Source organism: Brevibacillus brevis, assembly GCF_900637055.1.
Lineage (GTDB): Bacteria > Bacillota > Bacilli > Brevibacillales > Brevibacillaceae > Brevibacillus > Brevibacillus brevis.
The window spans coordinates 2,673,582-2,788,924 of sequence record NZ_LR134338.1 but is presented as its reverse complement, the minus strand read 5'-3'; the positions used below and the strand labels follow the sequence as shown (position 1 = coordinate 2,788,924).

94 protein-coding genes and 3 tRNA genes (2 of these 97 cut by a window edge) are annotated in these 115,343 nt (G+C 47.6%); 21 read left to right on the top strand and 76 right to left on the bottom strand.

The genetic code is table 11. The features are described 5' to 3' along the window. Positions 1-229, bottom strand: partial view of a bile acid:sodium symporter family protein gene (locus EL268_RS13805; protein ID WP_106656393.1) — the 5' end (the start) only. 746 nt of this gene lie to the left of the window's left edge; 229 of the gene's 975 nt are visible here — the first part of the coding sequence; its start codon is at positions 227-229; the stop codon falls past the left edge of the window. Between the two features lie 178 nt (positions 230-407). Here EL268_RS13805 and EL268_RS13800 point away from each other — a divergent pair, with 178 nt between their 5' ends. Then, the gene (locus tag EL268_RS13800) at positions 408-644 is read left to right on the top strand and encodes a hypothetical protein (protein WP_106656394.1); all 237 of its coding nucleotides are present in this window, start codon (positions 408-410) and stop codon (positions 642-644) included. Positions 645-777: 133 nt separating this feature from the next. On the opposite strand, the gene EL268_RS13795 is transcribed toward EL268_RS13800, so the two are convergent. Next, positions 778-1,230 (bottom strand): YhcN/YlaJ family sporulation lipoprotein, encoded by a 453-nt coding sequence (locus tag EL268_RS13795; protein ID WP_106656395.1) that lies wholly within the window; start codon positions 1,228-1,230, stop codon positions 778-780. Between the two features lie 614 nt (positions 1,231-1,844). Here EL268_RS13795 and EL268_RS13790 point away from each other — a divergent pair. After that, on the top strand, positions 1,845-2,519 hold the full coding sequence (locus tag EL268_RS13790; protein WP_106656396.1) for an O-methyltransferase: 675 nt from the start codon (positions 1,845-1,847) through the stop codon (positions 2,517-2,519). Positions 2,520-2,691: 172 nt separating this feature from the next. Next, a complete protein-coding gene (locus EL268_RS13785; RefSeq protein ID WP_106656397.1) occupies positions 2,692-3,189 on the top strand; it encodes a GNAT family N-acetyltransferase in 498 nt (165 codons plus the stop codon). Positions 3,190-3,236: 47 nt separating this feature from the next. On the opposite strand, the gene EL268_RS13780 is transcribed toward EL268_RS13785, so the two are convergent. Both EL268_RS13780 and EL268_RS13775 read right to left on the bottom strand, forming a co-directional pair. Continuing rightward, positions 3,237-4,247 carry a Gfo/Idh/MocA family protein gene (locus EL268_RS13780; RefSeq protein ID WP_106656398.1) on the bottom strand — a complete coding sequence of 337 codons (1,011 nt, stop codon included), beginning with the start codon at positions 4,245-4,247 and terminating at the stop codon, positions 3,237-3,239. A gap of 121 nt (positions 4,248-4,368) precedes the next feature. Next, positions 4,369-5,082, bottom strand: a complete 714-nt coding sequence (locus tag EL268_RS13775) for a Crp/Fnr family transcriptional regulator (protein ID WP_106656399.1) — start codon at positions 5,080-5,082, stop codon at positions 4,369-4,371. Between the two features lie 176 nt (positions 5,083-5,258). Between EL268_RS13775 and EL268_RS13770 the strand changes: the two genes are divergently transcribed. Then, complete coding sequence (locus tag EL268_RS13770) at positions 5,259-5,603, top strand: YkgJ family cysteine cluster protein (RefSeq protein ID WP_106656400.1); 345 nt, start codon at positions 5,259-5,261, stop codon at positions 5,601-5,603. A 195-nt stretch (positions 5,604-5,798) separates the two neighbouring features. On the opposite strand, the gene EL268_RS13765 is transcribed toward EL268_RS13770, so the two are convergent. Further along, entirely contained in the window at positions 5,799-6,689 is an 891-nt protein-coding gene (locus EL268_RS13765) for a quinone oxidoreductase family protein (RefSeq protein ID WP_232030415.1), read from the bottom strand. Positions 6,690-6,874: 185 nt separating this feature from the next. Between EL268_RS13765 and EL268_RS33305 the strand changes: the two genes are divergently transcribed. The 3 genes from EL268_RS33305 (at position 6,875) to EL268_RS13755 (ending at position 8,832) form a co-directional block, all read left to right on the top strand. Next, on the top strand, positions 6,875-7,153 hold the full coding sequence (locus EL268_RS33305; RefSeq protein WP_232030413.1) for a helix-turn-helix transcriptional regulator: 279 nt from the start codon (positions 6,875-6,877) through the stop codon (positions 7,151-7,153). A 139-nt stretch (positions 7,154-7,292) separates the two neighbouring features. Then, positions 7,293-7,829, top strand: a complete 537-nt coding sequence (locus tag EL268_RS33300) for a WYL domain-containing protein (RefSeq protein ID WP_232030411.1) — start codon at positions 7,293-7,295, stop codon at positions 7,827-7,829. A 295-nt stretch (positions 7,830-8,124) separates the two neighbouring features. Next, positions 8,125-8,832: a DUF4386 domain-containing protein gene (locus EL268_RS13755; protein WP_106656402.1), complete on the top strand. Its 708-nt coding sequence runs from the start codon at positions 8,125-8,127 to the stop codon at positions 8,830-8,832. A gap of 87 nt (positions 8,833-8,919) precedes the next feature. On the opposite strand, the gene EL268_RS13750 is transcribed toward EL268_RS13755, so the two are convergent. The 13 genes from EL268_RS13750 to EL268_RS13690 form a co-directional block, all read right to left on the bottom strand. Then, positions 8,920-9,177, bottom strand: a complete 258-nt coding sequence (locus EL268_RS13750; RefSeq protein ID WP_106656403.1) for an HPr family phosphocarrier protein — start codon at positions 9,175-9,177, stop codon at positions 8,920-8,922. 33 nt (positions 9,178-9,210) lie between these two features. Then, on the bottom strand, positions 9,211-9,933 hold the full coding sequence (locus EL268_RS13745; protein WP_106656404.1) for a KDGP aldolase: 723 nt from the start codon (positions 9,931-9,933) through the stop codon (positions 9,211-9,213). A 5-nt stretch (positions 9,934-9,938) separates the two neighbouring features. Further along, entirely contained in the window at positions 9,939-11,054 is a 1,116-nt protein-coding gene (locus EL268_RS13740; protein ID WP_106656405.1) for a DgaE family pyridoxal phosphate-dependent ammonia lyase, read from the bottom strand. A gap of 40 nt (positions 11,055-11,094) precedes the next feature. Further along, positions 11,095-11,745, bottom strand: a complete 651-nt coding sequence (locus tag EL268_RS13735; protein WP_106656406.1) for a DUF4310 family protein — start codon at positions 11,743-11,745, stop codon at positions 11,095-11,097. Further along, positions 11,745-12,533, bottom strand: coding sequence for a DUF4311 domain-containing protein (locus EL268_RS13730; RefSeq protein WP_017249035.1), 789 nt, complete (start codon positions 12,531-12,533; stop codon positions 11,745-11,747). The genes EL268_RS13735 and EL268_RS13730 overlap by 1 nt, the downstream gene beginning before the upstream one ends. A gap of 21 nt (positions 12,534-12,554) precedes the next feature. Continuing rightward, the gene (locus EL268_RS13725; protein ID WP_106656407.1) at positions 12,555-12,893 is read right to left on the bottom strand and encodes a DUF4312 family protein; all 339 of its coding nucleotides are present in this window, start codon (positions 12,891-12,893) and stop codon (positions 12,555-12,557) included. 3 nt (positions 12,894-12,896) lie between these two features. Next, on the bottom strand, positions 12,897-13,259 hold the full coding sequence (locus EL268_RS13720) for a glycine-rich SFCGS family protein (RefSeq protein WP_106656408.1): 363 nt from the start codon (positions 13,257-13,259) through the stop codon (positions 12,897-12,899). Positions 13,260-13,291: 32 nt separating this feature from the next. Then, entirely contained in the window at positions 13,292-13,663 is a 372-nt protein-coding gene (locus EL268_RS13715) for a hypothetical protein (protein WP_106656409.1), read from the bottom strand. Further along, positions 13,654-14,799 carry an amidohydrolase/deacetylase family metallohydrolase gene (locus EL268_RS13710; protein WP_106656410.1) on the bottom strand — a complete coding sequence of 382 codons (1,146 nt, stop codon included), beginning with the start codon at positions 14,797-14,799 and terminating at the stop codon, positions 13,654-13,656. Before EL268_RS13710 ends, EL268_RS13715 begins: the two co-directional genes overlap by 10 nt. Beyond that, complete coding sequence (locus tag EL268_RS13705) at positions 14,759-16,729, bottom strand: BglG family transcription antiterminator (RefSeq protein ID WP_106656411.1); 1,971 nt, start codon at positions 16,727-16,729, stop codon at positions 14,759-14,761. The genes EL268_RS13710 and EL268_RS13705 overlap by 41 nt, the downstream gene beginning before the upstream one ends. Positions 16,730-16,945: 216 nt before the next feature. Further along, a complete protein-coding gene (locus EL268_RS13700) occupies positions 16,946-18,775 on the bottom strand; it encodes a UbiD family decarboxylase (RefSeq protein WP_106656412.1) in 1,830 nt (609 codons plus the stop codon). Between the two features lie 73 nt (positions 18,776-18,848). Beyond that, entirely contained in the window at positions 18,849-19,550 is a 702-nt protein-coding gene (locus EL268_RS13695; RefSeq protein WP_106656413.1) for a YjjG family noncanonical pyrimidine nucleotidase, read from the bottom strand. Between the two features lie 151 nt (positions 19,551-19,701). Beyond that, the gene (locus EL268_RS13690) at positions 19,702-20,346 is read right to left on the bottom strand and encodes a hypothetical protein (RefSeq protein ID WP_106656414.1); all 645 of its coding nucleotides are present in this window, start codon (positions 20,344-20,346) and stop codon (positions 19,702-19,704) included. 117 nt (positions 20,347-20,463) lie between these two features. Between EL268_RS13690 and EL268_RS13685 the strand changes: the two genes are divergently transcribed. Beyond that, entirely contained in the window at positions 20,464-20,991 is a 528-nt protein-coding gene (locus EL268_RS13685; RefSeq protein WP_106656415.1) for an isochorismatase family protein, read from the top strand. 354 nt (positions 20,992-21,345) lie between these two features. After that, positions 21,346-21,720 carry a DoxX family protein gene (locus tag EL268_RS13680; RefSeq protein WP_106656416.1) on the top strand — a complete coding sequence of 125 codons (375 nt, stop codon included), beginning with the start codon at positions 21,346-21,348 and terminating at the stop codon, positions 21,718-21,720. 89 nt (positions 21,721-21,809) lie between these two features. On the opposite strand, the gene EL268_RS13675 is transcribed toward EL268_RS13680, so the two are convergent. Next, positions 21,810-21,980, bottom strand: coding sequence for a tryptophan RNA-binding attenuation protein (locus EL268_RS13675; RefSeq protein ID WP_069844814.1), 171 nt, complete (start codon positions 21,978-21,980; stop codon positions 21,810-21,812). Positions 21,981-22,113: 133 nt separating this feature from the next. Between EL268_RS13675 and EL268_RS13670 the strand changes: the two genes are divergently transcribed. From EL268_RS13670 to EL268_RS13655, 4 genes are all read left to right on the top strand, one after another. After that, complete coding sequence (locus EL268_RS13670; RefSeq protein ID WP_106656417.1) at positions 22,114-22,323, top strand: CDGSH iron-sulfur domain-containing protein; 210 nt, start codon at positions 22,114-22,116, stop codon at positions 22,321-22,323. Between the two features lie 311 nt (positions 22,324-22,634). After that, positions 22,635-23,618, top strand: a complete 984-nt coding sequence (locus EL268_RS13665) for a zinc-dependent alcohol dehydrogenase family protein (RefSeq protein WP_106656418.1) — start codon at positions 22,635-22,637, stop codon at positions 23,616-23,618. Positions 23,619-23,829: 211 nt separating this feature from the next. Continuing rightward, complete coding sequence (locus EL268_RS13660) at positions 23,830-24,222, top strand: YkvA family protein (protein ID WP_106656419.1); 393 nt, start codon at positions 23,830-23,832, stop codon at positions 24,220-24,222. A 36-nt stretch (positions 24,223-24,258) separates the two neighbouring features. After that, positions 24,259-24,900, top strand: a complete 642-nt coding sequence (locus EL268_RS13655) for a DUF3885 domain-containing protein (protein WP_106656550.1) — start codon at positions 24,259-24,261, stop codon at positions 24,898-24,900. Positions 24,901-24,910: 10 nt separating this feature from the next. On the opposite strand, the gene EL268_RS13650 is transcribed toward EL268_RS13655, so the two are convergent. The 18 genes from EL268_RS13650 to edeP form a co-directional block, all read right to left on the bottom strand. Continuing rightward, the gene (locus EL268_RS13650) at positions 24,911-25,828 is read right to left on the bottom strand and encodes an aldo/keto reductase (RefSeq protein WP_106656420.1); all 918 of its coding nucleotides are present in this window, start codon (positions 25,826-25,828) and stop codon (positions 24,911-24,913) included. 498 nt (positions 25,829-26,326) lie between these two features. Beyond that, a tRNA-Gly gene (locus tag EL268_RS13645) sits at positions 26,327-26,400 on the bottom strand. A 152-nt stretch (positions 26,401-26,552) separates the two neighbouring features. Next, positions 26,553-29,612 (bottom strand): cyclic peptide edeine export ABC transporter EdeA, encoded by a 3,060-nt coding sequence (edeA, locus tag EL268_RS13640; protein ID WP_174769411.1) that lies wholly within the window; start codon positions 29,610-29,612, stop codon positions 26,553-26,555. 154 nt (positions 29,613-29,766) lie between these two features. Further along, the gene (locus tag EL268_RS13635) at positions 29,767-30,528 is read right to left on the bottom strand and encodes a ParB N-terminal domain-containing protein (protein ID WP_232030550.1); all 762 of its coding nucleotides are present in this window, start codon (positions 30,526-30,528) and stop codon (positions 29,767-29,769) included. 24 nt (positions 30,529-30,552) lie between these two features. Further along, complete coding sequence (gene sbnB, locus EL268_RS13630; RefSeq protein WP_106656424.1) at positions 30,553-31,521, bottom strand: 2,3-diaminopropionate biosynthesis protein SbnB; 969 nt, start codon at positions 31,519-31,521, stop codon at positions 30,553-30,555. A gap of 46 nt (positions 31,522-31,567) precedes the next feature. Next, a complete protein-coding gene (gene sbnA / locus EL268_RS13625; protein WP_106656425.1) occupies positions 31,568-32,536 on the bottom strand; it encodes a 2,3-diaminopropionate biosynthesis protein SbnA in 969 nt (322 codons plus the stop codon). Between the two features lie 66 nt (positions 32,537-32,602). Beyond that, positions 32,603-32,839 carry a phosphopantetheine-binding protein gene (locus EL268_RS13620; protein WP_106656426.1) on the bottom strand — a complete coding sequence of 79 codons (237 nt, stop codon included), beginning with the start codon at positions 32,837-32,839 and terminating at the stop codon, positions 32,603-32,605. A gap of 25 nt (positions 32,840-32,864) precedes the next feature. Then, on the bottom strand, positions 32,865-33,908 hold the full coding sequence (locus EL268_RS13615; protein WP_106656427.1) for a BtrH N-terminal domain-containing protein: 1,044 nt from the start codon (positions 33,906-33,908) through the stop codon (positions 32,865-32,867). A gap of 43 nt (positions 33,909-33,951) precedes the next feature. After that, positions 33,952-37,317: an edeine polyketide synthase EdeG gene (gene edeG / locus EL268_RS13610; protein ID WP_106656428.1), complete on the bottom strand. Its 3,366-nt coding sequence runs from the start codon at positions 37,315-37,317 to the stop codon at positions 33,952-33,954. Positions 37,318-37,358: 41 nt separating this feature from the next. Next, a complete protein-coding gene (fabD, locus tag EL268_RS13605; protein WP_106656429.1) occupies positions 37,359-38,627 on the bottom strand; it encodes an ACP S-malonyltransferase in 1,269 nt (422 codons plus the stop codon). A gap of 16 nt (positions 38,628-38,643) precedes the next feature. Beyond that, positions 38,644-47,301, bottom strand: a complete 8,658-nt coding sequence (edeI, locus tag EL268_RS13600; protein ID WP_106656430.1) for an edeine biosynthesis hybrid PKS-NRPS EdeI — start codon at positions 47,299-47,301, stop codon at positions 38,644-38,646. Position 47,302: 1 nt separating this feature from the next. Further along, positions 47,303-49,993 carry an edeine non-ribosomal peptide synthetase EdeJ gene (gene edeJ, locus EL268_RS13595; protein WP_106656431.1) on the bottom strand — a complete coding sequence of 897 codons (2,691 nt, stop codon included), beginning with the start codon at positions 49,991-49,993 and terminating at the stop codon, positions 47,303-47,305. Between the two features lie 30 nt (positions 49,994-50,023). Then, the gene (edeK, locus tag EL268_RS13590) at positions 50,024-54,007 is read right to left on the bottom strand and encodes an edeine non-ribosomal peptide synthetase EdeK (protein ID WP_106656432.1); all 3,984 of its coding nucleotides are present in this window, start codon (positions 54,005-54,007) and stop codon (positions 50,024-50,026) included. A gap of 33 nt (positions 54,008-54,040) precedes the next feature. Beyond that, complete coding sequence (gene edeL, locus EL268_RS13585; protein ID WP_106656433.1) at positions 54,041-57,331, bottom strand: edeine non-ribosomal peptide synthetase EdeL; 3,291 nt, start codon at positions 57,329-57,331, stop codon at positions 54,041-54,043. A gap of 17 nt (positions 57,332-57,348) precedes the next feature. Continuing rightward, the gene (locus tag EL268_RS13580) at positions 57,349-58,512 is read right to left on the bottom strand and encodes a pyridoxal phosphate-dependent aminotransferase (RefSeq protein ID WP_106656434.1); all 1,164 of its coding nucleotides are present in this window, start codon (positions 58,510-58,512) and stop codon (positions 57,349-57,351) included. Between the two features lie 15 nt (positions 58,513-58,527). Beyond that, entirely contained in the window at positions 58,528-65,043 is a 6,516-nt protein-coding gene (edeN, locus tag EL268_RS13575; protein WP_106656435.1) for an edeine non-ribosomal peptide synthetase EdeN, read from the bottom strand. A gap of 24 nt (positions 65,044-65,067) precedes the next feature. Beyond that, positions 65,068-66,315 carry a lysine 2,3-aminomutase gene (locus EL268_RS13570; protein WP_106656551.1) on the bottom strand — a complete coding sequence of 416 codons (1,248 nt, stop codon included), beginning with the start codon at positions 66,313-66,315 and terminating at the stop codon, positions 65,068-65,070. Positions 66,316-66,393: 78 nt separating this feature from the next. Continuing rightward, positions 66,394-70,899, bottom strand: coding sequence for an edeine non-ribosomal peptide synthetase EdeP (edeP, locus tag EL268_RS13565; RefSeq protein WP_106656436.1), 4,506 nt, complete (start codon positions 70,897-70,899; stop codon positions 66,394-66,396). A gap of 300 nt (positions 70,900-71,199) precedes the next feature. Between edeP and edeQ the strand changes: the two genes are divergently transcribed. Next, complete coding sequence (edeQ, locus tag EL268_RS13560; RefSeq protein WP_106656437.1) at positions 71,200-71,637, top strand: edeine self-resistance N-acetyltransferase EdeQ; 438 nt, start codon at positions 71,200-71,202, stop codon at positions 71,635-71,637. A gap of 161 nt (positions 71,638-71,798) precedes the next feature. Here edeQ and EL268_RS13555 read toward each other — a convergent pair. The 13 genes from EL268_RS13555 to EL268_RS13495 form a co-directional block, all read right to left on the bottom strand. Further along, positions 71,799-71,880 (bottom strand) — tRNA-Leu (locus EL268_RS13555). Between the two features lie 45 nt (positions 71,881-71,925). After that, positions 71,926-72,010 (bottom strand) — tRNA-Tyr (locus EL268_RS13550). A 92-nt stretch (positions 72,011-72,102) separates the two neighbouring features. Next, a complete protein-coding gene (locus EL268_RS13545; RefSeq protein ID WP_106656438.1) occupies positions 72,103-72,420 on the bottom strand; it encodes a hypothetical protein in 318 nt (105 codons plus the stop codon). A gap of 66 nt (positions 72,421-72,486) precedes the next feature. Beyond that, positions 72,487-73,053: a thioredoxin family protein gene (locus EL268_RS13540; RefSeq protein WP_106656439.1), complete on the bottom strand. Its 567-nt coding sequence runs from the start codon at positions 73,051-73,053 to the stop codon at positions 72,487-72,489. 27 nt (positions 73,054-73,080) lie between these two features. Next, positions 73,081-73,251, bottom strand: a complete 171-nt coding sequence (locus EL268_RS13535) for a YycC family protein (protein WP_106656552.1) — start codon at positions 73,249-73,251, stop codon at positions 73,081-73,083. Between the two features lie 85 nt (positions 73,252-73,336). Beyond that, positions 73,337-74,383: a phosphotransferase enzyme family protein gene (locus EL268_RS13530; RefSeq protein ID WP_126435427.1), complete on the bottom strand. Its 1,047-nt coding sequence runs from the start codon at positions 74,381-74,383 to the stop codon at positions 73,337-73,339. A gap of 150 nt (positions 74,384-74,533) precedes the next feature. After that, positions 74,534-74,731, bottom strand: coding sequence for a hypothetical protein (locus EL268_RS13525; RefSeq protein ID WP_106656441.1), 198 nt, complete (start codon positions 74,729-74,731; stop codon positions 74,534-74,536). 172 nt (positions 74,732-74,903) lie between these two features. After that, entirely contained in the window at positions 74,904-75,437 is a 534-nt protein-coding gene (locus EL268_RS13520) for a TlpA family protein disulfide reductase (protein WP_106656442.1), read from the bottom strand. A gap of 23 nt (positions 75,438-75,460) precedes the next feature. Then, a complete protein-coding gene (locus EL268_RS13515; protein ID WP_048033259.1) occupies positions 75,461-76,171 on the bottom strand; it encodes a cytochrome c biogenesis CcdA family protein in 711 nt (236 codons plus the stop codon). Between the two features lie 189 nt (positions 76,172-76,360). After that, on the bottom strand, positions 76,361-76,891 hold the full coding sequence (locus EL268_RS13510; protein WP_106656443.1) for a DinB family protein: 531 nt from the start codon (positions 76,889-76,891) through the stop codon (positions 76,361-76,363). A 97-nt stretch (positions 76,892-76,988) separates the two neighbouring features. After that, positions 76,989-78,215 carry an efflux RND transporter periplasmic adaptor subunit gene (locus tag EL268_RS13505; protein ID WP_106656444.1) on the bottom strand — a complete coding sequence of 409 codons (1,227 nt, stop codon included), beginning with the start codon at positions 78,213-78,215 and terminating at the stop codon, positions 76,989-76,991. Positions 78,216-78,243: 28 nt separating this feature from the next. Continuing rightward, a complete protein-coding gene (locus EL268_RS13500) occupies positions 78,244-81,381 on the bottom strand; it encodes an efflux RND transporter permease subunit (protein WP_106656445.1) in 3,138 nt (1,045 codons plus the stop codon). A 124-nt stretch (positions 81,382-81,505) separates the two neighbouring features. Further along, positions 81,506-81,838, bottom strand: a complete 333-nt coding sequence (locus EL268_RS13495) for a MarR family winged helix-turn-helix transcriptional regulator (protein WP_007727206.1) — start codon at positions 81,836-81,838, stop codon at positions 81,506-81,508. A gap of 172 nt (positions 81,839-82,010) precedes the next feature. On the opposite strand from EL268_RS13495, the gene EL268_RS13490 reads away from it, so the two are divergent. Together EL268_RS13490 and EL268_RS13485 are read left to right on the top strand one after the other, a co-directional pair. Further along, the gene (locus EL268_RS13490) at positions 82,011-83,246 is read left to right on the top strand and encodes a sensor histidine kinase (RefSeq protein ID WP_106656446.1); all 1,236 of its coding nucleotides are present in this window, start codon (positions 82,011-82,013) and stop codon (positions 83,244-83,246) included. Further along, on the top strand, positions 83,243-83,929 hold the full coding sequence (locus EL268_RS13485; RefSeq protein WP_106656447.1) for a response regulator: 687 nt from the start codon (positions 83,243-83,245) through the stop codon (positions 83,927-83,929). The genes EL268_RS13490 and EL268_RS13485 overlap by 4 nt, the downstream gene beginning before the upstream one ends. Positions 83,930-83,940: 11 nt before the next feature. Here the strand turns inward: EL268_RS13485 and EL268_RS13480 are convergent, their stop codons facing one another. The 15 genes from EL268_RS13480 to EL268_RS13415 form a co-directional block, all read right to left on the bottom strand. Then, positions 83,941-84,450 (bottom strand): hypothetical protein, encoded by a 510-nt coding sequence (locus EL268_RS13480; protein ID WP_106656448.1) that lies wholly within the window; start codon positions 84,448-84,450, stop codon positions 83,941-83,943. A 190-nt stretch (positions 84,451-84,640) separates the two neighbouring features. Then, positions 84,641-86,173 (bottom strand): two-component system sensor histidine kinase NtrB, encoded by a 1,533-nt coding sequence (locus EL268_RS13475; protein WP_106656449.1) that lies wholly within the window; start codon positions 86,171-86,173, stop codon positions 84,641-84,643. Between the two features lie 360 nt (positions 86,174-86,533). Beyond that, a complete protein-coding gene (locus EL268_RS13470) occupies positions 86,534-86,824 on the bottom strand; it encodes an antibiotic biosynthesis monooxygenase family protein (RefSeq protein ID WP_106656450.1) in 291 nt (96 codons plus the stop codon). A gap of 83 nt (positions 86,825-86,907) precedes the next feature. Continuing rightward, positions 86,908-87,816, bottom strand: coding sequence for a hypothetical protein (locus EL268_RS13465; RefSeq protein ID WP_106656451.1), 909 nt, complete (start codon positions 87,814-87,816; stop codon positions 86,908-86,910). A gap of 86 nt (positions 87,817-87,902) precedes the next feature. Next, positions 87,903-88,565: a thiamine phosphate synthase gene (thiE, locus tag EL268_RS13460; RefSeq protein ID WP_106656452.1), complete on the bottom strand. Its 663-nt coding sequence runs from the start codon at positions 88,563-88,565 to the stop codon at positions 87,903-87,905. 3 nt (positions 88,566-88,568) lie between these two features. Beyond that, the gene (locus EL268_RS13455; RefSeq protein ID WP_106656453.1) at positions 88,569-89,192 is read right to left on the bottom strand and encodes a thiamine phosphate synthase; all 624 of its coding nucleotides are present in this window, start codon (positions 89,190-89,192) and stop codon (positions 88,569-88,571) included. After that, the gene (locus EL268_RS13450; protein WP_106656454.1) at positions 89,176-89,538 is read right to left on the bottom strand and encodes a hypothetical protein; all 363 of its coding nucleotides are present in this window, start codon (positions 89,536-89,538) and stop codon (positions 89,176-89,178) included. The genes EL268_RS13455 and EL268_RS13450 overlap by 17 nt, the downstream gene beginning before the upstream one ends. A gap of 83 nt (positions 89,539-89,621) precedes the next feature. Next, the gene (locus EL268_RS33690) at positions 89,622-89,753 is read right to left on the bottom strand and encodes a hypothetical protein (protein WP_255413062.1); all 132 of its coding nucleotides are present in this window, start codon (positions 89,751-89,753) and stop codon (positions 89,622-89,624) included. Between the two features lie 55 nt (positions 89,754-89,808). Beyond that, the gene (locus EL268_RS13445) at positions 89,809-90,225 is read right to left on the bottom strand and encodes a DUF3054 domain-containing protein (protein ID WP_106656455.1); all 417 of its coding nucleotides are present in this window, start codon (positions 90,223-90,225) and stop codon (positions 89,809-89,811) included. A gap of 94 nt (positions 90,226-90,319) precedes the next feature. Further along, positions 90,320-90,910 carry a GNAT family N-acetyltransferase gene (locus EL268_RS13440; protein WP_106656456.1) on the bottom strand — a complete coding sequence of 197 codons (591 nt, stop codon included), beginning with the start codon at positions 90,908-90,910 and terminating at the stop codon, positions 90,320-90,322. A 110-nt stretch (positions 90,911-91,020) separates the two neighbouring features. Beyond that, positions 91,021-92,547 carry a tripartite tricarboxylate transporter permease gene (locus EL268_RS13435; protein ID WP_106656457.1) on the bottom strand — a complete coding sequence of 509 codons (1,527 nt, stop codon included), beginning with the start codon at positions 92,545-92,547 and terminating at the stop codon, positions 91,021-91,023. 17 nt (positions 92,548-92,564) lie between these two features. Next, the gene (locus EL268_RS13430; RefSeq protein ID WP_106656458.1) at positions 92,565-93,032 is read right to left on the bottom strand and encodes a tripartite tricarboxylate transporter TctB family protein; all 468 of its coding nucleotides are present in this window, start codon (positions 93,030-93,032) and stop codon (positions 92,565-92,567) included. 47 nt (positions 93,033-93,079) lie between these two features. Beyond that, positions 93,080-94,138, bottom strand: a complete 1,059-nt coding sequence (locus tag EL268_RS13425) for a tripartite tricarboxylate transporter substrate binding protein (RefSeq protein ID WP_106656459.1) — start codon at positions 94,136-94,138, stop codon at positions 93,080-93,082. A 148-nt stretch (positions 94,139-94,286) separates the two neighbouring features. After that, complete coding sequence (locus EL268_RS13420; RefSeq protein WP_370511675.1) at positions 94,287-94,940, bottom strand: response regulator; 654 nt, start codon at positions 94,938-94,940, stop codon at positions 94,287-94,289. A gap of 32 nt (positions 94,941-94,972) precedes the next feature. Then, positions 94,973-96,583 carry an ATP-binding protein gene (locus EL268_RS13415; RefSeq protein WP_106656461.1) on the bottom strand — a complete coding sequence of 537 codons (1,611 nt, stop codon included), beginning with the start codon at positions 96,581-96,583 and terminating at the stop codon, positions 94,973-94,975. A 223-nt stretch (positions 96,584-96,806) separates the two neighbouring features. Here EL268_RS13415 and EL268_RS13410 point away from each other — a divergent pair, with 223 nt between their 5' ends. After that, positions 96,807-98,297, top strand: coding sequence for an NCS1 family nucleobase:cation symporter-1 (locus tag EL268_RS13410; protein WP_106656462.1), 1,491 nt, complete (start codon positions 96,807-96,809; stop codon positions 98,295-98,297). A gap of 209 nt (positions 98,298-98,506) precedes the next feature. Here EL268_RS13410 and EL268_RS13405 read toward each other — a convergent pair whose 3' ends face one another. From EL268_RS13405 to EL268_RS13385, 5 genes are all read right to left on the bottom strand, one after another. Further along, entirely contained in the window at positions 98,507-99,019 is a 513-nt protein-coding gene (locus tag EL268_RS13405) for a hypothetical protein (protein ID WP_106656463.1), read from the bottom strand. An 89-nt stretch (positions 99,020-99,108) separates the two neighbouring features. Continuing rightward, positions 99,109-99,999: a nitrilase-related carbon-nitrogen hydrolase gene (locus EL268_RS13400; protein WP_106656464.1), complete on the bottom strand. Its 891-nt coding sequence runs from the start codon at positions 99,997-99,999 to the stop codon at positions 99,109-99,111. Positions 100,000-100,033: 34 nt separating this feature from the next. After that, positions 100,034-101,419 carry a dihydropyrimidinase gene (hydA, locus tag EL268_RS13395; protein WP_106656465.1) on the bottom strand — a complete coding sequence of 462 codons (1,386 nt, stop codon included), beginning with the start codon at positions 101,417-101,419 and terminating at the stop codon, positions 100,034-100,036. An 89-nt stretch (positions 101,420-101,508) separates the two neighbouring features. After that, the gene (gene preA / locus EL268_RS13390; RefSeq protein ID WP_106656466.1) at positions 101,509-102,786 is read right to left on the bottom strand and encodes an NAD-dependent dihydropyrimidine dehydrogenase subunit PreA; all 1,278 of its coding nucleotides are present in this window, start codon (positions 102,784-102,786) and stop codon (positions 101,509-101,511) included. Positions 102,787-102,801: 15 nt separating this feature from the next. Next, positions 102,802-104,148, bottom strand: a complete 1,347-nt coding sequence (locus EL268_RS13385; protein ID WP_106656467.1) for an NAD(P)-dependent oxidoreductase — start codon at positions 104,146-104,148, stop codon at positions 102,802-102,804. 186 nt (positions 104,149-104,334) lie between these two features. Between EL268_RS13385 and EL268_RS13380 the strand changes: the two genes are divergently transcribed. Both EL268_RS13380 and EL268_RS13375 read left to right on the top strand, forming a co-directional pair. Then, positions 104,335-104,847, top strand: a complete 513-nt coding sequence (locus EL268_RS13380; RefSeq protein ID WP_106656468.1) for a hypothetical protein — start codon at positions 104,335-104,337, stop codon at positions 104,845-104,847. A 9-nt stretch (positions 104,848-104,856) separates the two neighbouring features. Continuing rightward, on the top strand, positions 104,857-105,285 hold the full coding sequence (locus tag EL268_RS13375; protein ID WP_106656469.1) for a hypothetical protein: 429 nt from the start codon (positions 104,857-104,859) through the stop codon (positions 105,283-105,285). Positions 105,286-105,295: 10 nt separating this feature from the next. Here EL268_RS13375 and EL268_RS13370 read toward each other — a convergent pair whose 3' ends face one another. The 3 genes from EL268_RS13370 to EL268_RS13360 form a co-directional block, all read right to left on the bottom strand. Continuing rightward, positions 105,296-106,555 carry a hypothetical protein gene (locus EL268_RS13370; protein ID WP_106656470.1) on the bottom strand — a complete coding sequence of 420 codons (1,260 nt, stop codon included), beginning with the start codon at positions 106,553-106,555 and terminating at the stop codon, positions 105,296-105,298. Positions 106,556-106,739: 184 nt separating this feature from the next. After that, complete coding sequence (locus EL268_RS13365; RefSeq protein WP_106656471.1) at positions 106,740-108,041, bottom strand: hypothetical protein; 1,302 nt, start codon at positions 108,039-108,041, stop codon at positions 106,740-106,742. Between the two features lie 167 nt (positions 108,042-108,208). Further along, positions 108,209-108,790 (bottom strand): LOG family protein, encoded by a 582-nt coding sequence (locus tag EL268_RS13360; RefSeq protein WP_106656472.1) that lies wholly within the window; start codon positions 108,788-108,790, stop codon positions 108,209-108,211. 95 nt (positions 108,791-108,885) lie between these two features. Here EL268_RS13360 and EL268_RS13355 point away from each other — a divergent pair, with 95 nt between their 5' ends. Then, positions 108,886-109,209 carry a MazG nucleotide pyrophosphohydrolase domain-containing protein gene (locus tag EL268_RS13355; RefSeq protein WP_106656473.1) on the top strand — a complete coding sequence of 108 codons (324 nt, stop codon included), beginning with the start codon at positions 108,886-108,888 and terminating at the stop codon, positions 109,207-109,209. Between the two features lie 83 nt (positions 109,210-109,292). Here the strand turns inward: EL268_RS13355 and EL268_RS13350 are convergent, their stop codons facing one another. Continuing rightward, positions 109,293-110,657, bottom strand: coding sequence for an aspartate aminotransferase family protein (locus tag EL268_RS13350; protein ID WP_106656474.1), 1,365 nt, complete (start codon positions 110,655-110,657; stop codon positions 109,293-109,295). A gap of 31 nt (positions 110,658-110,688) precedes the next feature. After that, on the bottom strand, positions 110,689-112,197 hold the full coding sequence (locus EL268_RS13345) for a CoA-acylating methylmalonate-semialdehyde dehydrogenase (RefSeq protein WP_106656475.1): 1,509 nt from the start codon (positions 112,195-112,197) through the stop codon (positions 110,689-110,691). A gap of 132 nt (positions 112,198-112,329) precedes the next feature. Between EL268_RS13345 and EL268_RS13340 the strand changes: the two genes are divergently transcribed. Beyond that, complete coding sequence (locus EL268_RS13340) at positions 112,330-113,967, top strand: PucR family transcriptional regulator (protein WP_106656476.1); 1,638 nt, start codon at positions 112,330-112,332, stop codon at positions 113,965-113,967. A 51-nt stretch (positions 113,968-114,018) separates the two neighbouring features. On the opposite strand, the gene EL268_RS13335 is transcribed toward EL268_RS13340, so the two are convergent. Then, a protein-coding gene (locus tag EL268_RS13335) for a S8 family serine peptidase (RefSeq protein WP_106656477.1) crosses the window boundary here: on the bottom strand, positions 114,019-115,343 show its 3' portion. It continues 955 nt past the right edge of the window; 1,325 of the gene's 2,280 nt are visible here — the last part of the coding sequence; its start codon lies beyond the right edge, outside the window; it ends in the stop codon at positions 114,019-114,021.

The window sequence follows — 115,343 nt, the reverse complement described above, 5'->3', positions numbered from 1 at the left end:
GAATCAACAAGTTGACGATTAAAGGGAGCGGTCTGGTCAGTACCTTTGCAAATTCTTTAAATCCTGAGCCCAGACTGCCGGCAAATGTCATGAAGGCAAACACCCAAGGAGACAAAAAAGCAAATGGCTGCAAATTTGTCCCGGCTATTACCCCAATGGCAACACTACTCGGCGTTAGTATGGGCATGATTTTCTCAAGCGATCGATTCAGTTTGGCTAACCCGTTCATCTAATACACCTCAAGTCTCGTCCTTTGATGCTATTGATGTGAGGTATGTTATCATGAACAGATTATCGTTACAAGACCAAAGTTCATTATTAGATTGCATACGCGCTATTTATTCGCAATTTCACCTTGCATACTTTCGCGCACGGGAGTAAAGCCTATGACGGAAAGGAGGTATTTTATGAACGGAATGGATTGGGTAGAATTTATCCGAAAAACCGAAGATAAGATGTATCACCTCCATCGAGCGATAGATGGAATCTGTAATGATCCCGACTACAAGGAATCAGTTACTACCTTGACAGAAGTGGTAAGAGATTATCAAGTACTTGTGGAAAAAGCCAAGGGTGAATTACGCGGTATCGACCTCCATCGAGATCGAGCGCGCGCGCATCATTACGATCATGATCACCACTAGCCAATATAGACTCCCAGTCAGGGAGTTCTTCTTCGTTAGGAAATCACAGAATTTTCATTTTAATCATTCCGTCAAAATATAAATAGGAAGAACCTCACTCTACGCATGTAGTGTGTGAGGTTTTGGAAGTAGGTTAGCCCTTCATTTTCTTTTCAATTTCTTTTAAGGATTTCTTCTTCTGGCATGCGGCTTTTACATCAGTTGGCCACGGCTCGTCACTTAGTCTTTGCAAATCTTTTATCAATCGCTTATCAGCAGTCACATGAATATTGGCATCTGGGAAGGCCTCTTTTAATTTCTTTCCGACTTCTTTTTGAATCGATTCCAGATTGAACCGATTAAAATTCGTCACTTGAATAGCCACATCGAGCTCTTTATCGATTTGCACAGCCACTATTTTGTCTATGCCCTTCACGCTAGCTGTAATTGCTCTCGCTCGCTCTTCCCATTGATAATGTCTGACGGGAACAGGCATGCACAACGGCTCCGCTTCCGTTTTTTGCTTCGTTTCTGTACCAGATTGCTTCGTACACCCTGTTACGGTCAAAGCAAAAGCCAACGTCAGCACCACGAAAGTTGCCCGCACACAAAACACCTCCTGACCAAAATCACCTGTTACTAGCTTGACCTGGAACGGAGGAAGTATGTAAAGAAAAAAGCGGTGACTCCTCTGCATAATTTGAGTCACCGCGGACCCCAAGAACATTACGAGTCCTATGTACAAGGATATAAAAAATCGCATCGAAACGCGATAGGAGATAACTGGATAGTGAATGCGAGCAAAAAAAATCCCAACCAACAGAAAGTGGTTGGGGCGTACGGGGTAGTACGCATATGTCATACGTGAATAATGTAAGCATATAGGACTTCACTTCTGTTGACAACGAACAATAATAGGTACATTTACCTATAGATGGAATAAAAAAATGGCGCCGACTTTGACTGCATCATTTAGTCGAACGCGTGGAATAGAATCCCCAAGATTGGATTATACTAGCTAGCTTGGATTACTTTTCTATTATCATGAAAACTCATCGTTTACGCTATGCGAAAATAATGGTAATAGGTGAAAATCTTACCTATAAAGCATGATCCATCATAGAAACCCTCTGCTGAAATGTGTGATTCGCAACAAAAAATCCAGCCAGAAGTTGCTAATCGTGTTATGATATCCCTGTAAAATATTGAGGAGTTGAGATCATGAATAGAGAGCAATGGACAGCGGTCGATCACTATTTTACGGATAAATTACTGGAAGCCGATTCCGTTCTAGACACAGTTCTTCAAGTGAACGCAGCTGCAGGTCTGCCAGCTATCGATGTAGCACCCAATCAAGGTAAGCTTCTTCATCTGTTAGCACGGATCCAAGGCGCTCGTTCGATTTTGGAAATTGGCACTCTCGGTGGATACAGTACCATCTGGCTAGCCCGCGCACTCCCTGCTGGCGGTCGTCTCATTACTCTCGAATATGATCCGAAGCATGCAGAAGTTGCACAATCGAACATTACCCGCGCAGGACTGGATCAGATCGTGGAAGTGAAGGTCGGACTTGCCCTTGATTCTCTCATCCAACTTTACAAAGAAAATCAGGGTCCTTTTGATTTTATTTTTATCGATGCAGATAAAAAAGGAAACCCCGACTATTTTCAATGGGCATTGAAGCTCTCGCGCAAAGGTACTGTAATTATCACGGATAATGTTGTACGAAGTGGTCAAGTCGTGGACGAAACAAGCACAGATCCCAATATTGTCGGTGTACGTCAATTCACCGACATGGTAGCGGAAGAGCAACGTGTCAGTGGAACCGTTGTACAGACAGTTGGCAGCAAGGGCTATGATGGCTTTGCGATCATGCTTGTCACCGGGGAGAACTAGTCTTTTTCACTTTCAAAGGTTGTAACGAGTAGGAGTGTGTACATCTTGTTTACGCTTTGTTTACCTAGCTTTATGCTCATCGCTAATGTCATTTTGGTTCTCACGGTACTGTCGTTGATTATCAAAGTGTTGGTGAAGAGAGAATAGCTAACTTTTTTGGAGGTGCTTTTCCTTGGAGCCATTGCGTGATCAGTTCCTTGATTTACGAGAAGTAACAGAGGCAGATCTCCCTGTATTTTTCACTCAGCAATTGGACAAATCCGCTCATAGGATGGCGGCCTTTACTGTCAAGAACCCTGAAGATAGAGATGGATTCACCGCTCATTGGACAAGAATTTTGAACAATGATTCGATTGTGAAAAGAACCATTGTCATGAATGGGCAAATTGTCGGTAATGTTTCGTGCTTTGAGCTGTTTGGCTTGCCTACGATTGGATACTGGATTGACAAAAGCTTTTGGGGCAAAGGTATCGCGACAAATGCACTTTCTCTCTTTTTAGAGGAACTCCGAACACGTCCTGTATATGCGCGTGTCGCCCATGACAACATCGCATCCATTCGTGTGTTAGAAAAAAACGGTTTTCAGCCTTTCGGTGTCGATCAGGCATTTTCGGAAGCACGCGGCGAAGAAGTGGAAGAACTCATTCTGGTCAAACACACATGCCTATGAGGTTAGAAGCGCTTACCGTGAGCGCTTCTCCTCTTTTTATGCAGCGATTATTTTTGAATTCGAAAAAGACATCCTACATGCAAGATTCGGTCACAGAGCAACATGGTAGCTACATTGTCGCGTCCGCTCGACTGCGGAGTCACACCCTCTGTACAGCACTTCATAAAATGCGCCATTTCCCCTACAAAGCCCCGCAAATACAGATCTTTCACCCCTCCTGACATGGTGGAGATGGAAGGGCTGAAAACAGTAACTTGCTCCGTCAATGATTTCCATGATGCAGCATCCGTTGGCAACGATTGATGAATCGTGACCGTTTCGATATCATTCGCCCGCATATATCCGTGGTCAAATGTAACGAGCAAACTTTCGCTTTCCTTTGACCATGCACTCATTCCCGCAAAATAAACACTCCCGACAACCCCATTTTCAAATTGCAAGGTGAGACTGTTCGCAATCCTTCGGTTATCGTTATTGCTAAACCCGGCGACTTGCGATACTTCACCGAACAAGTACCGCATCAAATCAACCATGTGAATGGCGACAAGCTTCATGAACTCTTCCTCGTTCGTACAAAATGGCGTGCTGTCAACAGCGAATGTCAATTGAAAAGAGCGCACCTCTCCCAGTGTCCCCTCTGAAATCCATTCTTTTACTTTCATGTAGCAAGGCGCAAAGCGTTTCATAAACCCCACCATCAGCACAACTCCGGCTTGATCGGCTGCATCTGCGATCTGAGCCGCTTCTTTTGCATTCCATCCCAACGGCTTGTCCACGTACACATTTTTGCATGCACGAACGCAATCCAGCGCCAAAGAAAATTGATCATGTGGCTGGGCTACGATTACCACTCCATCGCAATGTTCCTGTTGGAGCATGATTTTATAGTCGTCGTACGCTGTCCCCCTGCTTCCGAATCGCTGGAGGGCAGCTTTCGACCGTTCCATACTGCGAGTAGCAATTGCCTGGATGACCGCCCCCGCTTCCACGGCCGATGGAATGATATTGGTTGTCGCATGAAAGCCGGCTCCGATAAAACACAGTTTTGAATTGCTCACTATTTTCTCTCCCTTTCATTCAGTAGGGTCTCTGATATATTTCGATCATATCCCTGCTGATAAAACGAAAAAAGGACACCTGTCCCTTTTTAAAAGAAAGAGTCCCTCATAGTAATCACCTTTATTTAAATTGATCTACCGCTTGTATCAGCCTCAGAAGCTGCTCCGGTTCGATCACAATTTTCCCCTTCGTGATGGATAAATAATGATTCTCTTTCAACCGTTTGATTGCCCTGTTGACCGATCTGATGCTAATGCCCAAACGTTCCGCCATATGTTGACGCTTCAAGGGTATAATCGCTGCCTTGTTATCGACCGCATACTCCTGGGCAAGCTGGATTAGAAGAGACGCCATATTATAGAGAACCGGATAAAAAATGTTTTCTCCGATCTTGGAAGACCGATGATGAACCTTGTTGGCAATCGTTCTGGCGAGTACCTTCGCAAAGACGTGACTGCTTTCAAAACAAGCGAGAAAGTCCTCACAACTCATTTGGAGCGTCGTGCAGTTTGTAATCGATTCGACTGTACAATCATAGCGGTGAACCCCCGCCAATAATTCTGTATCTCCAATCCATGTATACGGTTCTGTATCGGTAAATGCATAGACATTGCCATTGTCAAACTCGTTTACGATCCTCATCGTCCCTGCGCAGATGATATATACATGACGGATGACTTCATCTTTTTTGCAAATGACAGTATGCCTGGGAAATTTCCTGACGATAAAGCGGTCACGGATCTCAGAGGGGACATCCGTCAACATGCTGCCCAGCTTCTCGTACTTTTTTGTCAATTGGGAGAGCTGCATATGGTTGCATACTATCGAAAGCATTCGTCAAAATCTTCCTACTTGTGTTATAATAAAAGTACAGTATTTACTTCTTACCGAATTTTTGAATAACCAATACAATTGAACACGGTAGTTCTTAAGATGATCTCCTGAATCAGCGAGGGTCATCTTTTTTGTTCTTTCTAGCAAACATCACATGACGAGAGGTTGTAGATTCGATGGAAACGTTGCCTTGCCAAGGCTGTAAAGGATTATGCTGTGGTCCTGTTCCTATAACAGAGAAGGAATTTAAAATGATACACAAGAAATTGAAAGCGCTTCCAAAAAAGCTCCGTGACGATCTGAAAAATCAACCGAGAATGTTCGGAACTTGTATCTTCTACGACATGCAAAAAGATCAGTGTGGTATCCATAGCGCTCGACCGGAAGTTTGTCGCGCTTTTGGATATCACACAGACCTTGTCTGTTTTCGCAAACCGGAATTGGCAACGAAGGAAACGCTGACCTTTAAGGAGAAACAGATTGGGTATTTGAGTATTGATTTTACTTGGAAGCATTTTTAAAGAAATGGAGCTGAGAGATTTGCGCGTACATCTTGCCTGATCACATAGGTAGGCAACAAAATGCGCGCTTTAAGGGCCTTCCAATCGCAGTAATGCGACTGGAGGGCCTTTGTATTGGCTGATGGATGGACGGCTGCCTTCGTTAACATTAATCAGCTATCATTACCCGAGAGCATTCATCACGCTGCATCTCCATTAGGTATTTAGTTGCAGACAGATTTTCCCCAAGTAATGGCTGTTGATCGTAGCATGAGCTTTAGAGGCATCTTCTAGAGCAAAGATATGGCTGATATGAACGGATAGTCGATTGCGGGTGATGTAACGCTGAAGCCTGCCAATGATTTCAGGATCTGGTTCGCCGTTATATCCTTCTATTCTGATTCCTGAGGATGTCCGTAATTCAGGGCGTATCCCATGAGGGTATGCGACGCGTCCTCCAGCACGGATACAGCCAATTGCATGATTTGCGGCCTCTCCTGCTGCGGTGAACAGAGCCGCGTCGAATCCATCTGGGGCAAATTTCATTGCCATCGAAAGGATATCCCCCGCTTTACCATTCACGACCGCATCGCAGCCAAGCTTTTTTACCATGGCAACACCGTCTTCACCTGACGCAATCGCAAATACACGGGCTCCCAGGCTTTTCGCGAGCTGGACCGCCATATGACCTACCCCTCCGCTTGCGCCGAAAATCATAACAGATTCTGCTTGTTGAAGATTCAGTACATCTTCCAGTCCGCGTAGTGCGGTAATACCGACTCCGGATATGACCGCTGCTTCCTGCCTGGTTAATCCCTCTGGAATACGGGACACATATTGGGATTCAACAGCTGCGTACTCTGCATAGAAGCCGCCTTTCGGATTTAGAAACCCAGGTGCATAGACCAGATCTCCCAAGTTAACATTTGAAACTTTCTCCCCCCGTGCAACAACCGTGCCGGATCCTTCAGAACCGAGAATGTAAGGGAATTGCGGATTCAAACTCAGCATTTCCGCGTATCCGCCTTGCCGTTCGAATGCGTCCCATTCTCCCACACCGGCATATGCTAATCGAATCAACACGTCGTCCGGACCAATTTTAGGCATATCGACCTCCTGCAGCCGTAATTCTTCCGGACCCCCAAATCTATTCAGCACTACAGCCTTCATCTTATCTGGAATCTTATTCATGCTTACCTCCTCAAATCAACACATGTTATCTTGCATCCATGAATCTATCATATTAACATGTCAATAGTTGTCATGGTTAATAGAGAAGGAGTGCATCAGTGATGTCCAAAGCCAAGCTGCTGTTCGACCTTATTATGTATGTGAATGCCAGTCGCCGTTTTACGGCTCAAGATGTGGCTCATGAATTCAATGTTTCCGTACGGACGGCTCATCGGTATCTGACTGAATTAAGTGAGATGGGCGTTCCGCTCTATACAGAACCTGGCCGCAGCGGTGGTTATCGCGTATTGGACAATCGGATATTACCTCCCATTCTACTAAACGAGAACGAAGCATTTTCCATCTTCTTCTCATTTCAATCGCTGAAATATTACATTTGAGATTGACATCGACTCGGTATCGAAGAAACTTTATACAAGCCTCCCCATCGATACGAGAAAGAAGATCGATCGCCTCGACGAGGTTTTTTCATTTTGGAACAAAAAGAGAAGCATCCCGTCTAAAAATCTGAAAGAAGTCGTGGAAGCGGCCACTGAGCAACAAGTCGTTCAAATCAAATATATGTCAAAAGACGGTACTTCTTTGAGGGAAGTAGCTCCAATTGGCGTCTACGCCTATGATGGCTTTTGGTATATGCCTGCCATCGTTATGGACACCAACGAGGTGAAACTGTTTCGTACGGACCGAATTGTAACACTTAACAAGGTAGAGCGGACATTTGTTCCCAGGATCACACTTCACGATTGGCTGCTTAGCCATACCGAACTAGAACCAGTTACACCCATACGGCTTTACGTTGAGCTATCCAGAGAAGGACTTCGTCAGTGCCGAAGCCAGCCTTGGCTGGAACCACATATCGTCATGCAGAATGAGGATTTCGGTTATATAGACACCGTTATTGATCACAAGGAAATCGAATTCGTCTCCCAGTACTTTTTCCGGTTAGGTACTGAAGCTAAAGTATTAGAGCCAGAGAGGATCGTGAATCGTATCATCATACTATCCCAAAAACTTCTACAACATTACACAGTAATGAATCATACTGACAAACCATAAATAGTGATAGGGACACTGCCTAGTTGGACAGAGTATGTTTGTGGTAAATAAGCAGAAGAACCAATAGATTTTCAATAATTGATAGGATCATCCGAAAATTAGTTTTAGACGCAACGTCAGAATGAAGCAAATCATGGATCTCAACTGAATAATCATGTTATAGACTGCCTTTGCCTCATTGAACGATCGTTCCCGTTCGTTCAGCAACCCTCTACACTTCATACGCGATAAAAAATGCCGAGGAAGGCAGCATCACTTCATCCGCCATAGGTAGTGTATGAGAAGGAGGCTAATTATGCAGAGGAAGAGTACAAATGTAGGTAGAGGGTCAGCAGTAATGACTGGGGTGTTATTAATAGTCGGGTTGGTTACAGGTATATTAAGTGTTGTTCCTGTTATAGATGGAGCAGACTACCTTGTCAGGGCTTCTACAAATGAAAACCAGGTACTACTAGGAGCGTTTTTCCAGTTGCTAATGATTGTTGCATATGTTGGTATTCCTATATTAATGTATCCGATTTTAAGTAAGCATCATAAAGGTTTAGCTCTTGGATCTGTTGCTTTTGGCATCATTGCGGGTGTGTTCATTATGATTGGTGTAATCATTCTTTTGTTGCTTTTGTCAGTAAGCCACGAATTTGCAAAAGCTGGAACTTTGCATGTATCTTATTTTCAGACCCTGGGTGGCTTGTTGCGGGAAGGACGTGATTTGGTAAACCATGTGGCAACGACACTGGCATTTGTTTTGGCGATGCTCTTGTTCAATCACATATTTTACCAAACAAGATTAGTTCCACGTTGGTTGGCAGGCTGGGGTCTTATTGGGTCTACATTGTCCATATTGGCAAGCTTGTTATTTATGATTCGCTTCATCGGTTTGGATGCAACCTACATGATGTTGAACATTCTAATAGCCTTTCAACAATTGGTTTTGGCTGTATGGCTAATCATGAAGGGATTCAACCCAACGGACTATGAATTGAAATGGCAGAAAAAAGGCTAAAGAGCGAAACGTCTCATTTCAAAGGGATGCCTCAAGACTGTTTACTTGAGACATCCCTTTTTCTTTTACACGCATTCACGCATCCCTTTACTCCACACTTATCAAAACGTTCTCCAACGCATCCAACGCCTGTTCGGCGTCTGCACCATCCGCAGTCAATACGACCGATTGTCCTTTTGAAACTGCAAGGGACATGACGCCGATAATACTCTTGGCATTCACCTTCTTCTCATCCTTGTTCAATCCGATTTCACTGGAAAAAGAGGCTGCCACTTTCACAAACAAAGTAGCCGGACGCGCGTGTAATCCCTGTGCCAGCTGGACGATGACCTGTCTCTCTCTCATTTGATTCACTCCTATCCCTTTCTTGTAATATACCTACAGGCCTTCTATAGCAGTCAGCAGTTCTTCTACCTGATCCACGCGAGTCAATCCCGTTTCCTTGTCGACGATGGAAGTATAAATGTGCGGAATAACCTGCTTTGCACCTGCTGCGAGGCATACCTCCACAATCGGACGAATCGAAGCTGCATCGATCCCGCCAGTCGGCTCAAAAACGGGAATCCCGTAACGTACGGCTGCTTCTGCCATCGCTTTGATTTCGTTTAGCCTTTCCAGCCCGTCTACTGGATAAAATTTGACCGAGTGTACGCCAATCTCTGCCAGCATCGCGGCGGCTGCATCGCAAGAGAGTAGTTCTGACACTTTGTTGCTCATTGGTCCCGTGGTGACATGAACTTTTCCTGATTGTCCGCCGGGGGCAATCAATGCATTCACGATGGTATGTGTGTTGCCGACTGCCTGTAGCCCCCCGAGTGTATAGCCTGCTGCCGGAAATACCTGATTAACGTGATCCGGTTGTGTCTGCACCGCGACTTCTGCGACCTTTTTCCATTGCGTAGGATCACCTGCGCCCAGCCCTACAGACACGGGTACACCTGCTTGCTGATATTGTTCAACAGCGGTTATCGCTGCTTCTACAGTCGCAAATCCTTTGACCAAGATCCCGATCAGAGCGCGGCCATCAGCGACGGAACATATTTGTTTTGCGTTTTCTACATCCCTTGCCAAAACGTTTAAACGAATTTTCGGTGTCCCCACTTTTGTTATTCTCCTTCTCCCGTTTTTTGCAGCAGTTCCTTCATTCGCGCTGCAATGATATGTTCTTGCCCTTCGTGAAACGGTCGTGGATCAAAGGCAATTACTCCCGTATTCACATAATGGTTGCGGGTAAAAATAGCTGGATTTCCTTGCTCCAGTTGGCGTGTAAGTTCCCGAGCCGTCATTCCCGACACTCGTTCGTCAAGCTGAACTTGCACACGATAGATCGCCCGGCCCGCCTCATCTTGTGCGATCACTGCTTTCACACCGGGCAAGCTGTTCAGTTCTCCTGCCAGCCACTCCACTCGCCTCTTCTGCTCGGGAACATTTTGCTTTTCCGGGTCGTACTGTCCAAGCGCTGCAAGCAAGCCTGCAATCGCTTCCTTTCCTACCTTCATGGCACGACCGACGCCTTTGTATTGCGCGCGACATGCGGCCACCAGATCGGCACGGCCTGTGATAAAACCAGACGTTGGTCCACCGATTGCTTTTCCGCCACTGTAGATGACCAGATCGGCACCCAACGCTACATAGCGCCGTAGGTCCTCCTCCGCGGCTGCGTCAACAATTACCGGGAGTCCAAACTCAAGACCAATTTGAATCATCTTGTCTAGCGACTGCATCCCTTTTTGAATCGCATGGTGTGATTTGACATACAGCAGCGCTGCTGTATGATCATCAATCGCTTCTCGCAAATGGTCTTCTTCTACGTGATTCGCATGACCGACCTCTACGACTTTCCCACCACCCAGTGCAATCATCTGTTGAACGGAAGCGCCAAAGTGCACCGCGTGTCCTTTTTGGATGATAATCTTGTTATTCAACCCTTCGGAGTAAGGAAGCCGCTCGATCAAACTCAGATGGCAACCAGCTATGACTGCCGCTACACTAATGGCAATACCAGCAGCTGCTCCTGAAGTAGGACAACCGTCTTCTGCACCGGTCGCCTCTGCGATATGACGACCTGCCACAATCATCAGCTCACTGATTTCTACATAATCCATGGCGGCTTCTCCCATGGCCTGTGCGATAGAAGGATGGACGGCACTTGCACCCAGTGCCGTCATCTTACCGCTTGCGTTAATGACTTGCTTCAGCCCTAGCTGCTGATAGATTCCCATGGTTTGCCCTTCCTTCCTATGAAAACTCTTCTCTCCAGCCTCATTGTGTCGGGATCGGGAAAATGGCGCCGAGGATCATGGCGCCGATAATCGCACCACCCGCAATCGGTTTATTGTAATAGTAGAAAATCGCTGCACCTGCTGTTGCGCCGAGTCCAACTGGAATCGAAGCCATAATCGCAGAAATGACAATCAATGGACCTAAGTAACGACCTGCTGCATTTCCAGCTCCCATCATGACATCCGCACCAAAGGTAGAGTTCGATGCGTTGATCGTGTACTTCCGAATCAAAATAATGACGGTACCAATGACGAGGCCTAAGAATGCACCTGTTTCCAGCGCCAAAGGAAAAGAAGTCAACGGAGCTGTAAAGCCTGCTCCCAACATCAATGCGGGAACGCCAATCCCGATACCTGTTTGCAACGAGCCGCCAATATCGAGAATCCCAACCAGCGGTCCCTCCAAAACGCGGGCGAACAGAAAGCTCGCACCAAACGCAGCAGCCGCACCGTATCCGCCACCCTTGATCCCCGCCTCCAGCATCGCAACGATGGCGATATCGTTAAAGGCACCGACATGATACACATAGTAAAGATGGGTACCCGCAAAAATTCCTGAAGACAAGCACGCCACAAAAAGGGGAAATGCCCATTCTGAATACCAAAACCCTTTTGCCTGCAATTCACCCATTACTTTTTCACCACCGATCCGAATGTTTCATGAAGCTCAATCAACCACTGTGGAATTTCCACGTACATACTCTTCAAGAGCGCGACATCAAAACCACGGAAGAACCCACTGAATACAAACAAGAGAATGACTGCAATAAACATGGATTTCGTAATTTTGTTCCAACCACTGTCATCCAGGCCTTTACCGATCAAAATACCCAAGACGATTCCAGGTACCGCATTCCCCATGACCAAGTGCGACAAACCGCCCAAGACCGTTCCCCAAATCCCTGTCCGCTTGCCTGCATCCATCGCAGCCATCCAGAACACAATCGGCATGATCGGATTGATCAACCAGTTCGCAGCCGGCACCAGTACCTTCGTCGCCACCAGCTGCATCGACTCAGGAATTGCCGTCGCGGTTGAGTTCAGCAGGGTGACGACAACCACACCAACCGCTGCTCCAGCAATAGCCATTTGCTTCGGATTGTGCAATGTCTCTGCGACATTCTTGTTTCGCCAGAGCAGCACGGCCGCCGCCCAGTTCGGGATGACGCGATGATCCACATCTTGTGTCAACGCACCCGCACCGACAACAGACGCCCATGAGTTAAACAAAAAGCCAAGTCCAAATGAAAAGTGGGAAATGGGATCGCCTGCACATGCGTTCAACTCTCCAAAAGTCCGGAATGCTCCCATCCCTTGGACATTCGGTGCATGGAACATCCTCGCCGCTCCCGCACCAACACCGAAGCCGACCAATGCTCCGATGACGATCGACTTCAACACAATCATCAAAGTAACCATGAATCTACCCCCTGTCTGCTTCTATCGCTGACGAACCAACTGCCCTATACCCGCAGTCTGCTCGGTTTGCTGCTGAAACGTTATGTTTTCTACCTGCACCATTCCCAGCCTTACTTGAATATCTACCGTGATGTCATACCGCGTTCGTTTGCGCGGGAAGAACAATCCAAAAAATCGCTCATGCTTCACTGTTTCTGTAGCAGACACAATGGAAACTCCTACAGGCTCGATTCGCACGACCAAATCATTCGTCTGTCTCGCCACTACATGCTTGATTTGGGAAAAAATCTTGTTGAAGGCTCCCTCTTTCGTATCGCCACTCCCGGATAATCGCAAGGTCTGCGTCGTCTCCGTATACATGGATTACTTCCCTCCCAGCTTGACGTATTCTTCCACTATGCGCCTGCCTAGCTCTTCTGTATCCATGAAGCCAAAGCCAATCACTTTTTTGCCGCTACGCAAGGCAGTAATACCCGCATCTACTGAGCGCAAGCCGTACTCGACCGGAAAACCATACTTGGTCTTGGCAGTCAGTGCCCCAGCCCCACCACTTCCGCAAAAGGACAGCCCTAGATCTGCGCTCTCACTGACCATGACATCTCCGACCTTCATATCAGCGCCAACACCTGGAATGACGATCGCGGTCCCGCCAGCAGCTTCGATTCCTTTGGCGATGTTCTGTCCTTTTCCGAGACGATCACCAATCACGATTTTTACCTTAGACATATACATACCCTCCTTATATTCACAGTGATGTTTTACGATGGCCCCATCTGCATGGCACGGATCGCTTCAAAATGAACCGCTAATAGAAACGCTTCTGTATCATCTGCCTTCCACGCACTCTTTTCTTCCGAGAGGACTTTGTGCGAGAGCGTAACCATATCGGGATGGATTTCGGCGAATAACTCCGCTTCAATCACGGGCAGCCTTTCCCCGTTTGTCATCCGTCGTACAAATGCCAGTACATGAGCTCCGATGGCCAGCCAGCGATCTCGCGGTATATGAATCTCCATGAGGAGAAACTCCTCCTCAATTTTTCGGAGAATCTGTTTAGTTTCAGAAATTTCAGATAAATAATCCGATTTTGTCTCTGCCAGTTCCTTGAGAATGTCATCAATCATTTGCATGTCAGTACCTTTCCCGAAGTAATCGCTTGATAAGCCACTACTCTTTCCTTTGTCTCCAACGTTTCTTGTTCACTGTCCGTCAAAATGGTCAGGTCTTTTTTAATCTGCAGTATGGATACGTCTGCGCATGCCCCTACTTTCAACGTCCCAATCTCGTTTTCCAACCCGAGAATTCGTGCGGGCGCAAGCGTACTTGCCGCAATCACATCATCGAGCGAGTAGCCCATGGCGAGAAACTTCGTAAGTGTGTGCGTCAAGCTGTGCACAGGACCATCAATATTGCGCTGGTGAACATCTGTGCTAATGACATGTGGCCTAATCCCTTGAGCCTGCGCATGACGCAGTGTTTGAAAACTAAAGCTCGCTTCGCCGTGCCCGATATCGAGTAAGACTCCCCTCTCCAATGCGTCTTGCGCCTCTGGAATCAACTCGCCTCGTTCGTCGAACATCCCTCCTTTTTTTCCGTGAAACGCATGTGTCACCACGTCTCCTCGGTCTAGCAGAGGCAATATTTCCGTGAGTTTGGGCGGAGCGTTTCCAATGTGAACCATCATGGGTACGCCCGCTTCCCTCGCCGCTTCCTTGGCTATGAGCAAGGGTTTTATGCCGTTTTGCTTGACGACAGATCCGCTCATGCGGGCTTTTATCCCTCGTAATATCGGCTGTTCTCTTATGAGAGCTGCCGCTTCTCTCGGGGTTAACCGCGCCATGTCTGCGAGCTCCCCGCCGCCATTGCACAAGCCGTCCCCTGAAATATTCAGAAATGCAAGAACACGAGTAGCAGAAGGGTACACGGCTTCTTCAAGAAAAGCATCAAACGACCATAGCCCGACACTGCCAGCATCTACTACAGTTGTCACTCCTTGCTCGACCCCGACCCGATCCGCAGCTACGCCCAAATTCGTTTTTGTCGGAAAAACGTGAGCGTGCAGATCGATCAAACCGGGTGTCACGATAGATCCCTCTGCATCGATCGTCTCCTTGCTTTCCAGATTTATCCCTTGATCATCGGTTGTCTTCCCTTTCTCATACACCCCAACGATCCGCCCTTCCCGAATGGCAAGATCATAGTGCCCGTTCAGGTTCTGGGAAGGATCAATGACCCGTCCGTTGCGTATAAGTAGATCCACTATCACTCTCTACCGTCCCCTTTCCTGAAAAATAGCGCATAATGGCTGTCACTTCACTAGGTGGAACTTGGAGGTTTGCCTCAGCCATCAATTGGTTCAGCTTTTCACGCCATGCCTTCCATTCTTTTGATTCTGCCTCTGCCGACGATTCCCACTCCTCCTGATAGGGTGAGCCAAAAGCCAGTCGATTCACCATCAACAGCAGGTGCAGCGTCAGTCCGCTTGCCGTTTGTTCCGTTACGTACTCCCGAAAAGCAGTCACGATTTTTTGACTGATCTCATACCCTTTGCAGATGACATCCTGGGACAGTCTCTCCACCACCGGCAAATCTGACGGATTGAGATCAGTAGTCAGTGTGGGAAACCAAGCTTCCTTGCGAGCATTCACAGCCTGCTGTCGATTTCCTCCCTCCACTTGCAAGGCTTCCAGACAGTTCTGAATCTGGTTGATATCTTGTCGTGTAGGAAGGGGACTGACAACCACAACGGGCACCTCTGCTTTGATCGGAAGTACACTGATAATGACATCCACGCGACGACTCGCCAAATACTTCGCTACCTCTGTGCTGGAACACAGGCCTACGACCCGCAGGGAACGCAATTCGCTTTCCAGATACGTTTTCAAAAACCGTGAAGTCCCTCTGCCTGTTCCGCAAACGACGAGCGCATCTGCCTTTTTCTGCTCCAGCCAGCGATCATAACCCGCTTGGAAATGGAGTACAAAGTAAGCAATGTCTGCATCGAGCCAATAGACCCCACGATGCCAAAACACATCTTCGCAAGAGCGTTTGACTGCATCAAACATGCGTGCGTATGAACGGCGAATCTCCTCCGTCAGTGGATTCGCAAAAAGAACTCCCTGACGATAACGGTTCAAACTGTCATCCAAGTGAGCAAAAAGCAGTCTGACCAGCTCCTGATCCTCGTACAACGGTGCCAGCATCCGGTTACTAACCGCTTCCGTCAGTTCCTTGGTTGCCTGGAAAACATCCAAAACAATCCTACCTGCACGCGCCTCTCTTGGCACCTGTTCAGTCCCTAGCAGCGGAAGGCACGCATACGCAATCTCGTGTTCGGGAATATCGACGTTCAATCGCTGACATAACGCTCGAACTTCTTGTGAAAACAGCTCGTACCCGCTCCAATGCCTTGCTTCTCCCATCTCGGCATCATCCGCAGTGACCAATTGGCCCCGCTGTACACGATGGACGACAATGCAGAAGCGAATCAGTAAACTAATCAGAGCTCGGTCTGCCAGCGTCTCCGCAGCAGCATTCATCCATGCTTTGATGCTGTGAATGATCTCTCCTAACTCTGTCCGGCTGATCAGCCATTTCTCCAGTAATGGACCTGTTCTCGCTTCTTGTCCGTATTCTAAAAACACCCCCTGTACCATTCGATACATGTCGATTCCATCCAACAGATCGTGAATCAAGTTTTCGAGAGCATACCGCTTGTGCCGCTCACTCCCGTCCACGCGTACCCCATACCTTTGCTTCGTGACAAGCTCGAGACGCCAGCCATCGAGCAGCTTTTCCGCGTCCTTGACATCGGCAACGACGGTATTGCGACTGACTCCCATATGGTCGGCCAAATCGTTCATCCGCTGATACCCTTCTGACAGCAGAAGAATGAACAAAAAATGCTTGACCCGATCCTTTTGTGGCAGAATGAGTGTCTTGCTGTCATCACTTTGCAAATTTTCCTTCAAAGCATTTCGATGCTCTTGTTCTTCCGTGATCCACAGCCCTTTATTCGGTTGAGAATGGAGGATGACATTTCGTTCCTTCAGCCATTGTCTGACGTTCTCCAGATCGTACTTGACGGTCCGTTCGCTTACCTGGAAATCGCGCGCGACATCCTTAATTTTCAACGGATAGTAGCTGTCGAGTATCACCTTCAGTAATGCATGGGAACGTGTGGTTAAAAAGACCATTCCTTTCTCCTTTCCATAAAAAGCTGTGTCCTTGCTTGAGATTCATTATAGAAAACGCTTTCTTGATGGTAAAGAACGATTCCTTTCCCCATCGATCGTGCAATTTTTGCAATTATCAGTTTGAATCGACAGCAATGAAAAAGATGACCCCAATAGTACCCTTACATAAAAAAGGTCCGCAACGAAAGGTTACGGACCTCTACTTGTAGGAGGTGCTTACAGGATTCCACCCAAACTCGCACCTTTGACAAACAGTCGTTCGATATTTTTCTCGACAGTTGGATCTGGTACCAATGGCGGTGCTTGATGGGGCTTGGTACGGGCATCAATAATCAGATTATCGCAACCCCAATGCTTATTCTCATAGTAGCTGTTCACGCCGTAAATGTCGTGGGATGGATTGCTGCGCGTGAAGGTTGCCCACAGGAAGTTTTGAAGAGACGCGCTCATGAATGTACTGTCATCACAAAGGATGATCATCGGGCAAGACGGGATCGGCCCTCTCGCTTGAATCGCGTCACACAGATTCTGTAATTGCTGCTGGGCGTTTGCGTAATCGGTAAATGCAGGACCTTGGATTGCCACCACTCCCGGCATAATCATGCGGGCATTCTCAAACTCTCGCAAATCCTTCAGTTCATCCGGCACCTCTTTGCACAGCTCTCGTTTTTGATCGCCGTAAGCTGCGAGGACAACCTTACTGCCGCTGTTTAATCCCGTTCCCGAATAATCCAGCGTATCAATGGTCGTGTTTGTATAAAAATGAACATCGCGATGCAAGTCGATTCTCTCCAAAATATAGGTCATAAAATCAACTTCATCATGCGTCGTCAATGGTCGGTTTTCTTCTGCGGTAATGAATAAATACTTGGCCAAGCTCAATTGGCCAGTCCCTAAAATGCGGTTGGCAATGGTGAGCATCTCCGTCGGCTGTTTGACTTGCTGATAAGGCGTATATCGCTCGCTTCCGATGGCAAACAGCAGCGGATGCACACCGGCAGCATCTACAGCATGGACTTCTTTTACACCCGGGATTTCTTGCTTGATCGCATCCCCCGTTAACTCGTGAATCAGCTGACCGAATGACGTATCTTCTTGTGGCGGACGGCCCACAACCGTGAATGGCCAGATGGCATTTGGCTTGGCATACACTTTCTTAACCTTCATCACAGGGAATGGATGAATCAGACTGTAATAGCCCAGATGGTCACCGAATGGTCCTTCTGGCTTCGTATCTCCAGGATAAATATCTCCTGTGATCACAAAATCCGCATCATTGCTTATGCAGTAACCATCGATATAGCTGTAGTGAAAACGACGCCCAGAAAGCAAGCCTGCAAAAGTAATTTCGCTCAAGCCTTCTGGCAACGGCATGACAGCCGATAACGTATGCGCAGGCGGCCCGCCAACGAAACAGCTTACTTTCAGCGGCATCCCCATTTTGGTCGCTTTGGCTTGGTGGACACCGATTCCACGATGGATTTGATAGTGCAAGCCAATTTCTTTGTTTACTTCATACTCATTTCCAGTCAACTGCACACGATACATACCCAAATTGGAATTCATGATTCCAGGCTTGTCCGGATCTTCCGAATAGATTTGGGGCAGCGTGACAAAAGCTCCGCCATCCATCGGCCAGCTTTGGATGAGTGGAAGATCGGTTATGTTGATTTCCTGTGCAGTTACTGGCATGCTAGTGGATTTTTTTGCAGGCAATGCTTTCAGAGCAGCAAAGCCGTTCTCGATATTTTTAAATGGCTGCTTTAGCGCTTTCATCGGATCATTGCGCATGGCAATGATATTTTCAGCGGCTTGCCAGGTGCTTCTGAAAATAAACTTGCTGCGCTCGATTGTGCCAAAAAGATTGGACACCGCACGAAATTTTGATCCTTTAACATTTTCAAACAGCAATGCTGGTCCCCCAGCTTCGTACACCTTCAAATGAATCGCGGCCATTTCCAGATAAGGATCTACTTCTTCACGAATACGAACCAAATGTCCGTGCCTTTCCAAGTCAAGGATGCACTCTTCTAAATTCTGATACATATCTATAGGGCTCCAATCACTAGATTCTAGATTTACCTGTAGATCAATACCTTCTCATCATACAGGAAAGATCCTACAAATTCACGTTACCCTTCCGCACAATTTCTTGAAGCTCGCTCAGTTCTCTGATTTCGTACGTTGGCTGAATGCTCGTCTGATTTTCCTTGCCCAGAGGATTGAACCAGCACGTATCGATCCCGTAATGGGCACCCCCTTGGATATCAGAGGTCAACGAGTCTCCCACCATTAATACGTTCGCCTTCTCTGTCCATTGTAGTTTGGAAAACGCGTAGTCAAAAATTTCCCGATCCGGCTTTTTGTAGCCGACCTCTTCGGAAATAATCAGGTGCTCAAAAGAGTTGCAAAGCGGTGAAGCGGCAATTCTTGCCGTTTGCACAGAGGCGAACCCATTCGTAATGATCACCAAGCGGCAATCCTCCAAACTGTTACACAATTCAACTGCTCCCGGTACCAAATGCACTTCTTTGCCCAATGATTCGAGATAGGCGCTGCCGAACGCCTCTGCATCAACGTCTAGCTGAACAGCTTTGAAAAGTCTTCGAAATCTCTCTACGCCCAGCTCTGCTAGAGTGATCCGCCCCTTTTCTAAATCCTCCCACAATCCTTTGCTGATCTCTTTGTAAGTCGCTCCATAATCAGACGATCCCGTAGCGTGTCCGAACTGGGAAAACGTCTTTTGCAGAGCATTTTCTTCTGTCGTTTTGAAGTCGAGAAGTGTATCATCTACATCGAATAATATGACTTGATAGCGCATGGCACCCTCCATAAATCTTTACTGATCAAGTATTCGTACAAACTAGCTCCTTTCTATCATATCAAAAACAGAAGGCCAAACTGCATACAAAAAGCCTCGAACTGTATCATTCGAGGCCATCTCGCTATACGAGAATCCATTTTACCCTAGCTTAATTCGCACTTTTTCCTACATAGCTCCCTGCAATGATGATCGAATTCGTATATCCGCCACTTACATTATCGAAACCTGAGAGCAAGGTTGGAACCCCCACAAATTCAACCGTATCATCTTCGTAGATGTCTAATGCACCTAGGTAAACAACTTGGTAGCTATCCTCCTCGTCATTGACGACATGCAAAACAGAAATGGTTCCGACCTCCGGTATCTCTTCCTCTTCGATGCTCAGCACCGTTCCTTTATCTTGAATCATCGTAGCATGATACTTGGCAATATTTTTATTGATATGTTTCGGTTGCACATTTTGATCGACTAATTGCCGGGCTTCCTTCACTTTATCACCGGTTGCCGGAAACAGATGAGCATGCTTTGCCAAAAACGCTTTGGATTCCGGTGGAAATTCTTCTCCAGCTTCAAAGCCATTCGCTTCATGTAAGGCGAGTACAGCCATCGAAAGGTATGTAGCGATATGATTATTTTCTGATTCCGCAACTGCCTCTGTACCTTCACTCGTGGAAGAAGAGCCTTGTGTGGCTAAATTGGAAAACACGGAAGAAGTACTTGAATTCGTTGAACCACATCCTGTCACGAGAATAAATGCAAGTAGTATGAATGCATAAGAAAATGAAACTTTCATCTCACTCAACCTTTCCTATTATTTCCTTCCCTTCATTATCTCATGGTATGTACTTTGCAGGAAGTACACTCTTTCCTTCCGAATTATCTATCTACATGGTAGAAGGAAGGTGAAGCAATGAACGCACTCTTAGTGATTGATGTGCAAAACGGAATTGTGAGTTGTGGGGATTACAAAGAGGAACTTTTTTTGATGGAGCAGGTGATCAAAGATTTTAAAGAGAACAATCGCCCTGTCATTTTTATGAGACATATCGATGATGCAGAAGAAAGTCCACTGAATAGAAGCTCTATCGGTTCTCACATACACCCTCAATTGAAAGACTATTCTGACTACTTGATCGAGAAGCAAACACCTAGTTCCTTCTTCCAAACTGAACTCACACAGACATTAGAAAAGTTAGGGGTCGATCATCTTTTTATCATTGGTTTTGAGACGGAATTTTGTTGTATGTTTACGGCGATCGCTGCCTATGATCGCGGATATAAAGTGACGCTTATTAAGGACGCGACTGGAACAACCAATACCGCCGAATCATACGGCATGCAAGGATTAGACATTAATAAGTTTGTCGGGACCGTTCTCCATTGGTCGAGTGTCATTGAAGTAGTAAACTACGCCGAGTACACTGAAAAATACAAGTGATGTGAGCAGGTTGTGCCTGTTATTCGAGGACTCGCCATCGATTTCCATTGTGGATTGGATGGCGCGTTTTTCAATTGTGTCATTTTATTTATGAATAATGGAGTAATTACGTTGAACAACAAAACCTGCCCACGTTCATTTTCACACATTGGTTATCCGTCCCTGATATAGAAAAGAGCGTTCTGATCAAAATAATTACGCACAGCTATGACTTGACTTACTCTGCCGGGGCTTATTAAGAGACGTAGACAGGTCAATCCTTTGCAGAACGTTCAGGAATTGAAATATGACAAAAGATGTCATAATGGGCAGTTTATACTGAATCCATCAACGAAACGATTGGAGGATTTCAGTATGATAGGTCTGCGTATTTTCGCAAAATGGGTAATGATCGCAGGGTTGTGCTTGATGTTCGTTTCATCTGGTATTTACAAGCTGATTGGACATCCAGAGACAACACTTGCTTTCCAAGCATTCGGGTTTCCCTTTTGGTTCCAAGTTGTAATCGGTTTAGGCGAACTACTCGGCGGACTGGGCTTACTGATGAAAAAGTATGTGCGTTACGCCGCCTATGCGCTCGCAGTGATTATGCTTGGTGCTTCAACTACTCTTCTTTTACACGGGGACACGACTACTGTAGCGATTCCGCTTGTCTTACTCCTTGTTTTCTTGCTGATCGGTCGCCAGAGTGATAGCAAAAAACAGCCGAATAAGGCTACGTCGATTTAATCCTTCCGCTCACTAAAAAGGCCGTCAGCTCCTACCCGTAACCAGGTGAGGATATGACGGCCTCCCGCTTTTTCTACAAGCTCGTTCGTTTACAAATGCTTTTTTATAAAGTGTAAGAGGGTCTGACCTTGTGCGGTAAGAATCGCTCCCTTACCTTGGCATTTGGGGCATGATTCCTCTTGCTTGTTTTCATTCACAAGAATCCCCTTGCCTTCGCATTCCCAGCAGGATTGCTCTAAGTCATCCATCGAAATCGTCATGAGACAAAACCCTTTCCCTGCTAAAAATAACCGTACCTTGTCCTGATTTTAACACGAATAAGCAATTATTTACCACATACCCTTCTGCTCGAAATCATAGTAGGTAAAGATAGTAAAAAAGGAGGGATGACATGTGGATCAAGAAAAAGTAACCATCAAGATTAACGACAATGGATCAATTCGTGTTACCGGTGCAGTTGACTTGCTGGATGGAGCAGGTGACAAGTATGAAGTCGGTTCATCTTTTTCACTCTGTCGATGCGGTCAATCCGAGAAGAAGCCGTTCTGTGATGGCACGCATAAAAAAGTAGGCTTTGAAAGTGCACCACGGGCAAAAGCATGATCCGAAAGAGCGCAGATGCGCTCTTTTTTCGCTTATTGATCGCTTATTATGTCAAATTGTTTCCACATTGAAATATTGGTATAATTTTGAAGAATATCATGGCGACAAGTCATCCATAACCCGAACCATTATCTTATGTCTGCGGTCTAGATCGCGTATCTGTTTTTTATTGTAGCTGCCCTGCCAAGTTCTCGTTTTGATTGACGGCAATTATTTTTTATACCTAAAATAATGACATTCCGATCCCATACGCAAAGACGAAGAACTATCCTTCGTTCGGTTATGGCTGACAAAGTTAGGAGTGCACAACCATGAATGCACAAGTTGTACGTTACGATCAATTTGGCGAACCCCATGAAGTATTGAAGGTTGAACAGCGGCTGATTGAACCTCTGAAGCAAGATGAAATATTGGTGAAAATGAGCGCACGTCCGATTAATCCTTCTGATCTTATCCCGATTCGTGGTGCCTACAAGCATCGCATCAACCTTCCCGCCATTCCTGGGTATGAGGGGGTTGGTACCGTTATTGATACAGGTCCTTTTGCTCCCCGCTCTCTTATCGGTAAACGTGTTCTGCCTTTGCGCGGAGAGGGTACTTGGCAAGAATACGTAAAAACGACAGCTGAGCTAGCCATTTCGGTTCCCGATTCGATCCAAGATGATATCGCCAGTCGGTTGTACATCAACCCCATCACTGCGTGGGTCATCTGCAATGAGACACTTCAACTGTCTTCTCATCAGGTTTTGTTAGTCAATGCAGCCAACTCAGCCATTGGCCGCTTGTTTATACAGCTATCCGCTCTTTTCGGTTTTAGAGTGATCGCCATCGTCCGAAACGCAAGATATACCGAGGAGTTGACGCATCTTGGGGCATGGCAGGTCATCGACAGTTCATGTATGTCTATATATGATGCCGTCATGAGTGTAACGAACGGACAAGGTGCTCATGCGTCTATTGATTCCATTGGCGGCCCAGATGGTTTAGAGCTGGCGAAGTCTACACGTACTGGCGGGATTTTCTTGTCGTTAGGACTTTTATCGGGAGTTCAAGTGGATTGGTCGATCATCTCGAAAGAGCTTGGCGTTCTCCCTCAACTGTTTTTATTGCGCCACTGGAATCAACGAGTTTCCGTATCTACCTGGCACGAAACGTTTGAGAAAGTCATCGAGCTCGTTCAGAATGGGAAGCTCCTTTTAGCAGAGCCTGGAGCGAAATTTGCTTTGCATGATGTTCTTGAAGCAGTGCAATTTGCGGAGAGCCGTCATCGTACGGGAAAAATCATCTTGGTGTAATTACTGGGATGCAATCGTACATCCTAAACGCTACTTTTCTACGAGCAAAATACATGATAAGCTCTCGCTGTAGCGCAAATTCAGATGGTAAAGTGCCTATACGGCCCCTCGTTCTTTAGGGATGTACAAGGGGTTTACGCTTTAATAACACCGAAGCCAAAAATGAGCGTTTTCTCACCCTTTTTGGCTTCGACGAAACATAGGGGGTCCTATGGCTAAACATGAAAAGAGGTTTCTTAAAAATTATGAATCAAAAGCCTCTGAATATCTGAACGATAAAGAAAAAGCATCTAATCTCTTAAAAAAAGCAATGAAAAAAGCAGATAAAAAAGCGATCGGAGATGTTTGGGAGAATTTACAGCTACTCTTTAGTATTTTCGGAGATTGGACGAGTGGAAAATATCGAACAATCCCTGTTAAATCCATCTTGATGATTATTGGCGGGATTTTGTACTTTGTTTCACCCGTAGACGCCATCACAGATTTTATTCCTGTTGCTGGTTTACTAGATGACGCGACAATCATTGGTTTGGTGCTTCGACAAGTGAGCAGCGACCTTACTCTATACAAAGAGTGGAAACAAAAAGAATTTTTACAGGAATAGGAAAAATCCATGGTTCTAGTAGAGCGAGGTGCTTTGATGACGTTACACGAGTATTTATATCATGCATTTCCAACGTTAATACTTAGACCACCTTTGTTTTATAGTTGGGATACTGGAATCCGTTTTGAGCTGGGTGTGGACTACCATTACCATAACGTTTATGAAAATGGCCCCTATTTACAGGGGGTTTATACGCGAGCGATTACTTTATGTAAAGCTTTACATGCACCTAACGATGACATCTATATCGTAGTGGATGTAAACGATTTTGGAGACGGTAGGGCTTTCAAGCGTAAATTGAACACCTTTTCCAAGTATGTGAAGAACAAATCACTTTTGTATAAGCTGCAACAACACACCATCCCTTATGTTTTTCCAGAAGACGATGAAAATGAAGCCTATCGAACGCATCGATTCGCCTTGAAGTGTAAGACATCCGATTTTGCATTTGTTCCGATGGTAAAAGCAATCTGTCGTCAAGATATGGGATTGAAGCCACGTATTTTTCATCGGGTCTATTTTATCAATACGAGCAAACATACCATCTTTCACATCTATGACGATCGAGGCTGTGATTTATTAGCCACTTCTCCTGAAACAATCAGAGGGATATATGACAGCTATTCGCATTGGATAGTAGACTATGACAAAGCCAAGATCGATCAGGTGTTTTCGTAAATGAAATCAGCTATGGCAACACATTTCCGGCAGCACGATAGATGCCATACCACTCTTCACGCGTCAAGCGAATAGGTGCTGCTTTCACGCAATCTTTCATTCGGTCGATATTCGTTGTGCCAATGACAGGTTGCATGTTCGCGGGGTGCCGTAATAGCCAAGCGATGGCGATTGTCGTGTTAGATACTTCATATCTAGCTGCAATTTCATCGATTTTCTTGTTCAACTCAGGAAATTTCTCATTCCCAAGGAAAGACCCCTCGAAAAATCCATGCTGGAACGGTGACCAAGGCTGAATCGTAATATCATGCAGCCTGCAGTAGTCGAGCACACTGCCATCTCGGTTCACAGCCGAGTTGTTCTCCATATTGACGTTGAAGCCTTGTGAGATCATCGTCGCGTTCATAATGCTGAGTTGCAACTGGTTAGCGACGATGGGTTGCTTCAAATATTTGTGTAACAGCTGGATCTGCATCGGATTTTGATTGGAGACGCCAAAGTGGCGCACTTTACCCGTGCTTTCCAAAAGATCAAACGCTTCCGCTACTTCTTCTGGCTCGACAAGAGTGTCTGGACGATGCAACAGCAATACATCCAAATATTCAGTTTTTAGACGTTTTAGAATCCCATCCACTGCATTCAAAATATGCTCTTTGGAAAAGTCAAACATGTCGGGCCGGATGCCACATTTCGATTGCAAAAGGATACGTTCGCGAACGCTAGGGCTCATCTGAATCGCTTCTGCAAATACTTCCTCACATCTGCCTTTTCCATAAATATCTGCATGGTCGAAGAAGTTCGCCCCTTCTTCAAGCGCCGTTTGTACGAAGCGCTCCGCTTGCAGCTTGTCTAGTGACCCTATCCTCATGCAACCGATTGCGATGACCGGTACTTCTAACTTGCTCGTGCCGAGTGATATGGTTCTCATGTCTATCCTCCCACACCTGAATGTCATTTTTTTCATTGTGTCATGTAAGAACAGTCGTTTCAATACGTTGGAAAATACTTGTTCTGAAAAATCTCACCTAATGATACCTTAAAGAAAAGGACGGCGATTCATGTTGAAATGGAGGTACGGGTACAGGAAGCCGAGGTTGTTAAAGCAGATTATCATGAGAGCTACTAGGTTTATTCAACTCACAAGAATGAGAATCCTGCGGCAATGGAACTCGGTATGGATAAGAAATCCAAAGAAGTATGTGACTCAAAAATTAAACGATAAGATTCGAAAAATGTACAAGTAAAAGTCCTTCCCAAATTACCATGGAAGGACTCTTTGTTTGGTGTAACTTCCCTGCACACCCGTTATTCTTCTATTTTCGGTAGGAATATTTTGCCCATTTCACTTCCAATCTTGTTTTTCTGCAACCATTGTTGCACAAACAAGAAAAGCCCTTGATATCAAAGGCTTTTCGACCATTTCGTATGGAGCGGGTGATGGGAATCGAACCCACGCCGCAGGCTTGGGAAGCCGGAGTTCTGCCATTGAACTACACCCGCAAAATGTTACCGCATTTCATTCCAACTGCTTCCAATTATATAGCTGTCTGAATTATTTGTCTAGTGCATCCAATCGAATGGAGCCGTGCCAATCATGCAAGAAAAGACCGCCGGGCATCATCCCCGTTCGGTCTTCTCTCCTTGGTTTGACATCAGGCATGCGCAAGTGTTTGCTGCGAAATAATTCGCCCACTCTCCATTTTCACTACCTGATCAGCAAGATGGAAGTAGCGATCGTCGTGTGTGATCGCGATGACACATTTGCCCTGTCTTTTCATTTCTGGCAGCAAGGATTCGTAAAAGAATTGACGATACTCTGGATCTTGGTCCGCTGCCCACTCGTCAAAGAGAAAAATGGGCCGGTTTCTTACCAGACTGAGCATTAAGGCAAGACGCTTACGCTGACCCGTAGACAGCTTCGTCGTGCTAAATGTTCCCGTTTCATCCACTTCCACTTTGTCAGCGATACGAAGCACCTCTAAATATTTGCTCACTTCTTCTTGCTTCGCTTGGTAATCGATTCCGTACATCTTCTCAAACAAGTAGAAATCACTGAAGATCGCGGAGAAGAATTCGCAGCGTTGATCAGCATTCACTTTTTGTCCGTTCATGAAAAACTCGCCTTCATCCTGCTCGTACAATCCGGTAATCAGCTTGGCAAACGTTGACTTCCCGCTGCCGTTACCACCAACAATGAAGACGATTTCCCCCCTTCGGCAGGAGAAGTCCAGCGGCCCTACGGAAAACTCTTCGCCCTCCTTGTTTTTGTATCGGAACCGCACCTGTTCCGTTGAAAACGTCTCAAAGTCTTGCGCATTCCGCTCAGTCAAGCTTTCCTCTTCTTTTCTCGTTTCCACTGATAAGGAATCGAGCAATGCATTCAGGCGCTGCCAGCTGATCTTGATACGAATCAGCTCCGGTACTGCATTCAAAATACCGTGAACAGGCCCTGTCATATACAGAAAGACAAACACATAACTAATCAGCATCTCTTTTTGAAGCGAAGGGAAGAGAATCGGGAATAAAAAGGCAACCGTGCCGATTACCACGACGAAAAGCAATTCCCCGATCAAATACACATTCACAAATTTAAATTGGCCCGCTGATTTCTTATGTCGATAGTCAGAGCAGCTTCTTTCCATGTCTTCTTCGAATTCTTTTCGTTGTGCCTGCGTCAGATACAGCTCCTTGAAGCCCCCGATCATATCGGTTATATAGGAGAAAAACACATTTTGGATGTCTCTGGTTTCCTCCCATACTTTGTTTGCAAAGCGACCTGCCAGCGTATACAAGCCTACAGCCACAAAAATGACAGCCAGACAAAACAAAAATCCGTATAGATCCAGCGAGCCCAGATAAATGAAGCAAAACACGAGTGTAACCGCACTCGTCAGTGCCACAACGACACTATTGGCGAACGTACTGATCGTTTCCGTATCGTTATTTAATCCCGCATATATTTGACCGTTATCAAGTGTCTCGTACTTTTGATAAGGGGTCCGAAAAATTTTGCGGATCAGTTCCATTCTTTTTTCGTATACGATTTCATTTGTGATCACAATCAGTCGGCTACGCATCATTTTCTCCCCGACGATATACAACAAGATACCCAGGAGAAAATACAGGAAAATCGATGCATGAAACTTGTTTGTAGAAGTGAGCGCCAGATTAATCATAAAAATAATCAGCGCATTTCCGAATCCGCTGATAAGCCCCTGTATGACAATTGACGTCATGGATGTTTCTTTTGATTTCGGGAACAAGCGAATTAGCGTGATATAGAGATTAAACAGCCCTAGACTTACCACCAATGCGTACATGGCGTAAAAAATGGTGATCGGAAGCCAGACCTCGATGAACTGCCAGGGTAGCCCCATAAAAAAAACATCCGGTAAATAGTACAAGGCGGCTGTCAACACACTTCCCATGACAACAAAAGCAACGAAAGATGTTAAACAGATGCGCCCCGCATTCGAAGCGAGTTTTCGTTCGCCTCGAAAGACTTGCACCATAATCTGCACGATTGCCCCACTAAGTACCAACAAAAGGATACCAAGGATCACAAGACTAATACTCGCCAAACGATCTGCCTGCAGATTGGTGTCAGAGACGACTACTGGCACTTCTTTTCCTTGTAGGAGATTGACGGCCCCTTCCGCAATAACGAATGCGTTCAACGAGTTTGTATTGGTCAAAACGATGGCTCCCAGCTTTTCCTCTGGGCGAAACACCATGTACGACGAGAATCCAGGGTTGTTGCCGCCGTGCGAAATTTGCCCCCCACCATCTTGATAAATCATCCAGCCTGACGCATACGAGGAACCGTCTGCAGCTGGAGGTACCGATCGATCAGGAAGATGTGCGGTACGCACCAACTCCGTACGAAACGCAGAGGACTCCACCTCTAGCTGAATCTTCAGCCATCGTTCCATATCGTTCAGGTTGGATACGACATAACCAGCTGGCGTGTTTCCACGATAATCAGGCGCATCATACACTTTTGGAGAAAAGAAGCTGATTTTGTGCCCTTTTGCCATATCCCACTCGGGTGCCTGTGCCTTCAAAAAGGTATGGGTTAGTCCCAATTTGGCAATGACTTGTTGCTGCACATACTGCTCATAGGACTGACCGGTAATTTTCTCGACCAAAAAGCCGAGGATATCGTAGTTAATGGTGGCGTATTCATATTCGGTCCCCGGCTTACGAACCAGTTCAGTATGATTGATCGCTCGAACTGTTTCTTCGATTGCTTTCTCGCTGGAAGTGATAGGTATGGAGCCAATGCTTTCAAACGGAATCCCACTGGTATGGTACAGCAAATGCTTGATCAGGATCGTTTCCGGTTGTCCTTTATATGTAACGGTAAACCACGGTATAAAGCTCTGAACCGGGTCATCCAGCGAAAGTTGTTTTTGCTCGACAAGCTGGTGTATTGCTAGCGCCGTAAAGGCTTTGGAGTTCGATCCGATTTCAAACAATGTGTCAGCAGTTATCCGCTCCTGCTTCTGGACGTTAGAAAATCCAAACGATTGCTTGTAAATCGTTTTCCCCTCTTTGACGACCACAACGGCTGCACCCGGGATTTTTTCCGACTCCATGGTTTTATTGACCAGCTGTTCGATTGCCGTTGCGATTTCCGTATCCTGTCGATCGATCGTTTCGGCGTACACGGACATACTGCCGGAAAGTACGAGAACCAGACACATCAGCAAGAATGCTAGTTTTCGTCTCGACTCATCTATGATCTTTTGCAGAATGATCCACTCCTTTTTAGGCACTGCGTCTGTGGGAAAGACCGCAACCAGTACGTGATGTAATTGGGATTGGATAGAAACCGTGGCGAATCAAACTCGCCACGGTTTCTTATTACGCATCGCACATATACACGGGTTTCGAGTAGAGGCGCAAGGTTTCTCTCCATTTTTTAACCAATCGCTCCCACTGTTCTTGCTCGATTTGTTCCTGCTTCAATAGGCTAATCGGGATACACAAGTTTAATAGGCGCCCGTCGATTTCAAAACGAGTAACACCCGCAGGCAAAACATGCCCTTCCGATACGATACGCTCCAATTCCGCGAGACTGATTGGCGGGAAGCGTATCAAGGCGGCTCCTGTTTCCGGCCATTCGAGCATCCCTGTGGGCAGACGATGCACCGGGTGGCTATAGTTATAACTGTCCACTAATTGACGCCATAGCGTCATTCGCCACTCATCATCCTGCCGCTTCTCCTTTGGATACAGGTAGAAGCGTTCCTTGTTCCCTATCTTCATTTCTGCCACAGGCGTTTCTCGTAAACGCTCTGTTTCCCACCGAAACACAGAATCCTGCTCCACTGATTGCAACCATGCAGCGACTGGCACAATATGATCCCACATGTCCAAGTGAAAATCCTCATGCTCAACTACCTGTATGGGGATATGTTTGCACCCAAGCGCTTGAAGAGCAAAGGTCCGATGTGCGCCATCAATGATCAAATACTGACCGTTTTGCATGAGAATCGCCAGCGGAGGATGGCGCAAAATCCCTTCCTCCTCAATGATCTGTCTAGTCTTATGAAGTCGCTTGTTTTCATGTGACTCGTGCAAACAAATTCGAGATGACTCTACCAGTTTTAGATTTGCCAGCACATCGTACAAAATGGTAACCTCCAGTTAGTCTTGCAAGTGAGTTCCGATCCCCTGCGAGAGTGCTTGTTTGTAATAGTAGGCGGCAATGGCGATATCAAAAATCGCCATCCCCATCGGATTAAACATGATGGGCTCATCTTGTGGAAATTCTTTCATCTGGTTAAGGCAGACGATATCTGTGATGGATTTGGTATCTTCTTTTTGCAATCCTCTCTCCAGATGCATGATCTCGATGTCCGTATTCTCACGGCAAACTTCAGTCCAGTCGTCTACGATAATGGAGCGGGTATAGTCGAGAATTTTTGGTGTAAAATCGCGTAACGACACATTTAACAACAAGGACTGACGTTTTGGTTGCTTGTCAATAAAACCATGCGGTGATACCGTGCACGTAATGAACACATCTGCCTCGCAATATGCTTCTTCCCACGTTTGCGCGATAACCGTTTTCTCTTTTATCTCCACCGGAATATGCTCCTGCTGGATACCCGCAATGTCATAGAGAACCACCTTGGCGATCTTCTCTCCTAACATGGCCGTTACCATTTGCAGATGAAGTCTGCCAATCGGACCAAATCCGATAATTCCGACCGTTACATTTTGCAGGGGACGTACTTGTTCGTAATGCTTGAGAAGAAGACCGGAAACAGAAGCAGTTCGAATACCGCTGACCAGGGCCGTATTAATCGTTGCCACAGGCTTACCCGTTCTGGCTTCGTTCAGGATGGTAATCGAATGCGCGCGTTGGATACCCTCTTGAAGGTTTTTCGGGAAACTGGCAATCCACTTGATTCCCGCCATGTAGGTATCTCCGCCTACAAATGCTGGCATGGCAATAATGCGGTTTGACATGTCATGATACCGCAAGTAAGGTTTAATCGGCTGTGCATAATCTTCCTTTTTTAAGGAATGCACAGCATGTTCAATGACATCAATGGTTTCCTTCCAATTCTTGCCGACCTTTTCAATATCACTCGTGTTTAGATATAACAACGTGCATCCCACCCTGCTTATCGTAGTAGATTTGATTGAAGACTTCTTAATTGCCAACGAAAGAATGCTTTTGCTGATGCAACCACTGAACCCATTCCTGGTTGTATACGGTATTGACATATGGCATACCACCGTCTGGGCATAAAAAGACAACGTTTGGCTTGACTACATGCTTTTGATCTTTGAAATAGTTTTCAACCGCCCAGTAGGAAGTCCCGGAAGATCCTCCAGCAAAAATGCCATGCTCAGCATACAGCTGATAGCAAGCCTTGACTGTGTCCTCCTCCGAAACATGAACGACTTCATCAATAATCGCGTGCTTGAGTATGTCAGGCCGCATGCTCGATCCAATTCCCGGGATGTATCGTTTTTGTGGTTCTTGTCCAAAAATCACCGATCCTACCGTATCGACTGCAATGATTTTTATGTCTGGAAATCGTTCTTTCAACCGCTGCGAAATTCCAGTAATCGTGCCGCCAGAGCTAACGCCGATAAAAGCATAGTCCAATGTCTCGAAGCTGTCTGCGATCTCGGCTCCCAGTCCGAAGTAATGGGATCGAGCGCTGTCCGGATTTCCGTATTGGTTGGTCCAAAACGAGTTATTCGTCTCGTTCAGCAGGCGATTGACCGTTTGAATACGCGTTAGGAGAAATCCTCCTGTCTCGTCTCGATCCGTTACTTTTACGACCTCATGGGAAATTACCCTGAGTAAATTCTCATAGACGGGATTGATGTTTGGATCAATGACTGGAATAAATTTAATTCCGATTCGCTTGCACAAAGTCGCCAAAGCGATAGCAAAATTTCCCGAAGAAGACTCGATTACGGTAGTTTCCTGCGTGATCTCTCCTCTTTTGATCGCCTCCTGTAAAATGTAAAAGGCCGGCCTTACTTTTACACTTCCCATGAGGTTGTTGTATTCCAGCTTGCACGACAGATTGATGTGCTCATGCTCCAGTTTGATTAAAGGCGTATTGCCAATCATGTGACTTATGGCCATCATTTTCGTTAGCATATTGAGCCCTCACTCCCGATTTTTCCCGTCTTTTTCCGATCGACCGAATATATTTTGGCCCTTGGATCAGGCAGATTTTGCATCCATTTTTTGCTGGATGTAACCGGCCAACGTTTTCATATCTTGAAAGTTTTGCAAATGGAGCATGTCATCATCGAATTCAATGCCAAACTCTTTTTCAACCTTTACGACCGACTTGATAAAGGTCAATGAATCAATGTACTCCGTAAGTTCTCCGCTTTCGTTCACGTACTCAGAAAACAACTGTAGGAGCGTCTCGTATACTTCGTTTTCCCTATCCATAGGAGTCCCTCCAAGTGGTAGATGCTTACACAACAACGCCAACCCGTTCCAGTATTTCTCTTGTTTTGGCGACCGCCTCAAATTCCTGGGCTTTTATGGTCATGACTTTTTGCAGAACGCGATGAACCATGTCACTCCGATTACTGTCAAAAGCCTTAAGAATCATATTGGTCGTAATTTTCCATTGATGTCCGATATTGCGATACAACTCGGCAAGATCTGCAAAGTTTTCGTACTTCTCACTGATCGCCTGCAGGACGTTGGCATACATCGCTCGTGTTTGTGCCATGCTGATCAAACTGTGGTTAAGAATATCCAGATGATCGTCTGTAATCTCCACTCCACTAACAAGAAAAGCCTCTACGTCTTTGAGAAAAGGATCAAGGGATTTCAGCCCTATCTCGACGTTGACATCGTCGGGTACATCCAACTCCCGCTTGATTTGACTTGTATCGCAACGCCCCTCTAGTACGCTGAGATTACTCCTGACAGCTTCCAGCAACTGATCGGGCGTCGGATGCTGGGAATCTGAAAGTACCAATTCAAATGAACGATTGTGGAGTGGATACCATTCGCCTGTGCCTGCATCGCGATAGGAAGAGTTGCTCGCCAATAAAAATTGCTCATTGGGCAACAGACCTTTGTAGCGGTAGTAATCATCGACGATTAGAAGCTGGTTGCCTTCTCTTCCTGTGACAATGATGCTATGCATTTCAGGCAGGTCCTGATAATAAGGGTTGTACGGAAGTTCTGCCATATTGCAGAGGACGATTGTCGGCACCCCCCGTTTCAATCGCTCTTGAATATTTGCCAAAAACAGGTCGTCTTCCGGTTCGGCCCGTCCTTCCACGCGGATATTGTGAATCCACATAAGCTCAGCGACTGTTCTCATGTATTGACCGTTTACATCTCCATAAGGAGCATCGTGCGTTTTCAGATAGATGGCACCGCACTGCTTCCAAGCTGTTTCCAAGGCGGAAAAGTTCAGGTATTTCAGAACCGTGTAGATAGAAGCGCCGATGCAATCCAGGTTCGGATGCTTGCTCGGTTGAATCTCGGTGAGTGACATGAGCACTCTCCTTCCTGTCTATCGTAATGGTATACACATGCGACTATCGGATATCCGCATCACGTTCTCGCAAGGCAAATACTCGTTGCAGAAATTGACCAGTGAGTGACCTCAACTTATCGGCAGCAGCTTCTATATCGGATCGCTTCAACATTTTTTCTTTGTATAAGCTAAGGGCATAGCGATTCACCACGTTATTGGATGTCTGCAAAATCTCCTCTGCCAGTTCGCGTATAGACAGATCCGCCTGTGGAATGTACCAGTCCAATAATGTCTCCACCCACAGTTCTTTCCCGCCTAATTGAACGTAGAGCTCGTTTAAGTTTTCTTCATGAAAATAAGTGTCTGGCTGCTCCGTAAGCGACAGCAACAGCGAAAGCTCACGGCCAACTTGCTGTTTACTCTCGACTGCTCTTAGTAAACGCAGCAACTCCGGTTCCGCGCTGGCACGCAAGATTGCTTCGTCATCTGTAACGCGATCGAGCACCATGATCAGCCGGGAATGCGGCTCTACATTTGCATAAATCTCCTCAAGCGTTTGGTACGTTGTGGAAAATTTATCGTACTGGATTCGTTGAGCTTGCCCGCGAGTCAAATGATTGTGATTGATGATCGTATAAACCTGCTTGTCATGGTCATAACCAGTGATGACGGTGAGATGATCGGTATGCTCCTTCTGGTATTGCGGCGTGTAAAAGGTGTAATACTCGTCAAACGCAACCATTACTGGCTTGCCTTGATCCAACTGGTGAATGATCGACTCATGCAATTCATCCAGACGAGTGACAGGCACGAGCTTGACTCGATAGCCAAATTTGTATAGCATCTCCTCATCTGACAAATATCCCATAACCTCCGCATGCTCCCGATACGAATAGGGGTACCCCTCAGCATCTAGCTGATAGCCGCGCTTCAACCCAAGAAAAAGCTTGAAATACGGTATCAGATGGGCATCCTGCTCCTCCATTAATAAAGCGAGACCGCGATCATAACAATTCCATTGACGCCAGGACAAATGACTGACATCGGCATACGAGCTGCGTTTGATTTGCGTACCATGCAATGAATTTGTGCTTCGTTGTTGAACAGCTTGGACTGCAGTAGCAGCTGCCTCTTCTTTCGCAACCTGTTCAACTTCATGACCCGCCGCATCAAGATAGGCAGCAAAATCGGAAATCGTCAAATGGGTAAGCAGGTCTTGTACTTCTACTTCTCGGTTCATCCGCTTTGAGATTTCGCTGATCATTTTAATCGCGATGATCGAGTCCCCGCCCAGATCGTAAAAATTGTCATGGATATCTACTTCTTCAAGCCCCAGAACATATCCCCAAATGTGAGCCAGCTCTTGCTCTAAAATGCTGTAGGTATCATGTTTTCTCCCACGTACCACCACGTTTGGCAGCTTCGCTTCTCTAGATTTTTGCGGTGCAACATTGCCTTTTTCTCTCCCGGCATCCTTGTCAGGAGAATGAAGAGAAGAGATGTCCAGCCAACAACGCTTCCGCTCAAACGGATAGACAGGGAGGTGTACACGTCGCGGCTTTTTAAACGTATACATGGCAGTCCAGCGTACATCTGCCCCGCTCACATACAATTCGCCGAGCTCTTTCAGATCAGACAGCTCTTTGCTTTGTGCCAATAAAAGCTTTTGCAAAAGTGCATTAGCCGCCTTATTCCTCGCTTGTTGTTCTGCCTCAGTCAGTATCCCGGGCTCTCTATCGGCTTTTTCCTGTGAGATAACCTTGTGCCAACCAAAGAAAATATCTGGTTCGGAAAGTGTTGTCCAGTCGCTCGCGCACAACTTGGAGATTTTTGCGGCAAAATCATCCATGTCCCTGCAAATAAGCAGCAAACGGTAGCCGTAGTGACTACGGCCCGTATTTGCCGTAAAGCTAAGACTTTCCAATGTCGGCAGTTCCTCCATAGGCTTGCTGGTCCACTTCTGAAAACGGAGCAACAGGTTGAGCAAGCTCTCCTTGCTTTTAGCGGATAAAGCGATAGCCTGAAATCCTTCGTCTTGCATGGGAGGCTGTACGAATGGTGCTTCCTCTACGACGAGGTGAACATTGGTTCCACTCATCCCAAACGAACTGATTCCAGCCCGTCGCACGCTTTGCTCTGGTTCCCACTCTGTCAATGTGTCATGGATGTAAATGGGAGATTGTTCAAAAGGAATCATCCGATTCGCGCGCTGAAAGTGCAAATGCGGAGGTATCTGCTTTTGTTTAAGAGACAGGATCACCTTGAAAAGACCTGCCATACCCGCTACGTGATCGGTGTGACCGATGTTCGTCTTTACGGAGCCTATCCCGCAAAATTGGCGGCGGTTTGTGTATGGGCGAAACGCTCTCTCAAGCCCGTCCATCTCCATAGGATCACCAAGCTTGGTTCCTATGCTGTGCACCTCAATATAGGAAAGCGTTTCGGGATCAATCTGCGCATCTTTCCATGCCTGCTGAATCACTTCGGCTTGTGCCATTGAATTTGGCGCCGTTAGCCCGAAAGAATGGCCGTCTTGATTGGCGGCACTTCCCTTGATTACGGCATAAATCGAATCCCCGTCTGCAAGAGCCTTTGTCAACGGTTTCAGCAAAACAGCGCCAACGCCTTCACCGACACCCGTACCGTCTGAATCATTGTCAAACGGTCGAGTACGCCCAGATTGCGATAATATTCCCAAATCATTGCTTCCATCTTGTAAGGACAGCAAGATGAGCTTGACACCACCGGCCAGCGCCATCTCACATTCTCCTCGACGAATCGCTTGGCATGCCAGATGAACAGCCATCAGAGACGAGGAGCAGGACGTATCCACAAGCATGCTTGGACCTTTGAGATCCAACAGGTAGGAGATGCGAGAAGCGATCACCGATTTCATATTGCCAATGATTGAGGTGGACAGCGCATCTGGTTCCAGTTCGCGAATCATTCGTCTATACTCTTCACCAAAATCACTGCTAAACCCCAGATATACTCCCGTTCGACTGCCCGCGAGCATCGTTCCACCATATCCGGCGTCCTCAATCGCCTCCCAGCATGTCAGCAGAAATAAGCGCTGGTTCGGGTCCATCTGGCTGGCTTCCTTAGGAGAAAGACCGAAGAATTGCGGATCGAATTTATCAATTTCATTCAGGTAGGCTGCTTCTCGAAATTGAATTTGCTCCATCGTCAACCCTTTGGCGAGTAACAATGGAATCAAATCGTTCTGGCGCTCTTTGGGAAGCTCTCTCACACAATCTTGACCAGCTTGCAACAGACGCCAAAAGTCTGCCGGGTTTTCTGCGCTTCCGAATCGGCAAGCAGCACCAATCACCGCAATATCGTGTTGATTGGGTTTGCTGTCTGTTGAATGAGCATCCGTCTGCTGTTTATTCAGTTTGACTCGGTTCAGTCCTAATGGCTTGCTCACTGCGTTCTTCCTCCTTGGGTCCTCTGCTCACCTGATTCGGCTTAGCTTGCTTGCCATTCGTTGCCGATCTCAGGAAACCGCTGTTGCAAGTCCGGTTTGCTGGTCAGCTGTTCAAAGCGCATGGCTTGTTCCGCGTCAGGAGCTTTTTTTGTTTGCAAGATCAGACGAAGCAGAGAAAAAGCTTCCTGTACATCCCCATAGCCCCCCTCTTTTTCTTCTTGTTCCAGCTGTTGCCTCAGTTGTTGTAGCGCTTGATAGGGAGCGATTACTCCTTGCTGGTACACTTCTTCATCGAGACCGCGGTTTTTGGTGCAAACGGCAATCGCAATGCAAGAATCGACCAGTTGGGCAATCGCTGCTTGATTACGCTTTTTGGCATCCTGAAGCTCTTGCTGATAACGATTGATCTCCCCTTGCTTGTCAAAAGCAAAGGCACGAACGGGATATCCTTTGGCCAAATTTGTCAGTACATTTTTCGGACCGAGCTCAATTACCGTATTCGCTCCCTGTTTTACCAAGTAATCCATCGTCGATTGCCAGCGAACTGCGCTGGTTGTCTGGGCTGTGAGTAAATCGACCAGTTGATTAGCATGGACATAAGGTTGTGCAGTCACATTGGAAATCACAGGCCATTTGGGATCGCAGTACGTGTATCGCTTCAGTTCTTCATGTAATTGTTCGGCGGCTTGCACCATGAGTGGCGAATGGAAAGGCGCACTCACCTTAAGGCTGACAACAGAAGTCGAGCCATGCTGCTTGCACGCTTCTTCTACTTGCCGCACCGCATGTGCATGACCGGAGATGACGATCTGATCAGCGGAGTTATGGTTGGCGACCACAACGATTGCATCGTCACGAGAATGTTCCCGACAAATCTCCTCGACAAGTTGAGCATTCAACCCGAAGATTGCTGACATGGCTCCGACACCCTGCGGCGTGGCCGCCTGCATGAACTGACCTCGGCGATAGACAAGGCGGACGGCATCTGCAAACTGGATGGCACCGGCACAAGTCAGGGCCGTAAACTCGCCCAGACTGTGACCAGCCACCCACTTCGGTTCGATGTTCATTTCCTGTGAATAAACGCGGAAGGCTGCGACACTTGCCGTCAGGATTGCTGGCTGTGCGTGCTCTGTTTTGGTCAGTTCTTGTACATCCCCTGCAAAACAAAGGGTTTGCAGGTTAAATCCAAGCGCATCACTTGCTTCTTCAAAGGTGCGAGCCGCAATGGGATGGGCCTCACATAATGCTTGGCCCATTCCAACATATTGCGAACCTTGTCCCGGGAATAAAAGTGCGATTTTGTCCATTTTTGATCACCCTTCTCTACGTCATGTATTCATTCACTAGCATCCTGAGCAATTGCTGGTAATCCTGCGTCATCTCCGTGACTTTTTCTGCCCGCAGGCAATCCGGGTCGAATGCACACACGATATCAATCACGTCTTTTCCTTCCTTGATCCAGAAGGTAAGCTCATGTTCATGGTGTGTGAACGATGCATCGGTAAACTCATTGACACTGCCGAAGAATGGAATAATGGTTCCGCCGTTGCGATCCGTTCGCAATTTTTGGAGCCACACCGAGGCCTCCCCCGTCATTTTCTCGATGAAATGTCGTTTCTGCTGCACCTGCTTGAATAGATCGAAGAAGGTGTTGACCTCCGACATGTTCACCCGGAATGGATAAGCCTTCATCTGCAGTTCCTTGGCGACAGCCACTTCCATATAAAGATCCTGCTGTCCTGTCAATTCGGCCATGAGGTATAGATACATCGAAAGCAGAACGTCTCTAACCTCAACAGCCTCCATTTGACTTACTTGCTGCACATTTTCAAACAGATAATCAGTAAGTGAGAATTGGACCCAGTTTGTGTCCACATTCGCTTCTCCGTTAGTCCAATACTGAGTTGGCAACTCTATCAGCGAGACACGATCCAGCTCCTTCAACCAATAAGTGGTCGGATCGGTTTCTTCTTGTTCATCTGTTACATCTAACGCGGTGTTCTTCAAAAAGTTGGTTAGGCCAAACAGCGTAGGATGAGCGAACAAATCGGCAATTCGAACCCGTCCTGGGTAAAGCTGTTCAAGCTTGGCATGAACTTGCACCAGTAAAAGCGAAGTACCGCCTATTTGGAAAAAGTTATCCTGCATACCCACCATTTCACGTTTAAGCACTCCCCGCCAAATGTCAGCCACCTGTTCTTCCAGTCTGGTAGCCGGGGCTTGATATTCGGTGTGCTTGTCTTGCAGCGCATCAGGCTCTGGCAATGATTTGCGATCCAGTTTTCCGTTTGGCGTCAGCGGCCATATACTCATATGCGTATAGAAATGCGGAATCATGTAATCGGGTAAGCTTTTGCTCAGCATGGCTCGCAATTCATCACTGTCCAACGTTTGCTTTGCCATATAGTACGCAGACAGGTAAGGATTGCTGGCGGTATCTCGCACACTGACCACCGCTTCCGTAATATCCGGATGCTGACAAAGGGCACTTTCAATTTCCCCCAATTCGATCCGATAACCGCGTACTTTGCACTGAAAGTCGGATCGTCCCACATATTCAATACGCCCATCCGGCAGCCATCTTGCGAGATCACCTGTTTTGTACATGCGTTGACCAGGTTTAAATGGATGAGGGATATAGCACTCAGCCGTCAGCGTCGGCTGACCGAAGTAGCCTCTCGTTACTGCATCCCCTGCAATGTAAAGATCGCCAGTGATCTTCATCGGCTGCACTTGCAGATGCTCATCGAGGATGTAGACTTGTGTATTGGGCAAAGGTTCGCCAATCGTTACTTCCTCTGCGTCAGTCAAGTCCTGAACCGTAGACCAAATGGTTGTTTCAGTCGGACCGTACAGATTGTAAAGTCTCGCCTTGGTCTGTGTACGAAGCCGTTGGAACAAAGACGCTGAAAGGGCTTCTCCCCCAATCAGGATTGCTTTCAGGCAGTCAAGTGCGTGCAAGTTGCTCTTCTCTTCCAGCATAAGCTGTAGACGGGATGGAGTCAGTTGAAGGAAAGTGATTTCTTCCTGCAAAATCAACTCCTTAAGCACCTGCGGATCAGCTTGCTGCTGTTCGGTTGCAATGACCACTGTCATCCCTTTCGTCAGCGGTACAATCGTTTCAAGCAGAAAAATATCAAACGAAATCGTCGTCACAGCCAGCATTTTGTCTGCGCTGGTAAAGTCGATGTGTTTCCCGATTCCCGAACAGAAGCTCATCAAATTGCCGTGCTCAACCATAACGCCTTTAGGCTTGCCAGTAGAACCCGATGTGTAAATGACATAAGCGAGATCGCCAGTTGTAGCCTGTGGCGGAAGATTTGAGTCGTCTTCCGTCTCCATCCGGGAATCGTTTACGTCCAGTCGGACAACCCTTCCCCACTGCTTCTCTGCCAGAGAAGCATGAGTTAAGACGAGGTGAGTCATGCTGTTTTCCAAAACATAGGAGATACGCTCTTCTGGATAGTGCGGATCAATCGGAACAAACGCAGCCCCTGCCTTCAAGATCGCCAAGAGTCCAACCATCATATCCACAGAACGATTCGTCAGAAGGCCCACGCAAGTATCAGCAGTGACGCCTTGTTGCTTGATCAAACGAGCTACTTGGTTTGCTCGCTGATTTAAGTCCGCATAGGTGACTTTCTCATCTCCGCATGTTACAGCTAACGCGTTCGGCTGTGTTGCCGCTACTTCTTCAAAGAGCTGGACGACTGTTTTTTCACGAGAGTATTCCAAACTCGTGTCATTCCATTGCTCAACCAGCAGCAAGCGTTCATCTGCTGCCAGCATGGACATCTTGCCGATCAACCGTTCAGGATCTTCCACCATCTGCTCCAGAATCTTCTGGAAGTGTGTGGACATCGCCGCGATCGTCTCTTTGCTGAACAGCTTGTTGCTGTATTCGATATCGACAATCAGGCGCTGTTCTCGCTCAATGATGTCAAAGGTCAGATCAAACTGGGCAGAACGCTGTTCAAATGGATAAGGAGAGAGTGTCAGCCCATTTGCACTCATGCTTCCCTTCGCGTCGCCGGTATTTTGCAAAATGAACATCACATCAAACAGTGGGTTGCGCGCCGTATCTTTTGGCAGCGTCAGTCGATCCACCAGCATTTCGAACGGATAGTCGGCATGAGAGAGCGCCGCCAGTGCCCGTTCTTTTACTTCCTGAAGGAAATCGGACACGGTTCGATCGCTTCGCGGGAAGTTTCTCATCGCCAGTGTGTTCAGAAAGACACCCACGATGTTTTCCAGGTCTGCATGATGACGGCCAGCCACTGGCGATCCAATGATAATGTCTTCTTCGCCAGCGTATTTCGACAGCATAATGGTGAGTGCTCCCAGTAGCGTCATGTACAAGGTTGAACCATTGTTTTTTGCCAGTGCCAGTATCTTCTCTGTCATCTCTTGAGGAATCTCAAAGGTCAGGACATCTCCCTCGAAGCTCTGAACGGACGGTCGTGGGTGGTCCGTAGGCAGATTAAGCACAGGGACTTCTCCATCCAGCTCTTTTAGCCAGAATTTCTCCTGAGCGGCCAATACCCCATTGCCCAGCTGCTCTGCTTGCCACACACTGTAGTCTTTATATTGAATCCGCAGCTCGGGCAACTCGAGTCCCTGATACAACTGGAAGAACTCGCGGATCAAAATGTTGATGGACACACCGTCGGAAATAATGTGATGCATGTCAAACAGCAACAAGTGTTTGTTGACATCAACGCGAATGAGCATACCGCGAACAAGCGGCGCTTTTGACAAATCGAATGGTTGAATGAATTGTTCGACCGTTCTCTTGGCCTCGTTCTCATCGACTTCACTATACGCCAGCGTAAACTCTACGCTCGGTTGAACGGTTTGCATCAAAACTCCATCCACGATGGAAAATGAGGTGCGCAATGACTCATGACGCTGCACCAGCGAGACAAATGCACGTTCGTAAGCCTCTCTGTCCAGTTCTCCTTCAAGCATCATGACTGTTGGGATGTTGTAGGCAACTGCCCCTTCCTGCATTTGTTCCAGCACATAAATTCTCTGCTGAGACGAGGTGGCCGGGTAAGCTTCTCGTTGCTCTGCCACAGGAATCGCGGAAACAGTTGTTTCTTCATTCGGAGCCATCAACACAGCCAATTGACGGATTGTCGGTGTCTGAAACAGATCAGTGATCGTAATCTCTTTTTGCAACTGCTTGGTGACACGGGAAACGATACCAATTGCCAAAAGAGAATCGCCACCCAGCCTGAAAAAGTCGTCGTCGATGCTTAATTCGGTGTAACCCAGCACTTCGGACCAAATCTGACCTAAGGCTTGTTCCAACGAAGTGTAGGGATCACCTTCCTCCCTGCCAGACAAAACTACACGGTTTTGCATGGTCACTGCCGGTGGTGCTTCGCGTTCTTTATGAGACTTACCGCTTGCAAAGATTGTATCTCCGAGCTTTACTTTCAGAGACGGTGCCCATTCCATCAGTACTTGCAAATCAAATTGTCCAATGATCAGGTGTTCCGTTTGGCAAGACAGCGATGCATGAAAGGCTTGTATCGCTCCATCCATTGGCATGTAACCGATAAAACCAGGACCTGTAATGCCTTCAAACGCATACCAGTTCAAAGCTATCGTCGGTTTTCCCGTTCGACTGCGAGCTGCACTATACGCATCCAGGAAGCAGTTGGACGAGACATAGTCACTTCCGGTCGCTCCACCCCAAATCGAAGCAAGTGATGAGAAGATCACAAAGAAATCCAGATGCTCCGGTTCAGCTATTTGATCCAGTATGACTGTGCCCGCCATCTTCGCTTTCAAGCCATTTTGAAAATCGGAAAACGTCTTCGTCTGAATCGTCTCGAAGGTGATATGCGCCGCGGATTGGATAATGCCGTTAATCGGTCCATAGCGTGCTCGGACTTGCTCCGAAATATCCTCCATCTGCTGACGGTCGGACACGTCGGCTGCATAGCAGACTACCTGCGCTCCCATTTCCTCTAGCTCAATCAGCGCTTTTAGCTTTCGAGCCTCAGAAGCACTGCAGTCTGGATGCTGTAAACGCTCTTGCCACTCGTGGTTAGGTGGAAGTGGAGAACGATTAATCAGCACGAGCGTCACATTTTTTTGAGCGGCTAGATGCTTACTAAATGCCAGTCCCAGTTTTCCTGTCCCTCCGGCGATCAAGTACACACCATTTTCACGTATCTCTACGGGCCTTTTCGGAATTTTATCGATATCGCAGCGATTCATTTCTGGTACGATGCGATTTCCTCTATAGGCAACCAATGTGTCATCCCGATTGCAGCGAATTTCCGCTAGAAGCTGGCCAGCCAACTGCGATGTTGAACGCCCCTCTGTTGCGAGATCCAGGCTAAAGCACTGCAGTTTTGGATTTTCCTGCGAGATAACCTTGGCCAGACCGAACAAGGGCGCTTTTTCTGGATAAACAGGACCGTTGTCATCTACTGCTTGTGCGTAGTTCGAGACAATCCGTAAATCAAGCACCTGCTTCAGATCCAGCTCAAGCAACGCTTGTGTCAAATGAAACAGACTGTAAACTCCCAGATGTTGCGCTGACTCAAGAGCTTCAAGCTGTCCGAGGCCATTCGGCTGCTGGGCACCTGAGGTCAAGCTCCATAAATGGATAATCCCAGTCAGCTTTTCCATTTTGTCTCCAAGTCTCTCGAACACACGCCGCAGATCTTCTGGCTGGCTGGGATCTAGGATAAACTCGTGGGAAGAAACGGAGGCAAAAGCCTCACCACTGCGAAGTCTGAACACTTCATGCCCTTCCGATGACATCGCGTCAGCAAGAGTTTCTCCCACACCGCCTTCATCTTGAAACACCAGCCAGATCCCTGGACGCTGGGTCTGATGGTTGGTTGTCAGCTCTTTCGTTTGCCAATTGATCTGGTAGATCCACTCTCGATACTCTTGTGGCGTATACGCTGAGTGTCCGACCAATAACGCCGAATCAGACAAATCAAGCAGCTCAGTTGACGACGGATAAATGGCAATCGATTGATAGTTCGTATCCCGAAGCGCCTTTTCCCAACGTGAGGCATCCATCAGTCTGGCTTGCTGTCGCAGATCAGTGTCTTCGTGCTGCCACCAGTCTTCGGCAAGCCCCCCGATCACATTTGCCGTTGAACGATTTTTCACGAGCTCGATCGCAAACAGCACACCTTGCTCTGCAAGCAACTGATGCAAAATCGATAAGGATGCCCGCACATCCCTGGCCCTGTGAATCGCGTTATTTGCGATGATCACATCGTATGCGTGTAAATCGAAGCCTTGTTCGGCTGGGGACTGCTCCATGTTGAACAGGCGGAACTGCGCAAACGGGTACACTTCTTGGAACTCTTTTTCTGCCTCTGCGAGAGACGATTGCGCACAATCCGTAAACAGATAGGTGACATCTTGTTTCTCAATCTTTGGCAGCAATAAGCGAGTCAGACTGCTGGAACCGCCTCCGAGCTCCAGAATGCGAACAGGACGGTCAAACGAATGGATGTATTGGGCAATTGTTTCCACTGCCATCAGTCCAGAAGGGTTTCCAAGAGTAATGCGATCCGCATACGACTTATATAAGTCAGAAGTACCGTCGTTCGACACGAGTACGTTCTGCCCCGTCATGATGGTTGCGTATTGGGCAAAACAAGCTTTCAATTGAGAGAACGTATCTCGCTCATTCGGATAGCGATCCAGACAATCCTGATAAAACGCTTCCGTATCAAGACCCTCTGCCTGTGCAGATAGACGGTATGTTCCTTCAACGTGTTCAACCAGAGAGGCCTTAACGACAAGTTCAAGTATGAATTGGAAGAGGTGTTCATTTCTTCCATCAAACCTTACAGCTTCACGCAATTTTCCCAGCGTATACGTTTGATCCTGCTTGCGGAACACACCTAGTTGCTTGAAGCATTCAAGCGATGACAAGCCGGAATAAAAAGTCTCATCCTCTTCCAAACCCGTTTGCTTTTTGACATTCACCTGATTCAGTAGCGTTTCCCCAAAAGTAAAGAAGGTAGAAGCAATTTTATGAACATCAGCTGTCTCGTTCTCATGAGCCGCCTCAGATGCTGCAGCAGCGGACCGCTCAACCGTGTCGTTAGTTGGTTGATCCGATTGCACCCAGTGACGGGTTTTGGCAAAGGAATAGGTTGGCAAAGGTACCTTTTTCCATTTGACAGGACGGTAGTATTCAAGCCAATTGATAGGCACCCCTCGTACGTACTGTTTTGCCATTTCTACTGGGTCTGAGCTGTCTATTTGCACGCTGATCGGCAATGAACTTTCCCCACGTGAATTCAGTACCCCGTAGAACACCTGGTTCCCATCAACAAACGGAGCACCGTCCTCCGTCCGTTCTGCCGTGCACAGGCGATGGACCTTCTGCAAAAAGTCCTCTTTGCTGTTGACAATGAAGGCAAGGCGATACCCATAGTGTCCGCGCCCAACATTGGCAGTAGCGCACATATCAAGTAGGGAATGCTCAGAAGGCCCTGATAAAAATGCTTGGTATTTCTCGAGCATATCCCAGAGCGACTCACTTGTTTTGGCAGATAACGTAATGAGGTAGTCGCCAGATTCTGAAACGGCTGTCTCCTCGCGCCCAGGAGGCTCTTCCAAGATGACGTGGGCGTTTGTCCCGCTCAGGCCGAATGCACTTACGCCAGCTCTCCTCACAGGTTGGTCCGCCTCAACATCCCAATCCTTAAGGACATCATTTATATAAACAGGCGAATCGATAAAAGGAATTAAGGTATTCGGCCGTTTTACATGCAGCGTTGGCGGAATCTGACGATGCTTCATCATCAGAACCGTCTTAATGATCCCAGCCACACCTGATGCCGCAATCGTGTGCCCGATATTACTTTTGACCGAGCCTATTGCGCAAAATTGCTTACGTTTTGAAACTTTCTGAAAGGCATGCATGATCCCCTCAATTTCAACAGGGTCGCCTAATCTTGTCCCCGTCCCATGTGCCTCAATATAGGAGATGCTCTCTGGATTGATTCGCGCTCGCTCCCACGTTGTTCGCAACAAAGCAGACTGAGAAATCGCATTGGGCGCTGTAATACTGGTAGAACGACCATCACAATTGACCGCAGTGCTTTTGATCACCGCATGGATATAATCGTTGTCCTTGACTGCTTGATCGTATGACTTCAAAAGAACAGCGCCAAGACCTTCTCCCCATACTGTTCCATCAGCAAAGTCATCAAATGCCTTGGTTTTGCGTTCTACAGAAACGATGCCAAAGTCTGTATCTTGTTGAATCGGAAACAGGGAAAGGTTAACTCCGCCTACGAGAGCCATTCGACAATCGTTGTTTCCAATGGCCTGACATGCTTGGTGCAGAGCGACCAAGGAGGAAGAGCAAGATGTATTAATCAGTTGGCTCGGACCTGACAGATTCAGCAAATAGGAAATTCGTGAAGCGATAATTGCTGCAACGTTGCCAGCAAGCGAGGACGAATCAACGTTTTTCAGCACACGCTGGTATTGTGATTCATTGTCACAATATCCCAGAAATACGCCTGTAGGAGAACCGCTGATCATCTTCTCGCTATACCCGGCATGTTCAAATATTTCCCATGCCAACTCGAGAAACATCCGCTGATAAGGGTCCATGGTTCGAGCCTCTGCAGGTGATATCTCGAAAAACGCATGGTCAAATAAATCCACGTGATCGAGATAACCCATCCGCTCATACTTAAAATCTGTGTCGTTAAAAAATTCTCTCGCTACCCTCTCGACATCTGGACGCCTTGCAGTAGGAATATCACCGATTGAATCGTGTCCCTGCTTCAAATTGTTCCAGTATTCTTCGAGGCTGCTGGCTCCGGGAAAACGACAAGCCATACCGATGATCGCGATATCTTGGCGTGTATTTACGTTGGCAGAGGACAGTTCCTTCAGCAAAGGGAGTGCTTCCTTCTCTTGCAGTCGATGAGCTGCCACTTGCTCCAAGATGTATTTTTTTAGCAAACTCATCCTAATTCCCCTTCCTTTTGTCGATCAGTTCGGCACCCTTGTCTACGGAGAGAACTCCCTCCTTGACCTCCCTCAGCAATTCCAGAAGGGATTCGTCATCATCGCTTTGATCTTCCATAGATGCAAACTGATCCTGTTTTCTTTGTTCGAGAAAATCCACAAACATGGCAATCGTATAGTAGGAAAACAAATGAGCGACGCTAATCTCGCTGTCCACTTGTTTTACAATTTGCGCATGCATTTTAAGCAACAGCAGGGAATTCCCTCCCAGCTGGAAAAAGCTGTCGTGTACCCCCACTTTTTCGATTCCCAAGATTTCTTTCCAGATGGTAACCAGCTGTTCTTCCTTCTCGTTTCGCGGGGCTACATATTCAGCATCGGACGCCTGTTGTTCATCCACTTCAGGCAGTAGCTTGCGATTGATCTTGCCCCCTGCTGTCAAAGGCATTTTTTCAATGCTGACAAAAAAGGAAGGGATCATGTGATCGGGAAGCCGTTCGCTGAGATAACCACGCAAGTCACTTGCGGTCAATTCCTGAGCATTCGATACGTAGTACGCGCACAATCGAGCCTTCTCTTCTTGAAATAGCACGGCACACTCTTTGACTAGCGGGTGGGACAATAGAACCTCATCAATCTCGCCCAGCTCAATTCGGTGCCCGCATACTTTTACTTGATGATCGATGCGACCGCAAAACTTGATATTGCCATTCGGCAGATAGCGTCCAAGGTCGCCTGTCCGGTAAAGCTTTTGATAACCAATTTCCGGATAAGGGTTGTCAACAAAGCTGGCTGCAGTTTTCTCAGGATCGTGCAAGTAACCGTGCCCCAAGCACAAGCCAGTTATATAAATCTCCCCTTGATGCCCAGCAGGAACTAGTTTTCGATTTGAATCCAGCAACAGAATTTTCGTATTGGCTATCGGCTTTCCGATCGGTATCGGTCCCTGATGGGTATGGTCGATCTCAAAGTAGATGACACCAATAGACGTCTCCGTCGGACCATACAGATTCGTGATACGAACATGGGGAAACCGCTGAAGAAACAGATGCACGGTGTGAGCCGTAATTTCCTCTCCCCCCAAGATCAGGTGGCGAATCGAAGAAAGTGAATCGTGTATGTCCATCCGTGTTTCCATTTGATCTACCAACAGGTTAAAGACCGACGGCACAAAGTCCGTAATCGTAATCTGATAGGTTGAAATAGCGTGCAACACTTGATCGAGCGTCATCTCGAATTCAGGAATCGGCAATACCGTACGGCCACCATGCAAGAGCGGCCAGAAAAGTTGCCAGACCGAACTGTCGTAGTGATGGGGAGTCGTCTGGAATATGGCGTCTTGTTCTGTACAACCGTAATGTTCATCCATCCAGCGAAACCGATTGAAAATACCGATATGAGGAACAACAGCTCCTTTTGGTTTGCCAGTGGAACCAGATGTATAAATCACATAGATCGGGTCGTCCACATCTACCTGGACCTGCAAGTCCCCTTCTTCCCGGATTTTATCCGCATCGACGATTACAGCACGTGTCCATTGCACGAATGACGGTTCCTGACGTATTTCTGGTCCGATCAGCGTCACCGGACAATCCAATTCATCCAGCAGCTGCTTTTTCCGTTCGTTCGGACTTTGCACGTCTAGCGGAACAAATGCCGCACCCGTTTTCATCACAGCTAGAAGGGAAATGACCAAATTCAAGCTACGATTCATCAAGACGGGAACATAGCTTCCTCTTCCAATACCGCTGGCCTTCAACATACGCGCAAGGCAATTGGCTTTCCCATTAAGTTGAGCGTAGGTAAGGGTTTTGTTGCCAAACACAGCCGCTGTTAGATGAGGAGTACGCGCTGCCTGTTCCTCGATCAGTTGATGGATCGGCTTTGGAGCAGAATGAGGAACGTCCGTTTGATTGCGGGTATACAACAAATCAGTCCGCTCTGCTTCCGTCAACATATCGATTGTGTGAACTAGCCGTTTGGGATCGACGACCACTTCACGAAGAATTTGTAAATAATGACTGATCATTCGTTCGACCACAGCCTCTTGGAACTGCTCGCCCGCATACCGTACGCGTCCTGTCATTCCATCTTCTGTTTGCTTGCATGCAAATACCACTTGCAGGGTCAGACCTTCTAAAGCAGCAATATCTTGCATGTTTTCTAGTACGAAAGCTGTATCCAGCAGTGTCATCAGATCGGTGTCGGATAGATCAAGCCATTGCATCATTTGCGAAAACGGATAGTTCTGATGCTCCATTGCCTCTTTGACCAGCTGCTTACCCTCTTTCGCCACTTCTGCAAAAGTAGCTTCTTGATGCATCCGTACACGCAGCGGCAGCACCCGATTCCAAGCATTAGGGGGAAGCGGATTCTGAAAGACGGGCGTGAGAATGATCATGTCGTCTGTCTGCTTATACCGATTCAGCATGATTTGAAACGTCGACAGAAGGAACAGGTAGAGCTTCATCGGATGATGATCGCAATGAGCCGCAACGGCAGCGTTCAAATCATCTGGAAAGACAAAAGATATTTCTTTTGTCTCCTTCTCCCCATCGCCTTCCTTCTCCGTCCCTTCGGTTGGAAGGAGGGAGAGCGTCCACTCCCCCTGTAACTTCTCTTGCCAGTACTGCTCCTCCCGGCTAAATTTCCGACTGGTTAGCAGAATGTTTTGCGAAATAGTAGTCTCCATATGCCCTCCCCCTCTTACTCACCGCTTGCTCTAAAATTCAAAATCCCAATCGACGCCCTGTGCTTGAATAAGGGCTACCTCACGGGTCAATTCAAAGTCTTGCAGGAGGCGCTGGGGATCTTCCATCACCTGCTGCAACAAGCTTTTGAAGTCACTCACAAGCTGCTCCATCGTTTCTCTTCGGAACAGGTCACTGCGGTAATCCAGCTTACATGTAAGTCTGTCAAAAACAGGGTAAGCCGACAGATGAAGGTCAAGTTTTGCCGTGTTGTTTTGCAGTGGATAGTTTCTGACGATCATGTCCTCAAGCTCCAGTTCCCCTTCCGGATTGTCCATGTTTTGCAGGACGAAGATCGTATCAAAAAGGGGCTGACGACCTGTATTTGGTTCAATGCCAAGAGTCTGAACAAACAGATCAATCGGGTAATCCGCCTGTTCAAAAGAGGCTAGCGTATGCTCACGGACCTCCGCAAGAAACTCGCGATAGGTTTTCGCGCCTTTTGGATAATTGCGTAGGGGAATGGTGTTGATAAACATCCCAATCACTTCATCAAACTCTGCAAATTTGCGGCCAGCTACTGGAGTTCCGACAACGACATCCTCTTGGCCGCTGTATTTTGCAAGCAACATGTTGTAAACCGACAACAGCACCATGTAAAGTGTCGCCTGTTCCTGCGTTGCCAGCTCCTGCAACTGCTGCGTCTCCTCTGCCGATATCTCAAACTCAATCGTCGCACCAGGAAACGTAAGAGATTCTGGCCTTTCGTAATCAGTCGGAATCGATAGAAGTGGTGCTGGGCTGGAAAACAGGTCTGCCCAATAGCCAGCTTGAAGCTCCCCTGACTCAAGTGCAGATTCCTGCCAAACAGCAAACTCTTTTTGCTGAACTTCCAATGCAGGAAGTGTCACGCCTGCATAGAGACGAACAAAGTCTTCCACGAGAATATCCATGGATACACCGTCTGAAACGATATGGTGCATGTCGAACAACAAGAGATGCTTTTCCGGTGCAATCCTGATTAGTCCTGCACGCAACAAGGGCGCTTGACGCAAGTCGAATGGCCGTACGAATGTTGCCAGGCTGGCATCCAACTGCTCTGCACTTGCTTCGCTCACTTCCAAACGGAAGGCCGGCGAATCATGTACAATTTGAACTACTTGCCCATCTATATAATCAAACGAGGTACGAAGAGATTCATGGCGGTCAATCAATCCTTGAAAAGCATGTTCTACTTTCTCACGACTCAAATCACCCTCGACGAAACGGGCAGCCGTAATATGAAGGCTTGTGTCAGCCGGATTCAACTGCTGAAGAATAAAGAACTTGCGCTGGGCAGGCGTAACCGGATAGTACGATCTGGCTTCGACTGGGAATCGTCTTTTCATTATCGTCTTGTCTGCCCCATCAATCACCTTGCCAAGCTCTTGAATCGTTGGGTGATTAAACATGGTTCGCAGTGGAAGCTGTACGCCAAATTGCTGTGCAACCTGCGCAGCCACCGCGTTGATTTTTAACGAGTGCCCCCCTAGAGCGAAGAAATTGTCCCGAGCGCTGATTGTTTTTGGATCGAGCTGCAGCACTTGAGCCCAGATGTGGGTGAGAGCTTTTTCCGTTTCGGTTGTAGCTGACACAAAAATAGATGTGTCGACCCGATCCTGTATGCCAGGCTTCGGTAAAGCCCCTCTGTCCACTTTTCCGTTCGGGGTAAGTGGCAATACGTTTTGTTTTACATAGTGCATCGGCACCATGTATTCCGGAAGCACAGTAAACAGATAATCACGTATATCTCGTGCAGAAAATCCCTCCAGGGGAACGACATAGGCACATAAGTACTTTGCACCCGTTTCCTCTGAAAGCGCCAAGACCACCGCATCCTTGACCGCAGGATGTCTGCGCATTACCTGTTCAATCTCACTTAATTCGATTCGGTAACCCCGAATCTTGACTTGATTATCCATTCTTCCGAAGTACTCAATATATCCGGCCTCCGTGATCCGGCCTACATCACCCGTTCGATAGAGGGCTTGATAATCAGGGTCTTCTACCCAGCTGGCATACGGATTTGCTACAAAAACTTTTTGCGTCCGTTCCTCATCTTTGTAGTAGCCGTAACCAACGCCCGGGCCGGCCACACATATTTCTCCTTTTACGCCTCGTGGGCAGATACACTGATTTTGATCGAGTATGTAAATATGAGTGTTCTGAATCGGTATGCCGATGGGAACCACTATCTGCTGATCGCTAGGCATTTCCCGGATAATGTGGTGCGTAATATCATCGGATGCTTCCGTTGGCCCGTACATATTCACCAATGGAATTTCCGAATAGCAGCCAAACCAGCGCCGTACCAGAGGGGCAGGCAACTCCTCTCCTGTCACTGCCATCCATCGCAGATCAGGGAAGCTGCGATCGGAGTCGGGCCATTCTTGAGCGAGATCAAGCAGCACAGATAGCAGAGATGGCACCACTTCCGCGATGGTGACGCGATTGGAACGGAGTACGTTATGAAGGGCCTGCGTATCCATAACCGTCTCGGTATCGACCACCAACACAGAGCCACCCACCAGCAAAATAGATAGATATTGCCAAACAGAAATATCGAAGCAAAGGGAAGCCGTTTGTGCGACAAGATCGTCCTCGCAGAGGGATAGGTCGTTGATTTTAGCGAAAATGTGGTTAATCATTCCACGGTGGTGCACCATTACGCCTTTCGGTTGTCCAGTCGTGCCCGATGTGAAGATGATGTACGCCAAGTCTGTTCCCGCACTCTCCCGATCGATGTCCTCTCCCGAAAGTGACTCAACCGATTGATCGGATTGACCAAAGACATAGAGATACTTCAGTTCAGGTGAGGATGCTTGAATCGACTCCAATCCATCTAGCAAGTCAGGCTGAGTGATTAACCCTGCAATCTCGCTCTTCTGCACGATGTACAAGATCCGATGCTGCGGATAGTCTGGATCAATCGGTACGTAGGCTCCTCCCGCCTTGAACACTGCAAGAATCGCAACAAGCGTATCCGCGTTACGCTTCATATAGATACCGATTTTCGTGCCAGGTCGCAATCCTTGCTGGATAAAATAGCGCGCGAGTCGATTGGATCGCTCGTTTAATTCCTGATAGGTTAAGGTTGCTTTTCCGTCTGTCACCGCTTTGCGATGAGGAGTCTTTTTTACCTGCTCCTCAAAGAGGCGATCAAAGCTCTGATCGCGCGGAAAATCAACCCGGTTGTCGTTGAATGAAAGAACTAACTCCCGAATCTCTTCCTCAGATAAGCACGCTATCTCTGCGATCTTCTGATCCGGTTGCGTTACGATAACCTGATAGATACGGACCAAATGCTCCATCATCCGTTCCATCATGGGGAGTTGGTATCTTTGCCCCACGTAACGCACGAGTAATTCGAGCGAGTTTTCCTTTTTAGAAAAGAGGAGCTGCAACTCGCTCGATACCTGTTCCATGCTGTCCTGATCATGAAGGACATCTAACAAGCAAGTCGCCTCAAAAAACGGTGTGCTGTTCCCCTGCTGCGGAACTTTCAGTTCCTCAATCAACCGCAAGATTGGGTAGTTCTGATGTTCCACAGCGGCCTTTAAGGTCTGCCGAACTTCTTGCAGCAACTCCTTGATACTCCAATCCGGGAGCACCTGATGACGCAAGGGCAGTACCTTGTTCAAAAACTCACCCGGCTCTGATTGACGAAAGATAGCCGTTCCAACGCATAAGTCCTGATGTCCCGTATATTTGGACAACAAGATGCAAAATCCACTCAGCAAAGCCATGAACAAACGCTGATCCGAGCCATTGCTCAAATGAATCAGTGCCTTGCTCAGCTCGTCCGGAAACACGATGGTCAGCTCACGAAGCTCAGACTGACGCTGAAACGAGGCCCGAGAGTCTGTTGGAAGATCGAGTGAATGAAACTCTCTCGAGAGGTTCTCCATCCAATAGTCTTTTTCGCGATCAAACTGCCCACTGGCCAGCAAGATGTTTTGTGCCGTTATCGTTGACAAGCCAATCCCTCTTTTCTGTCCGTCATGTATTTCTTAAAAAGCAAAGTCATCGTCGTCCACTTGTCCCTGTGCTACTTGTACTACTCCATGACCGATCTGAAGTTGTCCGATAGTTCGGTTCGGGTGGGCTACCATTTGCTCCAGAAGAATGACAAAGTCTTGAGCCATCTTCTCGATTGTTCTTCTGTGATACAAGTTCGTGTTATATTGCCAGTGCATGCGTATGTGATCTTCAGCCTTAACTACTTCCAAAGCCAGATCGAGCATGGCAGCTTTGCGTCTGAATTCGTAGGGAGCAAACTCGATTTGATCGAGACGGACTTTTTGCTGCTCCGCTGCATGATGCAGGGTCAGCATGGCGTCAAACAACGGGTTCCTTGCTGGATCGCGAAGCAATTGAATCTGACTTACGAGTTGGTCGAATGGATAGTCTCCATGTTCAAATCCGTCTAGCACGTTTTGGCGTACCTGTTCGATATACTCTTGGACGGTCAATTCTTTCTTCGGCCAGTTCCGCAAGGCCAAGGTATTAACAAACATTCCTACAACAGGGGCAAACTCCGCACGTTGTCTACCATCCATGTCGCAGCCGATGACGATGTCTTCCTGATTGCTGTATTTGGATAACAAAACAGAATAGACGGCCAAAAGAAGCATGTACAGCGTCGTAGAACTCTGACGGGTGAACGTGTCGAGTTTTTCCAGCCATTCTTCAGACAGCTCAGTCAGCAACTCGTCTCCATCAAATGTCATATTTTGTGGGCGAGGAAAATCCGTCGGGATTGCCAACGGTTGCGGCTCCCCGGAAAAGGCATCCAACCAGTAGGCTTCATGCTCGGCCCAACTGCTCTCAGCAGCTTGTTCTTCTTGCCACCAAGCGAATTCCTTGGCCTGTACCGACAATTCCGGCAACACCTGTCCTTGGTAGAGGTTACAAAACTCCTCAAGCAAGATGGACTTGGATATGCCATCTGAAATGATATGGTGCATGTCGAAAATCAACAGATGCTCCTCTGATGAAATCTCAATGAGGCCGATACGAAGCAAAGGAGCTTGCTTTAAATCGAAAGGCCGGAAAAAGCGTTCGATTGTCTTTTCCACAGCTTCCTCGTCTGCTTTCCATGTCTCAATCTGTACAGACAGATCACTGTGTACTTTTTGTTTCACCTGTCCTTCCATCAGATGAAACGAGGTGCGCAGCGCCTCATGTCGTGCGACGAGTTGATCTGCAACGTCTTGGAGACGCCCTGAATCAAGGGAACCGGTCATCCGCATAACTCCCGGGGTATGATAGCTGGTAGCATCTTCTTCCAACTGCCACAACAGGTAAAGCCGCTCTTGCGCACGCGTGACAGGGTAATATTCCTGATCAGAGAGCGCGACGATCGGTTTTTGCTCCATCTCTTGGAGGCTGCCTGTGATCCGACTCGCCAAGCCTCGAATCGTCGGAGCATCAAACAGATCGCGCATTGAAAGCTTCACTTGAAACTCACTTTCCACTCTGGATAAAAGCTGAATGGCCTTCAGCGAATGCCCTCCCTGTCCAACAAAGTGATCAAGCACACCTGGCGATGGAATCTGTAAGACATCCGCCCACAACTCAACCAGCTTTTGTTCGATAGGATTTGCCGGAGGCACGTAATCACTACTGACGCTAGGCTTTACAGCAGGCAAAGCTTTTCGGTCGATCTTTCCATGCGGGGTTAGCGGCATCTCGGACAGCTCCATAAAGTAACTCGGGATCATATAACCGGGTAGCCACTCCAGCAGGTGCGCACGAAGCCCATCCGGCTGAACACCGTCCTTTTGCACCACATAGTAGCAAGCCAGTTCGGTCAAACCCATCTGATCGGTCATAGCCAATACAGCTACCTGATTCACAGCAGGATGCTGAAGGACGGCGCGTTCAACTTCTTTCAGTTCCACACGATAGCCGCGCACTTGAACCTGATCGTCCATCCGACCCAGATATTCAAATACGCCCGTTTCGCTGAGCAATCCGACATCTCCAGTACGGTAAAGTCGCTCGCCGGTAATCGGATGATACGTAAAAGCTTTCTCGGTCAACTCAGGCTTGCCCAAATATCCGTCGGTGATGCCAATTCCTCCGATGCAAATCTCGCCCTTGACATCTGGGGGACAAATTTCCCCCGTCTGACCAAGGATGAACATATGCGTATTGGCAATGGGAACACCAATAGGGATTCTGAGTGTTTCTTCAGCAGGCTGTTCTGTGCAAAGATAGACGGAAGCGTATATCGCTGATTCCGTCATCCCGTATATATTGGCGATTCGCGCGATACGGAACAGACGATTCCATTCGCGAACCAGATTGGCTGTCAGTGCTTCTCCTCCATTAAATACCCACTTCAAATGGGGCAACGGATCTGGTTCATTGCGAGAATGCACATGAGCCAGAAACACATTCATCATCGCTGGAACAAACTGGGTGACTGTAATGCGCTGCTCTCGCAGCCAGTCATACAACGCTCCCGGATCTTTCCCGTCTTCCTCTTTCAAAATCGACAGCTTTGATCCAACCATCAGCGGCCAAAACAATTCCCACACCGAGTCCGTAAAAGAAATCGAGGTTTTTTGGGCAACAACGTCTGTCTCGCTAAGCGGAAAAGTCTCCTCCAGCCAAAACAACGTATTCAAGACCTGTTTGTGCGTAATCATGACGCCCTTTGGCGCACCGGTCGAACCAGATGTGTAGATGACATAAGCAACATCATCCTCTGAACCCGCCGGGGCTATCGCCTCATCCTTTTGGCGGCGAATATCGAGCGCTGTATAGACCTTGTATCCATCGTGATGGAAGGAAGTCTCGTCCAAACAAATGATCGTTTCGATGCTGTCAGGTAGATCCGGAATGATCTCATCCAGATACATGGATTCTGTTACAAGCACCTTGCAACGACTATCCTGCAAAAGATACCGAATTCTAGCTCGGGGATAATGCGGATCAACCGGGACGTATCCCCCACCTGCTTGGAGGATTGCGAGAACTGCCGCTACCATACGGGAACTCCTGTCTGCGAGAATTCCTACGAGTTGCGAAGGAACTACACCCGCATCTTTCAAGATACGGGCTAACTGGTTTGCTTCCGCGTGTAGTTCTGCGTAAGTTCTTTCTCGATCCGCCTCTACCACAGCGACTCTATCAGGCGTTTTTTCCGCTTGCCGGGCGATCAGTTCAGCGATTGTCACTTTGTTGCGATACGGTTTGTCTGTCTGATTGACTCGGGTTAACAAGTTCGCTTCATCATCAGTGAGCAGGTTAAACTCGTTCAGATCCAGATCGAGCTGCATACGTCCATTCATTGCGACTCTTCCCCTTTTTAGGTGGTGGTGAAAAATTCCCGCAAACGGTTAATTCCCTCGTTATACTTGGCGGCAGAGTATGAGAGGCGCAGTGTGTTCGGGATGCCAAAGTCAGAACCCGGTACGGTCGCCACATGTGTAGCCTCGAAAATTTGCGTAGCCAACTCAAGCGAGGTGCTGATGCCTTTTCTCTTCATAAATTCTTCGCAGTCAATCGTGAAGTAGAAGCTGCCTCTCGCTGGCAGAGCACGGACATCCGGTACATTTTGGAAAGCGTCTATCGTGTAGTCTCGACGACCTTTGTACAGTTGGACCAAATGATCAACCTCATGCTGGTAATCAAGCGCAGCCATTGCTCCGAACTGTACGACTGGGTCTGCTGTGAGCAGTGTATGATGCTGAATGACCGTCAGTGGCTGCACCAGCTCATCCGGTACGATCGCATATCCGACACGTCTGCTGTACATCCGATACGCTTTGGAAAACGCATCCGTTGTGATGAACGTAGACTTGGTATTTTTCAGCTGCATCACGGATTCGCACTCGTCATCGAAGTAGGTATTCGCATAAATTTCGTCATTGATAATAGCTGCACGCCCGTCTACGATGCTGTCGATCGTATACAATTCCTCTTTTGTAAGAATATTTCCCAACGGGTTGCCTGGCGTGTTGATCACGACCACTTTTGTCTTGTCTGTAAAGTTCTCTTTGAACGACTCCACATCCAGTCTCAACGTATCCAGATCAATTTTGTAGTAACGAACTTTCGCACCGACTAAGAGCGCGCAGAAATGGTAAAGCGAGTAGTACGGAAGTGGCAGCAACACTTCATCGCCCTCTTTAAGCAGGAGGTAGAACAGGTTGCGGAAGAGTGTGCTGGTACCGACACTGATCACGAAATTCTCCGGTTTGATTGACACATCGTATTTTGTTTTATAGTGGGTCGCGAGCTTATCTTTCAGCTCCGGCAGCCCCCCTGGATATACAAGCGAATATTTTTCAAAGCTGTTCAATGCCTGTTGCATGGAATTGATAATTTCGGGATGCAGCGGCATTTCTGACTTCCCAAGAGTCATGCGGATCGCTTCTCCACCGTTTCTCTCAAGCTCATTTGCCATCTGGTCCAGTACAAACATCAAAAAGCGCTCGTCGTGAAAATTAATGGAGGATCTGATTTCCATATTCTCCTACCCCTTTTACTTTATTTTGGATTTTTCTGCTAACATTTTTAGGATTTTCACATAGCGATCCGAAAGCGATTCAACATATGCCGTCTGAAGCATAGATGGATCATAGCTAAAAACGACATGGATACCTTCCGAAGTTTCTGCTACCTGAAGAACCAACGGACTTCCGGCTATTTCTGGCTCAACTGAACGTTTGACTTCCCGTTTCCAAACAGCTGACTGAGCTTTGAACGGAATCGTCTGGTTGACAAAAAGTGTCGGCCATTCCATGTGCGTCGTCGCTTGCCAGTGCTCTGACGGATACAACGCGAGCGTTTGCATCCGGGCACGTACTTGCTTCGTTTGATCCAATAATTGTGAAAACGAACTGATCGTCTGCATATCGATGGTGAGCGGTACAATGTTGTCAAAATTGCCTATCGTTTGTTCCAGCACATCTTGCGTCCGATTCGTCGTCACTACCCCAAGCGTCAAACTAGGTAATTGGGTGACCTGTCGAAGCAACAGCAGGTAGGAGGCCAGCAAGATGTCTCCCAACTCCTGATTGAAATGAGCAGCTACATGCAGCAAATCGGCGTGACCTGTCGGGTCGATATACTGCTCGACTTGTCGCTTCGCTACCCCACCCGTACCAAATGGTTGAGCAGATTGTGGATTTGCTGCTGTCAACCACTCGTGACGTTGGACCTCGAGATGCCCGTAATAAAGCATTTTTTTCTGCCAAACAGCGAATGCTTCGTAGCGAGGCTGTTCTTCCGGCGATGGTTCATGCCCTTCTGCAATGGCCTGATACAGAGCCTCCCATTCTTCCAGGAGGAGTCCGAGACCTCGCCAATCACTTAAGGAACTGTGTATACTTCCAATCAACCGATAGCGGTCAGCAGCCAGCTTTATCAGTTCAAAACGAGCCAAACATCCTGATTTGTCCTCAAAAGACCTCTTCTGCTCGGCAGTCAATCGTTCACGCAACCATCCCGTCGCCTCTGCCTCGCTTTTCTCCTGTAAATCACAAAGCCCAAGCGGAATCGGTTCTGATAAGCCTTGGGGCGACAACTGAGGAAAACGTCGCACGAGAGCTTGCCAAGCTTGCTGCATATACGACAGTTCGATTCTGCTCCGAAGCTCGATGTCAAAACATCTGACAGCCACAATCCCATTCTCTTGTTCCTGCTTCAGCAAACGTTCCTGAACGAAGGAATAGATGGGCGCTGTTCCCGAATGAAACTCGCCTAGAATCGGCTTAGGTCTTTCTACGGCTGATTTCCCGTCAGTCAAAAGTAGGTAGGGGGCATCTGTCAGTTGCAGATTACGTCCAGCCCGGTCTGCAAAAGAAACGGGGATGCCGCACGCTATCAAGGTGTCGATCCGTTCAGTCAGATTCGCTACCCGATCCTCGATTTGGTAAACGCCACAACCACTTTTCATGAGCTCCCGTTGTTCTTGTGAGTGCTCGATTCGAGGCTCGACTAACTGGATGCTACTCTCTCTCGCTTTGCCCAGTGTGATGATACTGGCTTGCGATTGCCGATCCAGGTATTTCTCGTGAACCCGGTAGCCCAGGAATGTAAAGAACGACAGTGCCTTTTCAGCATCTGATGTAAGCAACCGGACAGCAGATTGCTGGTCGCTGCTTTGCCATTCGTCATGCTTCCTGTCCTCGCTCTCTACAAGTTCAATCAATCCTACTGATTCCAGAAAGAGAAAGGCAACGAGTCTATGATTGAAAAGTACTGCTGGCTTTGGTGGGCTGACCAAATCGTATTGGAAACCAGAGTCAACTAACTTTTTCAAAAATTGATCGATATTGGAAATGGAAAAGCATAGATGGTACGGACCCGTCCCCTTCTCTTCCAACAAACGAACGCAAGGTGACGTTTCATCGACAGGCGCAATTAGCTCGATTGGCACACATCCCGGTTTCATGCACATGGATAGATACACGTTTTGTTCTGGATCATGCAGTGAATCGCTTGCATCAAATCCGAGAGTGCCATACATGATTTGAGCCGGGCCCAGTTCTGGAACTGCAACTCCGACATGATGAAGGCGGTTCATCACGCCCTCTTTTTCTGTTTGATGTGGGACGATGTCAACATCATCCAATCGCTGTTTTGGATGCTTCAGAAGCGCTGCCAGTACACGCAAATAGTTGTCAGCGAAGCCTTCCATTGTCTGGGCTTTAAACAACTGGGTATCGTATTCAAGCACGCACCTGAATTGATCAGTGAGTGGTGTAATATCCAGCTTAAAGTCAAGCTTCGACGTCTTCGATTCATGCGGAACCTCTTCAAATTGCACGTCGCCCACTGTAAACCGGACTTCCTGCTCCCGTTGGTTATGGAAGATCAGCATCGTATCAAATAATGGGTTTTGCGTTTGCTGGATGCCTGCGGCGCTACGAGCAACGATCTCTTCAAACGGATACTCCTGATGTTCGTAGGCCAGTAGCAGACTGCGCTGCACCTCTTGTACAAAATCGGTATACACAAGATCGGCACGAGGACGATTGCGTATCGGCAGGAAGTTGATAAAGACGCCGACGATTCGCTCCAAATCGGGATGGTTTCGTCCAGCTACCAGAGAACCGACAACGAAATCTTCCTGAGACGTGTATTTCATCAGTAACACGTAATAAGCCGACATCAAAACAGCATGGACAGTCACTTCGTTCTGTTTGGCAAATGCATGCAAATCACCGTACGTAGAATCAGTAATAAAAAACGTATGGTGATCTCCCTGGAATGTCTTAACAGAAGGACGCGGATAATCCAGCGGAAAAGACATGAGCGGGACTCGGTCACTAAAAGTGTCCACCCAGTATTTTTCCTGCTGATTCCACTGCTCGCTCCCCCGCTTCTGCCACTGCCATTCGGCGTAGTCCTTGTATTGAATGGGCAGTGCAGGCAGCTCTTCACCCACATACAATCTAGCGAAGTCTTCCATTAACACATTCAGTGAAATGCCATCCAAAATAATATGATGAGAGTTGAACAGCAGATAATGCTGAGTAGCTGTGACCTCGACTAGGCAAACCTGAAGGAGAGGGGCTTTCGTCAAATCAAAAGATTGCCGGAAGTCTTCCATCAGTTCGTCCAATGTCCTGCCGTCGCTATGAATCGTTTTGATCTCAAATGGCAGATTGTCGCTGATGTACTGATACACTTCTCCATCCTGTACCGCAAACGAAGTTCGGAATGCCTCATGCCTTTGGATGATATCCTTAAACACACTTTTCACTCGACTTACATCCAGATGACCGTTCACCGCGATTACACCCGACATGTTGTAGCTGGTGCTTTCCCCTTCTATTCCATGCATCACGAAAATGCGTTTCTGTGAAGACGAAGCCCTGTATCTCTCGGCTTTACTTGCCCGGTCAATCGGCGCGTAGGATATCGGCTGTCTACCCCTGATGCGGTCAGCTAATTGTCGAATGGTCGGGGTCTGGAATACATCCCTGATCGTGATGTCTGTTTTTCTCTCTTTTTGCAATCTGGTCACGAGTTGAGCGGCCTTTAGCGAGTGGCCTCCTAGCGAGAAAAAATGATCGTGCACGCTTATTTTTTCGACTGCCAAAAGTTCTCGCCATATTTGAGCCAATTGCTGCTCAAGTTCATCTGCCGGGGCCTCTTCCTTTCCCGTGCGATACTGCGTATAATCCAGACGTTGCAAGGCAGTCTTGTCTACTTTTCCACTCTGCGTCCGAGGCAAGGCATCAAGATGGACGAAAATGGCAGGTAGCATGTAATCAGGCAGATAAGTCAGCACTGCTTCTCGCAGAACATGTTCCTCAATCGGTTGCATCGCGGCCAAGCATGCCACCAGATAAGGATCGCGTTTTGACTCCTGAATGGCCACTACTGCTGCTTCCCTGACACCAGGCTGACGGCGCAGGACAGCTTCAATTTCTTCCAATTCAACGCGGTTGCCGCGAATCTTAATTTGGAAATCCTTGCGACCAAAATATTGCAGATGTCCTTCATCCGTCCAACAAGCCAAGTCTCCTGTACGATAAAGCCTGCCATACGGGGTCAGTATATAGGACGCTCTGGTTCTTTCCTCGTCAGCGATGTAACCTTCCGTTACTCCCATCCCGCCTACATACATTTCTCCTATTACCCCTTTGGGCAATAGATGAAAATCTTGGTCCAGAAGAAAGACACGAACGTTGTAACTTGGATGTCCAATCGGAAGCGGATTTTCAAAAGGCCCTTGTCGCGGTACACAATACCCAGATGCCGAGATACTATTTTCCGTTGGGCCATACAAGTTGTACATCTGTGCTTGAGGCACCAAGGCTGCATGTCGTTCTACTAACGAAGAAGACAGCATCTCTCCTGTACACAGCACTTTTTGAATCGAATCGAGCGAGCCATCAGCCACGTGGTCAAGCAAAGCGTGATACATCGTAGGGACGACGAGTATCACGTTTGCTTGTTGGCTCTCGATGGCAGCCGCAAGCTTTTGCGGGGACTTGTTTTCATGTCGCTGCAACAAGCAAAGGGTACCGCCGCTGATCAGTGTGCAGAAAATCTCGACAACCGATGCGTCAAAAGTCAATGTGGCGATCTGCAACGTTCTCGTCTGCTCTCCGAACCCGACAAATTCAATGTGCCACCAAAGAGCGTTGATTAATTGATCATGCTTTACACGCACACCTTTTGGCGTACCTGTCGAACCAGAAGTAAAGATGGCATAAGCCGTACTCGAAGGTGCCGCTTTTCGCTGTGGTGTTTGAGTTAATTCCTGTGCCCAGCATGCTGGTTCATCCAGACGAAACACCCTTGTTTGCAAGTCAGCGACGAGTTCCAGATAGCTGCCCTCTGTCACAATCAGAACAGGCTGAATCTGGCTTACGATCTGTTCAATTCGCGCTTTTGGCAAGTCTGGATCAAGCGGGACATAGTAACACCCAGCTTTGAGGATAGCCAGCAGTGCGGTAATCATCTCAGGGGAACGATCACACATGATAACTATCGGTCGGCCTGCATCTGTCACCTCCTTTTGCAGAGCCCAAGACAGGCGATTCGCTTGCTCTTGTAACTCCTTGTAGGTCACAGTCTGCTTACCTTGTACAAGCGCAACTGCATCCGGTGTTTTTTCTGCCGCTTGATCAATCAACTCGTGCACGCAGTAGTTGCTTGGAACTGGCACGACTTTCATCTGTTCCTCGATCATCTCGTGCCGCTCACGATCACTGAGCAAGGTAAGGTCACGAATTTCTTGATCCGGATCAGTCGCAATCTGCTCGAGAAGGCTCAGATAGTGAAGCGCCAGGCGTTCGATTTCCTTCGCTTGAAACTTCCATGCCTGGTAGTTGACATGGACTGTCCATTCATCACCTGGTGTTACTTCCAGCACCATTGGATAATCGGTTGTTTCATGTGAAGTGATATTCTCCAACTCGAAGTCAAGTTCCAATCCGGCCAGTGTCTTGTCGATGGGATAGTTTTGGAAAACAAACAAACTGTGCGCCAAAGGAGTTTGTGCATCCATCTCTGAGCAGTTTTTCAACTCAATCGATGGCACGTACAAATGCGGGGCCATCTGGTGCTGTTCTTCCATCATGACACCCAGCAGATCTTTGACTGTTGTCGTTTCTGTCCGTTTGACCCGAAGCGGATACGTCTTGATGAAGAGGCCGACGATTTCCTCTACTCCAGTGAGATCGGCAGGACGTCCGGCGTACGCCATTTCAAAAAGAGCATCCCGCGTATCGCTGTATTTTTGCAGCAAAATACCCCATGCGGCTTGCAATACTGTGCTGATTGTCACGCGGTAACGCTTGGATGTTTCCTCCAATTTTTCCGTAAGCGCTCGGCTGAGTCGAAGATGATAAGAAGAATACCGCTGCTCTTCGTTGCGATCCCGCATATAGGGAAGTGGCGTAGGAGAGCTAATTCCTTGTAAGGAATCTTTCCAATACGATAACGACTGTTCTTTCGATGCTTCTTTTAGAAAACGCAGATACTCTTTGTATTTCGCCTTCTGCTTGATCGCAGGGGACAGCCCCGAGCACAATTGTCCATATGCTGTAAATATCTCTCTTAGGAGAATGCCGGAACTCCATCCGTCCATGAGAATGTGATGAAATGACCATATGACTTCATAACGATACAACTCCATCCTTACTACTTGAATGCGAATGGTATTGCCCAACTCAAGCGTGAAAGGTGTTTGCTTGTCCTGTGACAACAAAGCAGACAGTTTTCTTTCACGCGCTCCAGATGGTAACTCGCTCCAATCGAAATAAGGAATCTCCACTGTCTTTTGCTTGAGAATCAGCTGGACAGGGGCTTGAAGCCCCTCCCAGCGAAAAACCGTACGAAGCATTTCATTGGCCTCAAACGCCATCGTAACAGCCTGCGTAAACAACTCCAGCTGAAACTTCCCACGAAGAGTTAGCCGATGCTGTTCAAAATACAGATTGGAATCCTTTTGGAGTCGGTAATAAAACAGCATGCCCTCCTGCGTTGGACTTAACGGCAAAATGTCAGCTATATTGTTTTTGTCGATCTTGTTCATCACAATTTTTCTCTCCTGACTCCCTTACCGAACAGCTTCACTCGGCAGGTTTTCCACGATCTCCCCATCTGCATTCACGTACGGCAAGCCATTGTGTTCGAATACATGGTCGAGGCAGTACATCTCTCCCTGCTTGTAGTCCAAAATCATCAGGTCTTCTGAACGGGTTGGGATTAATTCCTTCAACCGCTCTGGAAGATAGTCTGGTCCGACCGCTTGATGCCATTTCAAAATAATTTTTTCAGGGCGCTCGGCTGTCGGATAAAAGCCGCAAATCTCTAATTTTCCAAAGTCGTGCGAAGTAAGAAGTACCCCTTTTTTCTCCAAACCACCCAGATTGCGTTTGGACTCGGCCACATTCCGGAACGCCTCGTCCAGAGGAATCGCATACTGCTCGACTCCCCTGACTGGCATAAACACTGTCAAATAATACGAAATGATGCGATTATCGAGAAACTTGCGCTGCAAGTCAATCAAAGTCTCGACAGAATCGTTCACGCCAAGAATGATGGCAGGCTGTCCGCGAATCTGTACACCGACGGATAGCAGCGCTTGTGTTGCTTGAATCGAAACGTCGCTTATTTCACCGGGATGGTTGAACTGGGAAATCACACTTACCTGCTTGCCGGGCGTCTGTCTTACTTGGTCAAAAAACGCTAGCAGCTCTCCGTCGAGAAAACGAGCGGGATCATAGGCCAGTGCCTTGGTGGCAAAGCGAACGAGTCGAATACTCTTCACACTCAATAGAGTGCTAATCAGCTTGATTAGGTCAGAGCTTTTACGGAAGGAAGCAGGATCTCCACCGGTAAAGAGAACATTATCGATGTACGGATGAGCTTCCAAATACTGCACTGCCCTTTCTGCTTTTTCCATAATATTGGTGTACCCAATATCCTCGTGGCGGATTTCGTTCACTTTATAGCAGAACTGGCAGTTGGCAATACAAAAGTCGTCGATGTGAAGCAACAATGTCTTTTTGTACTTGTGTTGCAGGAAAGCTGTTTCATCTTGACGGTACGACTTGTTCCCATATGGATCAAAGCGGCCCTTATAGGGCTTCTCTCCCGGTGGCGGAAGCACGATATTGATCATCTGGGTACGATATGGCTCTGATTGACTCGCAATCAACTCGGCATAATAGCGAGTCACCTTGAATGGCATATAAGACTGCTCCAGTAATGCACTGCGCTCTTCCTTCTCTGCTTCTGTAAAGCCGACAATTGTTGCGAACTCCTCAAATCCTTTTTTTCCCATCAATACCTTAACACTCAATGTAATCCCTCCCGTCATTCATACACACTCTTCTTCTTTGCTTTCTCGAAACACTCGGTCAAGCATGTGATTCGCTTGTTAACCAAACAGCAAATCCAGTTCTTTTTGTGTCAATTCCACATCTTCGAAATCCGATGGAGTAAATTCAGGAACCTCTTGACGGCAGCAATGATCAATGAGCTGCTCCAATTCACTGAAAAACAACGCAAGTAACTTCTCTATGGTCTCCTCACGATACTTGCGCAAGCTGTACGTAACCGAAACCTGAAGTTCTCCTTGTCGAATGAGAGCAGCCACATCAAGCAGTGCTGTCAAATGATTACCCACTCCGGCATCAACCGCCAAGTTTCCTCCCAGTAGAACCAGATCATCACTCCGTTGATTATCAACGGTTCCCAGATAATTGAAACGAACATGGGACTTTTCCTCGGCCGCGAGCAGTTGAGGTTTTAGCCAGCCAAATCCAAGCCCACCCATCGGAATCTGGCGCAACTTCTCCTTTACCTCTTTCAGGTGATCGGTCCGATTGGATGCATTCGTTTCGAACAAAACAGGATACATGCTGGTAAACCATCCTACTGTTCTGGTTACGTTCATCGCATGAATAGAAGACTCACGCCCATGCGACTCCATTACCAGTAAGAGACGCTCTCTCTCAAACACTTCAGACAATGTCCGGGTAAGTGCTGCAACCAATAGGTCTTGGGGACCCGTGTTGAACATTCGGTTAGCCGTTGTCAACAGTCGTGACGTGATCTCGGCTGAAAGTGTGCGTGTAGAAGTAGCGCTGTATTCTACCAAGTCTTCGCCAAAATCGTAATCAGTTGGAAGTTTGTCTTCCGGGATGGAAAACATGTCCCAATATGCTTTTTCTTTGCTTGCCTGATCCGACTGGTAAAAGGCGGAGACTTCCTTTATCCAAGCTTGCATCGAATGTGTTTTATCCGGTAAGACAATCGGCTCATTACGTTTCAGACTGGCCAATGCGCTCATCAAATCCTCCAGCAGAATCCTCCAGGAGACACCGTCCACAACAAGATGATGGGCCGTCAAAAACAATCGTTGAGGTCGATCGGGACCTAATTCAAAGAGACAACCGGTAAACAGCAATGATTCTTCCAGCTTGAAGCTCACAGCGCAATCTCTCATCACCTCAAGCATTCTACTCTCCTGTTCTTCTTGCGGTAAGGAAGAAAGGTCGACGCAAGACACTGACACCCGGTTGGTAAGGTGGCGCTCATTGTAAAAGAGCTTCCCTTCTTTTGCAGAGTAATTGAGTCGTAGACAATCGTGATGGGTAACCAGTGCAGACAGACTCGCTTCAAACTCCTCTAGCGTTACTCTTTCTTTGCTTTCAAGGAGCAACGACTGGTTCCAATGATCAGCATTGCGGAACTGTTGTGACAAAAACCACGAAACGATGGGAGATGACGGCAACTCACCCGTACACGGCTCTTGTGAGATCTGTTCCACTCCCCAGCTCCAGTCACTTCTCGCTTTTAGTTCTGCAATCGTGTCGTAAATCAAGATGTCTCTTACCGGAATCTTGATTCCTCGCTGATGCAATCGATAGGAAACCTGAATCGCCTTGATCGAATCCCCCCCTAGTTGGGAAAACGGGTCATGCAGCCCAAACGGTAAATGACCAAGCACATCCTCATACACTTCAACCAATAGCTTGTCAAACTCGTCACGAGGACTAGTTTCATCCTCCCCACTTTTTCGTTCAATGACAGGTTCGGGAAGCTGTTTTCGATCTACCTTGCCATTTGAGGTCAGCGGAAACTGTTCAAGCTGCACGATTTGCGAAGGGATCATGTATGCGGGCAATCGACCTGCAAGTTCTTCGCGGAGCTCTTTTTCCCGGAAAGATGTTTCCGTGATCAAATAAGCACAAAGGTACTTACGCCCCCACGTATCTATGCGATCGATCACCACAGCCTCACGCACAGAAGAATGCCCTAGTAGCTGCTGTTCAATTTCACCCAATTCAATGCGGTAACCATGAATCTTCACCTGATAGTCAGCCCGCCCCAGATACTCCATGACTCCATTTGGCCGATAGCGAACCAGATCGCCCGTCTTGTACATTACTTTACCTGGCTGAAACGGATCGGGTAGGAAACGCTCTTGAGTCAGCTCCTCGCGGTTAAGATACCCGCGTGCCACACTATCTCCCGAAATAAATAACTCTCCTGTCGATCCGATCGGGATTGGTTTCCCATATGAATCTAAAATGTAAAGCTGCACGTTATTGATCGGATGTCCAATCGGCACAGAACCCTCGACATCGGTCTCTGGATCAAATTGATAGATCATGCAACCGACTACAGTCTCAGTAGGTCCATACTCATTGAGAATTTCGATTTGTCCGTTCCATTTCGAATGAATCGCCTCAGCCAGACTCACCTTCAAGTCCTCGCCGCCCACTATCACTCTCTTTACCGTAGTTGTAGGCAGATCGATTTCTTGCAGCAAAAACAGATGGGCGGGCGTGAGCTTTACTACATGGGAACGTCCGTCGCTAAAGATGCGCGATAACACAAACTCTGAATCGGAGTGCGGATAGATAACCATCCGGTTTCCCTTTACCAGCGGGCAAAAAATGGACGTAACCGTCAAATCAAATGCTAGTGAGGAATAAAAAGCAAACGCTTCTTCTGGACAGGAGAGATAGCGGTCTTTCGCCCACGAAATATAGTTGACTAACCCCCGATGAGTAACCATGACTCCCTTCGGATTTCCGGTAGAGCCCGATGTATAAATGACATAGGCCAAATCATCTGGCTGATTAACCGACTCCAGGAACGCGCCATCATTTAAATACAGGGACGAATCACCGAGCTCCAGAATTTCTTTGGACCACGAAATATCTTCTGTTCGCGAGGTGTGACGAAGCAACAGGTCCGCTCCAGAATCAGACAGCAGATATTCGATACGCTGAGAAGGGAGTTGAGGGTCAATCGGAAGGTAAGCACCGCCCGCTTTTAGCACTCCCAGCAACCCGATGATCATCTCTGGCGAATGATCTGCCAGCAGTGCGACAATTACCCCAGGACCAACTCCTCGGATTCGCAACGACTGGGCGAGTCGATTCACTTGATCCTGCAGTTCGTAAAATGTCAGTATGCGCCCCTCTGACTCCAATGCAACTCCCTGTGGTGAGCGTTTTACTTGCTCTTCAAACAACTGGACTACTGTCTTCTGGCTGGGATAAGAAGCCGCTGTATCGTTCCACGTTTTGAGTTGTAGTGCCAACTCTTCGTCAGCAAGGAAGTTCAGATTGGACAGCGGTACTTCTGGAGTCGTGATCATCTGATTGAGCAGCCTTACGAGATGATCCGCTATTCGATCAACATCATTTTCCGTGTACTCGGCGATCTTATAATCCAATTCCAGCGTCAATCGTTCATCTGTAGCCCATTCCCTGATAATGACTTGGAGCGAATACAACTGGTGACCGTTGTAAAACTCCTCATTCGTCACGGGGTACCCGCCAAGGGTGAAGGGCAGCTGCGTGCTGTAATAATTTACACAAATCTGAAACAGGCTGTCATAGCCATGTTTCTTCAATTCCAACTCTTGAGCCAGCAAATCGTACGGATATTTCTGATGAAAAAAACAGGAAGTCAATTCCCTGTTGACATATTTGACATAATCGAAAGCATCCATTTCCATCGGAACTGCCAGACGAAATGGCATGGTGCTGGTAAACATCCCGAATATTTTGCGCTCCACTTTGCCTGAACGGTTTAACAGCGGCGTACCGATCACGATTTCTTCTTGCCTCGTACAACGCTGAAGGTAAAGACTGACGAGAGCCACAAACATGGAATTTAGCGAGCATTTCATCTGGTTTGCAAACTCGCGTATTCTTGTCGAATCTTCACGGTTGAATGCATAGACTTTGCGCTTGCCTTCGGTAGTATCCGTTGCCTTTTGTAGTGTCGTGATCACCGGCAAGCTCTGAAACTTGTCCCGCCAGTATCGCTTGTCCTTTTCAAATCTCTCAGACAGAGAATAGGCATGCTCCCTTTCGACAAAAGCTTGATAAGCGTGTTCATCTCCTACATGAACGGTACCGCCTGCCAACAACGTGTCATAATAGTGAGCAATTTGTTCTGTCATAATGGAGATGGACCAACCATCAGCAATCAAATGGTGAAACTTTACAAAATATCCGGCTTCTTCGTCACTCAGTTGAATCAGACAAAAGTAAAATAGAGGCTCCTGTCCGATCGAAAATGGTTTTGCAAACAAAGCTTGCAGGAATTGTCTGCACCGATCAGGGGCATCCGGTTCCTGTCTGAAATCAAACACCTGCAATGGCTGTGGTTCGTACTCTCCAACGTATTGAAGGACTGTTTCTTCCTCCTGATAGTTGAGGCGCAAAGCATCGTTCTTTTGAATGAACAGGTGAATGGCCGCTTCCAGAACATCCAGTTTCACCTTTCCTTGAACCCGCACCATCCCCCCTAACGTATGGATGGGAAGCTGCGGATGTAATTTTTCCGTATACCAGATACGCTTTTGTGGATGACTTAAAGGATATTCCACCTTCAATTGCTTCTTATCCTGGCGCATTGCATATCCCCCCTTTCGGAATTGTGCAGATGGAATCACAATTCGATCATGGTAAAAAATCTATTTGATTACAAATACTTCCATCCCAACTATATCGATGACTCTTCTCTAGTGTCAAATGAATTTTCCATAAAATGTTATTTCTGAAAATTAGGTTAATTGCATCTCTTCCTCCCTTTCTCTAGCGCTGCATAGAATGGAAAAAATTTTGTGCACACTATTGATTTTGGGTGTCTTTTCAAGTAGGATAAAATGTAATATATTGGTAAAAACAACCCCCGGAAGGATGAACGTGATTAGATGTCTGTGACACTTCGTGAAGTAACCCTGGAAAACTGGGAAGAGTGTATTGAACTGGAACCTACTCCCGAACAGAGTGAGTTTGTTGCCCCGAACCTCTACTCCCTCGCTGAATCAAAGTTTCAAACGACATTTGTCCCTTTGGCCATATACCATGATGAAACGATGGTTGGATTTGTCATGTATGGACTTGATCCCGACGATGGCAACTACTGGATTTACAGACTCTTAATTGATGCTAAGTTTCAGCGGCAAGGCTACGGACGTGCTGCGATTTCGCAAGTCATTGATATCCTGAAAGCAAAGGAAGGCTGTCAAAAAATTGTCATTGGTTATGCCCCAGCCAATGTTGCAGCCGAAAACCTTTACGCTTCCCTCGGATTTCAAAAAAATGGCATGGTTCTGTTTGGTGAGACGATTGCAGAATTGAACTTTTAAGCTAAACTATTTTCTTTACCAAAAAACAAAACAGCGGCGGCCTAAGACCTGAAAATCAAGCCTTAGACTCGCCGCTGTTTGAATTGTTTTCCCGTATACTAAAAAAGCACACCTTCCACGTGTCTCTAAACAACATGGTTAGTGTGCATTCATTTTTGCTATGGTGCCGGTGAAGGGACTTGAACCCCCACGGTTTCCCTCACGATTTTGAGTCGCGCGCGTCTGCCATTCCGCCACACCGGCATGTGAAACTATGAATAAAATAGCACAACATCGATAGAAAATCAATGGTGGGGAGAGACGGATTCGAACCGCCGAACCCGGAGGGAGCAGATTTACAGTCTGCCGTGTTTAGCCACTTCACTATCTCCCCACAATATGTGCTGTCTATCTTCTGCGTCTACTCTCTTCAACCAGAAGCGACATTTATTAATCTATCATGAACTTTGTTTGACGTCAATATATTTATTTAGATTGACTCTCTTTTTTCGCCAATATTTCCTGCGCCCACTCATGAAAGACACGCAGTGCTTCGTCTACTTCTTGAAATGTTGCTTCTTCCTCACAGGAGTATTCCGGGAAGTCTAAAATGCGGTTTTTGCGAATCTTTACTTGCTCTTCTTCGCATTTTATCTCCAAGAAGTAGGGAACGGCTTCATCTATCCCATAACTGTTTTCTAAAAACTCGTAGGTACGTACCCACTCCAGAATTCGAACTTCCGATGCTTTTAAGCGAAGCACCTGCTCCAAAGACATAATGGTTTCATTCCCGTAGTAATACATGTTATTCAGCCCTTCTGCATGAAAATAGACGGAGCCGTGACTCCGCCCTGTTATACGTAGGATAAATTAGATCGAGGAAAGCAGCTCTCTCAGTTCTTTGACAATCACTTGCTGGTAGCCATTGCCTTCTCCATACTGCTCGAGCATTTCGGAACGCGCCACTTTGATCTTGTCTTCATAATCTGGGGCGTTTCGATCCGGGTTTTGTTGTTTAAACGCCGTCATGACAGCCTGGACATGCTTCGGTCGCGGTCCCCATTTGGCCAGAACATGTCCACCCGTGTCCGCGAAAATAACGACAGGGATCGCCCGACCGCCCATCGTCAGAAACTCGTCCATGAGATCGAGGTGTTGTTCCATCACCATAATTTCCACAGGCATGTCTGTTTCTTTCAGGGCATGCAATACGACTGGCAAGTTGCGAACGACGTCGCCACACCAGTCCGCAGCCAAAATCAAGCATCTAAGGTCATCACGATGCTGGAGAGAGGCAAAAAACGCTCGGTCTTGTTCATTCTCCCATGAAAATGCATCCGACCAGTTTTGGTATGTATCCTGATTTTTTGTCATGCTTTCCACAAACGCTTGTGGCTTGATCCCCGTACGGAATTTATGAGCTACGTTTGCCCCCATCTATTCTCCTCCTCGTGTGTAATGAATCTAGTCTTGCTCTTTAGACTCTCCCTCACTTGCTTCTTTCTCTTGCTTTGCCAACTCCATCATTTTTTGTAACAAAATATGCTGCGGCATGTGCATGAGGCGCTCTAAAGGTACCTGAAGTGCTTCGGCCAGCTTGACAGCCGTATCAGGTGATATTTGTAACGGACGCACGTATTTCCACTCCTTCCGGTTGCTTTCATCAGTTCCTCCAGTATAATACACAGCTGTTAAACCTGCCAGCTTTGTACCTTGAGGCTCATCCGTTATCCCTGCCAACCACAACAGTGACCTGCGGATGATCCGGGAATAGCATATCCAGCAGTTCTTGTTCCAGCTTGTGCCAAAGGCGGAATCGCTCTGGAACGAGCCTGGTCCAGGTCATCGCAATCTGTTCCCAATGCTCCATACGACGATTGTGCTTGACGAGCCAGCTATCTAAAAAATTCGTTGACGCCAAATGTCCGTAGCAGAGCTGCGCCAGCACCGCTTGCCACTCTGATTTTGGCAGCGGATGATGAGCCTGATACCCTTCACAGAACGCAAGGATCCCATCGTACTGTAGGGCTGACAAGTGAAGCCCTGTAACCAGATCTTTTGCCCAATACCCTTCCCTTCCAGCACCATCTGTCCAGTCTACGAGGGCAGCTACCTCGCCATTTGGATGAAAAATAAGCTGTTCGACCCAATACGAATGAAAGCATCTACCTCGGAGCGAGGGGACTGGCAAACAGGTAACGTATTCATGGCTCACCATCTTCAGCAAGGAAATTTGCTCCTCGAGTAATTCTCGTACGTATACTGGAAAATCTCCCTGCTCTTCCTGATACTGACTCCATAATTCTCGGCAATTTGCAAGCGCTTCGGAAGGCGAGAGCATGGGAACGTCCTCAATGGGGGGAAGAGGATCAAATTGCCGATGAAAATGGGCTAACAGCTCCCCCATAGCCTTTGCTTCACGAAGTGGCAATTCCCCTGGATGATAGCTGCGCCCGTCGATCCATTCATTTACTTGGTACGTCTCTCCCTGATCATGGGCAAGCCATTCATGATGAAGGGGTAGAAGCAAGCGCGGCGTGGGAAAGCCTTTCTCTCGCAGTTCTTGGCTAAGTGCTAGACCAGTAAGCATCTCCTGGTAGCGAGTTTGCAAGCGCCATTTTGCATAAAATCGTTTTACATAATATCGTTGACTGCTTGTCCAAACGGAAAAGCTTTCTTCCCATAAGCCATATGCAATGCGCTCGATACGCTCCACATTCAATTGATATTGGTTTTTTAAAGCTACTCTCACCCGATCCGTAGGCAATTCCTCCTCCGATTTCTTCCGTATAGGTCTCACTTCTACATGCAAATCCGCTATTCCTCGTTGTTCACGCCAAAAAAGATAGTCCCTCTTGGATGAAAGTGAAGGGACTATCTCCCGTGAACCGTACAACTGCACATGGAAAAGGACAAACTATGGCTTTTGCTTAGTAAGGATGCATGGTACACCAAAGCCGATCGCGCCGGGCTGGGACATCTGTTCCAGATATGCCAACCCTCGTGCACATTGCTGCTTGCATACTTGACATGTATGGGACGTTACGATTTTCAGCTGTACTTGATTGGGGTGCTCTCGCGAATTCTTCTTCTTTATTTTTTTGCCCTTGGCCATCCGTTTTCCTCCCTTTGCCCTGGATCACTCCAGTCTATGAAGGAGAACACCCCCGCTCTTTAGGCAAGCATACAAAATCAAGATGTTCACCTGCAAAATGGGCCTTGTCATACTTGTCAACAAATAGAAAAAGCCGCCGGAGAACTCTCTCCAAGCGACTTATGAGCCTTCACTATGGCTTTGGACTTAACAACTGGCGCAGTTCCAGCTCCAGTGTAGGGGCATCAACCATGCCGATGATCTTCTTTTGTACAATCCCATCCGCGTCAATCAAGTAAGTAGTTGGGAATGCCATCACCTTATAACGGTTCGACACGCTTCCAGCTACGTCCATCGGTATCGGAAATGTCAGCTTGTAGTTGGTGACGAACGCCATGGCTGCTTCTGGGCTGTCATTGCTCGTGACGTTCACGCCATACAGATCAACCTGTCCGCCGTATTTTTCATAGACTTTTTGTAAATCAGGCGCCTCCAGCTTGCATGGTCCACACCAGGAAGCCCAAAAGTTCAAGACTAATGGTTTCGCCCTTTTTCCTTCTACCTTGTACGTCTGCTGGTCCAATCCGGTCAGTGTAAAATGAGGGGCCGCAAAGCCAACTTCCGGTTTTTGAACCTCTGCTACGATTGCGGCTGTTTCTTGAGGCTTTTCCCAAACAGCAAGTCCGACCCCTAACAATACGAGCACCGCGAGCAACAGCTTTTTCATTTTGTCACCTCTGCCCTACTGAGTTAGAATCCCGTAAAGCCTCCGTACATTTGAATGAGCACGCGTGTAATATCCGTCAGTTTATCTGTATACAGAAGAATACCGAACAAAATCATAATGGCTCCTCCGATTTTCATAAACAGGTCGGAATACTTCACAATCGCGTTCACCTTACTGATGAAGAACGTCATGACAAAAAATGGAATGGCAAATCCGAGCGTATACGCCAATGTGTACGCCAAAGCGCTTGAAGGATTGGAAACGCCCATGACGATAATCCCAGAAAGAATGGGTCCCACACAAGGTGTCCATCCAGCTGCATACGTCATCCCCACCAGTATGGACCCAGTATACCCCAACGGCCTCGATTTTAAATCGATTTTAAAAGAACGCATCATCCAGTCCATTTTAAACACGCCCAGCATAACCAAACCAATGACAGCAAGCAAAATACCGCCCAGTTGACGAATTAAGTCCTGTTGGTCGGTGAACAAGCTTCCGATCCAAGATGTAGACAGCCCGAGCGCAATGAAAATGATCGAAAACCCGACAATGAAGAAAAAGGTATGCAAGAAGGCTTGCTTGCGAAAAACCGCTCTCCCTTTCTTCACTTCATCTACCGTAACCCCAGTTATGTAAGACAAAAAGGACGGATAAAGCGGTAGGCAGCAAGGGGAAATAAACGAGAGGAAACCTGCTGCAAAAGCCAAAAACACAGTAATATCGCCAGTCATATGTACCTCCGGTGGGTATTTTATCCACTATTCTCTCATTGTATCGAATCTTTTCCCCCTTCAAAAGTAGCAAAGACACTTTGTCTTAAATCCGTGACAATTTACTTTACATAATATTCATTATGTCTTAAAACTCGGTACGAAACGTTACAATTAGATGGATAAATCTGGTCCGCCTTAGAAAATAGATTAGAATTTTGACAAATGTGACAAGTACCTTTCTCGGAAGACATGTAGATGATGAGCAGCATGCCCAAGGATAAAATAGACGAGTGCAGCTGCAGTCGTCTTGTCCTGAATAATCACGCCCGAACGATTCAACTCTTCTTCCGTAAGTCCTCTTACCAGTGATCGGGTAGCAGCACGCACTGTCCGATACTCCTCGATTAGATCGACAAGCGGTCGGCGGTCAAAATTCGTAAGACTGACGTAAATGTCCTGATGCCTAGGCAACGATGTCTTGTCTCCTCGGGATGCACACAGCAAGCGATAGCTCATGATTCGCTCTGTATCCATAATATGGCCGAGAACTTCCTTTACACTCCATTTATCTTCCTGATAACGGAACATGCTCAGTTCCTCCCCGCATGACCGAAACGAAGCAAGTATTTCTTCCTCCTGAGAGCAAAGCAGCTCATTCAAATCACCTTCAGGAACGACTTTGACATAGGTTTCAAACTGCGCAGGATAATCACCAGACTGTGGTTTCCGAAAGTACAAATGAAGACACCTCCCTTTTGGAATAGTGAGACGAATATTTCCATTGTACACAAAAAAGAGGCGGATGTACTCCGCCCCTTCCTTGCTACTCTTTTTCTTACTGAATAGTGACTTTGCCGCCATCTTGAAGCAGTGTTTGCCCTTTTACCACGATCTTATCGCCGGCAGACAAGCCTGTCAAAATTTCGATCTGATCACTGGAGGATTTGCCTGTAGTAACCTCGACTTGTTTTGCAATGTCACCTTCCAGCTTGAATACATACTGCTTACCTTCGCGATCAAAAACTGCACCACGCGTTACAACGAGCGATTTTGCTCCACTTTCCCCAACCGATGGGAAGGTTACATTCACAACCATATCGGACTTCAGCTCATTGGATGGGTTTGGAATCGTAATCTCCACTGGGTATGCCTTCAACTGCGTATCCATTACTGGACTCATCGCCGTTACTTTAGCATCAATCGTTTTTCCTGTCGATTGTACGTTTACTTTTACGGTAGTTCCTACTTTTACTTTTGTGATATCTGCTTCTGACAGATTTGCTTTTACCAGAAGTGGGTTCGTGTTAACGACAACCACAACCGGCTGCTGGCCTGCCATTTGACCAACTGCGCCATTTACGCTGGAAATATATCCGTTGATCGGAGACGTCACAGTCGCATTCGCTAATTGCTCACGAGCATTTTGCAGGCTTACTTGCGCTTGCTGCACAGAGGCTTCGGAAACTTGCACACTTGTTTTTTGTCCAGCAGATTGCACTGCCTGCTGCGCGTTATCATATGAAGTCTGTGCTGTTGTCAGTTGGGAATTTGCCTGTTCCATCTGCTGTGCGGAAATCGCTCCTTGTGAAAAGAGCTGTTGCATCCGCTGCTGGTTTACTTTTGCATCCTGAAGGGCAGTTTCTGCCTGCTTCAAGCTATTTTTCGCTTGGACCAAGCCTTGATCAGAGCTGCTGCCTGCTTGGCTTAAGCTCGCTTTCGATACGTTGTAGGCTGCTTCAGCTTGCTTGACACTGTTCACTAGATCTTTTTCATCGAGCTTGAACAATACTTGACCTTTTGTCACGTATTGGCCCAGTTTCACTGGCAGGGAAGAAATTTTCCCACCCATTTTCGGGGAGACTTGCACTTCCTCACTCGGCGCCAGCTTTGCCGTGAGACCAGAATCTGATACCACTGTGCCCGTTGCAACCGTTTCAACCTGTACAGGGGTTGCCGCTTCCACTGTTTCCGTAGGCGGCGTTTCCGCTTGCGGGCTGGAGCACCCTGCCACTAGCGTGATAGCCAGCAATGCCAAAATGACGGGTTTTTTACTTAGTTTCATGTATGTCCCTCCTCTTCCCACAAACGTCTTACGATTCCAAAGCGGGATTGATTTTCTTTTGTTTCTTAGCAAGTTTCTTTTCGAGTTTCAACTGGCGCTTCAAGCGTCTCTTTTTCCCTAAGTCATCAAACCAGGAAGCAACGACAGGAACCAGAACCAGTGTAATCAGTGTAGAGAATCCGAGACCGAAAATAACCGTTACGGCCATTGGTGCATTCGTCTCAGATCCGGCTCCGCCAGAGAATGCGAGCGGTCCAATCGCCAGAATGGTGGTGAGTGTCGTCATCAAAATCGGACGAAGACGAATCGGCCCAGCATGCAGGATCGCATCAAACAGCTCCATACCTTTTGCACGCAGTTGGTTCACGTAGTCGATCAATACAATCGCGTTGTTCACGACCAGACCGATCAACAAAATGTACCCGATCAAAACCCCAACGCTGATCGTTGTGCCAGTCGCCAATAGTCCAAGCAGAACGCCTGTAACGGTCGGTGGCACGGAGAACATGATGATAAATGGGGTGTAGAACGATTCAAACTGCGCTGCCATTACCATATAAAGCAACACGACTGACAGTACAATCGCGAGAGCAAGGCTACTGAATGATTCCATCATTTCTTCACTTTGCCCGCCAAAATCGACTTTGTAACCATCCGGGAGATTCAGCTTCGAGATTTTCTCTTGCACTTCCCGTGTGACAGAGCTCAGGTCACGCCCTGCCAAATCACTCGTTACTTGAACTTCACGGCTTGAATTGGCACGGTTAATCGATACAGGCACATCTACCTTACTGATAGTCGCAACCGAGGTCAGCGCGATCTGTGCCCCACCTGGAGCGGAAATTCGCATATTGTTCAAGAAATTGATATCTTCCTGAAACTCTTTCGGCAGCTTGAGGTTGACGTCAATCTCATCATCGCCTGTGCGATAATACGTTACCGTTTGACCTTGGAAGGAAGTGCGAACACTGGAGAGAATTTGTCCTGTCGTCAAGCCGTACAAGCTCGCTTTCTCTGCATTGATCTTCACTTCCAGCTCTTGTCTTGATTCTTCCAAGCTGGTTGTTACATTACTTGTACCAGGTACCTTCTCAATTTCACCTTTAATGATACCACTAATGTCTTTCAGTACGTCCAGATCATCCCCACTAACCTTCAGTTGGATTGGGGAACCCGTAGACATACCGGATGGTGCGCTTACCGTAATTTCAGGTCCAGCAATATGCTTCAGCTTTTCCTGGAGATCCATTACAACTTCATTGGAGGAACGTGTGCGCTGGTCGAGATCTACCAGCATCAGGCTGATCGTTCCTTGATTGGATGACAATGTGCTCGCTATCGGTGATGCATTGCTACCCACCGAAGTCGCAACAATTTTCTTCTCCGGTACCGTGTTGACAATTTCTTCTACTTGTCTGGTTACTTTTTCTGTTTCAGCCAGAACGGTACCATTTGGCATTTTGATAGAGATGTTTACTTGACCTTGGTCCATAGCCGGGATAAACTCAGCCCCGATCAATGGAGTCAATGCGAGAGAGCCCACCATCATGACGACCGAAGAAATCATGACCGTTTTACGATGGCCCAATGACCATTTTAACAATCTTTGGTAGCCTTTTTCCACTTTGCTAAATCCAATGTTGAACCAAGTAACCGGATTGATTCCACGATAGTTCTCATGATGCGTATGCGACGGAATTTTGTTCAAAATTCTCGAACTCAGCATCGGCACGAGCAAAATAGAGAATACAAGCGCCGCAATATGTGAGTAAACAACCGTCAATGCAAGTGGTCCAAACAACTCAGAAGCAATACCTTCTGTGAGGGCAATCGGCAAGAATACGCAAATTTGCGCCAAAGCCGAAGCCATAACTGCCGTACCTACTTCTTTGGAGCCATCCAGGGCGGCTTCCATCATGCCTTTTCCCTGTTCTCGATGGCGGAAAACATTCTCAAGCATAACAACCGCAAAGTCAATCAACGATCCCAATCCCAATGTCAAACCGGAGAGAGAAATCAAGTTGATCGTCTGTCCAGTCATGTACATCAGCAAGAACGTAGCAACGATCGATACTGGAAGAACGATGACTGCAATTACCATGGATCGCAAGCTGCCCAAGAAGAAGAACAGCAAGATCATACCGATACCGCCACCCAACAGAGCATGTTCAGCGGTGGTGTAAACGGAATCCTTAATGTAGATGGATGTATCCAGAGTCGTAATGATTTCTACGCCTTCTGGCAGCTCGCTTTTGATTTTCTCCAGCTCAGCTTTTACATCATCTGCTACCTCAATGGTGTTTCCGCCAGAAGCTTTTGTCACTTTAATGCCCAAGCTAGGTGTTCCATTTACGTAACTCAATTGCGTTACATCTTGATGCGTGTCTTTTACCTCGGCAATATCGCTGAGCCTGATGGAGTTTCCGCCGACAGAGATTGGTGTCAGCGCGATTTGTTCGATATCGGCAAACTCACCTTGCACACGGATGTTGAGCTTGGCGTCACCCTCGCGTATCGCTCCACCGGAACCTGACAAGTTGCTGGTCTGTAGAGCTTGCTGAACTTGGTCAAGTGACAGACCATACGCCGCTAATTTTGCTGGGTCGACTGTAACATCGATGATCCGGCTTTGTCCGCCGCTGATGGAAGCAGATGCGACCCCATCAATACGCTCCAGGCGTGACTGGATCATATCCTCTGCCATCTTTTTCAATTTGTTGATATCTTGCTCACCCGTCACCGCAAACTCAATGATCGGTGTACTGTTCGGGTCAATGCGCAGTACGCGTGGCGCTCTGGCTGAGTCAGGCAAAGAGCCACGAACCTGATCTACCTTCTCTCGCATGTCGAGAGTCGCCTGATCAAGGTCTGTCCCCCAGTTAAACATGAGGATAACCTGAGAAGCGCCTTCCATCGATACCGATTGTATACTATCTAAATCGGATACCGTTGCAAGTGCGTCCTCAATCGGTTTCGTTACCAGTTTTTCTACCTCACTTGGAGATCCGCCGTCAACGGATGTAACCACGACAGCAACCGGGAAGTTAAGATCCGGCATGAGATCAATCGACAAGCGAGGCAGTGAAACGAAACCAAAAATCAGCATGGCCAGAGTCAACATAATCATGGTGACCGGGCGTTTAATCGATAGTTCAGAAAGATTCAATCCACTCACCTCTTCTTTATATATCTGCTAATTTTTTGTGAGTAATAGTTCGCATGACGAAATGAATAAGGTGAACCTCGAGTTAACATTTCGTTGAACGAAATATCAAGGGATGAAACCATTTTTAGACGGTTTGTGAATTTCCCCATTTCACATCTCGCTGTTGGTATACACGTTCTGTCAGTGACACCCACACAACTCGTCGATCTGATTGGTCTCGGAACCTGCGTACCAGGTTTTCCTGCTCCAACCGATTAATAAGACCGGAAGTTGTGCTGTATGAAAGACCGACAGTCTTACTTATGTCCCCCATCGTTTTTGGCCCGTTTCCGAGCTGCTCAAGAATCAAGACCTGTTGCCAGGTTACATCGCTTGTATCCAGCTCTTGCTCAGAAATCGTGGTAAACAAAACACTGGCTTCTTGCAGGAGTTTTGCCAACTGAATCAGTTCTTTCATGAGAACCTCCCTTGCCATCCTTACTTAACCACTTCCACCCATAACTAATCGTTTATTTCCCAAAAATAATTCTACTGAAATGTATATGTAGTGAAGTCTACCCAGGGGTAGATTTCTGACAAGTATTTATCTATCTGGAGATAGACGACAACGCATGCTAGAATGAAGTTAAGTGATTATCCGGCAGAGAAAGAAGGACTTCTCATTGTTGAAGATAATGATGAAAGCCATACAAAAACGTTTACTGATCATGTGGTTTTCCATCTTAATTGTATTAGCTTTGATTCCTGATTCATTTAAACGGGAAACTCCGTTGCAATTTTCTCTTACCATTGTACTATTTATTTGTTACCTTGTGGTATTTTGGACTTCCAAGAAAAAATGGAAGCCTTTCCAATTCGAATTCGTGACAGTCGTGCTTGGAATCGTTTCCTTACTAAAGTCCCTTATCTTAGGGGGAGAAGGCTTCGGCTTGATGCTCCCACTCGCTGTTTTTATCGGGTTTCACATTCATGGACGCCGTGCGTTGGCCTATGCTACTTTTTTTGGTACGTGCAGTACGCTTTTTTTATATTTTGAAGAAAACCTGAAATTCACGCACATCATCTCTTATATTCTTACGTATGTGGGGTGCTATATCGGCGCACGTGGCTATCGGATTCAAACAGAAGCATACGAAACCAACCAACAGCACCTGGAGCAGCTGCAAAAAGCACATACAGAGTTGCAAGAGGCGCACTTACAACTTCAAGAAGCAGCGCTTCATTCCCTTCAAGTAGCGGTTCTGGAGGAACGAACGAGAATTGCCCGTGATATTCACGATGCATTGGGTCATAGTTTGACTTCACTCATTGTCCAGCTGCATGCCTTGAAGTATATGCTGCAGGATGGACCTGACAACGCACAAGAAGCCGTACGCAACATGCTCGGTGTTGCCAAGCAAAGTCTGGAGGATATTCGCTCGTCTGTCCATACACTGGCTCTGGATAAAACCTCCCTGGGACTTACGCCTCTGCGAGCTCTCTTATCACAGGCTCAAAAGCATACAGGAATAAAAATGGAGCTGATATGCTCCGATCTGGACATCCCGCTCTCTCAGGAAATGACGATAACGTTTTATCGAATTTTACAAGAAGCGATCACCAATTCCCTACGTCATTCTGACGCAAAAGAAATTCTTGTCATCATTGAACAAAAGAAGGACATCCTTTTGTTGTCCATTCGAGACGATGGAAGCATCACGAGCGACCAAAAAATCAAACCTGGCTTTGGCCTAACTGGGATCTCTGAACGAATTCAATTATTGAACGGAACTCTCGCGTATCGCATTCGTGAGCCCCACGGATTCCAACTCGATTTCAGCTTTCCGATTCGCCAGACTGAGCCTGAAAGGAGCATGCGAACATGACCGGTAAACAAAAAGAAGGAGCCATTCGCGTGGTCCTAGTAGATGACCAAACCATGATACGCCAAGGTTTGGGTTATGTCATTCAAATGCAATCCGATATGGAAGTAATTGGGGAGGCTTCCGATGGCGTGGAAGCTGTAGAACTGATTGGCGCCCTCGCACCTGATGTCGTTTTGATGGATGTTCAGATGCCCAACAAGTCTGGTATTGAGGCCACAAAAGAAATCATGCAGCAGCATCCTCGCACGAAGGTATTGATTCTTACCACCTTTGACAATCACAATTATGTGGTGGAAGGAATTCGTGCTGGAGCCGTCGGCTATATGCTAAAGGATGCCGACTCTCAGGAAATGCTTGATCTGATTCGCAGAGCCCACCAGGGAGAAGCCCTCTTCCATACCGTGACAGCTGCAAAAGCCCTTGCGGAAGCTCTGCAAGGTCAACGTGAGACACCTGATTTGACTACCACTCCCCAATCAGTTTTGCTAGATGAACTGACGGATCGAGAGCTGGATGTACTTCAACAGATCGCCGATGGTTATCGAAATGATCAGATTGCGCAAAACTTGTTCATCTCAGAAGGCACTGTAAAAACACACGTGCATCGGATATTGCAAAAAATGGGTGTCGAGGATCGCACACAGGCAGTGGCAAAAGCTCTGCGGCACAAAATCGTGAAATAAATCAGACAGTATTAGGCAGGAGGACTAAGTGGAATCAAGTTTCCATCCTCCTGCTTTATGCTGATGGAAATTCCTTCTACCAGCTGTGCGCTGGACATCGCTTCGAATACGGCAGCAGCCGCTTTCTTCGTATCGATCACCCGGCAAATCACAGCCAATGTTCTCTCACTGTCTTCTCCACCGTCGCTGTGTCCATTCCCGGTCTTTCCCAAGCATTCGTCCAACAGCTGTTCGATCAAATAGCGCATTTCTATCTCTGACTCAGATAAATGGGGAAAGCGAATGATCATCGGATGGAAATCGTTCTCTTTCATGACCTGATATCCTTGTTCTTTCATCTCTTCTGCCCAGATCTGCAAAACTTCGTCGGGCCTTCCCTCGATCTGCTCCGCTACTACAGCAAAATGGTCGCCAATTTCCCCTACATTTCCGTAATGAACGGTGTAAAGGTGCTCCGTTTCCTCATACCAAGCCTCCCAGTAGCTCCACCTCGTTTCGTTTTTTTTCAGCATCCGAATCACCGTTGTTCAACTCCGTTCAAATTGTAACTGTTTTGTAAATTATTCCACTGATCGACAGCCTTTGACAACAACTTACAAAAAGATTGATTCCAAAGACTTGCAACTTTTTCGCGAATGGGACTATATGCTCATTCGAACATAAAAAAAGACGGATATTCGATCCGTCTACAGTCACAATCCTTTTTGGATTTTAGGAAATTGAAAGAGGTAAACGAATCTCAAAACGGGCTCCTTTCAGTTTCGGAGAGTTTTCCGCATAGAGTTCGCCACCGTGATCCGCGATGATGCGTTGTGTCGTAGACAAACCTAACCCCGTTCCCTCTTGTTTGGTCGTATAAAAAGGAACGAATAAATTTTGCAGGCAAGAATCTGATAGACCAGGTCCGTTGTCTTCCACAACAATGATGACTTGATTGAGAGATGAGTACACTTTCACATGAACGAGATTGCCTTGGGTCATCAATGCTTCAAGCGCATTTTTCAAGATGTTCAAGATGGCTTGCTTGATTCGCGAACGATGACCAAACACATGCCACTCGCCTTGTGCAATGTCCAACTCTAGCTTGATTCCTCTTCGATTCGCTTCTGGCTCCAGTAAACGAATGACGCCATGTAACTCGTCCATCACTAAGAAACGTTCCGATACGATTTTATCATCCCTGTACCGGGCCAAAACAAGAACATCGTTCAATAGCCCATCAATGCGTTCAATTTCCGTTAAGATGACAGAAAAATAAGATTCACTGCGATTAGCTTCCCCTTGCTCACGCAACAACTGAATGAAGCCTTTGATGGCTGTCAGTGGATTTCGAATCTCATGCGCCATCCCAGCAGCCAGTTGCCCAACTGCTGCCAGCGCTTCACGCTTGCTCAATTCTTCTTCGTACTTTTTGCTTTCCGTAACATTCCGAAGAACGGCGATCGCTCCCCACATCTCTCCATCGTAATAAATGGGGCTCGTACTAACTGTCGTCCATTTGCCTCTGTATTCCGCAACATAATGGCCGGACTGCCCGCGTTCAATCACCCACTGGACAAAACGCTCGCTTATATGAGGGCGAAGGGCATGATCAATGTTTTGACCAATGATTTGATTCCGATCTACGCCAAATAAATGACAGACAGCGTAATTCGCTTCAATGACTCTTAGCTGGCGGTCGATCATCAAGACAGCAATATCACTGGACTGCAGAACCAATTGGACAAGCTCCTGTTCAGCGAGCATTGTAACATCTTCTCCTTTGGCCGAACTGGAACTTGTAGGAGAAGTTGGTGTTTTCTCAACCGGAAATTGATGCGAATTTTTGTTGAAGACATCGTCCATTTGCTGCAAAATGTAGTCCATCGATTGATAGAGACGAATCTGTCCTTGCAATAGCTCTACTCGCTCCATTTCCGTCGTGGCAAGAGAACATGCGTTGTTATTCATTTCTTCAATAATAACGTCTCGACACTTGCGCAAAAATTGATGCAAATACGTAAGGTTCATTCCGAGTAACGAAAATTTGTACGCAATTTCGCTCAATTCTCGTTCGAATGCATACGTGTCGATTACTTTTACTACTTCAATCCATTTTGTGATTTGCTGTACAAACAAAGCCTCTGTATTTTCGCGGTCTTCTAGAAGCAAAGCAGAGTAATGATGATCTGAAAGAAAGGAAAACGTCTTGGCCACCGCCGCAGGGACCAAATGAGTAAGATACTTACTTATTCGATTTTTCAAAACACTCTGGCTCCTTTTCTCCGTGCTTCATTGAGGCTATTTTTCCAAGTATGTATAGGCTCTATTATGGACGTAAATGAGACAAGATGTAAAGCGGCTTGATGATATCCTCGTGCAGAGAATGACACCATCCAATCAGGTTCTCTTCTTATCCTTACAGACAAACAATCTCGGCTAGCATCCTATTATCGCGCGTTTTCTATTGCCTTTTTCGGACACCTTCACCTCCTGATCACGTTTGACTGAAAACGTTTTCTCAACATTTTCTATCATATCACGATCGAGCATAAAAAGGTAAAGGATGTTTATTATTCAATCATCCAAAAAGCATTTGCCCCCGCAGAGACAAATGCTTTCGCTTTATGAATGGGATTTGACAGCGTAATTGCGCAAATCCGATTTTACCGGGCTATTCGGGTTAGTTCCTGTATGTGCGCGCTTGAAAGCTTCGCTTTCTGTCCAATTTTTAAACGATTCCTCATCTGTCCATTTCGTAAAAACGATGTATTCGTCACCTTCCGTTGGTGCCAGGAAAAGGAACTCCAAAAAACCAGGAACCTCCTTCATTCGTTCTCCCCCATTACCAAATGCGCGTTCCAAATGGGATTGATAGTCTTCTGGTACAGTCAGTCTGTTCATGGATACATACATGATGGTCACACATCCTTTTCATTGGGTTCATCTACCAACTCCCATTATACTACTTTTGGCGAAAAACCTAAAAACCGCAAACGCTATTCGCGCCTGCGGTTGATTTGTTGCTCGAGCATGATATCCATCAAGAGTGTATCCTGCAACGGATCTTTCGGGTCTACCGTCAGCAGGGCAGCGACAGCGGCCATCGCGCATCGAACGGATTGGTAGGAATAAAAGGCATCTCGCTCCGATTCGCTGAACAAAGATATATCCGATCGCTCTTGGGTCGGGTATGGGAAGTCAGTCTCGACACCTGCACGATCCAGAACAATGAGTGCCTGTTTAATCGCAATCAATGCCGCGCTGACACTAATGCCGTATTCTTGTCGTAGATCTTCCCACACCTGAAAAGCTGATTTTTCTACCCTTTCCTGATTGGGGCGCGTAATGATTCCTGTTTTGCGCCCTTCTTTCAATAACCAATCCACAAAAATATCGTTGCGTGGGGGAAAAGCGTACACTTGCAGTTTCATTTCCAGTTCTGTCGGGTTATCCTTGGCAAAACGTGCGTGAGCCAACGACATTTCGTAACGCCTGGACGGATGCCCAGGAACAGTGACAAACACCGTATCTTGTCGAACAGCAGCGATTTGCAGCTTGGTTCGTGCGGGTATCCTGCCTTGAGGTGCCTTTTCCCTGCGAATATTACCAGGAATCAATTCTACTCCGAATTGATGGTACTCCAGCGGTGAATCTATCCAAGGGATGGGCTCTCTCGTCTGTATTTCGTAAAGCCCGTTAAACGTCACCCATTCGCCCGGGCGGCGCTGACTGCGAACCAAAACAGCATGAACTTCCTTTTCTGGTGGCAACTCCGTATCTTGATCCTCCGGTGGGGGATGCATTCGCTTGTGTTCGATAAGAATGCAGTCGGTCATGAACAATCGCTCGAGCAATTCCCGTTTGCTCACCCATTCATATCCGATGCGGTAAATCCGATTTTTCATCGGCTTCACCTCCTTTGATCGCCAATATCGCATCATCCTGGTTTGTTTCTATTACCCTACCATATGTAATCGTCGCCTTGTCCGTGCTAACGAGATCGTACAATCCGCTGTAGCGCTTGGGCTGCTTCTTCAGGTGATTCGGCATGGCTGATCGCACTGATAATTGCGACACCATCGGCCCCGGCAGCAAGCACTTCAGAAGCATTTTCCAGTGTAATGCCACCAATCCCCACGATAGGCAAGTCATTACCAACTGCCTTACGGATCTCCTCTAGCCCCACTGGTCCAATAGGCTCGCCAGCATCTGCCTTGGAACGTGTAGCGAACATCGCTCCTACACCGATACAATCTACGCCACCGTTCTGGGCTGCGAGCGCCTCTTCAACCGTACCTGCCGAAACACCAATGTACATCTCGGAGCCAACTTTGGCTCGTACTTCCGTCAACGCCATATCATCTTGCCCGACATGGACGCCATCTGCCTGCAAGCGAATCGCCAGATCTACATCGTCATTTACAAAAAATACGGTATCATGGTCACGACATAGCAGTTGCAACTGTTTGCCCAGCTCGTATTGTTCCTCAGCAGTCAGCTTGCTTCCTTTATCACGCAACTGAAGCGTACCCACTCCTCCACGCAATGCTGCTTCCACAATTTGCACGGTCTTTTCGCTGGAATACCCGCAGTCCTGCGTACCAATGACAAAGTATACACCCATCTTTTCCCGAAGTCTTTGTATATCTCGCATACTTTATTTTCCCTCCCAACGATCCAATGCTGCTCGATAAGCGCTGGCTGCTGACTTGGCATCTGCTGCATCGGTAATCCCCGATAAGACAGCAATGCCCGCACACCCTGCTTCCAAAACTTGCGCCGTCCGATCCGGTGTGACTCCACCGAGTCCGATGATCGGAATAGTAAATCGTGCCGTCATTTGCGCGAGTTCTATTGTTCCTCTTGGTGCTAGACCCGGCTTCGAACCACTCGCAAAAATATGCCCGTAGAGCAAATAATCGACTTTTGCGGCAATGGCTTGCTGTGCTTCCTCCACGGAATGGACGGAACGCCCTATTTTTTGACCAGTCTTCAGCACCATTCTCGCTTCCGCTGGAGACAGACTATGGTATGCCAGGTGAGCACCAGCACAACCCGACGCCGCAGCCACGTCCACCCGATCATTCACGATCAAGGCCGAAAGGGGGATGACATTCGCCAACGCCTTTACCCAGTCCATGCATTCCTTTGCGGTACGATGTTTTTCCCGTATGTGTAAAAAGTTCATACCACCCGCATAAGCAGCTTCTGCCATTCGCAATACGTCCTCAAGCGAATGCCGGCCGCTCGTAATCACATGCAGCTCATGAGTGCTTGACATCGGGTTGGACACCGCCTCCGGCGAGTGCTGCCACACATTCCTGCAGCCATTGCGTCGTTCGGTCTTCTTTGTCCGTCGGCGACTGAGCCAACAGCTCAATGACTAGCCGACGCAAGAAAAATGCTTGTTGCACGGTAAGTGGAAAGGTAATATTTTTCGGCTTGGTTTCCTGTTTCTCCAACGTCTCCACGCCCGCCAACAAAATATCTCCGATGGACTCCACGAGTTCGCGAACCTGCTCATTTTGCTTCAATTCGTCATAGCAGCCATCATATAGTCTGCACAAAAGTAAAAACGCCTGTGACGACAAGGTCACCGGCTGTACATTCTGCATCGGTTCCGTCATACGTTTCCCCCCACTCGCTAGAAAAAAACAAAATCTATTATATCACATCATGACCTGTATCAATGTAGAAAACCGCTGATTGCTCAGCGGTCTTTTGCAGTTCCTTCATTTCGATCATTATGGTTAGATTGTCTCAAATTTGTGTTGCGATCATTTTCATCCAGCGTTTTCCCACGGTTTTTTCCGAGGTCTTTGCTGTTGTTGTTCTTTCCCAATTGATTCACCTCCTAAGTCGTTCATAGGATAGCGTAACCAATTCGGGTCACTTTATTAGCTGGTTGAAAGTAGTCTATTGCGTTTGTAGATCGCGTAGCCGATGGCAAACGGTACACGCCACCCGAGCAAAAACGCAAGCGTAATGAAATAAGTCACACCTGCAAAAATAAGCGTAATCGGTACACCTGTCCACCAGGAGCGGATCAGTAAGCCAATTGGTGCGGCTACTGTCCAAGTAATCAGTACCGATAATAATTGTCGGCCCGCCGATTCATACGTTCGCTGTCCGTAGCTCTTGAAAAGCAGAATCGCGACGATCCATCCCACCAGGAACGGGGCTAATGTTTCGATAATTCCCATGACAGTGACAGGGTAGTTATGAATGATTTTTCCGTAATAAACAAAGAGCACAAAGGCAATCAGATCCCCGAGCAGTAACAAATAGCCCGGTAGTGACAAACGCAGTCTCATGTATACCCTCTTTTCCGGGTCTTGTCAGAGTAAACCCTCTTGGTTCACCCCTATTGTACACATGCTCTGATCGCCCTTCAATCAATCCAAGCCTTTATTCACCAAACAGCAACAATTGCAGCTTTTGCTTGGCTTCTGGCCATTCACGGTCGAGAATGCTAAAGTATACCGAGTCGCGAATGTATCCATCTGGCATCACCATGTGATTGCGCAGGACACCTTCTCGAACGCCACCGATTCGGGCAATGGCACGTTGCGAATTCAAATTGCGAGAATCTGTCTTGAGCTGTACGCGTATACAACCCAGTTGTTCGAAGCAGTGGCGCAGGAGAAGCCATTTACATTCCGTATTGACGCCCGTTTTCCAAACGGACGGGGTCAGCCAGGTAAACCCGATTTCCAATCCGCGATCCTTTTTCGCTATCCCTAAGAATCTCGTGCTCCCGATGATCTGCTCATCTGCTTGGCGAATGATGACGAATGGGAGTTCTGTCTGGGCTTGTTCATTTTTCAAAGCCTGCAGGATAAAAGCCTGAGCATCTTCTCTCGTTCGAATGGTAACGGACATATACGGCCAAATCTCTTCGTATGCGCCTGCTTCCCAGATTCCGTCCACATGAGCCATTCTGAGCGGCTCCAATCGGACCAGCTTGCCTTCCAAGATAACAGGTTCAATGTTTAACATGTCTGTTCGCTCCTCTACTGTTCTGCTGCATCCATCAAACAGAACAGTTCCCCGAAATTTTTCCAATGATACGGGCTCGCGAGGATGCTGTCAAGACAAATAATAGGATGTTACGCTTCTTCACTGATAATGACTTGCTTCCCTCTGCGCTTCAAGAAGATAGGGATCAGCAACCAAAGAAGCGCACAAATCAGAAAAGCAGCGGAAAGCGGCTTCGTCAAGAAGATAGAAAAGTCACCATTCGAGGTGGTCAATGCTCTTCTCATGTTATTTTCAATCATCGGTCCCAAAACAAGGCCGAGGACGAGCGGTGCTAGCGGAAAATCGTTTTTCGTCAGGAAATAGCCAGCTACCCCACAAATCACGAGCAAAATCAAGTCAAATGTACTAATTTGCACTGCGTACACACCGAAAACGGAAATCGCGATAATGAGTGGAATCAGGAAATGGGACGGTGTTTCAATGATTTTTGCAAACACTTTCACTAATGGCATGTTCAAAACCAGCAGCATCACATTCCCGATAAACATACTTGCAATTAATCCCCAAGCAATTTGCGGATGATCAGCGAATAAGAGCGGTCCGGGCTGTACGTTATACATCAATAATGCCCCCATTAAAATTGCAGTGGTACCGGACCCTGGAATGCCCAACGTCAACAGAGGAATCATCGCACCGCCAGAAGCAGCATTGTTTGCAGACTCCGGTGCTGCTACACCTGCGATCGCTCCTTTTCCAAAGCGGCTAGGATCTTTGCTGAGCTTTTTCTCAAAAATATACGAGAAGAAAGATGCGAGGGTAGCGCCAGCACCAGGCAAGACGCCAATGAAAAACCCGAGCAACGAGCCGCGTGTAATCGGTCCGGCACTTTCTTTTAGGTCTTGCTTCGTAGGGAGTACTCGCCCCACTTTAATAATTTCCTTGGTCGATTGATCGTCTTCCAGGATTGTCTTGAACACTTCTCCAAGGGCAAACAAACCAACTGCTATCGTGAGGAACTCCAAGCCTTGGTACAAATCGGGAATATCGTAGGTAAATCGCGCCACTCCCGAAACGGTATCCATCCCAATTGTCGCAAGCAAGAGTCCCATGACTGTCATAATGAGGGCTTTGGTCATCGACTTCCCCCCCAGTCCGCTGACCGCACACAAGCCGAGAAGCATGAGGGAGAAATATTCAGCAGGGCCGAATTTCAAAGCGAGATCGGATAATGGATCAGCCAAAAACACAAGAGCAATCAGCGCCACGAGACCCGCGACAAAAGAACCGATCGCTGCAATCGACAACGCTGCGCCAGCACGTCCCTGTTTCGCCATCTGATAGCCGTCCAATGTCGTAACAACAGAGGAGGATTCACCCGGCGTATTTAACAAAATGGACGTTGTGGAACCACCGTACATCGCACCATAATAAACGCCTGCCAACAAAATCAGTGCGCTAGCCGCCGCACTTTCAGGAGGTAAGCCAGAGGTCAAGGAAGCCGTAACGGGCATCAATAACGCGACTCCGCTCATTGGACCGATGCCGGGAAGGACACCTACCGCAGTACCGATCAGGACGCCAATAAAGGCAAAGACAAGATTATGCCACTGTAAGGCAACGAGAAAACCATCCGCCAAAAATTGCAATGCACTCATGCTAATCTATCCCCTCCCTAGACGCCTAGCCAGGCAGGTAGTCCTGGAAGCGTACCTTTAAGCAAATGCACATAGATGACATAAACTCCTATTGAAAACAGCAGGGAAACGATTCCCGATTTCAAAACGCTTTTACTTCCCATCATGGTGAAGGCGTACAGAAGGAAAGCGAAGCTCGAGATGACATAACCGAGTTTCTCCAACAACAAAACATACAAGACTGTCGCTGCCAAAATGAATAAAAACCGCTTGTATCGCAGTGGACTCTGTGACTCAGATGTGGAAGCAGCCACTCCTTTTTTATAGGTCTCCCACAACAATCGCAAGCTCAACAGGATCAGGATGACGCCAAGCCCAAAAGGAAACATATTCGGCCCGACCTGACTTCCGTATGCACTAGACGAAATATTTTGACTTTCGACAATAAAGAGTGCGCCTACTAGTGCAAAAAACAGGCTGCCGATCCGATCAAACATCAGGTTCATGTATACCTCCTAAGGTGTGGAAAAAGGAGGGGGTGCCCCTCCTCTCCCTACTTCGACATACCAAGTGATGTCAACAGTTCTTTGACCTGCTTATCTTGTTCGTCCAGGAATGCTGTGAAAGCAGCAGCGTCCTTGTACTCGCTTTCCCAACCGTTTGCCGCCAATTCTTTTGTCCATGCCTCATGCGTGGAAAGTTCTTTCAGCTTTGCATCCCAGTAAGCTTTTGCGTCTGCTGGCATATCAGCCGGACCGAAGACACCGCGCCAAATCGTGAACGTTGCATCAATGCCTTGCTCTTTTAACGTCGGAATATCTTTCAAATCGCCGCCGAGACGTTCATCGGAAGTGACGCCCAGTACGCGAATTTTACCTGCTTTCAGATACTCACCCACGCTGGAAGCATCTGTTGCAATGATATCCGCATTGCCGCCCAACAAAGCAGCCATTGCTTCTCCGCCGCCATCATAAGAGACGTATTTTACGCTTTTTGGATCAATTCCGTATTTAGCTGCTGGCATTACGCCGATCAGATGATCCATCGATCCGGGAGCAGAACCCCCTGCCAGTGTAATTTTGCTTGGGTCAGCCTTGATTGCGTCCAGCACGCTCTTGATGTCCTTATGTGGTGAATCCGCTTTCACAACGAGGGTGCCGAAATCTTTCGTCATTTGCGCCAATGGTGTGACATCCTTGTATCCAAATGGGCTGTTCCCCTCTTTTTTGTTATTGTTAATCAAGATAGGAGGAGAGCTCACGAATAATTTATAAGGATTGCCTTTGTCTTTGCTAACATACTCAGCCAAAAACACGGTTCCCCCGCCACCCGGCTTGTTTTCTACCGTAATGGTTTCTGTCACCAGCTTGCTTTCCGCCAACACCTTTGCTACCGAGCGAGCTGTCTTATCCCAGCCCCCTCCTGCACCGGATGGAGCCACATACACGATCGGCTTTTCCGGGTATTTGGATGCCTCTGCGGCAGGCTGTGCCGATGGAGCTGGCTGCGTTCCCGGACTTGCTGTTCCCGTATTTCCAGTACCTCCACCACAAGCAGCCAATGCTAGTGTAAGAAAAGTGGACACTGTGATTAGCACTTTTTTTCTTTTCATCAAACAAATATCCCCCTTAACCCGCTTATTTGTAAGCGCTGTCACGCCTGAACATAATGTACCACCGCGGAAGTCAGAGGAATAGTTTTCGTGCATAAGGTCTATTTTGAAAATTAATCACTTTTTGTTCATATTGTTCATGGATCATTTATGGAAGATAGCGATATTTTCTTTCCGGTCTGCCCACTGTGCCATAAATCAAGTCAGCACGCGCCTTTTTTTCCAGAACCAAGTATTCTAAATACCGTCGCGCTGTTGTTCGACTGGTACCAATCTCGCGGCCAATTTCCTCCGCCGAGACCCCCTTGTCTCCCGTCTGTCTGATCGCTTCGATTACTTTTTCCAGAGTCAAGAGGTCAATCCCTTTTGGTGCAAGCACATCTCGATTTTTCGGGGCGACCAGCCTTCTGGTCAGCATTTGGTCAATGACTTCCTGGTCTACCTCGACAGCTTCTCTCGTCCGAATGACATGCTCGCGATAGCTTTCCAACCGTTCACGAAAACGCTCGAAAACCAGCGGCTTGACGATGTAATCATATACTCCACCGCGCAACGCTTCCTGTACCATTTCCATTTCCTTGGCTGCGGTGATCATGATCACGTCTACTTCGCGGTAATGTTGCCGAATATACCAGACCAGCTCCGTTCCCAGCATGTCAGGCAAGTACACATCCAATAAAACCAGCTGAGGGCGGGTACAAGACAGCAATTCTTTGGCATCCGTCCCATTCGTTGCTGTAGCAATTACTTCAAAACCTTCAATCTTGCTGACAAATCGCTTGTTGATATCGATAATCCGCATATCGTCCTCTACGATGAGAACCTCCAGCTTTCTCAAGATGCCACCTCCATTCTTTTGCGTAGGGATACTGTGAAAAGTGCGCCTCCTAGCTCGCTTTTGCCAACGAGAATATAGCCGTCCAATTCGTTAATAATTCCATGCGCCTTGGCCAGGCCAATTCCACGATCTTCGCCTTTTTTCGTTGAGAAACCGTGCTCGAATATTTTTTCTCGCAGTTCTTCCACAACCCCCGGTCCCGAGTCCTCGATTTCGAACATGATCTCATCACCCGTGTCAGACAAATAACACTCCACTCGTTTGTGCTCGACGCTAGGCTCATTGACGGCTTCCAACGCATTCTGGATTAGAGTCCCCAATAAAACCACGATCTGCTGTCGGTTGATCGTCGGGGGGAGCTCCTTCAAGTGACTGTCGTAATGGATGACGAATTGAATTTTCAGCTCCTTGGCTCGATTGTGCATGCCTAACAGCAGTGCCCCTATTAACGGATCGGGAATTTGCTTCGCCAAAAATAAAATCATCTCTTGTTGGGCGGACGTTTCACTCGTAATCAGCTCGACCGCTTCCTGAATCGAGCCAAGCTGCAACAAGCCGGAAATGGTATACAACAAATTGTGAAATTCATGGGTTTGAGCGCGAAGTACATCCGCATAACGCCTTGCTTGGGACAATTCAGAGGCTAGCTGGTCAATTTCCGATTTGGGACGAAAGCTGCTGACCACTCCTACGACCTTACCTCCGAACTTGATCGGAAGTCGATTCACAATGATTTCTTTTCCGCTCATGATGGACTCGCGATCTAATTGATGCTCGCCTGATTCCAGTACTTCTGGCATACGACTGTCTGGTAGCACTTCAACTATTTCTTTGCGATGAAACTCTTCTTCCGGTAAATTCAAAATACGAATGGCAGCCTTGTTCATCATCGTGATGCGTTTATTCCGGTCAATCGCCACGATGCCTTCGCGGACTGACTCCAGTACAGCATTTCTCTCTACGTACAAGGATGCGATCTCCTCCGGCTCCAACCCCAAAATTAAGCGCTTTAAATAGCGACTGAGTGCAATGGCACCAGCAACACCACACAACAAGGCGAGAAGAGTCAAGATCAATATGCGGTCTTGGTAGAGGTCAATAGCCTCTTCGATATCTTCCAGCAGGAACCCAACGGAAACGATGCCGACGATTTCCCCTTTTTCATTTTTGATCGGCACCTTCCCTCGCAATGATGGTCCCATGCTGCCGACAGCCTTCGATATGTAAGATTGACCATGTGAGAGTCCGGGCTCGTTATCTCCCCCCACCATTTCCTTTCCGATCCGCTCCGGAATCGGGTGCGCATACCGAATTCCCTCATGGTTTCCCACGACCACAAACTCTGCTCCGGTTTGCACACGGACGTTTTCAGCGATGGGTTGAATGAGCGAAGGAGGGTAATCGCTTGAAAAAGCACTACGCAGCTCAGGATCGCTGGCAACGATCTTCGCCACACTCAATGCTTTTTTGCCCACCTGCTCTTCGATCGAAGACGCAACAATGGAAGAAAACACCGCCCCAACTGACGAAACAATCAGAATAATAACAATAGTAATCAATAAGATCATTCTGGTTTGTAAAGACATTTTGATTTTTCTTGTCGTCACAGCTCGCTCCCCCCTTGCTTCATCTTACCATCCCGATTAGGTAAAAAGGTAGAATCATTCCCTTTGTCAATGGCGATGCTTGTCGTTGCTGGCTGTCTTTTTACGACGAAAAATCAGGTATTAGGCCTTCTTTCCCCCAATATAATGTTACAACTTGTATTCAAGACAAACTAGGGCGGTTGTCCGAATACGAGACATCTTGATAAGCAAAGGAGGGAAAGAAATGAAGACGCAAACGGAATCAAATGGAATTGTTACCCTGACGAAAGAAGGCGTAGAGGCAATTAAGAACAGTCCGCTTTATAATGAAGGTCTTCGGCCAACGACGACGGCAGAGCACAGCTGGACTTCCTACAACTTCGCCAGCTTGTGGATCGGTATGTCGATTTGTTTGCCGACGTATGCAATGGCGGCAGGGTTAATTTCGTTGGGTATGAACTGGTGGCAGGCCATTTTGACGATCATTCTCGGTAACTGTATTGTCCTTATTCCCATTCTTCTCAACTCTCATGCCGGGACAAAATTTGGCATTCCGTATCCGGTTTTTGCGCGCCTCTGGTTCGGCTCCAAAGGAGCGCACATCCCCGCTGTCGCGCGCGGTTTGATAGGTGCTGGCTGGTTCGGCATCAACTGTTGGTTCGGAGGTGCTGCCATCGATACGCTCTTGATGTCGATGACAGGCTGGGCAAATGTTCCCGGACATCTCTGGATATCCTTCTTTGGCTTTTGGTTGTTAAACGTATGGGTCGCTTATCGCGGTCCCGAAACGATCAAAAAAATGGAGGCATGGGCTGCTCCCATCCTGATCATCATGAGTTTGGCTCTCCTCGTCTGGGCGCTTACGAAAGCAGGCGGATGGGGACCAATGCTCTCAGCCCCTTCGAAATTCACTTCCAATGCAGAATTCCTGAAGGTTTTCTTCCCAGCATTGACGGGAGCGATTGCTTTTTGGGCAACAATGGCCCTCAACATTCCGGATTTCTGTCGGTATGCCAAAAGTCAAAAAGCCCAAATCATCGGACAATCCTCTTCCTTACCGACCACGATGGGTTTCTTCTCGTTCATCGGAGTTGCTGTCGCTTCTGCTACCGTAGTTATTTACGGAGAAGCGTTGTGGGACCCTGCTGCCGTGTTGGCTAAATTCTCGACTTTCGCCATTTTCCTCGGAACGATTGGAATTATTCTTGCCACATTGACGACCAACGTAGCGGCCAATATCGTTGCTCCCGCCCGGGCAGTGGAGAATCTGGCCCCTCGCCGTCTCTCGTATGAAGCCGGCGCCATCATCGCCGGGGTCGTGTCGCTCTTGATGCAGCCTTGGTACATCTTGGATAACTTCGGCAACTACATCTTTTTATGGCTCGGAACGTATGGAGCCTTGTTAGGCCCGATCGATGGAATAGCTATCGCTGATTATTGGCTCGTGCGCAAGCGGCGCATTCATTTAACAGAATTGTACAAAACAAACGGGATCTACACCTACAAAACGGGCTTTAATGGCAGAGCCATCTGGGCGATGCTAATCGGGATTGCGATTCCTTTTATAAGTAAATACATTCCGGGCTTAACGATTATCTGGGACAATGCCTGGACTGTCGGACTCCTGATATCACTCGTGATTTACACATGGATGATGAAACATGATGCTTCGATCTTGAGTGCCAACGATTACGAGAAAATCACTGCAAACAACAAACAAACGATTGCTTCCTAAAAGCAAGCTACCAAAAAAGACTGGCTGCCCCGTTGGGTTTGCCAGTCTTTCGTTTGCTCCCTTACTCTACCATTTAAATTGACTGATGGACATTTCTTCCATGACACGTACACTTACTTGCGTACGCTCGTCTGTACTTCGAAAGGCAGTTACAGCCACTTGCTCACCAGCCTATCCATTCATTGACCGCCGTACCAAGTGTCGCTTTCTCACATCTCGAGCACAGATAGAATCGCGATCTCTTCAATTTGAATGTCAGGCTCATAGCAGATATAATACGTTAGCTCCGGGCTGATCCGATACCGAATCCCCCGGTATCCACAGGCGATCAAATACGCACGCACCTTATCCCCTGTCCATTCCAGCCACTCTTCATAGCCCATTCCGTTCTGTCTCTGTTCGAGCTCCTCTTCTGAATAAGCAGCGCGCAATGCATCGATGCGCAGTTCATTTTCCCCATAACGCTCGTCCAAACAAATGAGACCCTGCAAATGTAGCTGCTGGCTTAACACAACTGCCTTCTCCCCATTGGTCTCTGCATGACAAATCGCATACTGTGCCGCGATTTCCGGATTGCTTACCAAGTAAACACCAGAGCCAAACACTGCCTTTGCACTAGCGCCGTTTGTAAAATGACGCCGTTCTGCCCTCTCATACTTTTGCGCTTTCACAACGCGAAGTCCCTCGCCATATTCGACCCCTCGATATACAATCTGCCTCATCCCTGAACGCTCCTTTTGACTCTGATGGAATCCTTCCAATGATGTGAAAAGGAGGAAGGCGCATGTCCGGCACCTCCCTCACTCTTGTATTAAGGTAATAGCTTTACCATATCTTCGTAGGTCTCCGGTCTGCGATCTCGGTAAAATTGCCACGTATCCCGCACCTCATGAATTTTGTTACGGTCCATTTCAGCGATAATGACCTCATCCTGATCCCGGCTCCCCATCGCGACAAACTGTCCGCGCGGATCGACCAAGTACGATTGTCCGTAAAACTCTCCCATGTTCCACGGTGCTTCTGTCCCTACCCGATTGATCGCTGCCACATAATAACCGTTGGCTACGGCATGAGCAGGCTGCTCGAGCTTCCACAAGTATTCGGATAAGCCCGCTACCGTCGCAGACGGGTTGAATACAATCTCTGCTCCGTTCAAGCCCAGCAATCGTGCCCCTTCCGGAAAATGGCGGTCATAGCATATATAGACCCCGACCTTGGCAAAAGCGGTTTCAAAAACGGGATACCCGAGATTGCCGGGCTTAAAGTAATATTTCTCCCAGAATCCGCACCCGCTGCTGCCCACTCCGACATGCGGAATATGCTGCTTGCGATATTTGCCCAAATACGTGCCATCCGCATCAATCACAGCGGCAGTGTTGTAATACGTACCGATTCCCACGCGCTCGTACACAGGTAAAATGAGTACAGTTCCTAACTCGCGGGCAAGAGAAGAGAAAAGTTGCACGGTTGGTCCATTCGGGACTTCTTCTGCTGATTCATACCACTTCGGTTGCTGCTCGGCACAAAAATACGGTCCATAAAAGATTTCTTGCAGACAGATGATTTGTGCTCCCTTGGCTGCCGCATCCCGTACCATTTTCTCATGCTTCTCAATGGCCTTTTCTTTGTGTAAATGAACCGGTTCATCTCCGGGGACATCGTTTTTTGCCTGAATCAAGCCGATGCGAATGATATCTGCCATAATCGCCCTCCTTGCCTTTTTACGGTCTCACTGATTACGGTCTTGCAAAGGTCGATCGTTTTACAAAGCGTCCAGCCCCGGCTTGCCCGACGAATTGCTGATCGCGAATGACGAATGAGCCGCGTGATAGCACCGAGATGATATCTCCATTCACCACCATGCCTTCAAATGGATTGTAGTCGACATTCATATGGTGAGTTTCAACGGAGATTGTACGCTTCAGCGTTGGATCAAACAGCACGATATCGGCGTCCGAGCCTACTGCAATCGTTCCTTTTTGCGGGAACATTCCGAACAATTTCGCTACCTTAGTAGAGGTCATATCGACGAACTGATTGAGGCTGATCTTGTCCTTTGCTACCCCTTCCGAGAAGAGAAGGCGCATCCGGTCCTCAATGATTGGTCCGCCATTCGGGATTTTCGTGAAATCCCCTAGCCCCAGTTCTTTTTGACCGGAGAAATTAAAGGAGCAATGATCAGAGCCAACCGTTTGCAAGATGCCATTTTTCAACGCGTTCCACAGGACATCCTGATTCCACTTTTCCCTGAGCGGAGGGGACCAAACGTACTTCGCTCCTTCAAAGCCCGGCTTCTGTAGATCCGTAATATCGAGCACCAAATATTGCGGGCACGTCTCCCCGTACACATTCCATCCTTTTTCGCGAGCCTCTGCGATCCGGCGCACTGCCTCTGCACACGATACATGCACGACATACAACTGTGCATCTGCCAGTGCAGTCAAAGCGATTGCCCGTCCCGTCGCTTCTCCTTCTGCTTCAGGTGGGCGGGTGTAGGCGTGGTACACGGGATCTGTTTGTCCTTTTGCAATCGCCTGCTTGATCAAATAATCCAGAACGTCTCCATTCTCTGCATGGACCTGTACCAGAGCACCTAGTTCCTTCGCCCGAACCAACGTTTTAAATAGCGTCTCATCATCGGCCATTAGCACATTTTTGTAGGCCATGAATACTTTAAGCGAAGTAATCCCTTCATTTCGTACGACTGCTCCTAATTCCTCGAGAACTTGATCATTCGCATCGGAAACCATCAGGTGGAAGCCGTAGTCAATGACCGCTTTGCCCCTTGCTTTTTCGTGCCAGGTCGAAATGGATGAATGCAATGGCTCCCCTTTATTCGTCAGGCAAAAATCGATGATGCTCGTCGTCCCGCCAAATGCTGCTGCCTTCGTGCCTGTATAAAAGTTATCGGAAGTAACCGTTCCGCCAAAAGGCATATCGAGATGGGTATGTGGATCAATCCCTCCTGGGAAAACATAGTATCCGGTAGCATCGATGATTTCGGCATCTTTCCCATCCAGATTGGAGCCAATTGCGACTACCTTTTCCCCTTCGATCAAAATGTCCGCCTGATACGTGTCTGACGCTGTCACAACTGTGCCATTTCGAATCCATTTTTTCATCCGATGATCATCTCCCCTTTAACCCGTCACCGAGTAGACATGCCTTCCCTTGTACACGCTATGCACCCCGGGCCGAAAACATGACTGCTTTACAGCTCGCAGCTGCCACCCGCAGCCAAAGCAGCCTGCCGCTGATTCCAGCTAAGAGGGGCTTTGTCGCTCGGAATCTCGACCATCTCAATCGTTCCTTCGACTGGGCAAACGATGGAGCACAAATTGCAACCTACACAATCTTCTTCTCGTACGACCAAGCGCTCTTTGCCCGTCGCGGCATCAGGAACAATGTCAATGCATTGATGCGAAGTGTCCTCACAAGCGATATGACACTTGTTGCAATTGATACAGGTCTCTTCATGGATGCGCGCTACGACCTTGTAATTCAGATTCAGATGTCCCCAATCCGAGTACGTATGCACGGCTTTTCCGACAATATCCATTACAGAGGCAATTCCGCGCTGATCCAGGTAATTGTTAAGCCCATCAATCATGTCTTCCACGATCCGGAATCCATGATGCATGGCGGCTGTACATACTTGAACACCCGTTGCTCCCATCAGCAAAAATTCAACGGTATCGCGCCAATCAGAGATTCCACCAATACCCGAGATCGGGATACCAACCTTGGGATCACGAGCACATTCTGCGACCATGTTCAAGGCGATTGGTTTGACAGCAGGTCCACAATAGCCGCCGTGCGCCCCTTTTCCATCTACATGTGGGATCGGCAGCCATTTGTCAAGATCAACCCCCATCAAACTGTTTATCGTGTTGATCAGACTGATGGCATCGGCTCCCCCCTGGCTCGCGGCTCGCGCTGTAAAGCGAATGTCCGTGATATTTGGGGTGAGCTTGACGATGACAGGGGTTTGGGCGACTTCTTTTACCCATTCGACCTGTTGCCGGATTAAATCTGGATGCTGACCGACCGCAGAGCCCATCCCGCGTTCAGCCATGCCGTGCGGACAGCCGAAATTCAGTTCCAGACCGTCTACACCGATAGCCTCCACCTTTTTGACAATCTCGTGCCATGCTTCCTGTTTATGTTCAACCATTAGCGACGCAATCAAGGTGTGCTTCGGAAAACGGCGCTTCGTTTCATCCATTTCCTTCAAATTGACCTCGAGCGGTTTGTCCGTAATCAGTTCAATGTTGTTGAATCCAAAGACGCGCTGTCCCCCGAAGTTCAGACCTGCAAAGCGGGAGGTGACGTTGATGATCGGCTCTCCGAGTGTCTTCCAGACCGCGCCACCCCATCCCGCTTCAAAGGCACGCTGTACTTGGTAGCCTGAATTGGTCGGCGGTGCAGAGGCCAACCAGAATGGATTCGGGGATTGGATTCCCGCCAGATTAATGCTGAGATCTGCCATGATAGGTCTCCTCCTTTATACTGGCTGTTTTTGATCACGGAGCGTTTGGTGGATGGCATGAGCGGCTCGCTTGCCGTGGTTGGCTGCATCGACTACCATCGCATCTGTCTTGCCTCCACCAAAAATCATATCGCCCGCCGCGTAAACTTTGACATGGGAGGTTCGATAGGTGCCTTCCTCGACCTCGACAATCCCATTGCGGTGTTGAAGCCCAAATGATTCAATCAAAGACAGATGTCTGTTTTGTCCGATCGCTTTGACGACATAATCTACTTCGATGACAAAATGACTGCCTGGAATTTCTACTGGACGCTTTCTTCCTTTCTCATCCGGCTCACCCAGCTCCATTCGCACCAGTTCCAAGCCCTTCACTCGACCGTTTTCCGCCAGTACACGCGTTGGGGCAACGAGCCAGCGGAATTCTACGCCATCCTGCTTGGCGAATTCGTACTCAAACTGATAACAGGACATCTCCTGAACAGTCCGTCGGTACAAAATCTGGACATTGTCAGCACCCAGCCGTTTGGAACAGGTGGCAGCGTCAATCGCCGTATTCCCCGCACCGATGATCACGACTTTTTTGCCGAGCATTTCGTCTGATAGTGGCTTGGTCTTGGTCTCCTCCACGAGTGCAATCGCATCGAGGACGCCTTCCAAATCTTCTCCCGGGATATTCAACTGAGGGACATTGCCCATACCCGCTGCCAGCAGGACGGAATCATACTGCTCCAACAGCTCTTCTGGCGCTACATCCACGCCGATCCGTGTATTGGTACGTATCTCTACCCCCAATGCCTCTACTTGCTCTACTTCCCATAGCGAAATTTCCTGTGGCAACCGGAAAGAGACGATACCGTACGTGTTTAATCCTCCTGCCTTTTCTTTGGCTTCAAATACCGTAACTGCGTAGCCGAGACGCGCAAGCTCACGCGCTGCTGATAATCCCGCCGGGCCCGCTCCAACGATAGCTACCCGTTTTCCATTTGCTTCGCCTTTTGAAAAAAGCGTTGCTTGATTTTTGATTGCCCAGTCTGTCGCGTGACGCTGGAGAAGCCCGATCATGATCGGCTTGGAAGCTGAATGGAGTACACAGGCACCCTCACACAGCTCCTCGGTTGGACATACGCGCGCACAGCTCGCCCCGACGGGATTCGATTCCATGATCGTCCGGGCTGATCCGAACAAATTCCCGGTCGCAATTTTTTTGATGAAGGAAGGAATGTCAATCGACGTGGGGCAAGCCTTAATACAGGGTGCGTCGTAGCAATACAAGCAGCGATTCGCCTCATCGATGGCTTCCTTCGGTTTTAGGGCAGGCACGACTTCCACGAAATTTTTCGCGAGCTCATTGGGAATGCTCATCTGTCCACAACCTCCTCACCAGATCTATACATGCTTGCTATTAATCAATGTGCGAAATCGCTTTTTTATGATTGTTACATTTCGTATTTGCCTAGGAAGGAAACGAAATCAATCTGCTTGGATTGACATGAATGATTTCATGTTCGAATAGGATAAAAACAAACAAGGAAGAAAGGGCCGTCCCGTATGAAGGATTACGACCTGGAAATCAGGGTAGTGAAACAAAAAATCGCGGATGCACATGCGCTTCTCAGCCAATTGGAAACCGAGCGCAAAAACTACCTGACGCAACTCGAAAGGCGCAAAGCGTTTCTCTCTTCACGCGAAATATTGAACATCCTGGAGACAAAAGCTGGCCGTGTCGGCAGTATGGCTACCGTCAAACGCTGGGCAGATCAAGGCTATTTAGGGGATTGGATAGACGAACGGGAGACCTTTCCCCTTTTGGTCAGTAAACAAGGAAACAAACGCTTTCTTTTTCCTCGCGAATCCGTACTCACTTATCTATATAAAAAAGGGTATCTTCGCCCGAGCTACGAGGTTTTGGATCGTGTCCAGCTCAGAAGAGACAGCACATGCTGCTGGGGAATCATCACCTCCGTCGAGCGAAGCGATCAGCACTTCACCTACCAAGTCCAATTGGAAAAAACGGGAGAAGTATTGTTGGCGGTACCTGAAGAAGAACTGCTCATCCCGTAAGGAGGCACTATGGAACTGGCCGTAATCACGCTGGAAAATACAGTTGCCAATCAAGAGAGATCACGACAAATCCGCGACTTGCATAAAAAAAAGGGCCAGACCCTCGCCATTCGTTTTAGCGAAGAACTGACCCATATTATTTTAGAAGCACCATGCTTGTATATCCCCAACCAGGAATGGTTGGACGAAGCTATTGTCATCGAAGGAATCGTAAAAAAATCAGCGGAATACTACGAACTGCACCCGCGAACCAAAGGGAAGACTGTCAACCTTCACCTTGATTCAGAATTGGTAGCTGAGCTGGAGCTCATTCGGTCTCTCGTCAGCAGCAAAACGCAGCAGGAAGTCCTTCGTGAGTTGTTCGTTCGAGGCATGCGCTCTTATTTGGCCGAGAAGGAAGCAACCCGCTCGCCCATCAGCGCCAAAAAGGAACGATAGTCCCTTCTCTCTACCAGGAGAACTTGATTTTGTCTCCCGTGATTTGATAGCGTACCGTGTAAGTTTGTTTCTTCTCTTTCATGCTGACTTCAAACACAATTGCTTTTTTCGTCAGATCAGGCTTGACTGTATTGACATCCAGCATATCAAACGGCTCGTTTGCCTTTTTCTCCATCCCTACAATTTCTATCTTTTCATGGGTAGTAACATGATAAACTCCCACACCCATCATTGTCTGATACAAGACCCAGTTGTTGTCCAGCCATGTTACTTCATCGATAAAATAACCTGGAAACAGTTGAGCTTGCGGTGTGTAGTCTGGCTGATAAAATCGAATATTCGCGTTATTGTACAAATTGTCTGAATCAATCACCGCGATTTTTTTCTTGTCTGGTGATGGGATTCCAGCTTTTTTCGCCAATTCGATTTTTTCTTTTTCGGTTTCGATCCTCATTTTCTCGATCAGGAACAGAGCATCTTCTTTGGAAAAGACGACATTTTTTACGTTTTTTAAATCAGCGAGCTTGTCTTTGCTCGGAAAATTACTGTAGATGGTTAGCGTTGCATCATCTGGCATACCATCGTAGGCGATGCCTCTGGATGGGTATTCCCACGCGTATGTACCGATTCCTCTGAGGTGGTACGAAAAATCCGGCTTACCCCATGCACCAAAGATAGAAAAATCAGCATATTCAGCGGGTGCCCCTAATTTTTCACCATAGTCTTGCAAATTTTTAGCCATATCAACTAGTGCTTTCGTATCGGCGATCTGGTCACGACGATAAATGGAAATGGCTTTTACTTTATCCTGAGCAAACGTGAAAAACAAGTGGTAGCCCTGTTCCGCATAGCCAATCAACTCAAGCTTTTCATCCATAAAGTGTGGTTTACCCAAGACTCGGACAATCTCGTCTTTTCTTTGGGAGGTCGTAATACCTTTTACAACTTCGCCTTTATAAGAAGGTTCCACGAGAACGGCAAACGCTTGCTTGTTTTCGTCCCACTTCATACTGATTCCTTGTGGATAATACACATAGTCATCAAATTCTTTCACGGATTTCCCCAGTAGCTTCGAAAGCGAATCTTGTTTCCACTGATGGGAAGTGAAGGTATTCACGAGCAGCCCTTTTGACAAATCTGCTGGTGCCTGCACGGATGTTCCTGTAACGCTTTGCGGAGTGGTTGGTATTGTCGTTGATGCGCTTGCTGCGAATGCTGTCGAAGCGTACAAACAGCAGGACAACAGTAGCATTGTCGCTTTCTTTTTCACTTCATTCCCTCCCAAACTATCAGCATGACTATATAACCGTCTCCATAAATCAACGATTATCCCTAAATTATACCAGAAATAGACAAAATCCGCTAAAAAGTTTTTTCATCCGTTATCAATGTAACAGAATAAAGCGTCCTTTCCCCGATTTTTGAAGGGAAGGACGCTTTTCGATGCACGGTATTTACTTCGATTCGCCGTTGAGATAATTGAAGAACGGTTGATCTACCCAAAATTTGTATGTCTCTACCTTTACTTTGTCATTCAGCTTTTGAAAGCCTTCCACGACTTTTGGTGATTCTTCATTCAGGGAGAAAGACTGCACGACATAACGGCTATCTTTTAATACGTTGTTCGTAATGACAGCATAATCCGCCAGTTCCGTACGGGAATGATAAAGCGGCTGCCACCAAGAGGCCTTGAGCAATCCGGTCATGTCCTCTTGATCTCGTTTGGCATATTTCAAAACAAGTGGCTGGAACTTCTCTTTCTCTTCTAAACTGTCGAATTCCAGACTGAGATCGTACTCCTTGGCATACGCAATGTAGTTGCCGTTTTCAATCTGCACCACCTGATAATCGGCTGTTTGAACGGGCTCTCCCCATTCCTTCAAGTAAATGAAGGCAGATGTTTTCGGCTCAAATTGAACCTTGGCATGGACCCCTTCACTTTTTAACAAACCGATTAATTGAATGGCGTGAGCGATATCACTATGCCCATACGTAATCGTGCGCTGTGGATCAAAATGAGGATCAAATGCGGCATCCTTCAGATTGTAGCCAGTAATCAGATTTTGCTTCAAGCCTTTGTCTACGAGCTCTTGCAATTCACCGGCTTTAATGATTTGCGATTCGTTCCACGCCTGTGCGAGCTTGCCAAAAATCTCTTCATCGGCGGTTGTGCCCAAATAGTTTTTGGCAGAGCCATGGAACTCTGCTACTTTGGCTAGCAATTGACTCGCAAGCTCTGCGGATACTGCCCCTTCTACAGAAGCTGACTTCAAAGCATTGGCGGACACAAACCCCGTGTCAATGGCCACAGCCAGCTCTTGTGCAGCCTGCAAAGTAAGCGTGCCGCCTTTTTTGTACGAAATTCCTGCTTTCTTCAAGGCAGCCGCTACTTTTTCCTCGCTATATGTATACCCGAGCTCTTTTAACTCAGCAGCTTTTGCGGCAGCACTGACTGCTTCCCATACAACCAACTTGGAGGCATCTTTGGATGCAGGCAAGAAAGTTTTGGCTGACAAGTCTTTTTCCGCTATACTTGTCGTAGTAGATACGATCTTGAGCAACGCTTTCTCAAATTGCTCGCGAGTTACCGTCTTTTCAAAAGTCACACCGTATTGCTGCTGTAAAAAGCTGCTCCACTCTACGTGTGCTTCCACCGTTGTTTTCGTTGCAGCACCGACTGCAGTTGGAAAAACAAGCGCCGCTGAGAGTACGGCAGCTGAAGTGGAGAGTTGTAGCCATTTCGCTGGTCTGTTCATGAAGAATCCTCCTGACGTATGAAGACGAGTCATATTAATATTATTCCTATGCGTTTACTAGGGATATAATCAACTACATTAACACTCCTGCATTCATCCTGTCAATAACTAGAATAACCCGAATTCCTCCTACAAATGGAGGGCTTCGGGTTATTTTTTGCACGTTCTTATTTATCCAGTTCCGACCATTTGTTTACTTTCACTGGCGGTGTGTAATCTCGCATACGATCTAGCAAAACAGCAGGATCACTCTCACACAGGATCAATTCGCCCTGCATAGCGGGAATAAATCCGGCCTCAGTCGCATGCTCTACCATCTGCATCAACGGCGTATAGTAGCCATCCACGTTCAAGAGTCCGATTGGCTTTTGGTGAATGCCAATTTGACCCCAGCTCACCACTTCAAAAATTTCTTCAAAGGTACCCAATCCGCCCGGCAAAGCAATGAAGCCATCAGACAAATCGATCATTTTCGCTTTGCGCTCGTGCATCGTCAGTACCTCATGCAATTCTGTCAGCCCTGTATGTACGATTTCTCCGCGGAACAATCCTGTAGGCATGACGCCGATCGCTTTGCCATCGCCTTCCAGTACTGCATTTGCAACGCGCCCCATCAGTCCCATGCTGGAACCACCATAGACCAATTCAAGACCACGAGCGACCAGTTCTTTTCCCAACTCCTGTGCACACCGCTCAAAAAGTGGATTTACTCCAGGATTGGAACCTGCATAAACACAAATACGTTTCATTTCATCCTCCCAAAACTTGTTGAAGTAGAATGGCTTTTCCTAAATTTCTTTGCGTGTATTATAATTATACTAAAATCAGGAAGGGACAGATATACGTGAATATCACTGAGTTTCAAAAATGGGTCGGAGATTTTTATCAAGAACGCGGATGGACAGGGTACGGTCCGTTTATTCGTGTAGGTTTTCTAATGGAAGAAGCTGGCGAGCTGGCAAGAGCTGTTCGCGCCATTGAAATTGGGCGAGATCGTCCTGATGAAGGGGAAAAACCCGCAGCAGAAGCTCGGCAGGAGCTGGTGGAAGAGTTGGGCGATGTACTCGGGAATTTAATCTTGCTGGCAAACCAATATGAGGTTCCTTTTGAGGAGATATTAGAAGCACATCAAGCGAAGCTGCAAAAGCGCTATCAGCTCCATCGTTAAATAACAACAGCGGCAGCTTAGGATTTTCGCATCTCCTAGTCTGCCGCTGCTTTCATCTATTCGTCTTTTCGTCCAAGCTACTCCTACTCCAATGAATCGAAAGCTTCCTTCATAACCTGCGCAATAAAATCGATATCATCACTCGTCGTGGTAAACGGTGGCGAGAGTGTCAGCACATTATTGAAGCTCGGAATGGTGTCGCCATTACGCCCGATGATTAGCCCACGCTTCTTGCACTCCGCAATCACCTGTGTCAATTTCGCTGGCGCCGCAGGTTCCTTCGTTTTGCGATCCTCAACCATCTCGATCCCCATCAGGAAGCCGAAGCTGCGAATGTCTCCAACGTATGGATGATCTGCGAGAAACGCCAGCTTGGCACGCAATTCTGCACCGAGTTCCTCCGCTCTCTCCACCAGTTTTTCTTCTTCTAAAATTTCGAGATTTTTTAGAGCGAGTGCGCATGCCGCCGGATTGCCGCCGAACGTATTGACATGACGGAAATGCAGATTATTCCCTTGCTCATTGAATTTGTCTGCGATTTCGGCCCGCACAGCCGTTGCGGAAAGCGGCAGGTAGGCGCTCGTAATGCCTTTGGCCATAGTCACGATGTCTGGCTTGATTCCGAAATTTTGGTGGCCGAATTTTTGACCGGAGCGACCGAATCCGCAGATGACCTCGTCTACGATCATCAACACGCCGTACTTATCGCAGATTCCCCGTACTTTTGGCATGTATTCCGGCGAAGGAACGAGGACACCTCCCCCAGTAATGGTTGGCTCCATAATGACGGCAGCCACTGTCTTTTCGCCTTCCCAATTGATCACTTGATCGTAATATTGGGCGCACTCCAGATTGCACTTGCCGTACGATTTTCCAGCCGGACAACGATAGCAGTAAGGCGGCGGTACATGAAGGAAGCCAGGCGCCAATGGCTCGTATTTTTCCTTGCGTATGGATTGACCTGTTGCAGCGAGAGCCCCCATCGTATTCCCGTGGTAAGCGCGATGTCGCGAAATGAATTTGTAACGTCCCGGCTCCCCGTTCTGATGATGATATTGACGGGCAATCTTGAATGCGACCTCGTTCGCTTCCGAGCCGCTGTTGGAAAAGAAAACCCGATACTCCTCCCCAAGCCATTCGCTGATCTTCTCGGATAGACGTATAGCAGGGACGTGGCTTTGTGTGAGTGGAAAATAAGCCAATTGCTTCAACTGCTCGTAAGCGGCGTCTGCGAGCTCCTGTCGGCCATAGCCAACGTTGACGCACCACAAGCCAGACATTCCATCCAGGTACCGATTCCCGTCGATATCGGTGATCCACGATCCGCTCGCTTCCGTTACGATCATCGGATTGGGATTGTAGGGGGACATATGGTGCCACATATGCGAACGGTCGGCATCCAGCAAGCTCTCTTTATCAAAATCTTTTGTCACTTGTCCTTGCTCCATCGCGCAATCCTCCTTATTTTTTCGTAAGAGGTTATTTTACAAAAACTTTTTGCGAGCCAATACTGGTATCGCCATCTTCGAACCATCTGGATGTGACCGTTTTTTTCTTCGTAAAAAAGAGGACGCCATCTTTTCCATTGGCATGCAAATCACCGTAAAAGGACTGCTTCCAGCCTGAGAAAGCAAAGAAGCCCATCGGAGCAGGCACCCCTACATTGACACCGACCATACCCGCTTCCACCTGCTGAACGAATTCTCTTCCCCATTTTCCATTGTTCGTATAGATGGTCGCCCCATTGCCAAAACGCGAGCGGCTGATCGTCTCCAAGCCCTCTTCAAAGTCTTTCACACGCATGACAATCAGGACAGGCGCGAAAATCTCATCGCGGACAATGACCATCTCGGCATCTGCCTTGTCAAAAATCGTCGGCCCGAGGAAGTAACCATCGGGCAGCCTTTTCGCATCCTCGCGACCATCGCGAACCAGCGCGGCACCAGCAACGACACCTTTTTCGATGTAGTCATGTACTTTGGACAAGTGCGAATCACGGATGACAGGCCCGAGATCGATGCCCTCCTCCAAACCATTTCCCATCGCAAGAGCATTGGCTTCCTCGATCAAATGCGCGATCAGCTCATCGGCAATCTCCTCGACAGCTACTACAGCGCTGGCTGCCATACACCGCTCTCCTGCACAGCCGAATGCTGAGCTCGTAATCGTTTTTGCTGCGCGCTTCAAATCCGTGTCAGGCATGACCAAATGGTGATTTTTCGCCCCAGCCAGTGCTTGCACACGCTTCCCGTTCGCCGCTGCTGTCTTGTACACGTATTCCGCAACTGGCTGCGAGCCGACGAAGGAGATCGCTTTTACGTCCGGATGCTCCAACAGACCATTGACGACATCATGCGCTCCGTTTACGACATTGAATACACCGTCTGGCAACCCCGCTTCCTTTAGCAGTTCGGCAATCCGAATCGAAGACAGCGGCGTCCGCTCCGAGGGCTTCAGTACAAACGTATTTCCTGCGGTAATCGCGATCGGGTACATCCACATCGGGACCATCACAGGGAAGTTAAACGGTGTAATCCCGCCCACTACCCCCAACGGAAAGCGGATCACCTGACTGTCGATGCTGTTTGCGATATTGGGCAATGTTTCCCCCATCATCAGTGTCGGCATCCCACAAGCGAACTCTACCATTTCCAGCCCACGCAAGAGCTCCGCCTGTGCCTCAGGCAGATTTTTGCCGTTCTCCATGGTAATCATTCGGGCGAGTTCATCCTCGTGCTTTACGAGAAGACTATGAAAACGAAACATAATCCGCGCGCGATCTACGACAGGGGTAGCACTCCAGCTCACAAAAGCTTCCTTCGCAGCAGCAACAGCCTTGTCCACATCTTCTCTCGTCGACAGTGGCACGCGTGACAACAATTCTCCTGTTGCCGGATTGGGTACATCCTCAAAACGTGTCGTCAGTGAATCTACCCACTGCCCCCCAATGTAGTTTTTCAATGGATTTCCAACGATAGCTGTGTTCATCCCTTCAACTCCTCACGTTCAATTGATTGACAATTCCATTTTATCCAAAAATAATGCCTGTCAGCACTAGACAAAGCGTAACGCATTACGTAGGGTTAATCATACAGAGTGTAAAAAGAAGAGGTGATCCTGATGAGCAACGATTTGCGCCTGACCATTGCAGATATCATCAAGCGTCCATTGTTTCAACATGCCCAAGTAGTGGCGGGGCATCGTGGACTGTCCCGTCCTGTTCGCTGGGTTCACGTCTTGGAGACTGCCGATACGGGACAGTTTTTAAATGGCGGCGAACTGATTCTATCAACCGGGCTAGGATTTGGCGAAGAAAAGGAAAAGCGACTCGCGTATTTAACCGAACTCATTCGGCGAAAAGCAGTCGGGCTGTGCATCGAGCTGGGACGTTACATCCCCTCGATCCCTGAAGATATGCTAGAGCTGGCGAATCACCACCAGTTTCCGTTGCTCGTTTTTCACCAGCCTGTCCGCTTTGTCGACATCACGCAAGATTTGCACGAGCATTTGATTCATGCGCAGATGCAAGCACTTCGCAATCTCGAAGCATACTCTCGCAGTTTGCAGCAGCTCAGTCTGCAGGCAGCGGGCACGCCTAAGCTATTGCAGCATTTTCAGGTCGCTGTTCAGACGCAGGTCTTCTATTACGCACCAGATGGCTCCACACAATTTGCCCCGGTGGTACCACATGATGTTGCAGTGGAGATGAGCGATTTGATGCGGTCTCATTTTTCCGAACTGGATAGTAGTGAAGCTGGCGTCCGCTTCCTTACTCTATCTGCGACCAGGCAGCTTGCCTATCAACCCGTGGTGGCGATGGGGCATGTGCTCGCCTATGTTGGCATTGTCTTGTATGAACGCAGTCCGGATGAGTATTTGCTTCTGACCTTAGACAATACAGTCAGCGCGATGGCCCAAATTTTAATGCGGAAGATGTTTGTGGAGGAACAGGCGCTTGCTACCGAAAACCGGCTGTTTGATGACTTGATTGCCAACCGCTCCATACCGGAAGAACAAATGCGTTCCTTGCTCGGTATAACAGGCAGCGGTAAAGCCTCAACATATCACATGATCATTCTGTCCTTTGAGAAGTCGAAGAACCTGGTCGAGGACTCCCTTCCGCCGCACGACTTGACAGCTATCTTCCGTTCGCTATTGACTCGCCATCGCTTTCGTCCTTTCATACGCTGCATGGGCCATCGCTTCTACTTTTTGCTGATCGAGCAGCAGCCGCTTGCAGATTCCCGGCGTACCCTGGAAAAAGCCTTTCACGATGTCAAAAGAATCATGACGCAAATGCTAGGAGCAGATGTCCAAATCTGGATGGGTGTCAGTCGAGCCGGAAAACGGTTGTCAGACGCTGGACGACATCTCGCGGAGGCGGAACAGGCACTCGCTTTTTATCAGGAATCATCCAGTCCCTTTTTCGCTGATCTCGGATTGTTCCGACTCCTGTTCCACGTGCCTAGTGAGCCTGTGTTAAAGACCTTCATAAGCGATTACCTCGGCCCGCTTTTCGCCCATGACCAAGCACACGGCTCCTCGCTCGCTCATACGCTGCGTGTCTATTTGGATGTTAACCTGTCCAAGCAGGAGGCTGCGGAAAAACTGTTCATTCATCGTCAAACGCTCTATCATCGCTTGGAAAAAATTGAAGAAATTCTCGGTGAGGATTACACGGCAACGCAAAACAGGATTTGTCTGGAAATCGCCCTGCGAGCACGGGACTGGCTAAGCAAAGAAGAGCAACATCAGTAAAAAAAGACACAACCTTCCATCCGATCAAAAGACGAAGGTTGTGTCTGTTATTTAATTTCCTGGCTTTTTCATATACAGGCGATACTTCGCTTGTTTTCCATCCGTCAACACAACGCGAATATTGTACAGACCGGATTTTCCAAGATTCACCGTTAGTTGTTCTGGATTGTCGGTGCTTGTTGCAGCAGCAAGCTCTTGTGAACGACTGTTATATACGTACAAATCAATATTGGCATCCTCTTCCCACTCTACGGACAATTCCAAATCACCAGGTTCATTAACGCGGATCAAATACTCCATGCTTTTCTGCTTCTTCGTCAGTTTCCCTGTTCGCGCAGGTTCTTTGTCTACAACTGGCGGCTTTTCCTCTTCCTCTTCCTCGTCATCGGTCTTTTGCCATTTTCCCGTTGTCGCTAGCGCAAACGGCTGAGGCCCTTTCGGGATGTTATAGCCCTCGACCGTCACCGTGTAGGTTCCCTCTTCCGGCTCGGTAATCCATACCTGCTCGACGTTGTTCAGATTGTCCACTTCGTCGTTGTACGGGGCCTCAAAAAAATCGTTGCCGTTCAGTTTTTCTCCACTTGGTGTCGTCACCTTCAGATTCAAATCGTTGACAAGCGCACGCTTTGCGACAATGGCAGCAGGATAATCCGTCCACGCAAGCGTAATGGCCAAAGGCTTGGAATCATCCGAGACCTTGACCTTATATGTTACTTTTTCACGCGTGCGAATGCCATCCTTTTCGTCCTTGTAGTTCGTTTCAATCGCCTGCTCCAGATTGGCTCTACCGAAGCCTTGCTCTCGCATGTCTTCATCCAAGTTGTCTGCACTCGTCAACAGCATGGCTTTTACTAATGCACCGCTCGGATTTTTTTCCCCTTCTTCCTGCAAAAATTCCCGAATTTGCGCTACACCGCCCGCTAAAATCGGCGTAGCCATGCTTGTGCCGTTCATATACGCGTAATGTTCATTAAAACGCTTGTAGAAATGTTTGCTCGGTGCCAGTGAAGAGCGCGTGGACAAGATCGCAGTACCAGGCGCGACAATATCGGGCTTCAAACGCCCATCGTCTGTTAAACCGCGACTGCTCGATACCCACACGTCGTCCGCTTTATCGGAGGTTTTCCCCAATGTGGGTCGAACATTTTCCGTGGCGCCAACGGCGATAACGTTTTTAGCAGTGGCTGGGCTCCCAATCGTTTTATAGCCTTTCTCGCCATCGTTTCCAGCCGCAATAAGCACCGTCATATCTGGATGCTCCCATAAAAAGCGATCAAACAGAAGCGATGAAAGGCTGTACTCTCCCTTATCATTCGTCCCCCATGAATTGGAGTGAATGCGGGCTCCCTCTTCGTATGCTTCTTGCAATATGGTCT

Coding starts and splice junctions, on each gene's coding strand:
- EL268_RS13800 (WP_106656394.1), top strand. CDS start 408: ATGAACGGAATGGATTGGGTAGAATTTATCCGAAAAACCGAAGATAAG.
- EL268_RS13790 (WP_106656396.1), top strand. CDS start 1,845: ATGAATAGAGAGCAATGGACAGCGGTCGATCACTATTTTACGGATAAA.
- EL268_RS13775 (WP_106656399.1), bottom strand. CDS start 5,082: ATGCTTTCGATAGTATGCAACCATATGCAGCTCTCCCAATTGACAAAA.
- EL268_RS13770 (WP_106656400.1), top strand. CDS start 5,259: ATGGAAACGTTGCCTTGCCAAGGCTGTAAAGGATTATGCTGTGGTCCT.
- EL268_RS13765 (WP_232030415.1), bottom strand. CDS start 6,689: ATGCCTAAAATTGGTCCGGACGACGTGTTGATTCGATTAGCATATGCC.
- EL268_RS33305 (WP_232030413.1), top strand. CDS start 6,875: ATGTCCAAAGCCAAGCTGCTGTTCGACCTTATTATGTATGTGAATGCC.
- EL268_RS13755 (WP_106656402.1), top strand. CDS start 8,125: ATGCAGAGGAAGAGTACAAATGTAGGTAGAGGGTCAGCAGTAATGACT.
- EL268_RS13750 (WP_106656403.1), bottom strand. CDS start 9,177: ATGAGAGAGAGACAGGTCATCGTCCAGCTGGCACAGGGATTACACGCG.
- EL268_RS13740 (WP_106656405.1), bottom strand. CDS start 11,054: ATGGGAATCTATCAGCAGCTAGGGCTGAAGCAAGTCATTAACGCAAGC.
- EL268_RS13735 (WP_106656406.1), bottom strand. CDS start 11,745: ATGGGTGAATTGCAGGCAAAAGGGTTTTGGTATTCAGAATGGGCATTT.
- EL268_RS13730 (WP_017249035.1), bottom strand. CDS start 12,533: ATGGTTACTTTGATGATTGTGTTGAAGTCGATCGTCATCGGAGCATTG.
- EL268_RS13725 (WP_106656407.1), bottom strand. CDS start 12,893: ATGTATACGGAGACGACGCAGACCTTGCGATTATCCGGGAGTGGCGAT.
- EL268_RS13720 (WP_106656408.1), bottom strand. CDS start 13,259: ATGTCTAAGGTAAAAATCGTGATTGGTGATCGTCTCGGAAAAGGACAG.
- EL268_RS13715 (WP_106656409.1), bottom strand. CDS start 13,663: ATGCAAATGATTGATGACATTCTCAAGGAACTGGCAGAGACAAAATCG.
- EL268_RS13705 (WP_106656411.1), bottom strand. CDS start 16,729: ATGGTCTTTTTAACCACACGTTCCCATGCATTACTGAAGGTGATACTC.
- EL268_RS13700 (WP_106656412.1), bottom strand. CDS start 18,775: ATGTATCAGAATTTAGAAGAGTGCATCCTTGACTTGGAAAGGCACGGA.
- EL268_RS13695 (WP_106656413.1), bottom strand. CDS start 19,550: ATGCGCTATCAAGTCATATTATTCGATGTAGATGATACACTTCTCGAC.
- EL268_RS13690 (WP_106656414.1), bottom strand. CDS start 20,346: ATGAAAGTTTCATTTTCTTATGCATTCATACTACTTGCATTTATTCTC.
- EL268_RS13685 (WP_106656415.1), top strand. CDS start 20,464: ATGAACGCACTCTTAGTGATTGATGTGCAAAACGGAATTGTGAGTTGT.
- EL268_RS13680 (WP_106656416.1), top strand. CDS start 21,346: ATGATAGGTCTGCGTATTTTCGCAAAATGGGTAATGATCGCAGGGTTG.
- EL268_RS13675 (WP_069844814.1), bottom strand. CDS start 21,980: ATGACGATTTCGATGGATGACTTAGAGCAATCCTGCTGGGAATGCGAA.
- EL268_RS13665 (WP_106656418.1), top strand. CDS start 22,635: ATGAATGCACAAGTTGTACGTTACGATCAATTTGGCGAACCCCATGAA.
- EL268_RS13660 (WP_106656419.1), top strand. CDS start 23,830: ATGGCTAAACATGAAAAGAGGTTTCTTAAAAATTATGAATCAAAAGCC.
- EL268_RS13655 (WP_106656550.1), top strand. CDS start 24,259: ATGACGTTACACGAGTATTTATATCATGCATTTCCAACGTTAATACTT.
- EL268_RS13650 (WP_106656420.1), bottom strand. CDS start 25,828: ATGAGAACCATATCACTCGGCACGAGCAAGTTAGAAGTACCGGTCATC.
- sbnA (WP_106656425.1), bottom strand. CDS start 32,536: ATGCTAACGAAAATGATGGCCATAAGTCACATGATTGGCAATACGCCT.
- EL268_RS13620 (WP_106656426.1), bottom strand. CDS start 32,839: ATGGATAGGGAAAACGAAGTATACGAGACGCTCCTACAGTTGTTTTCT.
- EL268_RS13615 (WP_106656427.1), bottom strand. CDS start 33,908: ATGTCACTCACCGAGATTCAACCGAGCAAGCATCCGAACCTGGATTGC.
- fabD (WP_106656429.1), bottom strand. CDS start 38,627: ATGGACAAAATCGCACTTTTATTCCCGGGACAAGGTTCGCAATATGTT.
- edeI (WP_106656430.1), bottom strand. CDS start 47,301: ATGAGTTTGCTAAAAAAATACATCTTGGAGCAAGTGGCAGCTCATCGA.
- edeJ (WP_106656431.1), bottom strand. CDS start 49,993: ATGGAGACTACTATTTCGCAAAACATTCTGCTAACCAGTCGGAAATTT.
- edeL (WP_106656433.1), bottom strand. CDS start 57,331: ATGAATGGACGTATGCAGCTCGATCTGGATCTGAACGAGTTTAACCTG.
- EL268_RS13580 (WP_106656434.1), bottom strand. CDS start 58,512: ATGGAAATCAGATCCTCCATTAATTTTCACGACGAGCGCTTTTTGATG.
- edeN (WP_106656435.1), bottom strand. CDS start 65,043: ATGAACAAGATCGACAAAAACAATATAGCTGACATTTTGCCGTTAAGT.
- edeP (WP_106656436.1), bottom strand. CDS start 70,899: ATGCGCCAGGATAAGAAGCAATTGAAGGTGGAATATCCTTTAAGTCAT.
- edeQ (WP_106656437.1), top strand. CDS start 71,200: ATGTCTGTGACACTTCGTGAAGTAACCCTGGAAAACTGGGAAGAGTGT.
- EL268_RS13545 (WP_106656438.1), bottom strand. CDS start 72,420: ATGTATTACTACGGGAATGAAACCATTATGTCTTTGGAGCAGGTGCTT.
- EL268_RS13540 (WP_106656439.1), bottom strand. CDS start 73,053: ATGGGGGCAAACGTAGCTCATAAATTCCGTACGGGGATCAAGCCACAA.
- EL268_RS13525 (WP_106656441.1), bottom strand. CDS start 74,731: ATGGCCAAGGGCAAAAAAATAAAGAAGAAGAATTCGCGAGAGCACCCC.
- EL268_RS13520 (WP_106656442.1), bottom strand. CDS start 75,437: ATGAAAAAGCTGTTGCTCGCGGTGCTCGTATTGTTAGGGGTCGGACTT.
- EL268_RS13515 (WP_048033259.1), bottom strand. CDS start 76,171: ATGACTGGCGATATTACTGTGTTTTTGGCTTTTGCAGCAGGTTTCCTC.
- EL268_RS13505 (WP_106656444.1), bottom strand. CDS start 78,215: ATGAAACTAAGTAAAAAACCCGTCATTTTGGCATTGCTGGCTATCACG.
- EL268_RS13495 (WP_007727206.1), bottom strand. CDS start 81,838: ATGAAAGAACTGATTCAGTTGGCAAAACTCCTGCAAGAAGCCAGTGTT.
- EL268_RS13485 (WP_106656447.1), top strand. CDS start 83,243: ATGACCGGTAAACAAAAAGAAGGAGCCATTCGCGTGGTCCTAGTAGAT.
- EL268_RS13470 (WP_106656450.1), bottom strand. CDS start 86,824: ATGTATGTATCCATGAACAGACTGACTGTACCAGAAGACTATCAATCC.
- EL268_RS13465 (WP_106656451.1), bottom strand. CDS start 87,816: ATGAAAAATCGGATTTACCGCATCGGATATGAATGGGTGAGCAAACGG.
- thiE (WP_106656452.1), bottom strand. CDS start 88,565: ATGCGAGATATACAAAGACTTCGGGAAAAGATGGGTGTATACTTTGTC.
- EL268_RS13455 (WP_106656453.1), bottom strand. CDS start 89,192: ATGTCAAGCACTCATGAGCTGCATGTGATTACGAGCGGCCGGCATTCG.
- EL268_RS13450 (WP_106656454.1), bottom strand. CDS start 89,538: ATGACGGAACCGATGCAGAATGTACAGCCGGTGACCTTGTCGTCACAG.
- EL268_RS13445 (WP_106656455.1), bottom strand. CDS start 90,225: ATGAGACTGCGTTTGTCACTACCGGGCTATTTGTTACTGCTCGGGGAT.
- EL268_RS13440 (WP_106656456.1), bottom strand. CDS start 90,910: ATGTTAAACATTGAACCTGTTATCTTGGAAGGCAAGCTGGTCCGATTG.
- EL268_RS13435 (WP_106656457.1), bottom strand. CDS start 92,547: ATGAGTGCATTGCAATTTTTGGCGGATGGTTTTCTCGTTGCCTTACAG.
- EL268_RS13430 (WP_106656458.1), bottom strand. CDS start 93,032: ATGAACCTGATGTTTGATCGGATCGGCAGCCTGTTTTTTGCACTAGTA.
- EL268_RS13425 (WP_106656459.1), bottom strand. CDS start 94,138: ATGAAAAGAAAAAAAGTGCTAATCACAGTGTCCACTTTTCTTACACTA.
- EL268_RS13420 (WP_370511675.1), bottom strand. CDS start 94,940: ATGCGGATTATCGATATCAACAAGCGATTTGTCAGCAAGATTGAAGGT.
- EL268_RS13410 (WP_106656462.1), top strand. CDS start 96,807: ATGAAGACGCAAACGGAATCAAATGGAATTGTTACCCTGACGAAAGAA.
- EL268_RS13405 (WP_106656463.1), bottom strand. CDS start 99,019: ATGAGGCAGATTGTATATCGAGGGGTCGAATATGGCGAGGGACTTCGC.
- EL268_RS13400 (WP_106656464.1), bottom strand. CDS start 99,999: ATGGCAGATATCATTCGCATCGGCTTGATTCAGGCAAAAAACGATGTC.
- hydA (WP_106656465.1), bottom strand. CDS start 101,419: ATGAAAAAATGGATTCGAAATGGCACAGTTGTGACAGCGTCAGACACG.
- preA (WP_106656466.1), bottom strand. CDS start 102,786: ATGGCAGATCTCAGCATTAATCTGGCGGGAATCCAATCCCCGAATCCA.
- EL268_RS13385 (WP_106656467.1), bottom strand. CDS start 104,148: ATGAGCATTCCCAATGAGCTCGCGAAAAATTTCGTGGAAGTCGTGCCT.
- EL268_RS13380 (WP_106656468.1), top strand. CDS start 104,335: ATGAAGGATTACGACCTGGAAATCAGGGTAGTGAAACAAAAAATCGCG.
- EL268_RS13375 (WP_106656469.1), top strand. CDS start 104,857: ATGGAACTGGCCGTAATCACGCTGGAAAATACAGTTGCCAATCAAGAG.
- EL268_RS13365 (WP_106656471.1), bottom strand. CDS start 108,041: ATGAACAGACCAGCGAAATGGCTACAACTCTCCACTTCAGCTGCCGTA.
- EL268_RS13360 (WP_106656472.1), bottom strand. CDS start 108,790: ATGAAACGTATTTGTGTTTATGCAGGTTCCAATCCTGGAGTAAATCCA.
- EL268_RS13350 (WP_106656474.1), bottom strand. CDS start 110,657: ATGGAGCAAGGACAAGTGACAAAAGATTTTGATAAAGAGAGCTTGCTG.
- EL268_RS13345 (WP_106656475.1), bottom strand. CDS start 112,197: ATGAACACAGCTATCGTTGGAAATCCATTGAAAAACTACATTGGGGGG.
- EL268_RS13340 (WP_106656476.1), top strand. CDS start 112,330: ATGAGCAACGATTTGCGCCTGACCATTGCAGATATCATCAAGCGTCCA.